This window comes from Methanosarcina sp. Kolksee (assembly GCF_000969945.1).
GTDB classification, from domain to species: Archaea; Halobacteriota; Methanosarcinia; order Methanosarcinales; family Methanosarcinaceae; genus Methanosarcina; species Methanosarcina vacuolata.
Genome location: NZ_CP009524.1, coordinates 1,614,800 through 1,730,142 on the forward strand (window position 1 = coordinate 1,614,800; position 115,343 = coordinate 1,730,142).

General features: G+C 40.2%; 88 protein-coding genes, 1 tRNA gene, 3 rRNA genes and 3 pseudogenes (2 of these 95 running past the window's edge). 36 read left to right on the plus strand and 59 right to left on the minus strand.

All coding sequences use genetic code 11. The features are described from left to right. Together MSKOL_RS06695 and MSKOL_RS06700 are read right to left on the minus strand one after the other, a co-directional pair. Positions 1-1,596, minus strand: the 5' portion of a protein-coding gene (locus MSKOL_RS06695) for a hydantoinase/oxoprolinase family protein (RefSeq protein WP_048119692.1). Its footprint begins 111 nt before the window's first position; the window shows 1,596 of its 1,707 coding nt (coding positions 1-1,596); it begins with the start codon at positions 1,594-1,596; the stop codon falls past the left edge of the window. A gap of 510 nt (positions 1,597-2,106) precedes the next feature. After that, positions 2,107-4,839 (minus strand): PAS domain S-box protein, encoded by a 2,733-nt coding sequence (locus MSKOL_RS06700; protein WP_231592508.1) that lies wholly within the window; start codon positions 4,837-4,839, stop codon positions 2,107-2,109. A gap of 468 nt (positions 4,840-5,307) precedes the next feature. On the opposite strand from MSKOL_RS06700, the gene MSKOL_RS20675 reads away from it, so the two are divergent. Continuing rightward, complete coding sequence (locus tag MSKOL_RS20675) at positions 5,308-5,484, plus strand: hypothetical protein (RefSeq protein ID WP_197078849.1); 177 nt, start codon at positions 5,308-5,310, stop codon at positions 5,482-5,484. A gap of 63 nt (positions 5,485-5,547) precedes the next feature. Here the strand turns inward: MSKOL_RS20675 and MSKOL_RS19195 are convergent, their stop codons facing one another. The 3 genes from MSKOL_RS19195 to MSKOL_RS06710 form a co-directional block, all read right to left on the minus strand. After that, on the minus strand, positions 5,548-5,721 hold the full coding sequence (locus tag MSKOL_RS19195; RefSeq protein ID WP_229393495.1) for a rubredoxin: 174 nt from the start codon (positions 5,719-5,721) through the stop codon (positions 5,548-5,550). Continuing rightward, positions 5,718-6,968: a Glu/Leu/Phe/Val dehydrogenase gene (locus tag MSKOL_RS06705; protein ID WP_231592510.1), complete on the minus strand. Its 1,251-nt coding sequence runs from the start codon at positions 6,966-6,968 to the stop codon at positions 5,718-5,720. Before MSKOL_RS06705 ends, MSKOL_RS19195 begins: the two co-directional genes overlap by 4 nt. A gap of 169 nt (positions 6,969-7,137) precedes the next feature. Continuing rightward, positions 7,138-8,388, minus strand: coding sequence for an NAD(P)/FAD-dependent oxidoreductase (locus tag MSKOL_RS06710; protein WP_048154599.1), 1,251 nt, complete (start codon positions 8,386-8,388; stop codon positions 7,138-7,140). Positions 8,389-8,874: 486 nt separating this feature from the next. On the opposite strand from MSKOL_RS06710, the gene MSKOL_RS06715 reads away from it, so the two are divergent. Beyond that, positions 8,875-9,456, plus strand: a complete 582-nt coding sequence (locus tag MSKOL_RS06715) for a hypothetical protein (RefSeq protein ID WP_048154603.1) — start codon at positions 8,875-8,877, stop codon at positions 9,454-9,456. Between the two features lie 14 nt (positions 9,457-9,470). On the opposite strand, the gene MSKOL_RS18700 is transcribed toward MSKOL_RS06715, so the two are convergent. The 3 genes from MSKOL_RS18700 to MSKOL_RS06735 all read right to left on the minus strand — a co-directional run bounded on the left by MSKOL_RS18700 (position 9,471) and on the right by MSKOL_RS06735 (position 13,391). Beyond that, positions 9,471-11,732 carry a HEAT repeat domain-containing protein gene (locus MSKOL_RS18700; RefSeq protein ID WP_052725371.1) on the minus strand — a complete coding sequence of 754 codons (2,262 nt, stop codon included), beginning with the start codon at positions 11,730-11,732 and terminating at the stop codon, positions 9,471-9,473. Between the two features lie 446 nt (positions 11,733-12,178). Continuing rightward, positions 12,179-12,385, minus strand: coding sequence for a hypothetical protein (locus MSKOL_RS20680; protein ID WP_048154609.1), 207 nt, complete (start codon positions 12,383-12,385; stop codon positions 12,179-12,181). A 376-nt stretch (positions 12,386-12,761) separates the two neighbouring features. After that, positions 12,762-13,391 (minus strand): CatA-like O-acetyltransferase, encoded by a 630-nt coding sequence (locus MSKOL_RS06735; RefSeq protein ID WP_048158206.1) that lies wholly within the window; start codon positions 13,389-13,391, stop codon positions 12,762-12,764. Between the two features lie 303 nt (positions 13,392-13,694). Between MSKOL_RS06735 and MSKOL_RS06740 the strand changes: the two genes are divergently transcribed. Further along, on the plus strand, positions 13,695-14,462 hold the full coding sequence (locus MSKOL_RS06740) for a hypothetical protein (RefSeq protein WP_231592514.1): 768 nt from the start codon (positions 13,695-13,697) through the stop codon (positions 14,460-14,462). A 441-nt stretch (positions 14,463-14,903) separates the two neighbouring features. On the opposite strand, the gene MSKOL_RS06745 is transcribed toward MSKOL_RS06740, so the two are convergent. Continuing rightward, on the minus strand, positions 14,904-16,073 hold the full coding sequence (locus tag MSKOL_RS06745; protein ID WP_052725627.1) for a DEAD/DEAH box helicase: 1,170 nt from the start codon (positions 16,071-16,073) through the stop codon (positions 14,904-14,906). Positions 16,074-16,485: 412 nt separating this feature from the next. Here MSKOL_RS06745 and MSKOL_RS06750 point away from each other — a divergent pair, with 412 nt between their 5' ends. The 3 genes from MSKOL_RS06750 (at position 16,486) to MSKOL_RS06760 (ending at position 19,030) form a co-directional block, all read left to right on the plus strand. After that, the gene (locus tag MSKOL_RS06750) at positions 16,486-17,001 is read left to right on the plus strand and encodes a VOC family protein (protein WP_231592516.1); all 516 of its coding nucleotides are present in this window, start codon (positions 16,486-16,488) and stop codon (positions 16,999-17,001) included. Positions 17,002-17,352: 351 nt separating this feature from the next. Further along, complete coding sequence (locus MSKOL_RS06755; RefSeq protein WP_048154617.1) at positions 17,353-18,153, plus strand: EFR1 family ferrodoxin; 801 nt, start codon at positions 17,353-17,355, stop codon at positions 18,151-18,153. Positions 18,154-18,304: 151 nt separating this feature from the next. After that, positions 18,305-19,030, plus strand: coding sequence for a TetR/AcrR family transcriptional regulator (locus tag MSKOL_RS06760; RefSeq protein ID WP_048154620.1), 726 nt, complete (start codon positions 18,305-18,307; stop codon positions 19,028-19,030). Positions 19,031-19,297: 267 nt separating this feature from the next. On the opposite strand, the gene MSKOL_RS06765 is transcribed toward MSKOL_RS06760, so the two are convergent. From MSKOL_RS06765 to MSKOL_RS20685, 5 genes and pseudogenes are all read right to left on the minus strand, one after another. Continuing rightward, positions 19,298-25,084, minus strand: a complete 5,787-nt coding sequence (locus MSKOL_RS06765; protein ID WP_048154623.1) for a tetratricopeptide repeat protein — start codon at positions 25,082-25,084, stop codon at positions 19,298-19,300. A gap of 379 nt (positions 25,085-25,463) precedes the next feature. After that, the gene (locus MSKOL_RS21320; protein WP_255351972.1) at positions 25,464-25,592 is read right to left on the minus strand and encodes a hypothetical protein; all 129 of its coding nucleotides are present in this window, start codon (positions 25,590-25,592) and stop codon (positions 25,464-25,466) included. A 211-nt stretch (positions 25,593-25,803) separates the two neighbouring features. Then, positions 25,804-26,334: an O-acetyl-ADP-ribose deacetylase gene (locus tag MSKOL_RS06770; protein WP_048154625.1), complete on the minus strand. Its 531-nt coding sequence runs from the start codon at positions 26,332-26,334 to the stop codon at positions 25,804-25,806. Between the two features lie 835 nt (positions 26,335-27,169). Next, positions 27,170-27,414 (minus strand): annotated as a pseudogene (locus tag MSKOL_RS19885) (DUF4277 domain-containing protein); the annotation flags it as partial. Positions 27,415-27,482: 68 nt separating this feature from the next. After that, positions 27,483-27,980 carry a hypothetical protein gene (locus MSKOL_RS20685; protein ID WP_052725372.1) on the minus strand — a complete coding sequence of 166 codons (498 nt, stop codon included), beginning with the start codon at positions 27,978-27,980 and terminating at the stop codon, positions 27,483-27,485. Positions 27,981-28,686: 706 nt separating this feature from the next. Between MSKOL_RS20685 and MSKOL_RS06785 the strand changes: the two genes are divergently transcribed. After that, on the plus strand, positions 28,687-29,373 hold the full coding sequence (locus MSKOL_RS06785) for a DUF169 domain-containing protein (protein ID WP_048154631.1): 687 nt from the start codon (positions 28,687-28,689) through the stop codon (positions 29,371-29,373). Between the two features lie 485 nt (positions 29,374-29,858). Next, on the plus strand, positions 29,859-30,251 hold the full coding sequence (locus MSKOL_RS06790; RefSeq protein ID WP_156150985.1) for a hypothetical protein: 393 nt from the start codon (positions 29,859-29,861) through the stop codon (positions 30,249-30,251). 343 nt (positions 30,252-30,594) lie between these two features. Here the strand turns inward: MSKOL_RS06790 and MSKOL_RS06795 are convergent, their stop codons facing one another. The 14 genes from MSKOL_RS06795 to cobD form a co-directional block, all read right to left on the minus strand. Further along, positions 30,595-31,221: a LysE family translocator gene (locus MSKOL_RS06795; protein ID WP_048154635.1), complete on the minus strand. Its 627-nt coding sequence runs from the start codon at positions 31,219-31,221 to the stop codon at positions 30,595-30,597. Positions 31,222-31,449: 228 nt separating this feature from the next. Continuing rightward, positions 31,450-32,202: an ABC transporter permease gene (locus tag MSKOL_RS06800; RefSeq protein ID WP_048154638.1), complete on the minus strand. Its 753-nt coding sequence runs from the start codon at positions 32,200-32,202 to the stop codon at positions 31,450-31,452. Continuing rightward, positions 32,199-32,999, minus strand: coding sequence for an ABC transporter ATP-binding protein (locus MSKOL_RS06805; RefSeq protein ID WP_048119726.1), 801 nt, complete (start codon positions 32,997-32,999; stop codon positions 32,199-32,201). Before MSKOL_RS06805 ends, MSKOL_RS06800 begins: the two co-directional genes overlap by 4 nt. Positions 33,000-33,209: 210 nt before the next feature. Continuing rightward, positions 33,210-33,947 carry a M48 family metallopeptidase gene (locus MSKOL_RS06810; RefSeq protein ID WP_048154641.1) on the minus strand — a complete coding sequence of 246 codons (738 nt, stop codon included), beginning with the start codon at positions 33,945-33,947 and terminating at the stop codon, positions 33,210-33,212. A gap of 672 nt (positions 33,948-34,619) precedes the next feature. Next, positions 34,620-34,709 (minus strand): DUF1622 domain-containing protein, encoded by a 90-nt coding sequence (locus tag MSKOL_RS21590; RefSeq protein ID WP_082091225.1) that lies wholly within the window; start codon positions 34,707-34,709, stop codon positions 34,620-34,622. Between the two features lie 216 nt (positions 34,710-34,925). After that, positions 34,926-39,929: a PKD domain-containing protein gene (locus MSKOL_RS06815; RefSeq protein ID WP_048154644.1), complete on the minus strand. Its 5,004-nt coding sequence runs from the start codon at positions 39,927-39,929 to the stop codon at positions 34,926-34,928. A 523-nt stretch (positions 39,930-40,452) separates the two neighbouring features. Beyond that, positions 40,453-40,827 carry a hypothetical protein gene (locus MSKOL_RS06820; protein ID WP_369799534.1) on the minus strand — a complete coding sequence of 125 codons (375 nt, stop codon included), beginning with the start codon at positions 40,825-40,827 and terminating at the stop codon, positions 40,453-40,455. A 178-nt stretch (positions 40,828-41,005) separates the two neighbouring features. Then, the gene (locus MSKOL_RS06825; RefSeq protein ID WP_048154647.1) at positions 41,006-41,968 is read right to left on the minus strand and encodes a SufD family Fe-S cluster assembly protein; all 963 of its coding nucleotides are present in this window, start codon (positions 41,966-41,968) and stop codon (positions 41,006-41,008) included. 3 nt (positions 41,969-41,971) lie between these two features. Continuing rightward, positions 41,972-42,712, minus strand: a complete 741-nt coding sequence (locus MSKOL_RS06830; RefSeq protein ID WP_229397068.1) for an ABC transporter ATP-binding protein — start codon at positions 42,710-42,712, stop codon at positions 41,972-41,974. Positions 42,713-42,725: 13 nt separating this feature from the next. Continuing rightward, positions 42,726-43,337: an NTP transferase domain-containing protein gene (locus MSKOL_RS06835; RefSeq protein WP_048154651.1), complete on the minus strand. Its 612-nt coding sequence runs from the start codon at positions 43,335-43,337 to the stop codon at positions 42,726-42,728. Further along, positions 43,322-44,164 carry an adenosylcobinamide-GDP ribazoletransferase gene (gene cobS, locus MSKOL_RS06840; RefSeq protein WP_048154654.1) on the minus strand — a complete coding sequence of 281 codons (843 nt, stop codon included), beginning with the start codon at positions 44,162-44,164 and terminating at the stop codon, positions 43,322-43,324. The genes MSKOL_RS06835 and cobS overlap by 16 nt, the downstream gene beginning before the upstream one ends. A gap of 34 nt (positions 44,165-44,198) precedes the next feature. Beyond that, on the minus strand, positions 44,199-44,741 hold the full coding sequence (gene cobZ, locus MSKOL_RS06845; protein WP_048154657.1) for an alpha-ribazole phosphatase CobZ: 543 nt from the start codon (positions 44,739-44,741) through the stop codon (positions 44,199-44,201). Positions 44,742-45,102: 361 nt separating this feature from the next. Then, entirely contained in the window at positions 45,103-46,089 is a 987-nt protein-coding gene (locus MSKOL_RS06850; protein ID WP_048154660.1) for a cobalamin biosynthesis protein, read from the minus strand. Further along, positions 46,086-47,576, minus strand: a complete 1,491-nt coding sequence (gene cobD, locus MSKOL_RS06855) for a threonine-phosphate decarboxylase CobD (protein ID WP_048154662.1) — start codon at positions 47,574-47,576, stop codon at positions 46,086-46,088. The genes MSKOL_RS06850 and cobD overlap by 4 nt, the downstream gene beginning before the upstream one ends. Before the next feature lie 352 nt (positions 47,577-47,928). On the opposite strand from cobD, the gene hisS reads away from it, so the two are divergent. The 3 genes from hisS (at position 47,929) to MSKOL_RS06865 (ending at position 51,527) form a co-directional block, all read left to right on the plus strand. Further along, positions 47,929-49,164, plus strand: a complete 1,236-nt coding sequence (hisS, locus tag MSKOL_RS06860) for a histidine--tRNA ligase (RefSeq protein ID WP_048119748.1) — start codon at positions 47,929-47,931, stop codon at positions 49,162-49,164. Positions 49,165-50,338: 1,174 nt separating this feature from the next. Next, positions 50,339-50,581, plus strand: coding sequence for a hypothetical protein (locus MSKOL_RS19895; protein ID WP_156150986.1), 243 nt, complete (start codon positions 50,339-50,341; stop codon positions 50,579-50,581). Positions 50,582-50,720: 139 nt separating this feature from the next. Beyond that, positions 50,721-51,527, plus strand: a complete 807-nt coding sequence (locus MSKOL_RS06865; RefSeq protein ID WP_048154666.1) for an HD domain-containing protein — start codon at positions 50,721-50,723, stop codon at positions 51,525-51,527. 150 nt (positions 51,528-51,677) lie between these two features. On the opposite strand, the gene MSKOL_RS06870 is transcribed toward MSKOL_RS06865, so the two are convergent. The 3 genes from MSKOL_RS06870 to MSKOL_RS06880 all read right to left on the minus strand — a co-directional run bounded on the left by MSKOL_RS06870 (position 51,678) and on the right by MSKOL_RS06880 (position 53,517). After that, the gene (locus MSKOL_RS06870; RefSeq protein WP_082091058.1) at positions 51,678-52,019 is read right to left on the minus strand and encodes a pentapeptide repeat-containing protein; all 342 of its coding nucleotides are present in this window, start codon (positions 52,017-52,019) and stop codon (positions 51,678-51,680) included. After that, positions 52,016-52,222 (minus strand): hypothetical protein, encoded by a 207-nt coding sequence (locus MSKOL_RS20995; protein WP_048154671.1) that lies wholly within the window; start codon positions 52,220-52,222, stop codon positions 52,016-52,018. Before MSKOL_RS20995 ends, MSKOL_RS06870 begins: the two co-directional genes overlap by 4 nt. Positions 52,223-52,767: 545 nt before the next feature. Continuing rightward, positions 52,768-53,517, minus strand: a complete 750-nt coding sequence (locus MSKOL_RS06880; RefSeq protein WP_048154674.1) for a Nif3-like dinuclear metal center hexameric protein — start codon at positions 53,515-53,517, stop codon at positions 52,768-52,770. A 556-nt stretch (positions 53,518-54,073) separates the two neighbouring features. Here MSKOL_RS06880 and MSKOL_RS06885 point away from each other — a divergent pair. After that, the gene (locus tag MSKOL_RS06885; protein WP_048154677.1) at positions 54,074-55,669 is read left to right on the plus strand and encodes a BatD family protein; all 1,596 of its coding nucleotides are present in this window, start codon (positions 54,074-54,076) and stop codon (positions 55,667-55,669) included. 487 nt (positions 55,670-56,156) lie between these two features. Here the strand turns inward: MSKOL_RS06885 and MSKOL_RS06890 are convergent, their stop codons facing one another. Further along, the gene (locus MSKOL_RS06890) at positions 56,157-57,401 is read right to left on the minus strand and encodes an IS110 family transposase (RefSeq protein WP_048154679.1); all 1,245 of its coding nucleotides are present in this window, start codon (positions 57,399-57,401) and stop codon (positions 56,157-56,159) included. A 414-nt stretch (positions 57,402-57,815) separates the two neighbouring features. Between MSKOL_RS06890 and MSKOL_RS06900 the strand changes: the two genes are divergently transcribed. Both MSKOL_RS06900 and engB read left to right on the plus strand, forming a co-directional pair. Continuing rightward, on the plus strand, positions 57,816-58,793 hold the full coding sequence (locus tag MSKOL_RS06900; protein WP_048154685.1) for a DHHA1 domain-containing protein: 978 nt from the start codon (positions 57,816-57,818) through the stop codon (positions 58,791-58,793). A gap of 226 nt (positions 58,794-59,019) precedes the next feature. After that, the gene (gene engB, locus MSKOL_RS06905; RefSeq protein WP_048154686.1) at positions 59,020-59,649 is read left to right on the plus strand and encodes a GTP-binding protein EngB; all 630 of its coding nucleotides are present in this window, start codon (positions 59,020-59,022) and stop codon (positions 59,647-59,649) included. Positions 59,650-60,152: 503 nt separating this feature from the next. Here engB and MSKOL_RS06910 read toward each other — a convergent pair. The 4 genes from MSKOL_RS06910 to glgP form a co-directional block, all read right to left on the minus strand. After that, on the minus strand, positions 60,153-60,419 hold the full coding sequence (locus MSKOL_RS06910) for a KEOPS complex subunit Pcc1 (RefSeq protein ID WP_231592518.1): 267 nt from the start codon (positions 60,417-60,419) through the stop codon (positions 60,153-60,155). Positions 60,420-60,440: 21 nt separating this feature from the next. Beyond that, positions 60,441-61,781 carry a DHH family phosphoesterase gene (locus tag MSKOL_RS06915; RefSeq protein ID WP_048154689.1) on the minus strand — a complete coding sequence of 447 codons (1,341 nt, stop codon included), beginning with the start codon at positions 61,779-61,781 and terminating at the stop codon, positions 60,441-60,443. A gap of 538 nt (positions 61,782-62,319) precedes the next feature. After that, positions 62,320-62,460: a hypothetical protein gene (locus MSKOL_RS19905; protein WP_156150987.1), complete on the minus strand. Its 141-nt coding sequence runs from the start codon at positions 62,458-62,460 to the stop codon at positions 62,320-62,322. A gap of 68 nt (positions 62,461-62,528) precedes the next feature. Continuing rightward, positions 62,529-64,205 carry an alpha-glucan family phosphorylase gene (glgP, locus tag MSKOL_RS06920; RefSeq protein ID WP_048154691.1) on the minus strand — a complete coding sequence of 559 codons (1,677 nt, stop codon included), beginning with the start codon at positions 64,203-64,205 and terminating at the stop codon, positions 62,529-62,531. A gap of 816 nt (positions 64,206-65,021) precedes the next feature. On the opposite strand from glgP, the gene mtaA reads away from it, so the two are divergent. Continuing rightward, positions 65,022-66,041 carry a methylcobamide:CoM methyltransferase MtaA gene (gene mtaA, locus MSKOL_RS06925; protein ID WP_048154692.1) on the plus strand — a complete coding sequence of 340 codons (1,020 nt, stop codon included), beginning with the start codon at positions 65,022-65,024 and terminating at the stop codon, positions 66,039-66,041. Between the two features lie 464 nt (positions 66,042-66,505). On the opposite strand, the gene mtaB is transcribed toward mtaA, so the two are convergent. Together mtaB and mtaC are read right to left on the minus strand one after the other, a co-directional pair. Continuing rightward, complete coding sequence (gene mtaB, locus MSKOL_RS06930; RefSeq protein ID WP_048154694.1) at positions 66,506-67,891, minus strand: methanol--corrinoid protein co-methyltransferase MtaB; 1,386 nt, start codon at positions 67,889-67,891, stop codon at positions 66,506-66,508. Positions 67,892-67,903: 12 nt separating this feature from the next. Further along, complete coding sequence (gene mtaC, locus MSKOL_RS06935) at positions 67,904-68,686, minus strand: methanol--corrinoid protein MtaC (protein ID WP_197078850.1); 783 nt, start codon at positions 68,684-68,686, stop codon at positions 67,904-67,906. Between the two features lie 1,237 nt (positions 68,687-69,923). Between mtaC and MSKOL_RS06940 the strand changes: the two genes are divergently transcribed. From MSKOL_RS06940 to MSKOL_RS06960, 5 genes are all read left to right on the plus strand, one after another. Then, positions 69,924-71,401 (plus strand): 16S ribosomal RNA (locus MSKOL_RS06940). A gap of 85 nt (positions 71,402-71,486) precedes the next feature. Next, positions 71,487-71,559, plus strand: a tRNA-Ala gene (locus MSKOL_RS06945). Positions 71,560-71,675: 116 nt separating this feature from the next. Continuing rightward, positions 71,676-74,583, plus strand: a 23S ribosomal RNA gene (locus MSKOL_RS06950). 71 nt (positions 74,584-74,654) lie between these two features. After that, positions 74,655-74,776, plus strand: a 5S ribosomal RNA gene (rrf, locus tag MSKOL_RS06955). Together the 16S, 23S and 5S rRNA genes with 1 tRNA gene alongside form the textbook arrangement of a ribosomal RNA operon. Before the next feature lie 340 nt (positions 74,777-75,116). Then, positions 75,117-77,660 carry a hypothetical protein gene (locus MSKOL_RS06960; RefSeq protein ID WP_156150989.1) on the plus strand — a complete coding sequence of 848 codons (2,544 nt, stop codon included), beginning with the start codon at positions 75,117-75,119 and terminating at the stop codon, positions 77,658-77,660. 77 nt (positions 77,661-77,737) lie between these two features. Here MSKOL_RS06960 and MSKOL_RS06965 read toward each other — a convergent pair whose 3' ends face one another. After that, on the minus strand, positions 77,738-78,340 hold the full coding sequence (locus tag MSKOL_RS06965) for an adenosylcobinamide amidohydrolase (RefSeq protein ID WP_048154701.1): 603 nt from the start codon (positions 78,338-78,340) through the stop codon (positions 77,738-77,740). A 119-nt stretch (positions 78,341-78,459) separates the two neighbouring features. Continuing rightward, positions 78,460-78,939 (minus strand): ATP-binding cassette domain-containing protein, encoded by a 480-nt coding sequence (locus MSKOL_RS06970; protein WP_048154702.1) that lies wholly within the window; start codon positions 78,937-78,939, stop codon positions 78,460-78,462. 911 nt (positions 78,940-79,850) lie between these two features. Here MSKOL_RS06970 and MSKOL_RS06975 point away from each other — a divergent pair. The 4 genes and pseudogenes from MSKOL_RS06975 (at position 79,851) to MSKOL_RS06990 (ending at position 83,769) form a co-directional block, all read left to right on the plus strand. Further along, on the plus strand, positions 79,851-80,642 hold the full coding sequence (locus MSKOL_RS06975) for a class I SAM-dependent methyltransferase (RefSeq protein WP_048154704.1): 792 nt from the start codon (positions 79,851-79,853) through the stop codon (positions 80,640-80,642). A 264-nt stretch (positions 80,643-80,906) separates the two neighbouring features. Continuing rightward, the gene (gene ilvE / locus MSKOL_RS06980; RefSeq protein ID WP_048119777.1) at positions 80,907-81,785 is read left to right on the plus strand and encodes a branched-chain-amino-acid transaminase; all 879 of its coding nucleotides are present in this window, start codon (positions 80,907-80,909) and stop codon (positions 81,783-81,785) included. 1,214 nt (positions 81,786-82,999) lie between these two features. After that, positions 83,000-83,302, plus strand: a pseudogene (locus MSKOL_RS06985) (IS1634 family transposase); the annotation flags it as partial. Positions 83,303-83,340: 38 nt separating this feature from the next. Further along, complete coding sequence (locus tag MSKOL_RS06990) at positions 83,341-83,769, plus strand: phosphate-starvation-inducible PsiE family protein (protein WP_231592520.1); 429 nt, start codon at positions 83,341-83,343, stop codon at positions 83,767-83,769. Between the two features lie 453 nt (positions 83,770-84,222). Here the strand turns inward: MSKOL_RS06990 and MSKOL_RS06995 are convergent, their stop codons facing one another. Then, positions 84,223-84,495, minus strand: coding sequence for a hypothetical protein (locus MSKOL_RS06995; protein WP_048119780.1), 273 nt, complete (start codon positions 84,493-84,495; stop codon positions 84,223-84,225). Positions 84,496-84,815: 320 nt separating this feature from the next. Between MSKOL_RS06995 and MSKOL_RS07000 the strand changes: the two genes are divergently transcribed. The 3 genes from MSKOL_RS07000 to MSKOL_RS07015 all read left to right on the plus strand — a co-directional run bounded on the left by MSKOL_RS07000 (position 84,816) and on the right by MSKOL_RS07015 (position 87,292). Further along, complete coding sequence (locus MSKOL_RS07000; RefSeq protein ID WP_048119783.1) at positions 84,816-84,998, plus strand: hypothetical protein; 183 nt, start codon at positions 84,816-84,818, stop codon at positions 84,996-84,998. 752 nt (positions 84,999-85,750) lie between these two features. After that, on the plus strand, positions 85,751-86,779 hold the full coding sequence (locus MSKOL_RS07010; RefSeq protein ID WP_052725373.1) for a pentapeptide repeat-containing protein: 1,029 nt from the start codon (positions 85,751-85,753) through the stop codon (positions 86,777-86,779). A gap of 117 nt (positions 86,780-86,896) precedes the next feature. Further along, entirely contained in the window at positions 86,897-87,292 is a 396-nt protein-coding gene (locus MSKOL_RS07015; protein WP_048119786.1) for a DUF3147 family protein, read from the plus strand. Positions 87,293-87,449: 157 nt separating this feature from the next. Here the strand turns inward: MSKOL_RS07015 and MSKOL_RS20690 are convergent, their stop codons facing one another. Beyond that, entirely contained in the window at positions 87,450-87,587 is a 138-nt protein-coding gene (locus MSKOL_RS20690; RefSeq protein ID WP_197078896.1) for a hypothetical protein, read from the minus strand. A 446-nt stretch (positions 87,588-88,033) separates the two neighbouring features. Between MSKOL_RS20690 and MSKOL_RS07025 the strand changes: the two genes are divergently transcribed. From MSKOL_RS07025 to MSKOL_RS19210, 3 genes and pseudogenes are all read left to right on the plus strand, one after another. Continuing rightward, complete coding sequence (locus MSKOL_RS07025) at positions 88,034-88,915, plus strand: DUF89 domain-containing protein (protein WP_048154710.1); 882 nt, start codon at positions 88,034-88,036, stop codon at positions 88,913-88,915. Between the two features lie 204 nt (positions 88,916-89,119). Then, positions 89,120-89,308: a CooT family nickel-binding protein gene (locus MSKOL_RS07030; RefSeq protein WP_048119793.1), complete on the plus strand. Its 189-nt coding sequence runs from the start codon at positions 89,120-89,122 to the stop codon at positions 89,306-89,308. A 280-nt stretch (positions 89,309-89,588) separates the two neighbouring features. After that, positions 89,589-89,775 (plus strand): annotated as a pseudogene (locus MSKOL_RS19210) (IS4 family transposase); the annotation flags it as partial. A 171-nt stretch (positions 89,776-89,946) separates the two neighbouring features. On the opposite strand, the gene MSKOL_RS07040 reads toward MSKOL_RS19210, so the two are convergent. Together MSKOL_RS07040 and MSKOL_RS07045 are read right to left on the minus strand one after the other, a co-directional pair. Then, on the minus strand, positions 89,947-91,608 hold the full coding sequence (locus MSKOL_RS07040; protein WP_048154716.1) for an IS1634 family transposase: 1,662 nt from the start codon (positions 91,606-91,608) through the stop codon (positions 89,947-89,949). Between the two features lie 519 nt (positions 91,609-92,127). Beyond that, a complete protein-coding gene (locus MSKOL_RS07045; protein WP_048154719.1) occupies positions 92,128-92,538 on the minus strand; it encodes a hypothetical protein in 411 nt (136 codons plus the stop codon). Positions 92,539-92,897: 359 nt separating this feature from the next. On the opposite strand from MSKOL_RS07045, the gene MSKOL_RS07050 reads away from it, so the two are divergent. Next, positions 92,898-93,173, plus strand: coding sequence for a hypothetical protein (locus tag MSKOL_RS07050; protein WP_048119798.1), 276 nt, complete (start codon positions 92,898-92,900; stop codon positions 93,171-93,173). Positions 93,174-93,543: 370 nt separating this feature from the next. On the opposite strand, the gene MSKOL_RS07055 is transcribed toward MSKOL_RS07050, so the two are convergent. Both MSKOL_RS07055 and MSKOL_RS07060 read right to left on the minus strand, forming a co-directional pair. Further along, a complete protein-coding gene (locus tag MSKOL_RS07055; protein ID WP_048154721.1) occupies positions 93,544-94,044 on the minus strand; it encodes a type 1 glutamine amidotransferase domain-containing protein in 501 nt (166 codons plus the stop codon). A gap of 379 nt (positions 94,045-94,423) precedes the next feature. Then, positions 94,424-95,608, minus strand: coding sequence for a PLP-dependent aspartate aminotransferase family protein (locus MSKOL_RS07060; RefSeq protein WP_048154722.1), 1,185 nt, complete (start codon positions 95,606-95,608; stop codon positions 94,424-94,426). 270 nt (positions 95,609-95,878) lie between these two features. Between MSKOL_RS07060 and pncB the strand changes: the two genes are divergently transcribed. Further along, a complete protein-coding gene (gene pncB, locus MSKOL_RS07065; protein WP_048154725.1) occupies positions 95,879-97,084 on the plus strand; it encodes a nicotinate phosphoribosyltransferase in 1,206 nt (401 codons plus the stop codon). Positions 97,085-97,313: 229 nt separating this feature from the next. Here pncB and MSKOL_RS07070 read toward each other — a convergent pair whose 3' ends face one another. Beyond that, complete coding sequence (locus MSKOL_RS07070) at positions 97,314-98,669, minus strand: TolB family protein (protein ID WP_048154727.1); 1,356 nt, start codon at positions 98,667-98,669, stop codon at positions 97,314-97,316. 326 nt (positions 98,670-98,995) lie between these two features. Beyond that, the gene (locus tag MSKOL_RS07075; protein ID WP_048119809.1) at positions 98,996-99,745 is read right to left on the minus strand and encodes a carbonic anhydrase; all 750 of its coding nucleotides are present in this window, start codon (positions 99,743-99,745) and stop codon (positions 98,996-98,998) included. A 217-nt stretch (positions 99,746-99,962) separates the two neighbouring features. Here MSKOL_RS07075 and MSKOL_RS07080 point away from each other — a divergent pair, with 217 nt between their 5' ends. Further along, a complete protein-coding gene (locus MSKOL_RS07080) occupies positions 99,963-100,661 on the plus strand; it encodes a hypothetical protein (protein ID WP_048154732.1) in 699 nt (232 codons plus the stop codon). Positions 100,662-100,749: 88 nt separating this feature from the next. Here the strand turns inward: MSKOL_RS07080 and MSKOL_RS07085 are convergent, their stop codons facing one another. The 6 genes from MSKOL_RS07085 to nifS all read right to left on the minus strand — a co-directional run bounded on the left by MSKOL_RS07085 (position 100,750) and on the right by nifS (position 107,809). After that, a complete protein-coding gene (locus tag MSKOL_RS07085; protein WP_048154734.1) occupies positions 100,750-102,309 on the minus strand; it encodes a homoserine O-acetyltransferase in 1,560 nt (519 codons plus the stop codon). Positions 102,310-102,311: 2 nt separating this feature from the next. Beyond that, the gene (locus MSKOL_RS07090) at positions 102,312-103,670 is read right to left on the minus strand and encodes an O-acetylhomoserine aminocarboxypropyltransferase/cysteine synthase family protein (RefSeq protein WP_231592522.1); all 1,359 of its coding nucleotides are present in this window, start codon (positions 103,668-103,670) and stop codon (positions 102,312-102,314) included. Between the two features lie 471 nt (positions 103,671-104,141). Next, the gene (gene nadA / locus MSKOL_RS07095; RefSeq protein WP_048154737.1) at positions 104,142-105,056 is read right to left on the minus strand and encodes a quinolinate synthase NadA; all 915 of its coding nucleotides are present in this window, start codon (positions 105,054-105,056) and stop codon (positions 104,142-104,144) included. 242 nt (positions 105,057-105,298) lie between these two features. Then, positions 105,299-106,030, minus strand: coding sequence for a HesA/MoeB/ThiF family protein (locus MSKOL_RS07100; RefSeq protein ID WP_048119818.1), 732 nt, complete (start codon positions 106,028-106,030; stop codon positions 105,299-105,301). Between the two features lie 59 nt (positions 106,031-106,089). Further along, a complete protein-coding gene (nifU, locus tag MSKOL_RS07105) occupies positions 106,090-106,479 on the minus strand; it encodes a Fe-S cluster assembly scaffold protein NifU (protein WP_048119820.1) in 390 nt (129 codons plus the stop codon). Positions 106,480-106,594: 115 nt separating this feature from the next. After that, the gene (gene nifS / locus MSKOL_RS07110; RefSeq protein WP_048119822.1) at positions 106,595-107,809 is read right to left on the minus strand and encodes a cysteine desulfurase NifS; all 1,215 of its coding nucleotides are present in this window, start codon (positions 107,807-107,809) and stop codon (positions 106,595-106,597) included. A gap of 235 nt (positions 107,810-108,044) precedes the next feature. Here nifS and MSKOL_RS07115 point away from each other — a divergent pair, with 235 nt between their 5' ends. The 3 genes from MSKOL_RS07115 to cysE all read left to right on the plus strand — a co-directional run bounded on the left by MSKOL_RS07115 (position 108,045) and on the right by cysE (position 110,812). Then, positions 108,045-108,434 carry a transcriptional regulator gene (locus MSKOL_RS07115; protein WP_231592524.1) on the plus strand — a complete coding sequence of 130 codons (390 nt, stop codon included), beginning with the start codon at positions 108,045-108,047 and terminating at the stop codon, positions 108,432-108,434. 407 nt (positions 108,435-108,841) lie between these two features. Continuing rightward, the gene (gene cysK / locus MSKOL_RS07120) at positions 108,842-109,768 is read left to right on the plus strand and encodes a cysteine synthase A (protein ID WP_048119826.1); all 927 of its coding nucleotides are present in this window, start codon (positions 108,842-108,844) and stop codon (positions 109,766-109,768) included. Between the two features lie 99 nt (positions 109,769-109,867). Continuing rightward, positions 109,868-110,812, plus strand: a complete 945-nt coding sequence (cysE, locus tag MSKOL_RS07125; RefSeq protein WP_048154740.1) for a serine O-acetyltransferase — start codon at positions 109,868-109,870, stop codon at positions 110,810-110,812. Positions 110,813-111,017: 205 nt separating this feature from the next. Here the strand turns inward: cysE and thiE are convergent, their stop codons facing one another. The 5 genes from thiE to larE form a co-directional block, all read right to left on the minus strand. Beyond that, positions 111,018-111,689: a thiamine phosphate synthase gene (thiE, locus tag MSKOL_RS07130; RefSeq protein ID WP_048154744.1), complete on the minus strand. Its 672-nt coding sequence runs from the start codon at positions 111,687-111,689 to the stop codon at positions 111,018-111,020. A 218-nt stretch (positions 111,690-111,907) separates the two neighbouring features. Continuing rightward, positions 111,908-112,693, minus strand: a complete 786-nt coding sequence (thiM, locus tag MSKOL_RS07135; protein WP_048154747.1) for a hydroxyethylthiazole kinase — start codon at positions 112,691-112,693, stop codon at positions 111,908-111,910. 104 nt (positions 112,694-112,797) lie between these two features. After that, entirely contained in the window at positions 112,798-113,736 is a 939-nt protein-coding gene (gene fdhD, locus MSKOL_RS07140; protein ID WP_048154750.1) for a formate dehydrogenase accessory sulfurtransferase FdhD, read from the minus strand. A gap of 13 nt (positions 113,737-113,749) precedes the next feature. Beyond that, complete coding sequence (locus MSKOL_RS07145) at positions 113,750-114,931, minus strand: aminotransferase class V-fold PLP-dependent enzyme (protein ID WP_048154753.1); 1,182 nt, start codon at positions 114,929-114,931, stop codon at positions 113,750-113,752. After that, on the minus strand, positions 114,928-115,343 hold the 3' portion of the coding sequence (larE, locus tag MSKOL_RS07150) for an ATP-dependent sacrificial sulfur transferase LarE (protein ID WP_231592526.1). Its footprint extends 409 nt past the window's final position; 416 of the gene's 825 nt are visible here — the last part of the coding sequence; its start codon lies off the right edge, out of view; the stop codon is at positions 114,928-114,930. The genes MSKOL_RS07145 and larE overlap by 4 nt, the downstream gene beginning before the upstream one ends.

Below are 115,343 nucleotides of genomic sequence, written 5' to 3' on the forward strand. Positions count from 1 at the left end.
AACGATCTCAGCTTCATTGGCATACTCGGAAATTCCGAAATCTTTCGCACGTTCCCTCAAGAGATCTGCTGCAAGGGTTTCAGCTTCGTCGAGGCTGATTTTATTCAAGTTCTTGAACTTTGTTGTGTTTAGACTGACAATCTCCCCTTCCTCGGCAACAGAGTACACTTTCTGTTCAGTATCAATGTGCAGGTTCAGAGTAAGCGTGGGCCTTGCAACGGCTGCTCCAATAGCATTTCCCACCTCGGCATGTGCGGGAATAACAGGGTTTGCATTAAGTTTTTTTGCAATCTCTGCAATAAGCCCTTTTGCACCCCCTCCGATTCCAACCACGTTTTCAGGCCTTGTATTTTTCTCCTGCAGTACCTCCCATACTCTGTAAGCAGGCTCCTGTTCCCATTCAAAAAACATCTCATTGACCGCGTCAGCAATCATCTGTGAAACTCTGTCCACAATCAGGGATGCAGTTTCAGTTTCGGATTTTCCAAGTTCAGAAGCTGTGACTTTAATCGCTTCACTTGCACGTTCGGGATTTCCTACTTCAATAAGCCCGAGGAACTTCAGGGCATCCGTGGGGGTAGTTTCTTTTCCTCCCATGCAGTAAGCTGGGCCTGCCCTATCAGGGCCGATTGTTATCTGTTTTGTGCCTGGGTCCAGGTCCTTAACCCTTACAACACTGTCTCCTCCTATAGCTATCGAGCGGACCGCAAAAGCCCGGACATGTGTAAGGAAACCTCCGAGTTTTACGCCTTTAGAAGCCAGAAGGGGCTTGCCTGAAAGAATTAATGCAAGGTCTGTGGTAGTCCCTCCTATATCCACTACCACTGAGGTCTCTCCTTCAGAGGTAAGGGCAAGAGCTCCAATTGTGCTGGCAGCAGGGCCCGAAAATATAGTTTCCACAGGAAATTCTATTGATTTCTCAACCGGAAGAGTTCCCCCATCGGCTTTCAGGATATACACAGGAGCCCGGATATTTCTCTCCTCAAGGGCTTTATTGATTTTGTCAACAAACTCCTGATAGCGTTCCCTGGTGGCAGAGGCAAGCATGGCAGTTGCTATCCGTCTTGGAAAATTCAGTTTTCCAGAAACCTTATGCCCGAGTTCCAGTTTGCAGCCAGGATATGCCTCCCTGAAAATCTCCTCTACCCTGAGTTCGTGAGAAGGGTTCCTCTGCCCAAACTTACTTATTATGGCTGCTCTCGAAAATCCGGATTTTTGGATCAAACCCACAGTTTTCCTGATCTCGGCCTCATCGAGGGGATCAATTTCCCTTCCCCTGTAATCCATAGCCCCTTTTAGATAAAAACTGTCAGGAAAAGTATAACTTGCCGGGTTAACCCCGGGTCCTGGGATTAATACCAGGGCTACACGGTCAGTTTTGCCTTCGGCAATGAGATTTGTTATCACGGTTGTACTGAACACTACTCTTTCCAGCTGCTCAGGAGGAATATCTTTGCTGACAGCATCAAGGGCCTCAAGCAGGGAATTTAACAGATTTCCGTGTTCAGTGGAAACCTTGGCAGTACTATACACTTCTCCATTCTGGATAAGCACTGCATCCGTGGTAGTGCCTCCGACATCAATTCCTATTAGCATTCACAATTCGCCTATCCTCGCTGTATATATTTTTTAATTCTTTTATCCTTATGTCATATAAAATATAAGTTATATCAATTTCAAAACATAAGGTGCCAGAAACATCAAACTTCAAATAATATCAAGTTCCAGATGAGTTCTCAGTAGAAGCTTATATTATCTGGTTCAACTCACATAGCGCTGTTTCTGAGAGTGTTTTTGATCAAACTTTTTTTGAAAACGTTTGGTGTTGTCTGGTAACTCAAATATTCCAGTTTCTGAGAGAGTTTTTGATCAAACATTTTTTGAAAACGTTTGATTCACAGGAATACTATTTCTAAGCTTATATGACAAAAACATTCTGAATTGAAAAAAGAATTGTAATCCACAAAAAAGTTTGCTTCTGAATAAGTGAAAAGAAAAAACCTGTAAGAAAGCCCGATTAATAAGAGTGAAAACAATGAATCTCAGTTTTAACAGTAAAATTGATAGAATTGTAAGACGCGGGGAAGTAGTTCTATTTTTTGAAGCTCATCTTTTATCTTCAAACCTGATAGTGTATTTTGTTTTATTCCCTTTCTCAAGCTCGATTGTTCCGTTAATCTGTTCAACGAGAGCATTTACAAGTTGTAAGCCCAGGGTTTTCGAATTTTTGAAATCCACTTCTTCTGGAAAACGGGCCCCATTGTCCGAGTAGACAAGAGTAAAACCGGAAGGCAATTCTGGGAATTTCTTTTCGGTTGCTTCGCCTGTTTTTTCACATTCAACTTCATTTCGGGAGAGGGAAATCCTGATTTTTCCTTCCATACCTTTTGGAAACGCGTACTTAAGGGAGTTAGAGAAAAGTTCATTAATTATAATTCCCAGTGGAATTGCAGTATCAACTCCAAGAAGTGTACTGTCCACCTCAAGGACAAGCTTGATCTCCTCATTTCCAACTCTGTAAGAGTGCAGAATTTCCGCAGTCAATTTCTTTAGATATGCTGCAAAATCAACGCTTGCCGCATCCTTTGACTTATAAAGTTCTTCATGAATAATGGACATCGAAACTACGCGTTTTTCGCTTTCCCTGAAAGCTTCAATAACCTTTTTGTCTTTGAACTTGTCAGCCTGAAGGCTAAGCAGAGAGGAGACTATCTGAAGATTATTCTTGATCCGGTGGTGAATCTCTCTCATTCCAATTTTTTCGGCTTTCTTAAGGGTTTCCTCAGCGATTTTCCTTGGGGTAATGTCATAGGCATACCCCTGAATAAATGCAGTTTCTCCTGAAGTGCTGCATACGTTATGAATTAACTCATGGACCCACCTTATGCTTCCATCCTTTCTCCTGAGTCTGTAGTCGTACTCCATAATGGAATTAGGGGAGGGTGAGAGGGCCGGGGAATAAATCAGTTTACTCTGAATCATATATAACAATGGTCTGTCTTCCGGGACAATAAGGTTAAAGAACTTTATTCTACCAGAAATAAATTCTTCTTCGGTATATCCAGTTATTTCATCAAGGGCTCCCTCAAGCAAGAGGAGGTCAAAATTCCTGTTAAGTTTAAACGAAATTCCTTTGAAATTCTGTAAAAATGACCTGTATAACTCTTCGCTTTCCCTCAATTTTATGGAAGATTGTTTAATTGCGGTAACGTCTACCATTACCCCGAGAGCCCTGCATATGCAGTCTTCCTCATCTCTCAGGCATACTCCTTTATTTTTTACGCAAAAATAGCCTCCATCCTTTCGCTTTAATCTGAATTCCTCATTGAATTTATCTCCTGTATTCCAGCAGTTTTTCAATGACTGTTGCACATTTTCATAATCTTCTGGATGAATGTGTTCAATCCAATCGTAAAAATCAAGATTCTCAATTTCTTTACTGCTGTAACCCGTGAGCTCAGTGACTGCTCCTGCCCACTCAACCCTACCGTTTTTCAGATCAATATCATATATCATCTGCCCTGTTTGTTCCGCAATAAGGCGGTATCTCTCCTCACTTTTTTGCAATTTCTCTTCTGTTTTTTTACGTCCTGTAATATCAAGCATTACTCCTAGAAGCCCTTCTATATTCCCACAAAAACTTTTGTACGCGACCTTATTGAAAATGAAGTCTCTTTTGATCCCGTCAGAGCACAGTACTTTAGTCTCGTAAACCTGGCTTCTTCCTTTCTGGAATAGCTGCCTGTCCATACTGGTGTAAAATTCACTAAGCTCTGAGGGAATTGCTTCGGAAAGCTCATCCATAGTATGACCGGTTACTTTTTCTTTTGAACTTCCGAGGATCATCCTTGCAAAGAGCTCGTTGCAGCCCTGATAATAGCCTTTTCGGTCCTTATAATATACAGGAGTTGGAATTGTATCCAGTAGAGTTTCCAGAAAATACACCTTTTCTCGGAGTGTGTCTTCCACTTTATTTCTTTGAATTGTAAATGAAAGGATTATTGCAACAGCATTCAGGAAACGAGTATCTTCCTCGGTAAATTTTTCCTTTCTCGTGCTGTGAGCTGTCAGCATTCCATAAGGCTTTTCAATACTTCCTAGCAGCAAACTTATTCCACTAATTATACTCAGGGATTCCTCAAGGCCCATTGCTCTGAAGGAATTCTTCTTATCAAGTTTTTCTAACAGGATAGGGCAATCTGAAAGTACAGTGTAGCCAGCTCTTGAAGCTAAATCTTTTTTAATGATCCTGCCTGTGTTTTCTGGCTTCCAGCCGGTCCCGGTTTCAAATATAAAATTTCCATCAGGCAGGAGTTTTAAGACGCAGCAGTACTCTATGCCAAGAGTTGCTGCAACAAGAGGCAAGGCTTGATCAAGCAGAGACTGAAAATCCGGGACTTTGAGAGAGATACCGGAAATTTGGGAAAGCACTTCATGCTCTCTTTTTCTTAAGAGTAGTTTCTCTTCGGTCTGTTTGAAGGAAGTGATTTCAAATGCAGACATAATTACACTTTTGCAGGCAAGTAAAGGAGTAAAAACGATTGAATAAGTTTTCTCGCCTGCTTTCAGTTCAGTTTGTTCGAATATATTTCTGACTGCTACTCGCCGAGCAGTCTTCAGGATTTCAGCAGGCGCTTTTTCTCCAACCTGGCTTTTAAGAGCTTCAAGTAAGGATTCTCCTGCTTTATTTGCGTAAAGAACTGTTCCTTCTGACCCTATTCGCAGGACAGGGCCAGGGCTATTTAATAAAAATTCGGCCATCCAGTTTTCTTCGTTTTCCGCACCCTTAATGTCGTTGCGATTTATGTTAGGGCCACCGTATCCAGATTCTCTGCTCATTCCTTCGTAAACTTCCTGTTAACTATACAGAATATGTATGCCAGAGTTCAAGCTTCAGGTATATTTTGTAAGCATCATCCTGGGATTATCATTAAATTTTCTAACATATTAATATTCTGATAATGTGCACTAAATTTATTATATGTGCTAAATAAAATGTATCAGATCCAGACAATTAACAATAGATATTTATAAAAAATATGATATTTACAAACCTGCAAGTACCAGGAAGGTCCATGGTAATGTCCAATAGATTTTTTGTTTTCTGAAAACATTAAAAAAATGTTCAGATATACGTGTTCTGACAACGTTTTTGGACTAATACTTGAATGAATTCTGGAGAGAAAATTTGGAGAAAACTTCAGGTTAAAACTTTGGATTTAAAATATTTTGAAAGAATATTTGAATAATATAAAATCCAGTAACTAAATCTAGACTAAAGCTTAAACTTATAAGGGAGGTATTTCTATGGAGGATCTCAATCTACTGAAAAGAAAACTTGACGATATGAATGTATATGATCTTTTTGAATATGTAAAGGAGAATTACCCTGAAAATGAGGAGCTCTGGATCGGGTCTAAAAAAATAATCATCAGAAAAATTCTTAACTTTGAAAGAAACAGGATGAACGAAGAGGATTTCTAATATGCATCTGTAGGATTTCTAACATGCATCTGTTTATGCACTGTTCTTTTTGAAGGTCTTAAGTTAAATTTTTTTGAACTTTTCTTTGGGGGCTCCGCATCTCGGGCATGTCCATGATTTTGGGAGACTTTGAAAAGACGTATCCGGAACTATGGATTGTGAGGAATCACCACGATCAGGGTTGTAAAGGTATCCGCAATTGCCGCATCTGTACATTTGAGTCATCCCTGTTTTCATATCCAGCCCCGGAGCTGCATGGCTTCAACCACTCTGCCGACAGCAAGAGTATATGCAGCCTGTCGCATCTCGACATTGTTTTTTGAGGCAAAATCATATACCGAACAATATGCTTCTTTCATCTTCCTCTCCAGACGATTCCGAACTTCCTCTTCTTCCCATTGCGTACTTGACTGGTTCTGTACCATCTCAAAGTATGAGACAATAACTCCGCCCCCGTTGCAGAGGATATCTGGGATGATATGAATTCCTTTTGAATTGAGGATTGCTTCTCCTTCGAATGTAGTTGGACCGTTAGCCATCTCGGCAAGAATCCTGGCTTTAATGTTTCCCGCGTTCTCTTCAGTGATTATGTTTTCAAGAGAAGCCGGGATCAGGATTTCAACATCCAGTTCCAGCAACTCTTTATTAGTTAGGTTCTCTGCTCCCGGATAGTTCAGCACCGAACCAGTTGAGTGCTTATGGCCTGAAACGTCTTCGGGGTCAAGTCCATAGGGTGAGAAGATTGCGCCTTTGCTGTCGCTTACAGCCACAACCTTGCAGCCGTATAGTTTCTTTGCAAGATAAGCGGCATGATATCCTACGTTTCCAAAGCCATGAACTGCAACTCTTGAATCTTTCAGGTTTATTCCAAGTCTTTCTGCTGCTTCCCTTATAGTGTATAAACCGCCTCTTGCAGTGGCATCATACCTGCCTGCCGAGCCTCCAAGGCTTGTCGGCTTGCCTGTAATGGAGCCAAATACATTTCTGCCTGCGAGTTTCGAGTATTCGTCCATCATCCAGGCCATAACCTGTGGATTTGTATAAACGTCAGGGGCAGGGATATCCCTGTCCGGGCCTATTATCTGGTAAATACCACGGATGTAAGCCCTGCTCAGGCGCTCGATTTCCCTATGTGAAAGTTCTTTTGGGTTGCAAATAACCCCACCTTTCGCTCCTCCGAGGGGCAGCTTATGAAGGGCACATTTCCAGGTCATGAGGGCCGCAAGGGCTCTCGTTGTTTCCATAGTACCGTCGGGATGAAAACGAACACCTCCTTTCGTGGGGCCCAAAGCTTCGTTGTACTGAACCCGAAAGCCTTTAAAAACCTTAATAGAACCATCATCCATGTGGACAGGGAGGGAAACATAGAGTTCTCTCATAGGCACTTCCAGGAACACTTCCATATCAGGCGTGAGTTTAAGGCCTGCAGCACAGGTGCACAGGTGCTGCTTAACGTCTTCAAGGAGCTTGGAGTGAGAACTCAAAGTTATCCCCCCTTTAAAATAATGGGCTCCCGAAAGTTAAATACCTGCTGGAAATTGGCCCTCTGAACACCGTGCTCATTAAAAAGTAGCATGGGCCTCAAACCCGTTCTATCCTTTCAACTGAAGCAGTAAAAATAAAAAAGCCTCAATTTTAAGAGGCTGCGAGATATCAAAAGAGTGTCTTTATGAATGTTCCAAAAGCTTTCATAAGTCTGAAGGAATTTCCTGAAAGCATGAGCTTCCTTATAAGGATAGAAGGATTGTCCATGTCTCCGTATTCGGTAATTGTGTCGAGAATAGAAGGGGTGTTTAGCGAACCTATAAGTTCATTGAACTGCCTGTCTTCCAGCTTTCCGATGTAGTCATGAATTTTCATGCCTATTTCAAGCTCTCTTCCAAGACCCTTCCGCCAGAGCTGGTCGTATTCGGAAAGCCGCTTTGCCGAGGTATCTCCTTCAAGGGCAGCCTGTGCAGCAACCTTTCCAGCGATCTTTGCCGCAAAGGCTCCTGTGTAAATACCACCTCCAGAGGTCGGTTTTGTCTGCCCTGCCGCATCGCCGACCAGCAGAATCCCATCCGCTACTGTTTTTTCCGGAGGGCCTATGGGGATTCCCCCTACTACAAAATCAAGCATGCCTCCTGAGTATCTTGCTTTTACATGAGGGTTGAAGTGCAGGAATTTCTCAAGATAAGAAAGAGGAGAACAGTCTTTCTGACCACTTTTCCAGGTAAGTCCGGGTTCAAGAGCGAGCGCAATTCTTGAAATTTTTTCATTAACGGGTACAGTCCAGGCAAAAAAGCCGGGAGCAGAAGAGCCAGGAAAAAGTTCAACAAAGTCGCTGTCATCCGAGGCATAAGGAGCTTCGATCTGGATACCCGGAAGTACGCGGGCAGGTTTTTCCATCCCTGCATAGCTGGCTATCCGGCTTTTTACGCCGTCAGCTCCTATCACGACGGATGCAAATACTGTTTCAGGTTTGCCGTTTTTCAGTACCCTGAGTTTTACCTGAGAATCTTGCTGTTCCCCCGTCTCGTTTTCCGGGTTCGGTTTTTCGAGTCCCACAGCCCTTGTCCTGAGAGATAGTTCAACACCTTCTTCCACAGCCCTTACTGCAAGGGCGCGGTCAAAGTTTTTCCGTGAGACCACATACGCTTTGGTCTGCTTTCCATCGATTGGCAGGCACTGCCCATCCGGAGCATATACGAAGGCTCCACGCACGGAATTGAAGACAAACTCGTCCGAAGGCTTGAGCTCGCACTCTGCAACCGCTCTGGTACTCAAAAGTCCGGTACAGCTTACAGGAGACCCTATGAAAGCATGCTCTTCAATCATGAGGACCTTTGCCCCATTCAGGGCTGCATAGCGAGCTGCAGTAGATCCCACAGGCCCGGCTCCAACCACAACGACATCATATTTCATACTGTGTTAACCTCGAGAATAAGCCCTTACAGTAGCAGGGAGCTGAATATACTCATAATTCATAACTACATTAAAATTATAATAGTTTTATATAAATTGTATAATTTTGAATACCGCGACGCTGAATACAGTGATACTGAATATAGTGATACTGAATACAGTGATACTGAATACAGTGATACTGAATACAGTGATACTGAATACAGTGATACTGAATACAATGACATTATTCTATATATGTGAGCTCTATATTATGAGGACGATTTATTATCTAATAGTGCATCGATTATTAATTAATTCCTGATAAAAATTTGAATTCTATGGAGAAAACAGAAGCCTAAAACCCATTTCTACATTGTAATATATATGCTTCTGTCAAATTAAGGATATAATATTGATCTCGTCAAGCTGTCTCAAAACTACATTTGATTCTACAAATAGGTAATGTGCTATAATAACTGGCGATGAAAAAGCAATCATCCAGTAATGCTTTATGCTTCGGCATGCCTCTGGAAGCCGCAGGCACCAGTTTTCAGTTTCTCTGGCGAAAATTATCTGTTTGAAGGGTTCACGTTTGATGGGCTGGCTGATAAGCAGAATGTGCTTCATGGGAAAGGTTACCATAATCTATTTGGAGGAAACAGGGCTTCAAAAGTCAGAATCCGGAACGTGAAAATTCAAAATTCAAATGGTGATGCCGGACTTACAATTAAAGGAAATACCATAACAAACGGTGGGCAGATGCCTGTAATTGCAAACAAAGAAACTGCTGATAGACTTTCAGCCGTTGCTGGAATATGCCTGGATGGGTGGACAGTGGTAGACATTCGGGGAAATGTTCTGGATGGTAACTGTAAAGGTATCCGAATAGGGACTTACATAACTACTTCTGCAAGGTCTGGGTATGTTGTGCGTCTTACAGGCAATGAAATAAAGAATACTATGGCTCCTTTCAACAGGGATGCGTATGCAGGAGATGCAATCGTTGTTACTGTACCTTGTAAGTTCAATGTTATAAGTGAAGGAAACACGTTCAGAGGAAACTTAAAAGACGTTTTTGGAATTTGATAATAAATAGATTTTCAATGAGCTATTGAAATCCCTGAGATTACAAAACCAATTAAGGAAATAACTGCTGAGTATCTTTGTAATAACGTATCTAATTTTGATTGTTTTAGCTCATCCAATCTCCGAGAATATTCCTCATATATCTCATTATTGTCTTTGGAAAGCTCATGTATTAAAATTTTTATTTCATCCAAGTGGCCTAGAATATTATTGTTAAAACCATTTATCTTCTCAATCTGGATGGAATCTAATTTTTGGATAGAGAACGTATTTAGGCCCTCTATCTTACTTAGTTTTTCCAGTTCCTTTTTCATGGTCTTGAGATCAGATATAACATCAGCCGAGTTCAGTTTGATTTTGGAAATATCAAAGCTTATGCAATTCAACTTATCTTTAACGCAAATAATTTCATAGAAGATGTGATCAAATTTTTGAAGTTTTTGATCCAATTCTTGCTCCGAGATTACTTTCATCGTGGGAATTTGCCCAATTACAAAAAGCAAGGCATCATATTGTTTCACCAGATTTCTTTCGTGTATCATTGCCTCAATCTTGTTTAGAAGATATCTATTTTCAGGAAGGTCTGCTACTTTCATTTTTAATAAATAAGCAATATCCTCTACTTTTTGTGTCATTTCTTCCTGATTACCTATTTCCCATTTTTGGACTTCCTTACAGACAGCACGTGCAGTTTCTTCTACTTCGGTTCCTATCGATTCCTTGTAAGTAACTCTTGCTTTTTCCTGAATCTCTTCAATAAGCTCTTTTAGATTTCTATCTAAAATGGGTAGTCCTTTTCTCAGAACTGCTGTCGCAATCGGTGCTTTTTCGTTAGTACATTTCATTATTTCTGCTGCGTGATCACAGTACTTTCTGTAGAAATTAAGCTCATCTTTCTTTACTGCTAAATCCATATTTTCAAGATGTTGGACTTCTTTTAATGCTTCTGCGAGGTTTTGAACAGCTTCAAAAAGCAGTTCTTTGCTCTCTGAGCCTTGAATTGCAGATTTAGCTTCTTCCAGATATTTGTTCAATTCTTCTTTAGCTTCCTGTTTTTTAAAAATTATTGAATGGAATGAGCGATAAAAAGGAAGACAAAATTGAGCTGGATTATTTTTACATCCTTCCTTTGCTGCAATTTTGAAAAATTCTATTGCCTTTTCTAATTCTTTTTTGTAATCTTCATCTGTTTCTGCTTGGGAAGCCATAAATATTAAAGCTCTACCAAGAGAATTATTAGAGAAAGTTCTCACAAAACTGTCTTCATCATTAGTCAGTCTATGTAAATCATTCCATGCCTGTTGTTTATCTGGCACATAAGAAAAAGCAGAACCAAGAGCAGAGGCAGCCTCAGACCTCATATCACTATTTTCATCATTAGTCAGTCTAAGTAAATCATTCCATGCCTGTTGTTTATCTGGCACATAAGAAAAAGCAGAACCAAGAGCAGAGGCAGCCTCAGACATCACAAAACTGTCTTCATTATTAGTCAGTCTAAGTAAATCATTCCATGCCTGTTGTTTATCTGGTACATAAGAAAAAGCAGAACCAAGAGCAGAGGCAGCCCTATATCTCACAGAACTGTCTTCATCATTAGTCAGTCTATGTAAATCATTCCATGCCTGTTGTTTATCTGGTACATAAGAAAAAGCAGAACCAAGAGCAGAGGCAGCCTCAGACATCACAAAACTGTCTTCATCATTAGTCAGTCTATGTAAATCATTCCATGCCTGTTGTTTATCTGGTACATAAGAAAAAGCAGAACCAAGAGCAGAGGCAGCCCTATATCTCACAGAACTGTCTTCATCATTAGTCAGTCTATGTAAATCATTCCATGCCTGTTGTTTATCTGGCACATAAGAAAAAGCAGAACCAAGAGCAGAGGCAGCCTCAGACCTCACAGACCTGTCTTCATCATTAGTCAGTCTATGTAAATCGTTCCATGCCTGTTGTTTATCTGGCACTTGAGGAAACGCAGAGCCAAGAACAGAACCAGCCGCCCACCTCACAGACCTGTCTTTATCATTAGTCAGTCTATGTAAATCATTCCATGCCTGTTGTTTATCTGGCACTTGAGAAAACACAGAACCAATAGCATAGCCAGCCCTATATCTCACAGAACTGTCTTCATCATTAGTCAGTCTATGTAAATCGTTCCATGCCTGTTGTTTATCTGATATTAATGAGAATAAATTCTTCAATTCCACTAACGCATGTCTACGCTCTTTTGGATCCTTGCTTAGACATTGATTGTGAATTTTCTCTTGGTCGACCAACTGCCAAACACCAGAAATATAATAAAAGGTAATGGTTAAAAATTTTCCTTTTTGGTTTTAGAGAATAAAGAATACAGATAATTTTGTGAACATTTATCAACGTCAGCCAGTTCATTTTCGAAAAATTTATATTCAGCTGGTATTTATATATCCTGGTGTAATAGTGAGACCAGCGGAATATGTTTAAAATATCTGCTATTAAATTGCTTTATTTTGCAAACAAAAGCATAATATGGCTTTTTGAAACCCTATTGCAAAACACCTTCCAGCAAAATAAGAATTGAAACAATAAAAAACGAAGGAGGAAAATATATAAAAAGAGATGAAGATGACTGGGATAAGGAACTTAAGCCAGACATGAAACACTATCGAGGCTGGCATTTGATATTTCTGGTCGTTCTTATGCTTGTCAACGTATATATAGAAATTAAATGGCTTTTCTTTAGCTAAAAATTGAAAAACAGCTTCCAACAGAGTTTTTCGGTAATCTCAGGAAAAAGTTTCATGTTCAATTTACTGTTTTCCTGTATTAGGCTCTGGATATGAACAGCCTGTTTCTGTGTAACTTCATTAAGCTGGCCTATCTGCTTGTTCTTTGTAAACATTTGCTTATAAAGTGCCTGGTTTTTTGACCTGAGACCAGAGCCTCCCATTTATTTCCCCTTTCCAGAACATGGCTGTTAAGAGTAAACGGTTTATCAGCCTGCGTGTTCTGCTTATTTAATGTAAAGTACCTTTAGAAAATCCTAATTTCTTCCAGTCAATTAAGAAATATTGAGAATCTTTTGCCTTACGTCATAGGAATCAATTATTTCAATTTCATACTCAGTTTTAACAAAATCCAGTTTTTCGTTTTTGCTTGCTAATGTTCTTGAATATGTGTGTATTCAAGAACTTTTAAAGCTTTCAGGAGTGAAATTCAAAAAGTTCCATATGCACAGCTTTATACTATAAAACCGACGTATTCTGAAGACATAACTTTAAAAAAAATAGAAATTGGTGAACTATTGATCCCAATCATGCTATTATTTACACTTCATCCAGGTATCTCTGCAGCTTATCCGCAAGTTTGCCAATATGAATACCATCAACAAATGCGTGATGAACTTGGACTGCAAATGGCATCATAAATTTGCCTTCTCTTTCCTGATATTTTCCCCAATCAAATATGGGTTGCGCTTTTTCTCTGTTTCCAAAATCCGTGTGCGAAATATGCGTAAACGTTATCCACGGCAAGGCTGAGAATTGATATACATCGTTTTCTACAGGTCCTGTAAAACTTTCTTTTTGATTTTCTGCCGTTACGGTTGCCAATTGCACAAACTCCTCAATCGTATCCTGCATGGGAACATTTACTACCTTAAATAATTCTGTTTCTTTATCCAGATATGTAAATGAGGTATCAATGGACTCATATAACACAACTTCACCGTCAAGAAAACGATACCGAAACTCTTCTATTTTATTTGCGCATTTCGTAACGGCAAATATAAACGCCATCGTAAATGACCAGTTATTTTCTTTAACGCGCTTTTTAAAGTTCGTCACATCAAGTTCAAAACTCACACAATATTGAGGCTGTACCGCATTCCTGTAGATTTGACAATAATCTTTTCTTTTCCATGTTTCGAAATCTATTGTTTGGTATCTGTTTCCCATATTTACGCCTTTGTTCAATCAACGTTCAATACAATCTACATTACGATATATTTCCTTTTATCAAAAATTTTTATATATTACAATTACATTTTTTTATTATGTGTGCAGAGTTCGGGCAAACTGGAAGATAAGACTGAACTCCTCATGCCCAAAGGGCATGGTTCTTTGCTTTAATGATTTACAAAGTTTAGGTCGCCTTGCCTAAGAATTAAGAAATCTGCCAGGTACAATATAGGCCTTGTTAAATACATGAGAAGGTGAATCTTTTCATTTTCTCACTTTTCAGTTAAGGATGATGAAACAGTGAAAAAGATAATCACTTATTTTTTAATACTCTTATTGATAGTATTAAGTGGACTATACGTTGTAGAGATGAATCTAAGAGACTGGAGGGCTGACGAGTTAAGGCCACATTACGAATATACGGTTAAAATAAGTGGTCTTTCAGGAACTGAAGTATTGGGAACAACGAAAATTTTAGTTCCAATTCCTGCAACAAAAGAAGGAGTTTTTGCAATCACACCTTCTCAGGAAGAACCGTCTTTTTTCAAAAGTCTCCTACAAGAGCATGTTTTCCACACGCCAGAGAAGTACATAAGAGGAATATATTTTGAAAATACTACTGAGTCACTCGACAATAAATCACTCAAAGGAAACTGGACGACTTCTATTGTAAGTACCAAACACGGTCCAATGCTAGAGTTTAGGACAAATGAATCTGTTCTTGCAGATATTTCCTTTTCAAAGATTGTAGTACTGGAACAGATGAACAATGAAAACCCTATCAATGAAAGCAGTCCTATTTTATATCCGATTGCAAGTGAAGTATCATTAGTAGGAGAAGATTATCAACACTTTCGATTAATGTCCCGAGTAATCACATATGAAACTTATATTGAAATGAGTGATAATATCAACAGTAAGGACATGAAATTTGATATTAGACTTGAAGTCTATCCAGATGTTACTGGACGCGATGGAGATAAAGGCACTTATAAAAATAAATTGGATGCGGTTGTTGCCGAATCTGGCGAATTAAAAAAGAATGCTACAATTGAAACATATTTCTAACTTATTTTTATTCAATGGATTTGGAGAGATAGGTTTCTATATCCTTATCCGGGGTCAGACTTCCCGGTGTGGATAATGATTTCATTTTTATCTACTGTACGCAGGCGGGTTCAAGCGGAGCGCGGCGCGTGGAAAGAAAGAATGTGAGCTGCAATTTACGGTCATTCAGGAATAATAACAACTAATTAACCAGTACTTATGACATGTTCAGGTTGGGGTGGCCGCACGCAATTTGATTTTAGCATAAATCTCCCACCCCGCAGTCAACGACCTCTGCCCATTGGTCCGAAGGCATCGGAAGGGTGCATTTTGACATCGTAGTGGCACGAACTGGCCGTCGTTCTTATTCTCGTGCCTGGGTTTTACAGGAGCAGTCCATTGCTCCTGCCGATGCCAATCGATCAATGGTTAGTTATAATGCAATGCACAGACGAACGGTGTCTAACAGTTTTTGTGCCTGGGTTTATGACCTTTTCTGGAGGGGTTGTTCATCCTATTTACCGGCTTTTGCAACCTTATTTCCGGTCTTTCAATTACAATCTTCTTCAGAGCAGGTAGTGCCTGTTCCTTAATATCCACATCATTGTCTTTCAGCACACTCATGAAATTAGCATGGTCATTTTTGGAAAGGATATTTATCGCTTTTCCTTCTGCTCCTGCTCGTGCAGTTCTTCCAATCCTGTGAATATACTGTTTACTCTCCCTGGGAATATCATAATTGTAAACATGGGAAACACCCCGTATATCAAGCCCTCTTCCGGCTACATCTGTGCATACAAGGACACATATGTTCCCGGAATGGAATTTTTCCATTATGCGAGTTCGTTCGTTCTGTGTCAAACCGCCATGAATTGCTACGGCATTGATACTTGATTTTCTCAGGTTTTTTGCGACTTTTTCAGTGTTTCTTTTTGTGTTGCAGAAAACCATCCCGAGGTTTGACTTCTCATTTTGCAGAAGGTACACGAGCAGAGATAATTTCATGTCATCTTGTACTTTATAAACGACCTGATTCAATTTTTGCGGGTCGATATAAGACTCTACTGAAACTCGAACCGGGTTTTCCATGTACTTGCGGGAAAGCCGGACAATATCTTTTGTAATGGTCGCAGAGAACAAAAGGGTCTGCCTATTTTGAGGACATTCCTTGATAATTTTTTCTACATCCACTTTGAATCCCATATCAAACATATGGTCTGCCTCATCAAGGACAAGGGTTTTCATATTATTGAGTTTGATGGTATTTCTGCTGATATGATCGAGTAGCCTACCGGGTGTTCCCACAACAACCTCGGCATTCTTTAATTCTTTAATTTGTGGATTGATCCCTACACCGCCATAGATAGATGCGATATTTAACGGGTCGTATTTTGAGAATTTCCTGAAAGAATTTGCCACCTGCTCCGCCAGTTCTCTTGTAGGGGTCAGGATCAAAGCCTGAATTCCTTTTCCTTTTTCGGAATTTTGTAATATGCCGGAAGCAAATGCGAGTGTTTTTCCGGAACCTGTTGCGGCTCCGGCTATAACATCTTCCCCAGCAAGTATTAGGGGAATTGATTTTTCCTGTACTGCTGTAGGGCTTTCAAAGCCATGTTCATCTATTGATTTCAAAACAGCGTTATTGAGACCTAGTTTTTTAAAATTATTCATAGTTAGACTTTCCGTGATTTTTCTGAAAAAGCTACTTAATTGCTTTTTCATATTCGTATATTTAAGACATATTAAAAACAATTAAGAGCTATAAGCACAACTTTAGAAAAGTTAAGATTAATTTACTGCTTAAAAGTTAGTAATCGCTTATAACGGTGAACTCTCCCTTTATACTTTTGCCTATTTTGATGATGTGATTACCCAGCATTCATTGTTCTTCCAAAGGTTCCTTTTGTAATAGTGTGCCGCTTCATGCAAGAGCCGTTTCCGGTTTGTTTGCGCGCCACCACATCCAATATACCGCATAACACTGCAAGGCTCACTCATCTATCATTAGATAATGAGCTGATCCCAAAACCCAAAAACTACTTTTTTGAATCTTGTTCTGAAAGGAACAATCGAACTACTGATTAGGAAAATAGTTTTGGGTACCTCCCAATATGGGAGTAAAAATGGCTTTTGGGATAGAATCGTTGATAAAAAATTACCAAATTCAACATTAATAAATAATGATAAACAGTATTCATATGGTGATAATATGAAAGTTAAATACGCTACCATCATAGTTGAGGATATGGATGAGTCAATTAAATTTTACACAGAAGTTATGGGACTTGAAATAGATAGCCAACACAATCCCCAACCTGGAGCAACAATCACATTATTGAAAGGGGAAGGGGATGCTATGATAGAGCTCATAAAAAATACAGAGAATGAAACTGGCCTGTTTTCGGTGGGAATGGATGTTGAAGACATAAACACCACAGTGAAAGAACTCAAATCTAAAGGTGCCAGAATCACCATGGAACCCATACCAATAACAGTTGGAACCCTTGCCTTCTTAGAAGACCCAAATGGAGTCAAAATAGCGCTAATTCAACACCACTAATCTTTTTTCAATTCATTGCGGTTCTTATTTGCTTCCTGGATAAACCGAGAGTATCACCTATAAGCTTTGCATCTTCTTCTGGAGTCCAGCCTGCAGCCTGTTTGCAGGAACTTTCCTGCGCACTCAAGAAATCAGACTCTAAGCTGGAGGGCAAGCAGAAAAAAAGAAAACCTCTCAACGAGCCTTAATTTCTTATTCATCCCATAAAAAGTTTTATTCTTCGTCAGGCATCTGATATTTCCCCTTGGAAATATTTTTAAACTAACTAACAGTTATTTACTAACCAATAGTTATTTAATCACCAATAGTAATAATATAACTTAGAGTTACTTAACTACTGGAGGAAATGAAATGGAAATTGGATCAGCGAAATTAGTTTATTTCTCACCTACCGGAACAACAAAAGCGGTTGTCCAGGGCATTGCTCATGGTATTAATCCAGGCACAGTGGAATTAATTGATATTACCAGACCGGATGCAAGAAAACAACCACTACTGGCCTCGGAAAATGAATTGCTTGTAGTTGGAGTTCCAGTCTATATGGGGAGAGTGCCGGCATTATTAAATGAATGGCTGAATACAATTCAGGCTCATAATACACCGACGGTTTGTGTTGTAGTTTATGGCAATCGAGCATATGATGATGCATTACTCGAACTAAAAAATATTGTAATGAAATGTGGGTGTATTCCAATTGCCTGTGCAGCATATCTCGGGGAACACTCATTCTCAAATTCCGAGACACCAATAGCACAGGGACGTCCTGATAAAGATGATTTACATCATGCAGAGGTATTCGGACAGAAAATACGTGAAAAACTGCAATCAGTTTCATCAATTTCTCAGGTTTCTGATGTGAATGTGCCTGGCAATTATCCTTATGGAGGAGTTACAAAATTATGGATTGTTGATTTTATCGCGGTCAGTGACGAGTGTTCACAGTGCGGAATCTGTGCAGAGGTATGTCCTGTTGGTGCTGTTGATGCAGAAAATTCCCGTTTGATTGATATAGAAAAATGCATTACCTGCTGTGCGTGTATCAAAAGCTGCCCGCAAAATGCCAGATCAATGAAACCTGGGCTTGTGAAAGATGCATCAGTGCGCCTCCATACACTCTATAGCCAGCGAAAGGAGCCTGAATGTTTTATCTAATGAACATATCCCAATTGGTAGAAGCACAAAACTAGAATAATTACATTTATTCCTTAAATCATATAATTAAATCATATGATGAACAGTTATAATATATATAAATCTATATATATATATAAATCTATAAATTTGGATCAGGTGGAGTGGAACTATGGGAATCGCCGATAGAAGGCAACGAGAAAAGGAACAGCGAAAAACAGAGATTATCGATGCAGCCGAGCGTCTCTTTTTTTCTCGAAGTTATGAAGATGTTTCTATGGAAGACATCGCCCGCGAGGTTGAACTGAATAAGGCTACTATTTATCTATATTTTAAAAATAAGGAGACACTTTTCGCAACCATTGTACTCTGTGGTATCCAGCTCCTTAAAGAAAAATACACGGAATGCATGGAAAAACAGGTGCCGGGCATTGTCAAGGTAGCCCTGATGGGCCAGGCCTATTACCAATATTCACAGGAATACCCCGATTACCTTCGAATGATCCATTTTTACGGTTCTGAGCGTTTTTCCAAAGAGAACCCGTGTACCGCAGAGATTGGAAAGGGATACGGTACCTGCCGTCTGATCCTTCGGGATGCGATCCAGGAGGGTATCGATGACGGTACAATCCGGGCCGATCTCGATCCATTCCTGACCTCGATGTACCTTATGATCTCTTTCATGGGTATCCTGTCAATGGAAAATAAATGGAAACTGGTGATCGAGGCAGAGGGTTTCAGCTATGAGCAGTTTGCCAGTGAGTTTTTCCGGTTTATCGCTCCTGCCATCTCTTCCGGTGAAAAATCTCACAAAACGGATGTCAAAGATTTCGCATCATTTGGATTCTTTTTAACCGAGCCTGTGGCACCTGAAAAGAAAAAGAGAAATGAATCTTAAATCCTGGATTCGGCAGGTCGACATTTCATTTTTGGTAATTTTTGTTGATGGCGATTTTAAAATGAGGAACCCTTATTGTGTGCAGTTGTGGTTTACATATGATCCAAACATAATCTCTCATACTAAACTTTGAAAAATGATTCAGTGTTTATATGTGTTGTGGGAGTTTAGCCACACGTTAACCGGTTTTAAATCTAATGTGTATTATAAGAAAAAGAAGTAGGTAAAAGCCCTCTTCTACCTTTTCCAGAACCTCTCCCAAAAACCTTAGTAGAGATCTTCACCGGAATCCTCTTTGTTTTCAATGCATTTTAAGGCTTCAATTTTCCTTTTCGCATCTGCCATTTCGGGATAGAGACGAAGGATTTCACTGAAGGTGTTTATGGCTTCGGTATACCTTCCCAGTTTTCCAAGGATAACTCCCCTGTAATTCATAGCCTGCACATCGTGAGGTTTTATCCTGAGCAGCCTGTCAAAGGTTCTAAGGGCATCTTCGTACTCTTCCATTTTTGCAAGAGAAATCCCTAGATATTTCAGGGACTGCTCGTGCCAGGGATTAATGGCAAGAGCTTCACCAAAGGCCCGGCAGGCAGTTTCATACAGTTTCTGTTTGAAACAGACGACTCCTACACTATAAATTACCTTAATATTTTCAGGGTCTTTTTCCAGAGCAAGGTCAAAGGCTTTCAGGGCTTCTCTGTACATTTCAAGCTTACAGAAAGCGATTCCTTTGTAGTTCAGGACGTCGATATTTTCAGGGGAAATGTCAAGGATGCGGTCAAAATATCCAATTGATTCCTGGGGCCGGTTAAGCTTGATAAGAGTTGTGGCTGCGTTATACAGAGCTTCTTCATTCTTCGGATTGAAAAGAGCGGCTTTTTCAAAGGCTTTCAGGGCTGCTTCCGGACTTTCGAGTTCCATCAGGCAGAGCCCGAGGTAGTTCAGGCTTTCAGGGTCTTCGGGCGAGGATTCCAGCAGAATTCCAAAGGCTTCGGAGGCAGCTTCGTACTCACCCAGGTTGAAAAGTACAAGCCCGCTATAATAGAGTGCTTCCCTATGCGCCGGGTCATGCTGCAGAATTATGTCAAAAGCTTCAAGGGCTTTTTCATACTCCTGAAGCTCCATTCTAGCAATTCCGAGCCTGTAACAGGCTTCAACAGAGTCCGGGAAATCAGGGGCAGACAGGAGCACCTTTTCGAGGTCCTGAGCTGCTTCCTCAAAGTGCTGTAGTTTGAAACTGGCCACTGATCGGCTGTAAAGAGCATTTACGTTGTCAGGTTTCAGGGTTAGAGCAGAACTGAAAGCCTGATCCGCTTCCTCATACATATTCAATCTTAGAAGGGAAAGCCCAAGCTGCTCCCAGGCAGCTTCCAGGGTTGGATCGATTTCCACGGCTTTTTCAAAAGCTTCAACGGCTTGTCCATCCTGATCAAGCCCCCTTAGAGCAAGCCCTGCTACATACCAGAGGTCGGCAGCATCAGGTTTTACCTCGAGGATTTTTTCAAAAATGTCAAGAGCAGCTTCATAGTCTCCCAGTTTGATCTGTGAGAGCCCCATTTTCGTCCAGGCATCTTCGGTTTCAGTGTCATTTAGTTTATCTTCTAATCTGAATTTCTCATTTAACCCGGGGCTTTCGGTCTGATTTTCTCTCTGAGTTTCATCCAGACTTAATTCGTCAATTTCTTCAGGAATTTCCGTCTGATCTTCCAGAATTGCCTGTTCGAAGGACTCCAGGGCTTCAGCATAGTACTCATGAGAAAATAGAATGAGCCCTCTTCTGTACCAGGCTTTTTCAAAGCCAGGATAAAAGGATAAAAGTTCTGAAAATATCTCAAGGGCTTCCTCAGGCCTGCCGAGCTCCTGAAACACAACTCCCTTGCCGTAAAGGGCTTCTTTTGAAGCCGATTCGCCTGCTGTAAGTTTTCTAAGCGGCAGGAGGGCTTCTTCATACCTTCCAAGCTCTATAAGGGAGAAGGCAAACTTTTCAAGGAGTTCGTCAAAAGCCTCTGTGTTCTCAAAAGCCGGGAATTCTCCTGCGTTTTCCTCTCCTGCGCTTTCCTCATAGTTTTCTTCTTCAAACTCTCCAGTGCCTTTAGTATTAAAGTTCTCAGTTACAAGTTCGAGAAGAGCATAAACTGTAGAAACCACTTCTTCTGTTTTTCCAAGTTCAAAAAGGGCCAGGGCTTTTCTGTACAGAATTTCGAGATCCTGTGCCCCGGAATTAAGGATAGCATTAAAGACTTCCACGGCTTTTTCATATTCTCTGTTTTCGAAGTAGGCGATTCCTGCGTAATAAGAAATTTCGGGTTGCTGGCAGCCGAGGGCAAGAGCGTTTTCAAAGGAGCTGACAGCTTCTTCAAAGTTTCCCAGCCTGAAAAAGGCAATACCCCTGTAGTAATGCAGATCTTCTTTTTTCTGGCAATATTCCAGCGCTGTCTTAAACGCTTCAACGGCCTCCGGATATTCTTCAAGCTCGAAGTGAGTATAGGCTTTTTGCTCAAGGGCATAAGTACAGTCAGGCTTCAATTTAAGGACAGAGTCAAACATAGTCGAAGCCCTCTTTACTTCTCCAAGGGCTTTTAAAGCAACTCCTTTTCTGAAAAGGACAGTTTTTCGCTCTGGATTAATCTCCAGAACCTGATCAAAGAGTCCAATGGCTTCTTCATAAAACCCCTGCTTGAAGCAGGCCGTGCTCAGGTGTGCAAGAGCTTCAGTATTGAATGGATTTCTTTTGAAGACTTCCCTGAAACCTGAAGCCGATTCTTCATATCTCCCCGACCGCAGTAAAGCGAGGCTTCTCATGTAAAGGGTCTCAAGGTTTTCAGGATCTATTTTCAGGGAGGCTTCAAAAACCCTCACAGCTTCCTCAAAGTCTCCAAGCTCGAAACAGGAAAGCCCCAACTGGTAACAGGTATCCTGATAAGCAGGGTCAAGCTCAAGGACTTTTTCAAAGTCTTTTGCCGCTTCCTCATGCTGCTTCAGTTTTGAATGGGATATTCCTTTCAAATACCAGGCCTCTACAAACAGGGGGTTATTTTTGGTAAGCCTTGAAAAAACCTCAAGCGCTTTTTCGTAAGCTTCCAGCTTGATAAGCACAAGCCCTTTCCAGTAGAACGAAGAGTACTTTTCTTTATAATTATTTTGTTTAGAGTTATTTTGTTCAGAGTTATTTCGTTCAGATGAGTTTTTTTCAGGGCAGTATACAAAAGAGCCTTTATCTGAGCCCTCACTTATTTCTTCAAATAGAGAAAGGGCTTTAGCGTACTCCCCGGATTCGAAACTGGCTAATCCTAACTCAAACTTTACTTCTTTGTTGCCAGGGTCAAGTTCCAGTATTCTGGAAAGGGTTTTAACTCCGGATTCGTACTTCCTTAACTGCAGGAAACAAATAGCTTTTTTATGGAGTGCGGAAAGGTTCTCCGGATTTCTTTCAAGTACAGCTTCAAGAGCCCCCAGGGCAGCTTTGTATTGTTCGGTTTCAAACAGACAGAGAGCTCTATACTCAAGGGCTTCTTTCATTTCAGGATTAAGGCGAATTGCAGACTCAAAGGCACATGCTGCTTCCTCTAACATGTTTATCCTATACAGGCTAAGGCCTCTGTAGTACCAGAGAATATCAGAATCCGGCTTTTCTTCGAGAGCGCTCTCAAAGGTTTCCAGGGCAGGGATGTACCTTTCAAGCTGCATTTGCGCAAGTCCTTTGTAAGTGCGTGCGTTCTCATAATCCGGATTCTTGTCTTTGTAATCCGGATTCTTGTCTTTGTAATCCGGATTCTTGTCTTTGTAATCCGGATTCTTGTCTTTGTAATCAGGACTCTTTATCTCGTCACATGCCGGTTTATCTATATCATTACTATCGAGATTTTTTAGCTCCTCATAATCAGAGTTATCTATCTCTTTATAACTTAGATTTTTTACAATTACTTCATCAAAAGCTCTTATAGCCTCTTCAAAGCGTTCAAGTTTTAGCAGGGCAATTCCTTTTCTATACCAGGCTTCCCTTGAGTCCGGATTTTCACTAAGCATCTGATCAAAAGCCTGAAGCGCAGTCTCATAATTTCCGATTTCCATTGCAAATTTTCCTTTCCTACACTGGATTTCCGGGTCTTTGGGATCTTTAGCAGCGAGTTTTTCAAAGGTTTCCAGGGCTTCTTCCTGCTTTCCGAGCTCCGCCTGGGCAGTCGCAAGGCTGTATAAAAGTTCGGGATAATCGGGATTAAGGGACAGGATTTTTTCAAAGCATTCCAGAGCAGTTTCTGTTTTTCCGAGTTTTAGCAGGGCTGTTCCCCTATTGTAAATTGAATCCAGGTCTTCAGGACTTGTTTTAAGAACTTCGGCAAATGCTTCGCTAGCTTTTTCATATTCATCGGCAGCCAGCAAAATCAGTCCTCTATTTCTCCAGGCATCTTCAAAATCAGGCCTGAGACTCACGGATTTTTCAAAAGCTTCAAGAGCTTCTTCTGTTCTTCCAAGCTTTCCGAGCACTATTCCTTTATTATTCCAGCCTTTCTCAAGATACGGGTTTAACCGCAGACCCTCTTCAAAGGCTTGAAGGGCTTCTTCATAGCGGTCCATGGAATAAAGAGCAAAACCTTTATTCATCCAGCATGCGTCGTTATCGGGTTTGAGTTCCGCAACTTTCTCAAGAGCTTTCAGGGCAGGCTCGAATTTTCCGTTGTCAAGGAGAATTAATCCTTGCTGCAGCCAGAGCCCATAGTTTTCGGGTTCTTTTTCAAGGCTCTGTGCAAGAGAGTCAAGAGCCTCTTCGATACGGCCTAACTTGATCAGCATAGTACCCCTGAGCTTTTGGGCCTTAATAAATTCTTGATTTTGTTTAAGCATGGAATCGAAGGCTTTGAGAGCTTCTTCATACTTTCCTTCTCTGGCGAGCAAACGTCCCTGCTGGTACAGGGCATCACCATATGCAGGGTCCAGTTCGGCAGTTCTGGAAAAAGATTTTGCAGCCTCTCCAAAGCGCTGCAGTTTCACGAGAGCAAGAGCCCTGTTGTACCAGATTTCTTTAGTTTCCGGATAAATTTCAAGCACAGAGTCAAAGGCCTCAAGGGCTTCTTCATAGACCTCAAGCTTCATTAGAGCAAGGCATTTGTAATTCCAGGCTTCGAAATAAGTAGGGTCCAGCCTGATGGCTTCTTCAAAAGCTTTTATGGCATCATTGAGCCTTAGCAGCTGGATAAGAGCAATACCTTTCTTGAGCCAGATTTCTTTATTTCCCGGGTTTATTTTTAAAATTTTCGAAAAAGTTTTCTCGGCATCCTCATAGCTGGAAAGTTCGTTTAAAAGTATGCCCTTCTGATAGAGGGCCGTCTCGCTGACAGGAAATTTCCTTAAAAATGAGTCAACACATTCCAGAGCTTCTTTGTTCTTCCCCAGCTTTATCAACGAAAAATATTTTTGTTTCCAGGAATCTTTATGCCTGGGGTTTTCTCGAATTAGGGAATCAAAGCATTCCAGCGCTTTTTCGTACTTCTCAAGCTGTGCAAGAACCAGGCCTTTTGAGTAGCAAGCGTCTGCGTTTTTTGGGTTGATCTTAAGTGCGTGCTCAAAGCACTCCAGAGCTTCTTCGTAGTTTCCGGCTTTTCCAGTTACGGTGCCCTGGGCATACCAGGCGCTTTTGCATTCCGGCTCAAGCTCAAGTGCTTTCTCAAAACAAAGAATCGAAGCCTCATTTTTTTCCATTTCGGCAAACGCCAGTCCTTTATGGTACCAGATTTTTGGATTTTCAGGATTTATTTCAAGTGCGTTGTCATAGGTTTCGAGAGCTGCTTCAAACTTTCCAAGGGTGGCCAGTGCGATTCCTTTTTTGTATCGGGCATCGAAATTTTCAGGCTCGAAGTGCAGTACCTGGTCAAAGGAGTCGAGGGCTTCTTCTGGTTTTTTGATTTTCAGTAGTGCGAGTCCTCTGTTAAATAGAGCTCCTGTGTGACCTGGATCTTTGTCTACAATCTTGTTGAAAACATTAATCGATTTTTCGTATTTTTTCTGTTTAATCAGGCCAAGTCCTCTTTGAAAAGCTTCATCGTGATTGATAACCAACTCCTCCGATCCTTTTTTCTAATTCTGTCCCTACACTTCCTACTTTTATTCATGCACTCTTCGAATTCTGTTCCTGCACTTTTCTGATTATGTTCCTGGAAGCTCAAATATCTGAAACTTGAATACTAGTCTTTTTTATCAGACCTTTATAATATTTTGCTCTGTTTTCTCCGACTTATCAGTTTTTGCGAGCTTTTGCCTCTCACTTGCCAATTTAAAATCTTTTTCAAAATGTTAACGATTTACCAGCGTTAACCGTTAAATTTAGGAGAAGCGAATGGTCAATCCCCGCAACTTTTGTTGTGGGATACAGCCTTCATCTGTACCAACTTTTGCGATCTTACAAGCTATTTGTTCTTACACGTTCTGTACTCACTTGTCAAGTTTTGTCTTGGAAGCTGCAAATGCTACAAGAGCCGCTTGTAGCGTCGGTTGAAATTCCATAGATGCCTGCGACTGAAGCCGCGGGAGCTGTCACCACTACATCCAGCCCGAAGTCTGTTGTCATTAAATTTTTGTTTAGAATTTAATTTCCTAACATTGTATATAAACGATCCTCAATAATTGAGCGTGGGAGACTAATTTTCAGCCTATTTTTTAAGTGTCTTTTTAAAGATATCCTTCTGATTTTGCAGGCAACCGTATTATAAATATACTGTTAATAAACATACTTATAATATCTAAAATAATACCTAAAGTTAATTTGCCTAAAATTTAAATTAAACTTCAAAGACTCCTGAAAATGCTTCCTGAAGATTTCTGCATGTTTCTTTATTGAAACAAACAAGAAAAACCTTTTCAGGCAATCCATTTCCCTGAAGGAATTTAGCTATTTCGGAAACTGCAATTCCTGCAGCTCTCTCTGAAGGAAAGTTATACGCTCCTGTACTTATAGCTGGAAAGGCAATGGTTTTTATAGTATACTCTCTTGCAAGTTCAAGGCTTTTTCTGTAGCAGGAAGCCAGCAAGCTATCCTCTCCTTTCTGTCCCCCCTGCCATACCGGCCCGACAGTGTGTATTATCCATTTTGCAGGCAGAAAATATCCCTTTGTAATTTTTGCTTCTCCTGTAGCACAACCTTTTAATCCCTTACATTCTTCCAGCAGTCCTGGCCCTGCAGCTCTATGGATAGCGCCATCGACTCCTCCACCCCCAAGAAGAGTTGAATTTGCGGCATTTACGACTGCATCTACTTCCAGTTTTACGATATCTCCCTGAATTACTGTTATCCTGTCTGAAATGCGTACCATAATCTGCCCTTCTGCTTCTGTTTATATATTGTCCGATATTTTCCTCTAGCGTCAAGTCAATCATCAAGGATTCAATGGGTCTGAATTATTGCAATTGATTTTATAGGCTATTTGTCATTCCATATGGATAAGCTGATTTTCAATTCGAAACCGCATTGGTTTTTATGAAGACATTACGAGAATATCCACAAAAAACAACGAAGAGCCATTTTATAAAACATTTTGCGGTTGACCAGACACTGGATTATTTGTATTGTCTACAGCTTTCTGTTTCAACTATCTTTGGGCAATTTCTGGCTTTACTTTGAGAGCATCGTAAAAGTCAAGAACTACCAAATTTATATTATTAAGTCATACAATTTATTTCTTTTTTCTGTCACAAATCAAATATTTAGGCTCTTCGCTATTCCGTATGAATAAGATGCTTTTCAACTCAAGACCGCATTGGTTTTTATGAAGACATTACGAAGATATCCACAAAAAACAACGAGGATCCATAATAACAGGCTGTCTCAAAACTCGAATCATTTCTACAATTGGGTGATTTATATTATTGACTTTAAATGTAAGTCGGAAATTATTCTGGAATTCAGGTACATACTTGCTTTAAAATCTAATTTTTTAACCTTTTTGTAGAATCAAATGTTATTTTGAGACCGCCTGCTATAGAAATAGTCCTGAAATAAATAGTCCTGAAATAAATAGTCCTGAAATAAATAGTCCTGAAATAAATAGTCCTGAAATAAATAGTCCTGAAATAAATAGTCCTGAAATAAATAGTCCTGAAATAAATAGTCCTGAAATAAATAGTCCTGAAATAAATAGTCCTGAAATAAATAGTCCTTAAATAATCAGGAAAAAGGTACAGACGTTGCCCTATTAAACCAGGGTCATTGAGTACCATGGCAGGGATGCAGATGAAGTGAGGAACCTTGTGATCTCGTTCTTCACGAAGTTTTTCATCGATCAATTTGTCAACTTCGAGCTCCTGGAAAACTCCGGCAATGAGACCAGGGTGACCTCAAAAGCTTGTACGTTTTATTGAGGATTCACTCTTCTACTGTTGTTTTTATCTGCCATGGAAGGTCAAGAAAACAGATATGAAAATTAATTGTATTGACTTATATGTTTACCTGCCGAATCTAGGTTCAAGTATTCAAACCTGCTTTATAGCCTCTTGGGAAGCAGTCACTATAACCTCTTTCATAGCCTCTGGCATAATCGCTTTTCCTGGCTTCTTTCTTTATAAATGCACTGTAGGGCTTCCTGCTGTCGGCTTTACCTTCTCTAAATCCGTCTTTATAGCCGTCTCTGCAGCCTTCTTTGTAGCCTCTATCATATTCTTTTTGATTTCCACCTGCCGATCCAGCTCTCAGGCCTGCTTTATAGCCTTTTGGGAAGCAGTCGCTATAACCTCTTTCGTAACCTTTATCATAGTCGCTTTTCCTGGCTTCTTTCTTTATAAATGCACTGTAGGGCCTCTTGCTATCGGTTTTGCCTTCTTTAAAACCGTCTTTATAGCCGTCTCTGCAGCCGTCTTTGTAGCCTCTGTTATATTCTTGCTGGTTTGCGCTTACCGCCGCAACTGTCACTGATACTATAAAACAGACTACCAGCAAAATAGCCACTGTCTTTTTTATACCCATTTATTCACTCCTCAAATCTGTTTCAACTTTACCAATTGCCAACAAAGTCAATAGGACTTCAACAAAGTCAATAGGACTATTACGCACTTGAGGAACAAAATCAATTACAGCAAAGACTGCGAATTAAAGTTATGTTTTAGGTAGTTGACTGTCTGATGCTGTTGGTTCTTCAGTCAGTTGCATAAGTCCTAGTCAATTTCAAACATATGCAACATAACAGTCATTATTCATAGAATATAATATTAATAGAAATATAAATAAGAAATAAATATAAATCATCGCATCGAAAGAACAAGGTTGTACATAGGCACAAAAACTTAACTTTAAACAGTATGTCCGAATCACCGCTTATGATTTCCGGCAATGTCTCGAATTTGCTGTAAATTTGAAATCAAATTTTTGTGTAGATGATGGTAACCTTCTGATATGGAGTTTTCTACAATATAACTTTTTTGAGATTGTAATTCTACAGAAAAAGAACATGACACTTTTTGAATAACATGCACAACCAATGAAAGTGCTTGCAGATGGCAGTATTTTCATGCTAAGAAGGAGGTTTGAAACAGGCTTTTCAGGAGCACAGAGTGTATGTTCTGACGGCGTTTTGCAGGTTCATAACTGAAAAATTAAGAAACTTAAAATAAATTACGGTTCTAAGGTTATAAAAACTTTAAAATTAAAGTTAAAAATATGGATGTGTTAAAATATGGATGTTAAAGAAGTAAATCGCCATGGACAGGAACTGATCAAACATCTGAAAATCAGAACGTCTCCTGTAGCAGTAAAGCTGATTTCGAAAGGGTCAGAAATCCCGGAAAGTATCAAGAAAGCAGAAGAGTGTATGACTCACTGCCAATTTGTGGATAAAGTTAGAAGAACCCGAGAAGAGTTCTACACTTTAAATGAAAACCAAATGTGTAAAGTTGGAGCTGGTGCAATGGGACTTGGCTCAGTTCCTGAAGATCTGGTCACTGGGGAGCTTTATTACAAAGAATTCGAGCTATTCAGCACACTGGGGGCCTCAAGACGTACTATTGATATGATCCCAATCCTTCCGCCTAATTCAACAGAAGCTATTCTGTATTCTCCCCTGGAAGAGACCTCATTTATTCCGGATGTCATTATGGTTGTCGGTAATCCTAAACAGATGATGTTACTTACACAGGCAGCAATGTACGGAATAGGGGGAAGGCTTGAAACGAGCTTTTCAGGAGCACAGAGTGTATGTTCTGACGGTGTTGTGCAGGTTTATAAAGAAGGAACAGTAGGCGTTACACTTGGTTGCACTGGAAGCAGGGCTTACGCCACGCTTACAGATGATGAAATGATTATGGGAATCCCTATTGAGCTTCTTGATGATGTGGTTTCGGGCCTCAAGCAAGTATGCCCTTAACTGAAACCTGATCTGAAATTACCAGTTTTACTGGTAGTCCTGGTCATGCATGTAGTGTTTTTAATACAGCAGATGTATCCTCTTCAAATTGTATGGGTAAAGGCGGCGGACCGTATAATGAAGACTATATTGTTAATATTGCCGAGGGTGGTATATGTAAACCCCAGTACCTGTTTAATAGCGGGGGGTGGTATAACTTATCAGTAAAGGTTGTTGAGTCTTATAAAGTGTATTGAGACTAAAATTCAGGTTTGAGACTAAAATTCAGGTTTTGAGACTAAAATTCAGGTTTGAGACTAAAATTCAGGTCACATTCTCACAGTAAATTCACAAATCGTCTACTGACTAATTATCTTCAAGTTTTAGGGGTTATGAATGAGTATATATCCCAGACCGCCACATGTTCAAATTTATTTATATTTATTTACATTTATTCAAACCGTTTCTATAATTATATAATCAATGTTGTCTATTCATACGACCTGATGAAACGAACAACAAATTTCTTTATATTAGTATTATTGGTTTTGACGTTATGTACTGCTACTGCAGGCGCTTCAGCTAATGCTGCTTGTAATGTAAAAATTGTCAAGTTCACAGTAAACAATCCAACTGGAATAGCACCAGCTAAAGTAGGGTTTACAACTTATACGTCAGGCACTGTTAAAAGTGTTCAATACCAGGTATTGGATAAAAATGGAAAAGTAGTTGCATCCTGCAGATCTTACTGTACACACTGCACGGTAAAGCATATCTGCAATTGTTCACTTATTATAAAAAAGCCTGGTACCTATGACGCAAAAGTAACTGTATATGGTGCTGGAAATTGTCACGTACAGCAGATTAAAAAGTCAGCCATTAAAATAAAAGCTGCATGAAAATAACTGTAAAGCAATAAAGGTAAAGTAATAAAGGTAAATTAATAAAAGGGATAACTCCCTTTTTACTTTTTATTTTAACACTGGCAGATCTGCCCTCTTGCATACTTTTGTTTCCAGTAGCAAGAACAGGTTTAATGCCTTTCTTACTCTAACTTCTCCTGCCTAATTTTCGGTGTTTTCAGTCTTTTCTATTCTTCCCTTCCCCGGCAGCCTCTTTAGTTTGTCTTTCTTTCACTTTCTTTCTCTTCAATCCCTTTTATAACACGGTCCGTTCTTCTTGTTTTACTTTTTCGTATCCCGTTTTTAATGTCACATTCTTTTCCGTCTGTGAACAGAACAATCATATAATATTTAGTGAGCTCAAACCCATTTTAATAAAAGTCAATCCGAAGATAATCTGTGCAATCCCCAGAGCACGGATAATAGAAAAGTAGTGTTTACTGTTTATAAAGGACTTTGACTTTTCTACAATTAATGTGATGGCTACCTTTGACCCGACAAGAAAGATATAAAACCCTAATATAAACAGAATCGTGGCTGAAACCTGAGTGTTCAGGCTCTTATAAATTATCGGCCCACCTATGGAAAACCAGAAGACATATGGATGTGGGTTTCCAAAATTCACAATAACTCCTTTTTTAAGGGCATCCTCTTTTTCTACATTTAATTCAAAGCTGTCTTTTTTGATTTTCAGTAATTCGATTCCTGAATATATTAGATATGAAGCCCCAAAAAACGCAATGATTCCGATAATAAAATCATAACTTTTCAGATGCGACAGCACATACAATACGGATAAAACGATTGGCAGGTCCGTAATCAGAGGCGACACTGCAACCTTTATTCCTTCCCACTTGCCATACTGTAGAGTTTCAGAAATGGTTACAGCAAGCAGTGGGCCTGGAGATGTTCCTGCAGCAAGGCCGAGAAATGACCCCAGGGCTAAAAATTCAATAAGATCTAGCACCTTTATGCCTCATTTTTTAATATGTCAATCCAGGGAACCTGCCTTAAATCTTGAGTAACCGTGAATTCCTAACTCAGTTAGTCAGATTCCTGATTTAAAGCTATAATAATTTTAAAGTATATAATAGTACAACACTGATGTAGAATAACCATCAGCGACCTATATAATACCTCAATTAATATTGAACTTTGAACCTTGAATTTGTAGATTTTTAAAAAAAGGAGGCATTTATGCCTCTATTTTTGAAAACAAGAATGCTCCAACCATGCAGACAAGAACCGAGAGCAAACCTATTACTGCCAGGTCATTATAGATTCCAAACACGTTCATTCCGGCAATTGCTCCTCTTAAGCCATCTACCCCATAGGTAAGGGGATCGATCCTACTTATAAAATAGATCGACGGCGGCAGGTTTTCTAGGGGAAAAAGGGCGCCGGATAGGAAGAAGATAGGCATGATCAGGAAGTTCATAATCAGCTGGAAACCCTGCATATCTTTCATCTTTGAGGCTATGGCAAGGCCCAGGCCTGTAAAGAAGATAGCTATTAGGGACATGAAGACCAGCCCGACGGCAAGGTTTGCAAGGCCTGGAATTCTGAACCCGAGTAGATAGGTCAGGCTCAACACGATTAGACCCTGGATCATGGCTATAGTTGCGCCTCCAAGAGTTTTTCCGATCATAATTTCTGTCCTTGAGATAGGAGCTACCATAGTCTCTTTCAGAAAGCCGAATTGCCTGTCCCAGATAACCTCAAGCCCCGAAAATACAGCAGTGAACAGGATGGACATTGAGACGATTCCTGGTGCAAGAAAATCCAGGTAGTTTGCCCCTCCGCTTGCTCTCGTATACATCGGGCCGAACCCGAATCCAAATGTTATCAGAAAGAGCAGAGGCTGCCCGAGAGAACCAAGCAACCTCGCTTTTGAGCGCCAGTAGTGTTTTAGCTGCCTGAGCCAGAGGATATAGATTACCTCGATCAATGCCTGACCCTCCTTCTCATACCCCTTATAGCCCGTACTCTGTGTCCAGATTCGTTATCGTCCCTGATATCCCGGCCTGTTAATTTCAGAAAAGCCTCTTCTAAGGAGTCGGTTTCCGTCTGTTTCTTTATTTCTTCAACAGTGCCGGACTCTATAATTTTTCCGTGGTCAATGATTGCAATCTGGTCTGCAATTGCTTCGGCTTCTTCCATGTAATGCGTGGTCAGAAAAATTGTCATTCCTTTTTCTTTGTTCAGGCTCTTGATATGGCTCCAGATAGAATTTCGGGTCTGGGGATCAAGGCCTACTGTAGGCTCGTCAAGGAAAAGGATTTTCGGGTAGTGGACAAGCGCCCGCGCAATCTCAAGCCTGCGCTTCATGCCGCCGGAATAGCTTTTAACATAGTCTTCCCGCCTGTTCCAGAGCCCGACAATTTCCAGGGCTTTTTGGATTCTTTCATCTCTTTCCTTTTTAGGTACCTTATAGATGACTGCATGGTAAACAATATTCTCGTAAGCAGTCAGTTCTTCATCAAGGCTGGAGTCCTGAAAGACTATTCCGAAAGATGCACGGGCGTTATCCTGCTCTTTAAGCGCATTGAAACCGTTAATGCTTATTTTTCCTGATGTGGGCTTCAAAACAGTTGTGAGCATTTTGATAGTTGTGGACTTGCCTGCCCCGTTTGGGCCAAGAAAAGCAAAGATCGAGCCGGTTTCAACGTTGAAACTGATATCTTTTACAGCTGTAAAATCATCAAATTTCTTCGTGAGTGACTGAACTGAGAGTATATTTTGCATGGGTGAACCTGAAATGTTTTTTTAAATAAGGAAAGGCTAATAATAGAATTTCTTCTGTAATATTTCTTCTGTTAAATTTCTTCTGTTAAATTTCTTCTGTTAAATTCCTTTTGTTGAATTCCTTCTGTTAAATTCCTTCTGTTGAATTCCTTCTGTTTTCTTTATGGATAAAATGATTTTCAATTAAGGTTAGTGTTAGTTTTACTGGCTTCAAAGAACATATTTCCAGCCGTCTTTTTTCAGGCTATTTCTGTGTTTTTCATAATCAGGCATGAGTTCTCGAACAAATTTCCAGAACCGTGCCGAATGATTTTTCTCTTTTACGTGGCAGAGTTCGTGCACTACTACATACTCAAGCTGCTTCGGTGGTGCCATTATAAGCTGGAAATTTATCCTCAATACATTCTCTGCAGAACAACTTCCCCAGCGCTTTTTCTGGTACTTTACCTTAAATATTGGAGTATCTACCCCGAGCTTTTTCGAATAAATCTTCAGAAGCTTCTCAACTTCCTCTTCGGCACGTTTGCTATAAAAATTCCAGACGGCTTCTTTCACCAGAAAAGGAAGCTGATCTTCAGAAGTATTCTCGGAAATCTCAATCTTAAGTTCGGAATCCTGGAAAAAAGCCAGAGGTTTTTTAATGTTATTCATGGATGTGATTCTCAGAGGACATTCTCTGCCCAGATAAAGATAAACTTCCCCGTCGCAATACTGCTTTTTTTGATCAGGCAGTCTGTTTTCCTCGAACCATTCAAGCTTTTTAAATATCCACCAGGCTTTTCTTTCAACCATTCCTTGAATAGTGTCTGCACTCAGACCCTGAGGTGCCCGAAACTCGACTTTCATGTCCGGGCGGACTAAAATAGCCGCACTCTTTCGCTTTTTACTGTATACGATCTCATAATTTATAGTCCTGCCACATACATTGATTCTATTGTTTTTTCTCATTCCGGTTTCCTCAGAATAAAAAGAATTTTCAATTCAATTGTTCTTTTACTGGTATCCTCTTCAAATTCAATGGAGTTTTTCAACTCGAAAAATGTGCAACAATTTTACCATACAGTTATAAAGTTGAATCCATCGCTTGAGGTTGTTTTTTGAACTTATATATATTCTTAAATATTCAGCAAATACATGAAATTTACTTTTACCCATGAAATTCAGAAAATAATTAAAATCACTTCATTGGTCATCGGTTAAGGAATTTTCTTGCCAAAAAACTATCGATTTTGCATTAGAAACCGGCTTTAAATTTTCGCCTCTTCGTATAAAATAGATACCCTGTTCCAGCCCACGACTATTAAACTATTTAACAAATATTGTGGAAATGGATGTAGTTTTCACAATCCCTTACTTAACCGAAGAAGCATGAAAATCACTTCAATTCCAACTCTTAAAGCCTGAAGAGCACTTCTGATCTTTCCTGATTTCAATCTACAGGTCAGGCTCTTTTTGCATTTCGTTATATCTTCTATAATGCCCTGGAAATGAGTAACTTCTCCTTCCTCATTGCGCTGGATAAATGTTTTCTAGTCAATCCAGCGGACGTCAGCAGTCTGAGTAAGAATCCTGTACTGGCGGTTGAATTCCTGTCCTTCTTCTTCTCAATTTTCCTCAAGTTCAAGTTCCACAAGGAGCAAGTCCTCGGGATGGATTGATTACGGTTTCAAGAACATCGGCTGCAATGAAAAACTCAAGTCCGAAGGCAATTCTTTTTGTAAGCTCTTTTTTATTCGAAGAGTTTCATGTGTGTTTTGTGAGAAAGCAACAAAACACACTTTTGTTTGACTCCACCTAATCCACAAAAATTTGATAAATGAATCCTTATTAATTTAAACTGGATGTCATTATATCTCCTTATCTATAATTATCCTCTTGAAGCTGGTATAGATGGGTTTCTACAAAGCCATTTTTTGAGTAAGATTTTTACTTACTAACTATGATATATCTGGATCTGGTTTCAGTACTGCTGCTTTCGGAGTTATCTACGGTTAAGCTAACAGTATATCCTCCTGTTTTGTTGTATGTGTGTACAGGATTCTTTTCTGTTGAAGTATTTCCATCTCCAAACGCCCATTTCCATGAAGCTGGTGATCCAGTGCTGTTGTCAGTAAAACTGACATTAAACGGTACAGGTCCTGAAGTTGGCGATGCAGAAAAAGCAGCGACAAGAGAGTTTGAAACTGCAATATATCCGGTTTTTACCAATGTATTATCGCCGTTTGCATTACTCGCTGTCAATGTAACAGAATATAGTCCTGATTTATTGTATGTGTGCACAGGATTCTTTTCTGTAGAATTGTTCCCATCTCCAAAAACCCATTTCCATGATGTTGGCGATCCAGTGCTCTGGTCAGTAAAACTAACCTTAAAAGGCACTTTTCCTGAAGCAGGGGACGCAGAAAAATTAGCAACAGGAGCAGTTAAAACACCTGAAACAGCAATATAGTCGGTTTTTGTCAGGGCACTGCTGCCATTTGCATTAACTGCTGTCAATTTAACAGGGTATAGCCCTGATTTATTATATGTATGTACAGGATTCTTTTCTGTTGAATTGTCCCCGTCTCCGAAAACCCATTTCCATTTAGTTGGTGATCCTGTGCTCTGATCAGTAAAACCAACAGTAAGTGGAGCTTTTCCTGAAATCGGAGATGCAGAGAAGCTGGCAACAGGAGGAGCTAAAATGCTTGATACAACAACATGGCTGGATTTTGTCAAGGCATTACTGCCATTTGCATTACTTGCTGTTAATGTAACAGTATATCGTCCTGATTTACTATACGTGTGTACCGGATTTTTCATTTCTGAAGTGTTTCCATCTCCAAACGCCCATCTCCATGCAGTTGGTGACCCGGTGCTCTGGTCGGTAAATATAACCTTAAGAGGCATACTTCCTGAAGCAGGAGATACAAAATAACCGGCAACAGGAGGAGCTAAAACGTTTGAGACATAAATATAGCTGGATTTTGTCAAAGTATTACTGCCGTTCGCGTTACTTGCTGTCAATGTAACTGCATATCTACCGGACTTAGTGTATGTGTGTACCGGATTTTTCTCTTTTGAAGTGTTCTTATCCCCAAAATTCCATGTCCATGCAGTTGGTGACCCTTTACTCTGGTCAGTAAAACTAACAGTAAGAGGCATACTTCCTACAGTTGGAGTTGCCGAAAAAGCTGAGACAGGAACAATATATCCTGGACTCGATACCACACTACCGTTCACAGAAACTACATTTATATATTTTGATTTTTGCAACTTATTACTGCCTTCCTCATTAGTCGTTGTTAAATCAACGGTATAATTTCCGGATTTATTGTATGTGTGTACCGGATTTCTTTCTGTTGAATTACTTCCATCTCCAAAATTCCATTTCCATGAGGCTGGTGACCCTGTGCTCTGGTCAGTAAAACTAACAGTAAGATGTGTTTTTCCTGAAACAGGGGAGGCAGAAAATTTGGAAACAGGAGTGTTGTTTAAAACGTTTGAGACGACAGCAATATAACCTGTTTTTGTCAGAGCATTATTGCCGTTTGCATTACTCACTGTCAATTTAACAGAGTATAGCCCTGCCTCATTGTATGTGTGTACCGGGTTCTTTTCTGTTGAATTACCTCCATCTCCAAAAGTCCATTTCCACGAGGCTGGCGACCCGGTGCTCTGGTCAGTAAAACTAACCGTAAAAGGCACTTTTCCTGAAGTAGGGGATGCAGAGAATTTGGAAACAGGAATATTTAAAGTGCTTGAGACAGCAATATAGCCGGTTTTTGTCAGGGCATTACTGCCTTTTTCATTACTTGCTGTTAATGTTACAGAATAAAGTCCTGATTTGTTGAATATGTGCACAGGATTCTTTTCTGTTGAAGTATTCCCGTCTCCGAAAACCCATTTCCATTTAGTTGGCGACCCTGTACCCTTACCAGAAAAATCAACCGCCAGAGGTGCTTTTCCTGAAATAAGGGACGCAGAGAAACTGATAACAGGCGGATTAAAAATGTTTGAAACAACAATATAGTCAGTTTTTGTTAATGTATTACTGCCATATGCATTATTTACTGCTAATGTAACAGAATACAATCCTGCTTTGCTGTATGTATGTGTAGGGTTCTTTCCGGTTGAGTACGTGCCGTCTCCAAAAGTCCATTTCCATGATGTTGGCGACCCTTTACTCTGGTCAGTAAAACTAACAGTAAGAGGTGATTTCCCTGAGGCTGAAGATGCAGAGAAAGCAGCAATAGGGGTTTCATACCCGTTTGAAACAGTTATATAGCTGGATTTTGTTACTGCAGTCTTGGTTCCCGTTTCGTTCAATGTCAGTGTAACAGAATATTTTCCTGATTTTTTATATACATGCACAGGGTTCTTTTCCGTTGAATAAGTTTTATCTCCAAAAGTCCAGTTCCATGAGGCTGGCGATCCGGTGCTCTGGTCAGTAAAACTAACTCTAAGTGGCGTTCTGCCTGAAGTTGGGGACGCAGAAAATCCTGGATGTGCTAAAACAGTTACTGTGGCAGATTTCGAATCAGTACCGTTTTTATTGTTTACTTTAAACGTTACATTGTAATTCCCTGCTCTGGAATAAGTGTGTACTGGATTCTTCTGTGTCGAAGTGGATTTGTCTCCAAAATCCCAGTTCCACCCATCCGCATTCTTCGAGAAATCCGTAAACTGGACTGAAAGAGGAGCGTAACCGAATGTGAAATTGCTGCTAAAGTTTGCAACAGGATAAACTGGTTGTGCTGGAAGAGGACTAATAAATTGACCGAAAGCAATAGGCCTGAAGCCTGTGTTTACTGTGGCTGTAACCTTATCTGTAGCAGTGTCAATTACAGAGGCAGTGTTTCCGAGATGATCGCTATCGCCGGAGTTCGCTACATATACCTTTGTTCCGTCCGGAGTGGCTGCAATTCCGTAAGGGCTTTTTTTGACTTTTACAGTTGCTATAACAGTTTTTGTTGCGGTGTTAATTACCGATACATTGTTGCTGCCTTCATTTGCCACATACACCTTTTTTCCATCAGGAGTTACTGCAACTCCCATAGGCCATTGTCCCACAGGCACTGTGGCTGTAACAGTGTTTGAACTTAGTTCAATTATAGAAATAGTATTGCTTTCACAATTCATCACATATAGTTCTGTTCCCGCCTGGTTAATTGTAACTCCACAAGGGCCAGATCCAACTTTCACAGTCGCTATAACAGTGTTTGTGCTGGTATCAATTACAGAAACAGTGTTGCTGTAACGGTTCGTTACGTATACTTTTTTTCCATCCGGTGTGATTGCAACTCCTAAAGGATTAACTCCTACAGGCACGGTGGCTGTAACAGTGTTTGTAGATGTATCAATTACAGAGACAGCTTTTATGTCACGGTCTGCCACATATAGTTTTTTTCCGTCCGGGGTGACTGCAATTCCACAGGGACTATATTTATAGCCTACATCCACGATAGCTGTAACCTTGTTTGTTGCTGTATCAATTACAGAAACCGTACCCCTTTCGCCGTATTTGGTATTTGTTACATATACTTTTGTTCCATCCGGGCTAACTGCAGCTCCAAAAGGCTCGGTCCCTACAGACACCGTGGCTGTAAGGGTGTTGTTTCCTGTGTTAATCACAGAAACAGTGTTGCTGTCAAGATTTGTAATGAATGCATATGAAGGTGCAGGAGAACCTTTTGGTACAACATTTACTGTCGCAAGCTTTGAATCTGTACCTTTTGAATTGCTTACAGTCAGTCTAACAGTATAGATTCCTGTTGCAGAATATGTATGTGTGGGGTTCTGCTTTGTCGAACCAGACCCGTCTCCAAAGTCCCAGGCCCATTTAGTTGCATTTATTGAGAGATCTGTAAACTGCACGGGTACAGAAAGGAAAACATAATCTGATGTGATATTGCTGCTGAAGTTTGCTAAAGGATAAACTGGTTGTAATGGAATAGAACCTATAAACTGGCCTGAAGCGTAAGGGCTTTTTCCTGCAAGCATCGTGGCTGTAACAGCGTTGGTTGCTGTGTCAATCACAGAGACAGTGTTATAAAAGTTAATTGCTACATAGATTTTCTTTCCATCCGGAGTGACTGCAATTCCCTTAGGATCGGGGCCTACGGGTATCGTGGCTGTAATTTTGTTTGTTGCCGTGTCAATTACAGAAACAGTGCTGAAATATTCAGCGTTATTAGTCACATACACCTTTTTTCCATCTGGAGTAACTGCAACTCCAAAGGGAGTTCCTTCTGCCTTCATCGTGTTTGTAACGCTGTTTGTTGCCGTGTCAATTATGGAGATGCTCCCGCCATCAGAGTTCACCACGTACACCCTGTTTCCGTCTGGTGTGACCGCAATTTCTTTGGGACCTCTTCCTACAGATACCGTGGTTATAACAGCTTTTGTGGCAGTATCAATTATAGAGACAGTATTGTCCCCATAATTTGTTACATATATCTTTTTTCCATCAGGACTTACCGCTACTCCCTCAGGATACTTTCCCGTATTCACTGTACTTACAACAGTATTTGCGGTGGTATCAATCACATAAACATTGTTGCTGTAACGGTTTGTTACATATACGTTTTTTCCGTTAGGGCTGACTGCAACTCCCTGGGGAGAATTTCCTACACGCACTGCGGCTATAACATTATTTGTTGCAGTGTCGATTATAGATACATCATTGCTAAGAGCATTTCCGACGTAAACCTTTGTCCCATTTGGATTAATTGCAACTCCCAGAGGGTTGGACCCTACAGGTATTGTAGCTGTAACTTTATTTGTGGCTGTGTCAATTACAGAGACACTGTTACTCTGTGCATTTGTAATGTATGCGAATTGTGAGGCACCCGCGATGCTCACTAACATTAAAAAAGCAAGTACCGTTATTCCCAAAACTTTGGTTAAGGTCTGCCTCCTAAACATTCTATTAAAATTCTTTCCTTTCATTTTAGACCGCCAGTATATAGATCATTTTGAATTTATTGAGGTTTTAAATTATATTGAAACTTAACCGACTTTATGGAAGGATAGTATAGCAATTCACTGAATCCGGAGTTTTTGGGTTAAGTTGATTATTGCAACTAAGTGCAACTATACAGATGACAAGATAAAGAAGACTTTATAGAATTATATGGAATACTTGTAAATTAAAAGATAATAAGTTTTCTTTTATTAACTGATGGGATTGGTAAAAACTAAATTCATTCATTACTGTTTATATTTGAATTTTTATACTACTTTGAGTTTTTATATGCTCTGAAAATTTAAAAAACAGGGATCTTAAAAATTAGAATTCATTATTGGAATAAAAAACTATAGGATCTGAAAAAATTTCTATTAATAAACAAATTTTTCTATTTATAAATAAAATTTTCTATTCATAAACAAAAATGAACTTAGTAAAATTTAATATAAAATTAGTGACGAATAGAAGGTTTTATTACAAAAATTTAAAAAACAGATAAAGCAATTAATCCCCTTCCGTGCCTGAGTTTTCTCCTACAGAAAGCATAAGCTCTCCGTAGAGCAGTTTTTCCAGGGTTTCGGCTACGTACTTCCTTTGCTGGTATTTCTGGATATCCTCATGCATCCTGAGGTCAGAGTCTACCTGGACTCGCACGAGAGCAAAATGAAAGGCTTTTTCATTCTTTATCGGTGCGGTATAGAAAGCTTCCAGCATGTAAGGGAGTTTGAGGGGATCTTCTATAACTTCACTTAAAAGCAGCATCTCTTCAGGAATATCCTGGTAATGCGAAGATATATCTTTTTTTCCGGTAATAAGTTGCAGGTTTTTTTCTGAATATTTTTTCTCAAAGATAATAATTTCACCAATTATACTTCCCACCTCTTACTCAAACTAAATTTAGGGACCCTTTTATCAATTTCCGGGATTTACTTTCTATATTTTTTAACTCTGTACGCCTTTTAATTTTCTACATTTTTTAACTCTGTACATCTTTTAGCTTTCTACATTTCCTTACTGACACACTTAATTGATGCCCTGTAAAAGGGAATAAGAGGCTTCAAGCCAGCATTCCCTTTACGATAGTGTCAATAGCATCGTCTTCTTCGAGGCCGCGGGCCATAAGAGTTTCGACTTCTTTTTTGTCCACACACCCGATTGCTGCTTCGTGAGTTACCTTGGCCAGAGGATTATCAACGCGTATAATCGGGACAGCTTCGGCTTTTGCATTGCCCTGAAGAACCTCCAAACAGTCCACATGTCCTCTGGACCTTGGTGCATGACCTTCAGTAATTCCCTTAAACTCCGACTCCGCATCTTCTGTAATGGCCAGTCGGCTTTTGATCACACTTCTGGCGTTTTCCCCATTAAGGGATACTTTTTCCATGATCCTGATTTTGTCGTCCTTTTTTCCGTAGACCTTGGTAACCATTTCACAGATAGAATCTTTTTCGGCATCCACGTCATAGTCGAATTCGAGAACTCCTACTCTTCCCGAGATCAGGGAGAAATTATTGAAATAACTGCCGCCTTCCTCTACCTTTACATGGGCCTTTGGAATTACCTGAGCTCCCCCATGTGGTCCGTGGAAGTGAGTTTCTGTGTACTTTAATGAAGCATTCTTCCCTATATGCATTTGAGCCTCCATTCTATGAATAATCTTTACAGCATTAGGGAATGTACAGTGAGCGATGAGTTCAACAGCCGAGTCTTCTTCGGCTACAAAATTCATATTTATTTCCTGGAGCCCATCTTCAGGAATAAGCCCGAAGCAAAGGTGGATAGGAAATGGAATTTTGTACCCTTTCTTAATAGTCAGTTTAACGTCCACTCCATGTTCGGTCTCCTGGGGTTCGAGCACAATTCCTTCTATCCCATTCGCATTAAGAACCTTATTTCCGCTTATCACAAGGCTTGCAAGCTCATGGTTATGCAGGGCTTCAGCATCTCCACCGGATGCCGAATAGGCTGCGTCCATATCTTTGATTTCGCTGGAAAGCGTATTAAGAGTTATCTGAGTCATTTTTCAGGCCGCCTTTGGTGGGGATACCCTGCTGTCACATGGTATACACCTGTTTTTGAAAAATTCACTGATTTCCAGGGGGTCTCCGCTCCTGAGGATAACCCCTTCGCACATCAGGGATGCTTTATCGGAAGCGGCTGCAATTTCCTTCCTGTGTGTGATTACAAGTACCGAGGAACCGTTTTCTTTGAAAGTTTGGATCAGGTTTACGATTTCCTTTAAGGAAACAACATCAATTCCGGAGTCAGGCTCGTCGAGAATAGCAAGCTTCGGTTTCATTGTAATTATGGACGCAAGTTCTATGCGTTTTCTTTCACCTCCACTGAGCGCCTCTCCAACTTCCCTATCCAGGTATTTTTCAGGTTTAAGGTCAACCTTCCTCAGGGCCTCTTTCAGCTCTTCTTCAGTAGCGCCTCCATTGCCTTTTGCCCCGATTGCCAGATAATCCCTTACTTTCAGCCCTTCAAAGCGGGCAGGTTCCTGCCAGGCAAGGGTAATGCCTTTTTTTGCACGTTCGGTTATTGAAAGTTTTGAAATATCTTCCCCATTAAAGATGAGGCTGCCTTCCTCATGTTCATAACCCTGGAGTCCCATCAGGGTATAGGCAAGGGTACTTTTTCCTGCACCATTTGCGCCGATAATGCTGTGAATTTCCCGGTCGCCTACCTCAAGATTGACCCCTCGCAGGATTTTCTTTCCATCACGGCTTAGCACCAGGTTTTTTACAGATAGAATCTCTGACACCTCTATAAGTTTTTTATTCTTGGCCCTGCAGCAGATCCTTGCAGTGCTGCAAATCCTTAACGGTATTTACGTTTATTGCTAGTTTGGGATTATCAAGTATCAGATTAAAGTCTTCCTGTTCGTTTCGGATTTGAGAACTGTCCAGAATATTAATTCCGGAAGGTACTATCAGCTTCCCATCCTTGTTAAAGACCGTATCCGGCCTGATTCCGGCTCCTTTGCAGACATTTATAGGAACATATACCGAGAGCGCTGGCTTTCCTTCTTCCCTATATTTCTTGATTACGGAATCGATAAGTTCAGGGTTTATCAGGGGAAGGTCCGACATAATAATCATTACAGGCCCCACCGTTTCTGCGGTTTCTACCGCGTGGACCATATCCCCTACATAGTTTCCGCCAAAAGTCCTGATTACGCGAACTTCTCCTTTGTAGCGTTCCTGGATCATAATTTCTGTCCTTGGGGTAACAGGGGAGACCGCTACAAAAACCCTGTCTATATTCTCTGAGGCCCTCAGGGTATCTATCACATAGGCTATAAGTGGTTTTCCAAGCAATTCAACACAAGGCTTTTCTCCCATTCCAAGCCTCTGTCCGAACCCCCCTGCCATTACAATAGCGTCCATTTTAAACCTCCCATGTATCCATTCAATGAAAAATTCAGGAGAACTGCGATAATAATGAGTGCAGTTACCCGACCAATTTCGTTAGCAGTGCCAATTCCATCACCGTTTAATCCCCCAAAATGGGCATAGCTTCGGTTAAGAATCACCAGAGCCGAGATACAGGCTCCCAGATAAGGCAACAGCCCTATCCATCCAAAAGGCAGAAAGCAAACTATAGCTCCGAATATGAATCCAATCAGAAAATTCTTTCTGGTCGCTCCGCTTATAGTCATGGCTCCCAGGCCAGGGTAAGCCTGTTTTTCCTGCGGAGGTATGGGCTTTCCAAAGGCAGCAATAGTTAGCATGGACTGTTTTGCACTGACCTCTGCAATAAACATTGATGCAAGCATTAAAGCCGGAAGGTTAGCTCCAAAAACAACGGAACCTCCTTGCTGTATTGCCCTTATCGAACTGTACAGAGTAAGTAATACGAGAATGCAAAAGGATACTCCTCCTGTCCCGATGGTCGTGTCTTTCAGGGCCTTGATTTTCTTCTCATGTGACCCATGGGCCATAAAACCGTCCCCTATGTCCGTGACTCCATCGAGGTGATTAAAGCCTGTAATATAATATATGAATCCCATGATAAGGGCTGCAAGCACAGGCCCGGGAAATATTACCTGCCCTATGAATGCAACTGCACCTATGAGAAGCCCGAGTACGGCTCCCACAACGGGATAAAAGTAGATTTTCTTCATGAGTTCGTCGATTCCTTCCATGCTGATCCCTACAGGAATAGTGGACAGGAAACCAAACCCAGATTTAAAAGCAAGCAAATATGAATTCATCGCGCACCGCCTGTTTTTCAATCATTTCCTTATTTCAGTCCGTCCCTACAAATTCTGCCATACCTCTTGAATACATATTGGAAGACACGCCTCCTATAAGGCCCCCGATAACGTCATCCATAAAAGGCCCGAGCTTTGCAAGGATTCCAGGTTTCTGTTTGTCAAACCTGACAAACTCAAAAGCGCCCTTGGAACCGCTGATATAGGTTGCAATACTTGTGCCGAGCACTTCATCTGCAATTATAAAAGTAAGGTCTTTTTCATAAGAACTTTTGCTAAGGTTCGGAAGGGTTCCTGCCCTGCCTTCCCGCTCCAGCAAGACCCCGGAATAGATTAGAAGGCAGAGGTTTGGATCCGAAAGTGCGTACTTAAGTTCCCTCTTAAATAAAGCGTCGGCTTTCTCTCTGGTCTCAAGCCCTGGATGGGGAACGTACATTTCCAGAGCCGTATCAGCAAGGTCCTGAACACTGATGCCTTCTTCAGCAAGGACATCGAGGATGTTGACTGTAGCTTTTTCTTCTACTTTCTCAGGCTGCCCTTTTTTCAGGTCTTTTTCCTCAATATCGGATAACTTCATATGATCACTTCGGGGTTGTTAAAAAATGGTTTTATTAGCTTTTGAAAATCTTTAACGCTATTACACTGGCTTTTCTCATAACCCGTATTTCCATGAAGGATTCAGATTATCTCAGAAGCCGTCTTAAAATTCAAATAATTTATACAATTGGATAATAGGCAACGTTCCTTTTAAATTCATATTACACACTCAATGCATAAAATCAAACACAACAAACATCATGGTTTAAATTTTCGTTTTGGACATTAACAGTTTGACACTCCGTTTATCATTTAAATGCATAAGTCCTATCCCAATTATAGAACCAAATTTAATTTTAAGACACGCTCTCAGGAATCAGGTTCTGGCAGCGAAGGAAGGGTCACGGATACAGGTATATCCCTGCTAAATGAATTACTGCTGCACAGGCAACAAGCGAGAAGCCTGAAGCAATTGCTATTAATTGGGATACCCTTTTTATATCCTTTACTTCGGTCGGGGGATATAAGGCCCCAAGTATATAAGTATCGGGTTTTTCAAGTTTGACCCCGAGCGCTCCTGCAGTAGCTGCCATGGGATAACCGGAATTGGGGGACGGAGTTTTCATTCCGTCTTCAAAAGCACTCTTTATACTGTTAAAGGGAGAAAATTTTCCCTGTTTTTTCGGGAGCAGACTGGCTATAAAGGCTGCTGCAAGAATGAATATAACGGAGATGCGGGCAGGGATCCAGTTCAATACGTCATCGGATTTCGCTGAGAAGTACCCAAGTTCCATGTAGGGCTCGGTTTTATACCCAACCATTGAGTCCAGAGTACTTATGGCTTTAAATGCATATGCTGCAACAAGCCCGTATTTTCCGAAAAGGGTATAGTAAAAAATGGGGCTCAGGATGCCGTCAACATAGTTTTCGGATACGGATTCGATAACTGCGGAAGACATCTGGTTTCTGGTAAGTTTTGAAGTGTTCCGGCTTACATATATTGGGAGCAGTTCCCGGACTTTATCAAGCCTGTTTGCTTCGAGGTGCCCATAAATCTCCTTTGCAGGGCCGAGCAGGCAGTTAACAGCAAAGGTGGCTTTCAGGAAATATGCCTCTATAAGAAGGGAAAGCACCCTGGGAATTCCCGGAAGGGCTGCTATGTAAAGCACGGTGTAACCCAGCAAGGCTGCAGAAAATACACAGCAGAGAGCCATTGCAACTCCGTAGGCTTTCCTGTGAGTCTGAGGAGCCGCATTTATAAAAAAATTGATTAGTTTTCCTATCCACACAACAGGGTGTACGGCAGCAGGCGGCTCCCCGAAAAATATGTCTATGGCGGCTGCAAGCAAAAGTACTAGGGCAAGATGCCCGCTGTCTGGTACAATCATAGGATAGGCTCCATCACTTTCTTCCAGGCAACTTTCACGAGTTCGTCAGTATCTCCTTCCTGCATAAGACAGTCAAGGATTTTCTGCGCAGTTTCCGTCTTGTGAACCAGATGACAGTCAACACAGCTCCAGACTTTTCCGCCTCTTGAGCTCTGGATCCATTTTCCTCCTGTGCGCTCGTCTTCACAGGGATAGAACGGACAGAAGCAGAAGGTACAGTTCTGGCCTTCAAAGTGGCAGGGATAGTATTCGCAGGTTTTCCTGCCTCCAATGCCTTCTTCAGAAGCCTTTTCGATCACATTCTGCAGTTCTTGTTTTGCCTGTTCTCTACCCCACTCGGTAATTATATCCCCGATTGCAGCAATTATCCTGTCGTTTTCTTCGAAAGTCCGGACTGCAAGCCTTATGTAATCTTTTCCAAGGCCGTGGAGGGAAGAACAGTCCCTTATGAGGACTCCACGAGCTGCCAGACGTGCAGTTAATTCCGTTGAATCAAGCATGAATTTACTGATATCAACCAGGATAAAGTTTACATTCACCTCTCCGGCTTTAAAACCCCTTATCCTATCGAGTTTCGCCTTAAAAACCTCTCCTTCTTCCCTGATCATATCCCTCGCTTTTTTCAGGTACGGGTTTTCAATCCCGCCTTCAATATTAAGAAGAGAAGTCGCTACAGCGTCTGCCAGGGTTCCAAGGTTCCAGGAAAGTCTGGCAGTATCCAGAATTTCAGCTACCTCAGGGGAAGCTATTCCGAAGCCCATCCGGATTCCCGGGATTGCAAAGTCCTTTGTAAGGGAACGCATGACAAAAACGTAATTGTTGTTTACTGCAAGATCTGCAACACTCTGTGAAGGATCTGAAAGCTCAATAAAAGCTTCGTCCACGAAAAGAAGTGTTTTGTGCTGTGTACAACGTTCCGCAAGAGCTTTGATTTCTTCTCGAGTACGGAGTTTCCCAGTAGGGTTATTGGGGTTACAGATGAACAGGATTTTTGCTTTTTCCAGAAGCTCGTCAGGAAGTTTTTCGACTTCGTCCTGGCTTGGGTACTGCAGTTCTGCTCCCATAATCCGGCACTGCATTTCGTATTCTCCGAAAGTGGGCCAGGGTAGAAGGACAGTATCTCCTTTTTCAACCACGCATTCCACTACAAGCCTTATAATTTCCGTTGAACCGTTACCCGGAATAATATTCTTTGGGCTTACGCCATGCCCTACGAACTTTGCAGCAGCTTCTCGAAACTCAGGATACCTGTTGTCAGGATATTCGGTAAGTTTCTTAAAACCAGCATTAAGAATCTCATCAAAGTTCAATCCGCTTTCCGGATGCTCAAAAGGGTTTCCCAGAGGATTAAAGTTTGCACTGAAGTCAAGAATTTCACTTTCAGGAATCCCGTAAGTTTCAGATGTTTCCTGAACTAACCCTCCATGCCTGCAGGGCTTCAGGTCCAGTAGATGTTTCCTTAAAGGTACACTTCTTTGCTCGGACACGGTAATCGCAAATATTTAGTGTGAATCATGTATATTAATCTGCTTATTATATTATTCAACGTAAACTTGCCTTTATTTGCTTTACAATTGTTTGATTGCGAAAACTTCTGCTTCTGGAATCCATTCTACTTTATTTTACAGAACAAATATATTATTTCTGTATTTAAGCTGTCGTTTTTTGGCGGCTTCAGATAGGTATCGAAAAAGTAAAATAGCTTGCTTTTAACTAGTACAGTCCAGAAACGCTAAAAAGCTCCAAATTATATCTTAAAGTAAAAACCCTAAATGAAGCAAAACTCTAAATTAAGCTTTAAAGTAATTGTTTTAATTTGATTATCAGGTGCATTTAAAAATGACAGTTAATAGACCAAGAGGGACCCGGGACTTTTTACCTGCCGATACTGCCCGGAGAAGATACGTGGAAAGTGTTATGCGAGACGTTGCCCGCAAATGGGGCTACAGTGAAATCATTACGCCCACGTTTGAACATCTTGATCTTTTCACCCTGAAGTCAGGAGAAGGGATCATAGGGGAGCTCTACAACTTTACGGACAAAGGCGGCAGGGAAATGACCCTCAGGCCTGAGCTTACTGCTCCTGTCATGCGTATGTATATAAATGAACTTCAGCCTTTTCCGAAGCCTTTAAAATTATTTTACTTTGAAAACTGTTTCCGCTATGAGCGCCCCCAGAAAGGCCGTTTCAGGGAATTCTGGCAGTTCGGGGTTGAACTTATAGGAAGCGGAAAACCCGATTCCGATGCCGAGGTTATTGCCCTTGCCGATGCCATGTTAAAATCCGCCGGAGTGAAGGGCGACATGAAGCTCGGAAACCTTGCGGTCATACGTACGCTCTTGAGTGGGCTTGAACCGGAAATTGTGAGCAAGGTTATGCGGCTTGTGGATAAAAAAGAGTATGCCGGCCTTGAAGCACTGCTTGAAGAAATAGGAGCCGAAGAACAGCTCAAGTCCGACCTTTTCCACCTGATAAAACTGGAAGGCAAGCATATACTCCCTGAAGTAATAAAAATAGTTGGAAATATCCCTGAACTTGTAAGCTTTGAAAAGACCCTCAAGCTTCTCGACGCATACGGAGTCGATTACTCCCTTGACTTCGGGATTGCACGCGGGCTTGATTACTATACAGGCATGGTTTTTGAGGTCTATGCCGAGGGCCTCGGTGCCCAGAAACAGGTCTGCGGTGGAGGTTCTTACCAGCTTATCCAGCTTTTCGGAGGCGGAGACGTGCCTTCAACCGGCTTCGGGATAGGTTTTGATAGGATTATGGAAATCTGCCCTCTTACCCCGCCTGCTCCTAAAACCCTTATGCTGGTCTCAAAACCTGATCTTCATCTAAAAGCGATAAGTTTTGCAAATGAACTAAGGAAGTACGTGCCGGTCCATGTAGACCTCATGCAGCGTAATTTCAAAGCCCAACTTTCTTATGCAAATACCATCAACGCTGATTACGTGGTTATAGTTGGTGAAAAAGAATTAGAAGCAGGAAAGCTTACGCTGAGAGATATGGTTTCAGGAGAACAGGAACTTCTGACGCTTGATGAGATTATTGAGAAAGTTTCACCTAGCTAAAGTTGAAAGATTTTTTCTTTCATTCTTTTTACTCTCATTAAATTGTTGGAGAGCCTATTTAGGTTCAGGCAGCAGTACGCAATTTTGTTTACTTGTATATTGGACCTTATTCCTCTTTTTGGTTACATTTTCCTATATTACCAATATCGATTTTCAGAGAGTTCAGGTGTACAGGGAAGTGTGCAGGATTAGATTCTGACTTATAGCTGCAAGTATGGTCTTACGAAAACTTTCTCTTACAAGACCCAGGCAGAATTTGCAAAAGTACTCTGTGTAAAATTACTCTGTGTAAAATTACTCTGTGTAAAAGTACTCTGGCTTTCAGTTGCAAATTCAGCATAATTTCTGTGGCAGGCGTGGTTCGCATCTGAGGATTACCCATAAGAGGCGCACTGACCAAAATTAGCATACTTATTTGTTTCAATCACTGATTTTCATAAAGTTGACTAAAATGTTAATTGTTAGATACTTTGGTAATACAGATTATATAGGTGTTTAAAAATTATAATGTTTGGAATTCAATCAGAGGTGGCTCAACGATTGGAATCCAGAGACCAAAAGCTCAAACAGTAACTTACAAAGCAACCCACTTTCCGTATATACACACAAAAACGCAATCAACTTTCCCAATAAGGCAGTAAAGTAAAATTTGCCTGTCTTTAAAGTAAATATTTTAGACAATTCGGCAAATTAATTCTACATTTGTGTTCAAATGCGGAAAGTGGGTAACAAGGTCTAGGAAATTAATTTGGGCTGATCTCACAACTCTTAAAAATTAAAGTTGCGCTGGCGCACCGCGCAGCAAGCTAGAGAGGTATTCGACTGAAATAAATCATATCTGAAAAACGAGAATCCATATTTGGAAAGAATGTGTTTATTCTATCGGGATCGCAAAGAGTTATGAATACCCTGACCTCCGCAGGCTGTCTCACAACCGTAGTTAGCGATAAAATTCCTCCTTTTTTGTTTTAAGGCTTTAAAAGCCTTATTTTTTTTACAAATTTCTGCCCTGAATTTGAATTGTCGGATAGCTTCCTTTTGGTCCTCATTCATATAATTCAACAGGATATGAGAGCTTTGATACTTTGGGATATTTTCTAGTATATCGATCTCAAATATGCACATAATACAAAAATAGATACAGTCTATGACGCAAATATTATTTTCAAGTCACATGGAATTTTGTAACACGGAAAACGCAGCCTGTCGCATAGTGATTCTATCTGGATATTACAACCACGGAAAACACGGAAAGCACGGAAGAAACACGCCTTTACTACTGATTTCCGTGTCTTCCGTGCTTTCAGTGGTTTTCAAAAAATTCATTTCTGACATACTTTGGAATCGATGCACTGGTGTACGACCTTTTCTTAATGGGACAGAAGATTATTGGCTCTTCGCCATTTCCTATAGATAAGATTATTTTCAATTCAATAACGCATTGGTTTTTATGAGGACATTATGAGGATATCCACATAAAACGAAGAAGAGCCTAAATCTCAAAGCCTCCGTAGATATACGAAAATGTTATACATTAAAACTACTATTGAAAAAGCATGCAGAAGGAAGACCTGGACTTTTTCAAAAAATGGTTTCTGGATTATGTAGACCAATTTTCCTCTCCTGAGGTCTTTATCCAGGAAAACGTTAAGCTAAAAATCGAACATACGGCAAGAGTCTGTGAAAATATCCTTTTACTTGCCAAAGCGGAAAATGTGGAAGAAAAAGACTACAGGCTCGCTGAAGCAATAGCTTTATTTCATGACCTGGGCCGCTTTGAACAGTTTACTAAATACAGGACGTTCAAAGACTCAGAATCTGAAGATCATGCCCTGCTTGGCGTAAAAATTCTGGAAAATACCGGGATTCTTTCCATTCTATCTCCGAAAGAGAAAGATATAATTCTGAAAGCTGTGGAATATCATAATCGCATGGAAATTCCCGAATGCACAGAAACTACAACAGAATTCCTTTTTTATTTGAAATTGATCCGGGATGCCGATAAACTGGATATTCTGAAGCTTGTGAGTGAAGATTGTGAAAAAGAAGAAGAGCTCAGGAATCCAGTTCTCGAATTCAATATTCCCGATACGCCCGGATGTTCGGAAAACATAGTTGAGGATATCCTGAATAACAGGATGTCAAAGCTTGCAGATGCAAAAAACCGGAATGATATTAAACTTCTCCGCCTTAGCTGGATTTTTGACATTAGTTTTCCTGCAGCTTTTTCTCTTCTCAGAGAACGCGGTTATCTTGAGATAATTCTGTACTCAATGCCAGAAACTGAAGAAATGCAAATGGTACGCGAACATATTGAGAGCTATTTGAACGCAGTTGAAACCAGAGCAGAAATAAAGCTGTGAAAACGGATGTTAGCTAAGCCAATAAGCCTTAAAGAGCATAGATCAGGATAAAACTGAAACGTTAGTGAAGTGTAGATAAACTGAAGCAAAAGAGATAAGAAAACAATCTGTAAAAATTTTAAACTTGGGCTGTTAGAAAAGAGAAATCCACTACGAATTCATTCCATGCAAATTCATTCCATGCAAATTCATTCCATGCAAATTCATTCCATGCAAATTCATTCCATGCAAATTCATTCCATGCAAATTCATTCCATGCAAATTCATTCCATGCAAATTCATTCCATGCAAATTCATTCCATGCAAATTCATTCCATGCAAATTCATTCCATGCAAATTCATTCCATGCAAATTCATTCCATGCAAATTCATTCCATGCAAATTCATTCCATACAAATTCATTCCATGCAAATTCATTCCATACAAATTCATTCCATACAAATTCATTCCATACAAATTCATTCCATACAAATTCATTCCATGTAAATTCATTCCATGTATCTTCTACGATTTTCATTGCCCAGACTTCGCCGGTAATCCGAACGAATCTGACTTCTTGACTGTTCTACAAGCATTGATTCCAGAGAATCTTCTTTAAGTTCTTCCCCTATATTTTTATCTTTTTCCTTTGTTTCCGGTCTGTCTTGATCCTTTTTTCCTATATCCGGTCTACTTTGTTCCTTTTCCTCTGTCATATTAAAATTACTCCTACGTTTAACTGAGTTAAGGAATGATTCAAGTATCATATCAAAGTATTGTTGTCAAGAATCATTATTGAGATAATGAAATTATGTACAGATCAATTCCTGAACTGCAAATTTGAAGTTATATTTTTATCATTCCTAAAACATATTTTGTTGTAATCGACATTTTCACGTAAACTTATTTTCAATTATTTTAACAGGATCTTTTTAGTTAGAATATTATTTTAATTTAATATATTATTTAGGACTTACGAACTTGAGGAACAAAATCAATTACAGCAAAGACTGTGGATTAAAGTCACGTTTTAGACAGTTAATAGTCTGATGCTGTTGATTTTTCAGTTCTACTGCGTAAGTCCTACTATTTTTATCAAGATTTAATTATTATTAAGATTTAATTATTATTAAGACTTCATTTTTATTAAGATTTAATTATTATTTAACTTTTATTTTTATTAAGATTTTATTTTAGTTACCGTCTTATTTTAGTTTGAATTTTTCAGGATATTCCTCTGGGCCAGAATCCGGAAAGATGTTCAGGATTTATCAATTGCCTTGAGTCCGGATGGCTGTTCGATAAATTCCACCTCAAGACCGGAAATTTCACGCAGTCTGGAGCATAAAGCCTCCATGCCCGGATTTTCCGTGGCATAGTGAGTAGCGTCAATAAGGCAGAGATCCTCATACTCGCGGAGAATATTATGCTTAAGTTCGGAAGATATGAAGGCATCAACTCTATTTGCCCTTGCAATTTCAAGGAACTCAGTCGCAAAGCCACTGCCACCGACGACCATTACCCGACTTATCCCCTCTTTTTCTCCTGCATATATGACAGGAGTTTGCAGGGTCTCCGATACATTGGACGCCAGTTCAGCCGAAGCACAGGTTTCTATCTCTCCTATTCTGCCGACTTCCACATTTTTGAGATTCTTTAACCCGAGCCTTGCAGCAAGCACGTCATTAATGCCTCCTTCGGCTCTATCATAATTCGTATGCATGCTGTAAAGGGAAATCCCGTTATCGAGGGCAAGCCTGAGAGATTCAGCCAGGGATTTTGAGATTTTGTTAATCGGATGGAAGATAAGGGTATGGTGGGTAATTAGAAGATTTGCTCTCATTTCTGCAGCTTTCTCAAGCGTATAAGAACTGGCATCGAGGGCAACTGCAATTTTTTCTATGTTATTTTCCAGGTTGAGAATTAGCCCGATCCTGCCTTCGTCAAAGTCTTCAGCAAGTTCAGGTGGCGCGATTTCTTCGAGAATTTCTACAACTTTCATAAGTTCCATGAAAAAGACCTCTGATGTCCGGAAGGGACGAATACTTATTTATTAAATTTAGAAACTTCCAAGATTTCCTTTCCTGATTCTGTTAAATATACACGACCTTATAAAGAAAACGACTCTATATAAGAAGTTTATTCAAAATTGAAACAGTACAAAAAATTAAAATATCTTATGTTAAGATAACTTATAGAGTTTAGACAAATTTCTGATTAAAACGACCTTAATACTACCATATAGATCTAACCAATTTAGACAATAAATTACAAATTTTAAATGATCCTGGATTTTAATGAAGAAACCATGAAATTGGAGTTAATAAAGTAACATCGAGTTAGAAAATTGTAAATCATAGGGGAGTGCTGGGGCAAAATCAATGCATCGAATTGTAAAATACGGATGGTATCATATGAATGGTATCATTCGTGAATAAGAAGTTAGTAATTATATATAATTTAAAAAATACAAAAAAATGAAGAGCCGTAGCCATTACAGCAGCTCAAAATGCATGCTTCCAGTGCGAAAATCCAGTATAAAGAGATCAAATTCAAGGAAGGTAACTATGGCTAAGAAGCTTGCACTGATTGCATTACTTGCCGTTTTCTTCACTTCGGCTTTCTCAATAATCGCTCTTGCGGAAGAAGACATCGAGTGGGTAGAGAAAAAGGATGGAACACCACTGTACTGGGGGGATACAGTAACAGTTAACGGCTATGTTATAAAGGCAGAAGATTTTAACGATAACAAACAGGTGTTTGTTTCAATCTCGAAGGATGGGGAAAAACTGAAGACGTCTCCACTTTCCGCAGGCCTGGAAGTCGTATATGACGACAAGATAAAGGTTTATGCCCAGGAAGTGAACCCGAATTATGAGATTATCAAAAAGGATGGAAAGGAGTTCAAGACAGGAAACTGGAACCCTTATGCTAAACTGGATATCCTTATAAAAGGAGAGCCAGAATTTGACATAGACGTTGAAACAAAAAAGGACACATATGATTCGAAATCTACCGGAGACGGTGCAATTGATGTCTCGATAGAAATTAAAAACGATGGAGACGCAAAAGCTAAAAATGCCGTTCTAACTATCGACACAGCCGGGATGGAAGTCCTTAAAGGAAAAAAGAAATACACACTTGGAGAGGTTCTTAAAGAGGAAACTCTTGAACCTGTGAATATTACATTGAAAGCTCCCAAGCCGTGGGAAGACACTGATCTTAATATAAGTGCAAAAATTACATGTGAGGATGTAAGGAACAAGAAGTACGAAGACATAGGCTTCAAAGTCATAAAAATAGAAAAAAAATGGGGCCTTGTTATTTCAAAGTTTATTACAAGAGATAATCACATGGGAAAGCCTATATACGTCTCGGTCAATGTCCGGAACGTAGGGCTTTGCGACATAGATGACATCGTACTTACTGATTCGATAGCTTCCGAAACGCACCTTAAGAAAGATGCGGTGCTCGAGAAGACCCTTTCTCTTAAATCCGGGGAATTAGCTGAAAAAGTTTTTGAATACACTCTAATTCCTGAAAAACCGGGAGAATTCACCTTCCCAAAAACAACGGCTAACTTTACCCTGCCTAATGGGCAGAATGGGGACGCGGGTTCCAATAACTCGGAAAAGGTAAAAATTTATGGGCCTGAAATCTCAGTTACAAAAACCATAAACAAACAGCAACTGAATTCCGGAGATGAACTGACCGTAACGATCACTGTAAAAAATACAGGAAACATTGATTCAAGTGTGACAGTAACCGACACCGTGCCTCCTGAAGCTAAACTAATAAGCGGGGAAACCAGTTTCAAGCAGATTCTCGGAAGCAGCGGCGGTTCAAAAACAGTAACCTATATCCTTCAAATGCATAAAGAAGGAGAAATCCATCTGCCTGCATGTAAGGCAAGTTTCCTCGACCTTGATGAATATTCAGGAGAGGTCGTTTCGGATACTCCTGTTGTTTATGTAGGAGTGCCGATTTCTCTTGAAGGAAGCAGCAAGCAGCCTGAGGGAAAAACTGACTCCAATCAGGAAAAAAATAAATCATCGGGTCTGGCACAAAATGAAGATCCTGAAGATACTTCCGGATTCGGCCCTGTCCTTGCTATAGCAGGACTTCTCGCAGTTACATTCATCCTGGGAAGAAGACGTACCTGAAAAAACTTAAATTGAGAGTTTCGAACGCTCTGGACTTTCCAGGGCATTCATTTCTTGCATTTAATAGAATCTACTGAGAAAAAAGCCTCATCCCATTACGATTCACTGTTTTCATTACTTATTACAATTTTCATTACTTTTCACTTTTTCATAACCATTTATACCACTTATGAATTATTTTATCTTGCTATTTTTACTGGTCTTCAAAAGTAATAGGTTGATAAGAGCTCTTTTTACCTTGAAACTCATTTGAATAAAAATAAAAATTGAACGACTCTGGTCCAAAATCTAGTGATTTTTGTATTTTTCGATTGAAATCATGAACTTGCAGGAAGAATTCGTTCTTCAATCAAACTCAATATTTGATATCGAAAGACTTCCATCGAGAGGACGTATTTAATGGATTATAACCAATTATAAAATCTAGTGATTTTCAATTTCACGTTTATCACTGGATTTTGCATGAAAGTACATGAGGACATCTTCCTCAAGTACTCTCTTCTTCCTTTTTTTCCATAATCGCGATTATCCCACTAATAATTTTTATGCGTTCATCAACCGAAAAGATTTCAGTCTCAACAATTTTCCTCTTATGAACTTCTCCTTTTTGATACCCTGTTTCATCTTGATACATCTCATCGTTTGTGATAAGGTGCCAAATTATCGTAACTATTTTTCTTGCCAACGCAATAATTGCCTTAGCATACCCAATAGACTTCATTTTCCGGTTAAAAAACTCTTTTAATCTGCTATTTTTCTTTCTTGCTGCTGCCTGAGCTATCTGTGTTAGAATCCACCTTGCTACTTTCGACCCTCTCTTTGTGATTCTCCCTTTGTAGTATTTATCAGCAGATTGATACACATTTGGAACTATTCCAAGCCATGAAGCAAGTTTATCTCCTGAAGGAAAATCTCTTAAATTTCCAATTTCAGAAATTAGAGTTGCTGCACCTATTTCTCCAATACCTGGAATTGACATCAAAATATCCATTTCACGCTTATGCTTTCCATAAGAATAAATGAAGATTTCTTTTTCCAAAACTTCTATTTCATCGTCAAGGTGCTTTATTAATTTAAGACATATTTGAAGCCTTATTGCTGCACTTTGAGATATTTCTCTATCCAGAGTCTCTCTTATCTGAGAACTTTTTTTACGAACGTTTGGAGAAAGGCTTTCTATAATTTGGTCAACAGTTTTACCTGAAGAGATTCCTGATAGAATTGCTACGCCATTTTTACCAAAAATATCTGCCAGTACATCATGTAAATTAAACATTTCAGATGTAAGAATAGCATGAGCTTCATTTTTTATATCTGTTCTTTTTCTAACAAGTGCTAAACGAAGTCGAATGTATGAACGAAATTCCCTCTGATCTTTTGGGAAAACTCTTGATGGCTGAATCATATTATTAAGTGCAAGTTGTGCAATAACTTCTGAGTCAATTTTATCTGTTTTTTTGTGTGTAAATGCCTTCATATCTCGAGCATTTCCAATTATAACAGGTAGATGCTTTATCAATGAATCATGAATAGGTACCCAAAAGTCACTGGTTGATTCGCATGCAACAACATCACATTCTTCTGATACAACCCAATTTTTAAGAGCTAAAATTCCTTCATCATTCCTATCAAAACGTTGTTGCTGTTTTTCACCCGACTTACTAAGAATAGTAGCAATTAAAAAACGTTTATGGATATCTAAACCACAAGATTTGTTTACAATTCCAATCAACTTAAATCACCCCATTTTTTGGGCAGTGGAATTGCCTAAAAGGCAATTTTGCATCCGTGATCAAAGTCACATTTAAGCCTTCGATGACAATTCACTGATTAGTTTTGGAAAGGTTTTTAAAACCAAATCTAGTACAACCTTCCTGCCCAAGGTAATGATGAAATCAATAGTCAAAAAAGGTAAGGTAAAGGTACTTTCATTTCTTTGTGCCTGTTATTCGAAGAATTTCATGTTTGTTTTGGTACTGAGTCAATTGAACAAAAGAAAAAATAAATATCTTTATTAATTTCCAAAATAAAAAAAAGCATGTGAAGCAAAAAAAGAATTGAAAGTGAGAAAAACTCAACACTGCTGTTAGAAGAGGTATCGATATTAGAAAAAATAAATATTTTTTCGAGAAAAAGGAAGCAAAACATGAAAGAACTCGAGAACCGGATCAAAGCGAAAACTCTAGTCCTTACTCACGGAGATTCGGATGGGATATGCTCAGGTGCGATTGCAAAAACCGCTTATCCGGATGCGTATGTATATTTTACAAACCCGGCCAACCTTCTTGAAAAATTAAGGCTTATACAAGATGTGAAAACCCTTATTATTTGCGATATTGCAATCGATGAAAGGAACTGTTCTGAACTTCACACAGCACTCCGAGAATTTGCGGAGACGTCCGACCTTTACTATATTGACCACCATCCTCTCCCTAAAAGCTGTGAAAAAGAGAGCTGGTTCTACCATGATATCGAAGCCTGTTCCTCAGAGTTGACCTACAGGGTCTTTGAGGACCGCCTGGACAGGGATATGCGGAGGGTAGCAATCTACGGAGCGATTGGGGATTTCTGCGACAACACTCCATGTTTAAAGAACTGGGTCAAAGATTGGGATAAAAGGAATCTTTATTTCCAGGCTGGAACCCTGACCCAGGCCATCCTATATAAAGGAAGGGATTACGAATTCAAGAGAAAACTTCTTGAGCCCCTCTCAAAGGACATAATCCCTTCAAATATTCCAGAACTGCTTAAGCTTGCCAGAGAAGCAGCAATTAACGAGGAGAAATTAAGGCTTTTTGTTAAATATAATGTGGAAGTCCTGAGAAACAGCGCGTATATTGTAAATACAAATAACTCCATTTCAAAGGCAGCGATATACGCAGCCTCTTACGGCAGGCGGGAAGTCGGGATTGCAGCCGAATACCGTGAAAGAAAGGTAGCTTATGACCTTAGTATCCGATCCAGGGGAGAGGTAGACGTAAACAATATTCTCCGTTCAGTCGCACCAAGATTCGGAGGAAGCGGCGGTGGACATCCACTTGCGGCAGGCGCTCAAATTCCCGAAGATTCCCTTAACGCATTCCTCAGGGCTTTTGATAAGGAACTAGGGGAAGCACATAGGTAAAGAATCGGAACATGGATAAAAACCGGAACATGGATAAAAACCGGTCATCGGTTGACCAAAACAATTGATTCGCAATCGTCTAACCGGTTTATCACGCCGCGGCATGGGATTTTCGATCAACCCTATTTTGAAAAGGGTTGTGTCACAACCGTTGCGCCGGTTGATCACGCCGAGAACGACATTTTTGTTCAGGTCTTTTTTGAAAAAGGCTTGGAGGTAAAAAACAATGGAAACCAGTAAGACTGCAGCTGAAAGCGGAGTAAGCTTTGAGATAATCTTTGTAGGCCGTTCAAACGTGGGTAAATCCTCGTTGCTAAGGGAACTCTTCGGAGCGAAAGTAAGGGTTGGAAAACGCCCCGGGGTTACCTTACGCCCTGCACATGTCCATGTCTCGGACCTGCTTATCACGGATATGCCTGGCTTCGGCTTCATGAGTGGAGTAAAAGACCGAAAGCAAGACATCGTTAAAGACAAAACCGTGCACTATATCGAAGAAAATGCCGAAAGGATCAAGCTCGGAGTGCTTGTAATAGACAGCCCGTCTTTCCCGCAGATAGTAGACCGCTGGGACTCAAAGGACCAGATTCCGATAGACATTGAAATGTTTGATTTCCTCAGGGAAGTCGGGATTGACACCATTATTGCTGCAAACAAGATGGATAAGGTAAAAGAAAGCGATTATGATTCTCTTCTTGACGAGATTGCAATTCGACTCGGGCTTGAACCTCCCTGGCAGAACTGGAGGCATATAATAGCTCCTATCAGCGCCAAAAAAGGAGACCTGAAAGCTTTAAAAGGTCTGCTTCGGGAAAGGCTGCACGAAATGAAAAGGGATGACCTGTTCAAGTATGTTTGATTTGAAAAAACTCATTATTTTATCCCAAAATTATTTCGCTGTTTAAATTTCTCTGTTTAAATTTCTTTTATTACAGTTATATCTCGCGTATAAATGACTCACCATTTTAATTCAACTTCGAATTTGGTTCATTTTACGTGATTATTCTATAGTATCAAAATGGAATTGTAATTTAATCAAGTTTAATTTTTTGAGTCGCTTGCTGTTGTATCGTATATTAACTTCCAAATAGTTTTGAATCTGCGAAATCATTTCAGGATACAACAAATTGTGGGATTCAAGCCAAAATCATTGATTTTGTTGAGCATGTGCCCACAGCTGATTCAAGTAGTTTATTCAGTTGTTGCAAAAATCACCGTATTTTTGAGAAGGGGGTCGAAATGTGAGGTAAAAGAGAAAAAGGTGTGTAGAAAAGGAAAGAGAATAAAGGAAAGAGAATAAAGGAAAAGAAAGAAAAGGAAAGAAAAGAAAAGAAAAGAAAAGAAACAAAATTTGTAAGTAAATTAGCTTTCCTGGACTTTATCCCCTTTTTTCATAGTTTCTTCGATTCCTTCTCCAATTTTAACATTCATGAGAAAATCATCAACCGTTGCAAGAAGAGAGCCTATTTTTTCAGAGTGAAAATGGACAGCAACTTTATCATTACTGATTTCACTTTCCATGCTTCTAAGGTTATCCGGAGAAAGAGCTTGCAGAATTCTCGCAGCGGATTTTCTTGATTCAGGATCCGGAAATTCAATTGTACCTGTAATTTTCATAAGCACTCCCATCGCTTTTCCATCTTATTATCTTTATCTTTTTTGATTTTTTGCTACGGTCTTCTGGAGCTGGTCACCTATTATTCGGTCTGCAATGCTAAGGAACTCCTCTACACTTCCAAGAGGGATTGAAGCCCCGGAAGCTACACTGTGCCCGCCTCCTCTTCCACCAACTGCACCTGCAGCTTCTCTAAGGGCAAAAGCAAGGTCAAGGCCCTTTGAGACAAGTTCACGGGTTCCTCTTGCCGAGACTTTCAGGATTCCTTCGGATTCATTTATGCAAATAAAAGGAAGTTCGGGGTGAAGGTAACGGACGACCGTGCTTGCAAGGTTCCCGGTAGAAATGGCATCAGCAGTAACAACATACCAGAGATTCTCCCCTTTGCTAATTTTTTCTACGTTTTCTCTGGCGTTCAGTGTAAGTTTCTTCTTATGCTCTTTATTTAAAGAGATGGCTTCATTAATACTCTCCTGGTCTTTCAGGCAAAGAGAAATAGCCAGCCCGTAGATTTTCTGCTTTCCGCATGTGTCAAGGATGGAGATAAAATCGTAAACGTTTCTTACAAGCTCCCGATTCAGAAGCAAAACTTCTCCTATAACAGCCTCAATAGCTTCCGGGCTTGCCTGCCTGACAAGTTTCAGGGCGACAGCATTGGCAAGCCTTGAGATTTCCTCTTCAGACAGGTTTTCAATCTTTCCTGAAAGCCCGAGCTGGTTCAAAAATTCTGTAACTTTCTCAGGGTAACCGGTTATATCCAGAAAAGGTTCAGTACTGTATGCGAGCACGTCTACAAGGTCTCCATCTCCTACTTTGAGTCCCTTCCGAATAGAAACGACCCCTGCTTTTAAGGCTTCCTCCAGGATGAAGGCATTGGCCGTGTGAAAAAGTTGCTTATCTCCAATTGCACCTGCAAGGGCCAGCCCTGCAAGGTCAACGTTATCGGCTGCCAGTTCTCTGGCTACAAGATAGCAGGTGCCAGAAGCTGAGATATCAGTTGCTCCGTCGATTCCAACCAGATGGGCATTTACAACGGCTTTTGCTGGAGATTGCCCTACAGGCTGGTGGTGGTCAAGCACTATAACATCAGCTTCCACCTTCTCAATAAGTTCAGGTTGCCCGCTGCCCATATCGCAAAAAATGACAAGGTCATTCCTGGAGATGCTCTTGTTCACGTCTTCAATAACAGCTTCATCCAGCCTTCCAGCTATCGAAAGCTGGAAACAAATGCCTGCCCGCAGCAGAGCCTGTGCCATTATCCCGGCTGAGGTCAGCCCATCAGCATCATTATGTGAGACTACGCGCACAAATCTGTATTTCCGGATTTTTTCGGCTGCATTTTTTGCAAGATTTATCAGATTCTCAAGCTCGCTCAAAATCCATCACTCAAAAATTCAGTAATAAAGTCAAATGATTATTAGAAAATTAATTAAGATATGTTACTAGTTCATAAAGGATACCAGTCTATACAGGCTTGATAGTATAAAACTTTGTACATTCAATAACTGAAGAGTTTTCGGACAACATATCCAAATTTTAGTTAAATTTGTGCATAATCTTTGTTTTCAGAGTTCTTTGTAAGGACATAGGTTCGTTTTGAAAAAATTGCACACTACTGTAAAACTTGTAGAAACCAGAGAGCCAATTTGGCTCTTCGCTGTTTCTAGTGAGTAACTTACACCTATCTCTTAAATGCCATCTCTTAAATGCTAAAGTAACATATATAAAATTTAGAAACATTTACGGTTGGAAATCACATTCCAGCTTGATGTTTCTCTTTTTGACCTATTACTTTGTAACTGTATGATTATTTTCAACCCCCCACAAAACAACGAAGAGCCAATTTTGCGCTGAAATTTTTTCGATAGATAACCATCAGTTACTTTTACGACTCTATCATTTTCTTTCATCAATTTACTGTCTTTCATCAAGGATCACTACTGCATCAGTACCGGCCAAAAAATCGGCGATTTCTATCCAGAAATCTACATCGAAGCAGACATTATTCAGATTGAATGCCGTTCCTGGATCTCCTATAAATGCAGCGTTGATCAATATTACAGTATTATTATTAGTCAGTTTAAGTTTCTTCTGAATTGAGCCCAGTTATCTTTTTAATATTTTTAAAGATAAGCTTCTGTGACATAATACCTCATCATCCTATGACTGTTAAAATAAGATGCTATCATACCTATTGAATTATTGATTAGCTTGAACCATTCGTCTTGTTGTTCGTAGTACATAGGGACGACGATGTAGTAGAGTTTGTAATAGAGATCTTTGAGCTCAGCAAGTCTTGTTTCTTCTATAGAAATTTTTTCATCTGGTTTGGGCCCAATAGACCAACCTGTTACATCTTCAATCCATCCCTCAATCCACCAGCCATCAAGCACGCTAAGATTCACTACTCCGTTATGGGCAGCTTTCATGCCACTTGTACCTGATGCTTCGTAGGGACAGTTAGGAGTATTAAGCCAGACATCAACTCCAGAAACCATTTTTGCAGCAAGATCCATATTGTAATTTTCCAGAAATGCAATTTTTATTTCGTCACGAAGTGTTTTCATCACTTTATAAATATCCCTTATAATTTGTTTTCCGGCTTCATCATTAGGATGAGCTTTACCTGCAAAAATAAGCTGAATTTTGCCTCTTTTATTTATATTCCTGAGCATCTCAAGATCAGAAAGAATTAAAGTTGGACGCTTATATGATGTCATACGCCGTGAAAAGCCTATTGTAAGAGTATCATAATCCATACCTATACCTGTTTTTTTGTTCACCTCGTCGATCAGATTTCTTTTTGCATTCCAATGTGCTTCCCAGAGTTCAGTGTCTGGAATTTCTCCGACTCTTATCAGAAGTTCGGGTTCATTCTCCCAATCCGGAAGATAGCGATCATAAAGCTTCCTGAAATAAGGGGAAGTCCATGTATAGGAATGAACACCATTTGTAATGGCATGAATTTTGTAGCCAGGGTAAAGTGCACTTGAGATCTGGCTGTGTCTTTTTGTAACGCCATTGATATAGTTCGACAAGTTCATAGCAAAAATGCTTGTATCAAAGTAGTTTTGCCCTCCATACTTGCGAAGAATCTCAACATCGTTTTTATCCTGGATTAGATCTCCTACAAGCCCATAATTAAATTTATCATGCCCTGCTTCCACTGGAGTATGGGTAGTAAAGATACAAAGTTCCTTTACTTTAGTCGGGTCTAAGCTGTTTTGCTTCAAAAGTTCTAGAGCAAGTAAGCTTGAATGCCCTTCATTCATATGGTACTTTCTGACTTTGAACCCAAGAGCATTAAGCATTCGTACTCCCCCGATTCCGAGTACTATCTCCTGCTTGAGTCTATAGCGTTGATCGCCTCCATATAGAAAATCCGTAATCTTGCGGTCTTCCGATTCATTTCCTTCAACATTTGTATCTAGAAAAATTATCGGCACGCAGCCTTCTATATGGCTCTTGTAAGTATAAGTCCAGGCTCTGAGTTTAACGTCTCTATTCTGAATTTTTACTTTTACCTCTTCTTCGCAAAGAGTCATAAAACGCGAAGGATCCCACTCATCAGCATGTTCTGTTTGATTTCCTTCAGGATCAAGAATCTGTCTAAAATAGCCTTTATTGCTTACCAGTGTTACTGCTACCAGTGGGATATTCAGATCCGCGGCTGAGCGGATAACATCACCTGCAAGACCCCCTAATCCCCCTGCATAGGTCGAAATTTCACTACGAAGACCTATCTCCATTGAAAAATAAGCAATATTTTGTCTCTCCAGTACTCCGTGAAGATTCTCCATATCATCAAGTCCTTTATTTTTTTTTAAATTATAACTTGTTTTTTATATTAAAAATCATCACATTTTAAAACATTAAATATACATTTTTGAAAATAAACACAATTTTCTTTGAATAATGTCAACAAATAAATGAAAACGCTTTTAACACTTAACAATATATCAAAATTTTTGTAAAATTTGTTTTATATTATTTAAACATAACTATTAAGCCTATCATCAAAGTTAATTGATATCGATTTTGATGAAAACAAAGAGTTTAATAACTGACTGGTAGACAACGAAAAAGTGCAATCAATTGCCAATAATCAATGAAAATTCATTTAAAAAAATCTGTAAGTTGAATTTTAATGGCGATGGCTAACGATCTTGTTTTATCCGGATTTCTATATTTGTAACTAAATATTGTAACTATATATTGTAACTAAATATTGTAACTAAATATGAAACAAATCCAACTTTCAAATAATATTTGATAAGCAAAATTATTTCATAACCAAACACGTTTTTCCTACGGATAGTGGGACAAAAACCTGCGGACTTCTTCTCTCAGGAGAAAAGAATGAAACAGGAAGAGGCAATCCGGGAAACCGGCTCAGATCATACCAGCTAATCTGGGAATCAGCTAATCTGGGCATGGGGATTTAAGTTTCCGAAGGTGATTACTTGCCTTTGACGGAAACTCTAAGAATTTTGATATGCCTCAAAGGGTTAGATGACTATAAGTTATATCTGAAAGATCAGTAGCATACGAGAATGTCGTAGAAAATTCAAAAGATTAAAAGCTTACAAATTGAAACTTAACATGGGGAGATAATTATGAGTGAGATGACACTTAAGGAGAGACTTTTAAACGCGCTTGAAGGAAAAGAAGTTGACAAAGTACCGGTCTGTTCTGTAACCCAGACAGGAATCGTTGAATTAATGGATGAAGTTGGGGCTCCCTGGCCGGAGGCTCATTCTGATCCTGAAAAAATGGCGAAGCTTGCGATTGCAAACTATGAATTAAGCGGGCTTGAAGCTGTAAGAGTTCCATATTGCCTGACTGTGCTTGCCGAAGCTATGGGCTGTGAGGTTAATATGGGAACCAAAAACAGGCAGCCTTCAGTTACGGCACATCCTTATACCAAAGACCTTGAAGGCATGGAAATGCCTGAGAACCTGCTTGATATGGGAAGAATCAGGGCTGTACTTGATTCAATCAAACTTATAAGGGAAAAAGTAGGGCCAGATGTACCTATTATAGGAGGAATGGAAGGACCTATTACTCTTGCTTCCGATCTGGCGAGTGTAAAGTCCTTTATGAAATGGTCTATTAAAAAGCCTGATCTGTTACATCAGGTACTGGATTTCGCAACTGATGCCACAATAGCGTATGCAAATTCAATGGTTGTTGCAGGAGCAGACATCATCTCCGTCGCCGATCCTGTAGCATCTCCTGACCTGCTGAGTCCAGAATCTTTTAAAAATGATCTCCAGTCAAGGTTGCAGAAGTTTTCCTCAAACGTAAATTCTGTTACGGTACTGCATATATGTGGAAGTGTGTCCCCTATCCTTAACTATATGGCAGATTGCGGTTTCGAAGGTTTGAGCGTTGAAGAAAAAGTTGGCAGTATTAAGAAGGCTAAGGAAGTGCTTGGGGATAGAGCAAGGCTCGTAGGAAATATCTCAAGTCCTTTTGTTCTGCTTCCTGGTCCTGTCGATAAGATAAAAGAAGAATCGAAAAAAGCGATTTCCGAAGGTGTAGATGTACTGGCGCCTGGCTGCGGAATTGCACCTATGACTCCGCTTTCCCACATTAAAGCGATGGTCGAGGCAAGAGACGAATACTACGCTTGAATACTCACAGAAAAACGAATTTAACTAATTTTTCTATTATTTTTTTACGAATTTTTCACTAATTTTTATTAACATTTTTTATTGTCATTTTCAATTTTTTAATATGTTATATGTGCTGCTCGTATCCCATCCAGGGAGGACGGGATCTCGTTCACTTCTTTCTCTCAAGCAGTCTTTTTCTTGATTATATATTCTTATTGTAATTGTTTTGACCGGTTTTTTCGTGTCCTTCATAATTGTAGATCTTGAGTAAATTAAGTGTTAATTTGTACAATCACAACTATATAGTGTTCACTCAACTGTTGCTGCTTAACAGAAAAACCTTCAGTGCTAAATGAGTCGGCCAGTACTAAATATTTCTATATAAATATATCAGGAAACCAAAAAACTACACTCTAAATTTATCAAGAAAACCAGAAAACTACACTCGGGATTTTAAAAAAGGAAAAAGGAGAATTGCCTTATTAGAGGTCGTAGTTCTCCGGCTTGAATACTTTGACTTCCTGTTTATACTTTGTAAGGCAGTCACTCATGAACTTTTCTTTGTCGTCGGTAAGGGCCTCGAAAGCGGCCTTTGCGTCTGCAAGGGCTTTAGCTTCGAATCTGGAGAGCTCGAGTTTACCCCTTGCTCCTTCTTCGACAATATTAATGCATTCGATAGCGGCGTTCTTGGCACGGAGGTAAATATCATTTCCGTCTTTTGCAATTGCCTGTCCTACTCTGTAGGCGTTCGGGTATGCGAGTACATAGCCCTGTGCGTCTCTGTATATATCCGAAGCTACGAACATGTCCCTGAGTATTTTTTCATTACCTGAATCAAGAGCAACATTCATTAGGGCACAGTCATAAGCTAAGGTTTCTCCCCAACACTGAACTGTGGTACCGCCGAATTCGCCGTGATACTCAACAGATTCATTGGACCAGAGGTCGCAGCACTGCATGACAATGTTACCCATCAGGTCGGAGTGAGCACAGGTTGAAGTCTTACCTTCCTGAGCTATCGGGACACCTGCAATGGCTTTTACAATGGTATTCTCGTAACCACAGTCCTTTCCAGGGCCGACTGCGCCGGCTTCATAAGCAACGAGAGATCTTGCGGCAGAAATAGTCCTTGCAATGATTGCAAGTGTGTGGGCGAGGTTCTTGTCCAGCAGCCCGCCTGCAATGAACATCGCAGTGTTTGCCTGGGCACAGTCTGTGTCACCTGATGCTATTACATTATTCTTTTTTGCAACTGATGCAATGTCTTGCCAGATCATTTCCATATCTATGCTGCCGAGAACACCTATGCCGTAAAGTACTCCGGCCATGTCGTTCCTGAGGATTGCATAGTCAAATACTTCTTTTCCACCCATTGACTCTACTGCAAGCATATCAGCACCGTTCTGGGCACACTGTTCGAATGCCTCCATAAAGACGCTGTACTTGTCTCCTCTGAGAGCGAGGAAGTCTCTGGTCTCGCGGATGTCACCAATGGTGTGGCGGAGTGCGCACTTTATGCCGTATTCATCATGGTAATCTTCCATGATAGTTTTCTGGGCGTGTGCAACGGCTGCTCCCCAATCAGGGTGATTGGACATCTGCTGAACATGTTCGGTTTCAAGCACGACAGCTGGAGCTCCGATTTGAACCATCCTTGCCATAATGTCGGTAGTGATCCTTTCGTATTCCTTTATGAGCTTTTCTTTGGATGCTCCTGCTTCAGGTCTTGGGGCATAGTTTACTTCGGGAGTTGTGTAACCGGCACCGATTTCAAGTCCCAGCCCTGTTTTAACTGGCGTGACAGCTTTTCCGAAAACCATGTCATCTGCGCTTGCATAAGCCATTTTAGTACATCTTGTTACTGCCATTACTCCATCTCCTCAGTGTCTATGGAATTTCTCCCTCAGTTTCACAATGTTGTCTCCATTTGCCTTGATGAAATCGGCTATTTTCGCGGCATCGGCTGCTTCCTCACCGTACACGCCAAGCTCATACTCTGACACGAAGTCCTGGTTGACAGCACCACCGCCGCATGCGAATGGAATCCTGTAGCCTTTCTCCAGAAGTTTGTCATTAACTTCCTTGAATGCATACATAGTCGTTGTCATGAGGGCTGTACCTGTAAGCATGAGGGGCTTTTCTTTCTCCACGGCAGCTATTACTTCGTCCACAGGGACATCTCTTCCAAGATCCACTACATCATAGCCGGCTGCTCTCAGTAGTGCGGCCACAATGTTCTTTCCGATATCGTGCACGTCACCTTCTGCAACGTGACAAACGATTTTTCCTTTGGTTTCAGGTGATTTTCCTGCTTTCTGCTTAACGTATTCGATACCTTCCAACATGGCATCAGCAGACATCATGACGTTTGGCAGGAAAATAACTCCCTCATCATAAAGCCTAGAGACTACTCCCATTCCAACCATCAATGCGTCATTAATAAGGGAGATCGGGTCTTTTCCGGAACTGATAGCCTTTTCCAACCCCTCAACAACATCATCCTCTTCGCCTTCAAAGATGGCCTTTGCAATCGGATAAATCATTGAATCCTTTGGGTAAAGTTCTTCTGCAGCCTCTTCTGGTGTCATTTCCTTTTCCATTTTTACGTTGTAACGAACCAGAATGCCACTGGGATCTATATCTATCAAATGTCTAACCTCCATTTTGGCATTTGAGGAGCAAATAATCCCTGAGTATTTACAGGGGTAAAAATCGGGTTAAAAACCAAACTTCTCCTGAGATTGATCTTGATCTTATATCTTGATCTTATTTTGGTATTTAACATTCTCCTTTTTTTCACAGATACAACTACGCGAGATCCAAACAGGTATAAAATCCCAAATTCTTCCCAATTTCTTAAAGGGACTCCTAACTCCTCTTAATTTAATTGGAATCCTATATATATAAAACTCACTGAGCAAGTTTAAGGTTCTAATACTGAACTTCAGGCTGTAATTTTCTTTATTGAGGGGCCTTGTTACTCTTAATGTCCAGTTTTTATGAATTTTCTTTTAAATCAGATATAGTTTGAAAATCTGTACAATTGTTAATACTAAAAGAGTTTTTATAACAGTATGTGGCTCTTAATTTTTTGGCAGGTTAAGTTAATTTTCAGAAAATAATTTGTAATGAAAAGCAGTCAATAACTTTCAAAATAAAATCCTGCACTTTAATAATAACTATATTTTATCTTATCTTTTCTTTCTTAACTTAATCTCTTTTGGAAAAAATATATCTTTCAGCCTTTAGTTTAGTTTGTCTGAAAGCATTTTCTCGAAAGATATATATATCAGTAATGCATTTAGAGGATCCCTGATCTAAGAAGGTCAGTAATCCTTAAATCTATAGATTTTTGCAAAAATCATTTTTTGCGGAAAAATCTATGGTCAAAAATTATTCAAACAAAACCTTTATATAGGAAAAATTCCTTCTATATATCCCTCACAAAAGGCAAAATTGTGAGCATTCGACTCTCTTACTATAATGTAAGGTTATAATGGCAGTATCTCTATAGATTCAAGCAAATTTTTCATTTTGCTACGGATCTCAGAGTAAAAAATTGCCTGAGAGTAAAGCTTTATATACAAGAAATGTCTTGTATACATCCCTCACACAAGCGATTGTGTCGAGGTGAATAACACAAAGCTTTATATACAAGAAATACCTTGTATATGACCCTGCGCAAACTGATTGCGTAGATACAAATCACAAATCTCTTTCATCTTTTAATGGAGTCAGGAGTTGTTTCCTGACTGACGAGGATTTTGTCGGTTCGGTTAATTCTGGGCGGTGAGAGTTTTCATAACATATCATCGCGAAACTGAAATAACTGAATTGATAGTTGTTAGTGCAAGTTTCTGCGACCAAGACCTTTATTTTGAAGTGTGCGATACATTAACAATTCTGGTTGATCCTGCCAGAGGTTACTGCTATCGGTGTTCGCCTAAGCCATGCGAGTCATATGTTCTTCGTGAACATGGCGTACTGCTCAGTAACACGTGGATAACCTGCCCTTGGGTCCGGCATAACCCCGGGAAACTGGGGATAATTCCGGATAACGCACATATGCTGGAATGCTTTATGCGTAAAATGGATTCGTCTGCCCAAGGATGGGTCTGCGGCCTATCAGGTAGTAGTGGGTGTAATGTACCTACTAGCCTACAACGGGTACGGGTTGTGAGAGCAAGAGCCCGGAGATGGATTCTGAGACATGAATCCAGGCCCTACGGGGCGCAGCAGGCGCGAAAACTTTACAATGCGGGAAACCGTGATAAGGGGACACCGAGTGCTAGCATCATATGCTGGCTGTCCAGGTGTGTAAAATACACCTGTTAGCAAGGGCCGGGCAAGACCGGTGCCAGCCGCCGCGGTAACACCGGCGGCCCGAGTGGTGATCGTGATTATTGGGTCTAAAGGGTCCGTAGCCGGTTTGGTCAGTCCTCCGGGAAATCTGACAGCTCAACTGTTAGGCTTTCGGGGGATACTGCCAGACTTGGAACCGGGAGAGGTAAGAGGTACTACAGGGGTAGGAGTGAAATCTTGTAATCCCTGTGGGACCACCTGTGGCGAAGGCGTCTTACCAGAACGGGTTCGACGGTGAGGGACGAAAGCTGGGGGCACGAACCGGATTAGATACCCGGGTAGTCCCAGCCGTAAACGATGCTCGCTAGGTGTCAGGCATGGCGCGACCGTGTCTGGTGCCGCAGGGAAGCCGTGAAGCGAGCCACCTGGGAAGTACGGCCGCAAGGCTGAAACTTAAAGGAATTGGCGGGGGAGCACAACAACGGGTGGAGCCTGCGGTTTAATTGGACTCAACGCCGGACAACTCACCGGGGACGACAGCAATATGTAGGCCAGGCTGAAGACCTTGCCTGAATCGCTGAGAGGAGGTGCATGGCCGTCGCCAGTTCGTACTGTGAAGCATCCTGTTAAGTCAGGCAACGAGCGAGACCCGTGCCCACTGTTACCAGCATGTCCTCCGGGATGATGGGTACTCTGTGGGGACCGCCGGTGTTAAATCGGAGGAAGGTGCGGGCTACGGTAGGTCAGTATGCCCCGAATTTCCCGGGCTACACGCGGGCTACAATGAATGGGACAATGGGCCCCTCCCCTGAAAAGGGCTGGTAATCTCACAAACCCATCCTTAGTTCGGATCGAGGGCTGTAACTCGCCCTCGTGAAGCTGGAATCCGTAGTAATCGCGTTTCAATATAGCGCGGTGAATACGTCCCTGCTCCTTGCACACACCGCCCGTCAAACCACCCGAGTGAGGTATGGGTGAGGGCACGAACTCTGTGTCGTGTTCGAACCTGTGCTTTGCAAGGGGGGTTAAGTCGTAACAAGGTAGCCGTAGGGGAATCTGCGGCTGGATCACCTCCTAAGCAAAAAAACCCACTGCCCAGATGCCGATAAACCGAACAAAATCCTCACCCCTGAGATCCGCTGTGGATCTCTAGTCTCTCTAGGGCTTGTAGATCAGATGGAAGATCGCTGCCTTTGCAAGGCAGAGGCCCTGGGTTCGAATCCCAGCAAGTCCATTTTTGTGCACCCGGAAAGTAAATTTTCGGGGAAGGACGGATTGCCTGCGTTGACACGCAGGTACATGAAGTCATGTATAGGTGCTGTATACTGGACGCTTTCTGGACCTGGTTAGGATACACAGGAATTATGCTATCAGGTGGATGGCTCGGCTCAAGAGCTGATGAAGGACGTGCCAAGCTGCGATAAGCCCGGGGTAGGTGCAAGGAGCCAATGAACCCGGGATTTCCGAATGGGACCTCTCCATAGTGATCAGTAATGATCGGGAACGCTCCGAATTGAAACATCTTAGTAGGAGCAGGAAAAGAAATCAACCGAGATACCGTGAGTAACGGCGAGTGAAAACGGCACAGTTCAAACCGAATCCCTTCACAGGGAAATGTGGTGTTGTAGGGCTGTTCAAACGTCCGGCGGCTAAACAGAACTTGCCTGAAACGGCAGACCGTAGAGTGTGACAGTCACGTATGTGTAAACCAAAAGACCGGAACATGTCCCTGAGTACCGTGCGTTGGATATCGTGCGGGAATCTGGGGGGCACCAACCTCCAAAACTAAATACTACTTGAGACCGATAGCGAAATAGTAGGGTGACCGAACGCTGAAAAGTACCCCGAGAAGGGAGGTGCAAAGTGCCTGAAACCTGATAGTGATAGAACGATACGGCATGAAAGGAACTCTGATATGAAGGAAACATTCGCGAGAATGTTGTACGAATATCACTGCCAGTGTCGTATCTTACGTTTTGAAGAACGGGCCAGGGAGTTTATCTCAGTGGCAATGGCTAACCTTATATTTGGGCAGCCGAAGCGAAAGCAACATGTGCGCAGCCCTTCGGGCGAGGCACGACGTATACAAGTGCGTGGAGTCACTGGGGTAAGACCCGAAGCCGGGTGATCTAGGCGTGGGCAGGTTGAAGCGTGGCGAAAGCTACGTGGAGGACCGCAAGCGGTATTGATCTGCAAATCATTCGTGTGACCTGCGTCTCGTAGTGAAATGCTAATCTAACCCGGCATCCGCTGGTTCCTTCCAAAACATGTCGCAGCATGACCTGACTGGAGATCGTCGGTGGAGTAGAGCACTGATTAGCGGTTCCGGGGGGGAAACCCCTCGCCCGCCTGTCAAACTCCAAACCCACCGTCATTGTAGAAAGTCGGAGTCCGGACTGCTGGGGTAAGCTTGTAGTCCGTAAGGGAGACAACCCAGCCCGTGGTTAAGGTCCCCAAGTGTCGACTAAGTGTTAATACTAAAGGGCGTCCCAAGCCCAAGACAGCTGGAAGGTTAGCTTAGAAGCAGCTACCCTTCAAAGAGTGCGTAACAGCTCACCAGTCGAGGTTTGGGGCCCCGAAAATTGACGGGGCTCAAGTCGACCACCGATACCACGGAGTACCGCAAGGTAATCTCGTAGGAAGGCGTTGCGTTCGGGCTGAAGCAGGGTTGTAAAGTCCTGTGGACCGTTCGCAAACGAAAATCCTGGTAATAGTAGCAGCAAAGCAGGGTGAGAATCCCTGCCGCCGAAGGGGCCAGGTTTCCTCGGCAATGATCGTCAGCCGAGGGTTAGTCGGTCCTAAGACGTACCGTAATTCGAGTACGCCGAAAGGGAAACAGGTTAATATTCCTGTACCATTTAGCAATCCGTCTGACGTCTCAGGGCAGGCCGAGCGGCGTCGTCGCGCCGTCTAAGCAGCGAACCCCGTGGAGAGCCGTAATGGCGAGAAGCGGGCGAATCTGTAATGGCTAAAGTCGGCTGCACCCAGGGACCCGTGAAAAGGCCGCTAAATGTCCGTACCAAGATCTGACACTGGTGCCCCTAGCTGAAAAGGCTAAGGCGTGTCGGAGTACTTCAGTTAAGGGAATTCGGCAAATTAGCTCCGTAACTTCGGGATAAGGAGTGCCTGCTGTGAAGACAGCAGGTCGCAGTGACCAGGGGGCTCTAACTGTCTAATACCAACATAGGAGATTGCAAACCCGTAAGGGCTAGTACAATCTCTGAATCCTGCTCAGTGCAGGTACCTGAAACCCCGTTTCAACGGGAAGAAGGGCCTGTAAACAGCGGGGGTAACTATGACCCTCTTAAGGTAGCGTAGTACCTTGTCGCTTAATTGGCGACTTGCATGAATGGATCAATGAGAGCCCTACTGTCCCTAACTGGAATCCGGTGAAGCTTACATTCTAGTGCACAGTCTAGAGACCTCTAGGGGGAAGTGAAGACCCCGTGGAGCTTTACTGCAGCCTGTCGTTGGGTTGTGGTTCTGGATGTACAGTGTAGGTAGGAGGCATCGAAGCGGGTGCGCCAGCATCCGTGGAGCCGCAATTGGGACACTACCCTTCTGGGACTACGACCCTAACTCTGCGAAGAGGACCCCGATAGGTGGGCAGTTTGCCTGGGGCGGGACGCCCTTGAAAAGATATCAAGGGCGCGCAATGGTTGACTCAAGTGGGTCGGAAACTCACTGAAGAGTGCAAGAGCATAAGTCAGCCTGACGTTATTCAGCATAGCAGTGGATGACGAGACGAAAGTCGGCTCTAGCGAACTTTTGAGCCTCCTTGGTGGGGGCCAAAAATGACAGAAAAGTTACCCCGGGGATAATTGAGTCGTTGCCGGCAAGAGTACATATCGACCCGGCAGCTTGCTACCTCGATGTCGGTTCTTTCCATCCTGGCCGTGCAGCAGCGGCCAAGGGTGAGGTTGTTCGCCTATTAAAGGAGATCGTGAGCTGGGTTTAGACCGTCGTGAGACAGGTCGGTTACTATCTACTAGAGGTGTTCGAGGTCTGCGGGTAAGCTGCTTTTAGTACGAGAGGAACCAAGCAGCGGCGCCACTGGTGTACCGTTTGTCTGACAAGGCATCGCCGGGCAGCTACGCGCTTCGGAATAAGAGCTGAATGCATCTAAGCTCGAAATCTAACCTAAAAAGAGACCTCATTAAGGATTCCGGTAAAAGACCGGTTTGATAGAAACGGGATGTAAGCACCAAGGCAACGAGGTGTTCAGTCCGCGTTAACTAACCATCCGTTCCTTTCCTAATCCGGTCCAGGCGAAATTCAGTATGCAGCACTATACATGACTTCATTTCACAATCCCACTTATAGGTTGAGTCTGGCGGCCATAGCGGCAGTGTAACTCCTGTACCCATCCCGAACACAGTAGATAAGCCTGCCCGCGTTCCTTACTGTACTGAAGTGTGCGAGCCTTCGGGAACTCTGGATCGCTGCCATACTCACCTTATAATACTTTACTTTTCATGATCTGTTTTTAAAATTAGTTTTTAATATGTCATTTTAGTATTGTTTTTTTACTTTCAGTTTTCTGCACCTTTCTTTATATGTTAATTCTACGATATTTTTATCCTTTTGTTCTTATGCATGCTTGTTTTTCATAGTTAACTTCATTTTTTGGAAAGTTCTCATAGCCTCTCAGTCTAAGAAAGAAGTATTAATTAACAACTTTTTCAATTTGAAAACTTATTATTTTATTTAATATAGTATAAGTACAATGAACTATATTTTAACTAACTACTGTAAATTCTACAATCTGTTTATGTTTTCTCGGTGGTTATATTGAAGTGTTCAAGGTACTTTACATTCGTAAGTTTACTTCTTTTAATTCCCAGTCCAGTATATTCAATGGGTATTGCTGAAGACTCTGTTACTACCATCTCATCCGATCTTCAGGAACCTTACTCAATATCAGGAAATCTCCTTTCCGGTATTCAAAGTGAAATTATGAATCTCTCTAATACATACATCGTAATCCAAGGTAATGGTATAAAAGGACTTGGAAAAAGTGATGAGTATGGAAATTATAAGTTTGGGAACATAAGCTCTGACATTTGGCTAGAACATGGTAGTTATTCTTTAACTGCTTTTAAGTATGTTTCTTCTGAAGGAAAGTATTTGTTTGGAACAGCAAATATATCCCTTAATAAAAATCAACAAGTACCTAATGTTGATATTACATTAGATTGGGCAAGTGAAGATGAAGAAAAGATAATTGAAAGTTTCTTTCCTTTGCTTAGATATTCTCTGTCAGGAAGCGTTTTTTCTAATGTTCAGAATCAAATTGTAAATGTTTCTAATACACAAATAGTAATCCAGAGAAATGCTATAAGGGGACATACAAAGAGTGATATCTTTGGAAATTATTATTACGGGGAGTTATATAATCCAGACGAATTATATGAGGGTTCTGACTTAAGATATGGAAATTATTCCATAACTGCTTTTAAGTATATCCCTTCTGAGGAAAAATTCTTGTTTGGTACAACGAATGTGACCTTTAATTATAATGAAAAGGAATCGGATGTTAATATTTCTCTAGACTGGGCAAGTAAAGATGAGGAAAGAATAATTGAAAGTTTCTTTTATTTGTATGAATATTCAATTTCAGGAAAACTTTTTTCTGATTTTCAAAATGAATCTGTTAACGTCTCTAATGCAAATATTGCAGTCCCGAAAAATAACGGCTGTGCGGTTAGAAAATCGGATGACTATGGAAACTATAAGCTCGATGAGTACTCTATTGCTGATTGGTTAGAATGTGGTGACTATTCTTTAACTGCTTTTAAATATATTTCTTCTGAGGGAAAGTACTTGTTTGGAACGAAAAGTGTATCCCTTCACAATAATGAAGAAGTATCTGATGTTAATATCACATTAGACTGGGCAAGTGAAGATGAAGAAAAAATAATTGAAAATTTTCTTTTAAATCTTATATATTCTTTCTCGGGAAGCATTTCTTCTAATATTCAAAGTGGAACCCTGGATGTTTCCAATGCAAATATCATAATCCAAGCCAATGGTACGTTAAAAGGACTTACAAAAGGTGATATCTTTGGAAATTATAATTATGGTGATTTAGATTATGGATTAAATTACGGGGACTATTCTCTAATTGCCTTTAAGTATGTTCCTTCTGAGGGAAAGTATTTGTTTGGAACAACAAACGTATCTTTAAAAAATGTTCAAAACTTATCTAATGTTAACATCACATTAGACTGGGCAAGTGAAGATGAAGAAAATCTCATTAAAGATTTTCTTCTAAATTATGAATTCCGCTATCTGTATGGAAACATTTCTTCTAATATTCAAAATGAAACTATAAATTTCTCTAATACATGTATTGTAGCCAAAAAAAATGACAGTCTAAAATTCGGAAAATATAATGAGTACGGGAATTTTGGAAAATGTAATGAGTACGGGAATTATAGGTTTGATGATGACAATTGGTTAGAGCACGGAAATTATTCTCTAACTGCTTTTAAGTATGTTCCTTTTGAGGAAAAGTTCCTTTATGGAACAACAAACGTCTCTCTTGAGAGGGATATAAGTACATATAACGCTAACATCTCACTAGACTGGGCAAGTGAAGATGAAGAAACGATAATTGAGAGTTTCTTTCCTTTACTTAGATATTCACTGTCAGGAAGCGTTTTTTCTAACATACAGGATAAAAACATAGACATTTCTAACACGAACATTATAATTGAAGAAAGCTATATTCGAGGGTTTGGAAGCACTGATGAGTGTGGAAATTATAATTGTAGTGATTTATATGATTTTTATATGCTAAATTACGGAAATTGTTCTGTAACTGCCTTTAAGTATATCTCTTCTGAAGGAAAGTTCCTTTACGGGACAACAAATGTATTTCTTAATAAGAATCAATATTTATCTAATGTAAACATTGCATTACATTGGGCAAGTGAAGACGAAGAAAAGATAATTGAAGATTTTCTCCCTCGGCTTAAATATTCGATTTCAGGAAAAATTCGTATAAATTCAGATGAGAACGAGAACATTGGTAATAAAAAGAGAACCAGTTCCAGTTCTGGCTCGTTACTCTTAAAGTATAATAATTCACTTGCGAATATAACATCCAATAATTCTTCTAACTCAATCTCTGAAGCCGGAGATATATATGATGAAGAAAATCTCTCTATGTCAGAAAAGAATAAGACTACAGCAAAAGGAGAAACTCAAAACAAAACAGCAGTTACGGATAGCATGGATAAAGCTAAAGCTATGCCAGAACTTGCCTCAATAAACTTGATTTTCACTCTGTTTTTGGTGTTCTGTCTTTTCAAGCGAGAGCTGACAAAGTAAGATAGTTTGTCTATGTAAGATAGTTTGCCTATCTTACATCTTCTCGGTTTATGGTCAACAAAAACATTTTTTATTTTTTATTCTCCCCGTAGCTCAAGCCCTACTTTTACTCCTTTTATAACGGCTTCAGTAATCTTTTTTCCCAAATCCGTGCTTGAACCTGCGTAAGGAATTTCCTGTCTTTCCTCATTTTCCAGGCCAGGTTTTGAGGTAATTTCATAAGCAACAATCACTGCATCCGTATTGGTACCCAGGAAAGTGTAGCCTTTCTCAAGCAAAGCAAGCCCTTTTGCTTCTGTGGCTGTGATTATCGCTCCGAGAAGAGCTGTCTCGGATAGCCTTACTTTTGAGATCAGAATTATATTTATGGTTCCTACTTTTGCCCTGAATTCTGAGCCGTTGCTCACGCCAGCAGTTATGAAAGCAGTCAGATAGTCATTTTCTATTACCTGAAGGTACTCCATTTTTACAGCTGTAAGAAGTCCGAAGTAAGCCCCTTCAAAACTCAATTTCAGGGCTTCTTCTTTTACGAATTCTCTTGGGTCTGGTGGATTAAAGGTTCTTGGAACCTGTTTGTTGAAAAGATACTTTACCCGTGCACGGCCACCGTTTAAGCCCGTGCTCACGGCTTCGAAATCTCCTTTGATTATAAGGTTGCTGTCCTTCAGATAGTATTCCATACACATGAGCTCCGTTTTTTGTTATAGAAGTATTATATAAGTATAATAGTTGGTCGAACTTATGAGATAATGCTTTCAAAATGAGGATAGTAGTTTAGGGAGCAATCAAAACCGATCAGTTAAATTCCCATGCAGAAATTCTCAAACTTTTCATGGCCGAGTAATTCTTCGGATTTTCCTTCGAAAACGATCCTTCCATTCATAAACATGTACGCATTATCGCTTATCTCCAGTGCTTTTTTGACATTCTGTTCAACTATAAGCACCGTAAGTCCGAACGTTTCTTTTAGCTCCAGAATTTTCTGAAATGTATCGTTTGCAAATCTCGGTGAAAGCATGGCTGTAGGTTCATCGAGTATGAGAAGTTCTGCCTTCTTTATAAGGGCTGAAGCTATTGCAAGAAACTGTCTTTCACCGCCGTTCAATGTACCTCCTTTCTGTTTTAGCTTCGTTGTAAGTTCAGGAAATACTTCAAGGGCTAAATCCAGCTGATCCCTGTATTCTCCATTTTCAAGAATATAATCAGCGATTTTAAGGTTTTCCTCAACTGTTAAATTAGTAAAGATATTCTCTATCTGTGGAAGGTAAGCTATACCCATTTCTGTCTTTTAGCTTTTCTCATAGACGCGGCTGTTGGTGTTTAAAAATTCCAGGATTTAAGTCACTTAGAATATGTTCTCTGATCAATTATTCGAAAGTTTAAGCCTTGTAAGCTCCGGAATTTCTCCCTTCAATTAATAAGGGTGGGTTCAGGCAGTAGAACAATGTGTTTCAGGTCTGACTCAGGAAAAAGTAGCAGAGATTAAAATAAGTGTTTTAAAAGGCTTTATTAAATTGAAAAAGAAGTCTCGAAGCGATGGTGTTTTGCTCTAAACGGCTCTTGATACGTTCTTTTTTGATACGTTCTTTCTCCCCTCCTCAACATAATAAACTATTTAACACTGTGTATATATATAACTAATAATGGATCACAGGTATTACTCATACTGGTTAGCTCTTATTATTCTTTCTGGAATATTTTATGTTATTTTTGGAACATTCTATACTGTTTTCGGTTTTAGTGGATTTCTAATCATTGCAGGTGTCTTTTTTGTTATAAGTGTTCTGTATGGTCTATGGTATTCTATTTCTCATAAATCTCACAGTTGAATAAAACGTTTAATTGTGAGTAAATGTTCAATATTTTTGAAAAATTTTAGTATTGTGAAAAAATAATAGAAGTATTTTTGGATATGTAACAAAAATTAGTTTTCTGCTTATTACTAATCGTAATTATGCATTTATATATAGTAAGTAAAGCAAAACTAAGATCTAAGTTTACACTTTAGATGATTAATGGCTTATATTACCGTTTTTTAGTTCAAACGTATAAGTCCTAATGTATAAAGTCCTAGCCCTAATATACAAGTCCTGTAAGTTTTCACATGAACTTTCTAACGTTTAACACAAAACCTCCTGATCTAATGAAGCCAGAACTGTTAAATATCTAGAGAAAATACAAATAGTTTTTATGTATTCCTGGGATCCAAAACTTTACTCTTCGAATTCCTCAGCTCAGAAAAACTGGGGTTTTGAACTTCTTGCAAAGCTGAATTTGAAAGGAAATGAAAGGTTTCTGGATGTTGGCTGCGGGGATGGAAAACTTAGTGCTGATGTAGCAAAAAGCTTACCTGAAGGCTCTGTTCTAGGAATCGATATTTCTGAAGAGATGATTACTTTTGCCAGGAATCATTATCCTCAAGAGAAGTTTCCAAACCTTGCTTTTATGCAAGCAAATGCAAGTGAACTTACTTTTGATTCTGAGTTTGATATTGTTTTCTCCAATGCTGTTCTTCACTGGATCACGGCTCCTGAAGCTGCTCTGAAGGGTTTTTGGAAAAGCCTCAAACCCGGCGGAGTATTTCTGGCCCAGCTTGGAGGGAGAGGAAACGCTGCAGAAATCCTCAAAATTCTTGACTATATGCTTGAAAACGAAAAATGGAGTTCTTATTTCAGGGATTTTGTATTTCCATACGGTTTTTACGGACCTGAAGAATACGGTAAATGGCTCAAAGAAGCAGGTTTTTCAATTAGGCGTTTGGAATTGATCTCAAAAGATATGGCTCTTCAAGGAGAAAGTGCACTTTTTGCCTGGATTGCTTCAACCTGGCACCCCTATATACAGCAGGTACCTCAAGAATTGAAAGAGGATTTTATAAGTGAACTTGTAACTCTTTTTGTAAAGAGTTATCCGCCTGATAGCAAAGGATACGTCCATGTCCAGATGAAAAGGCTGGAAATTAAGGCTTATCTTGAGAAGTGAGGCTTATCTTGAGAAGTGAGGCTTATCTTGAGAAGTGAGACTTATCTTGAGAAATGAGGCTTATCTTGAGAAATGAGGCTTATCTTGAGAAATGAGGCTTATCTTGAGAAATGAGGCTTATCTTGAGAAATGAGGCTTATCAGGAGAAATGAGGCTTATCTTGAGAAATGAGGCTTATCAGGAGAAATAAATTTGTAAGACAAAAGAGTATAAAAATATATTAAGTTCAGATTTGATTAAAGCTTCAAACATGGTGGTTTATACATGAGCGAATTACTGATTTATATTAATGGAGACTGTGTCCCCAGGTCCGAAGCCAGGGTTTCGGTCTATGACCACGGTTTTCTCTATGGCGACGGAGTGTTTGAAAGTATAAAGGCGTATAACGGACGTGTCTTTAAGTTAAAGGAACATGTTGACAGGCTTTATGACTCAGCAAAGGCAATTGCAATGGATATTTATCTTACAAAGGATGAGATGACTGAGGTAATTCTTGAAACCCTGAGGAAAAACAACCTCAAAGATGCTTATGTCCGTCTTGTAGTCTCAAGGGGAATTGGAGACCTTGGGCTTGACCCTCGCAAGTGTGAAAAACCAAATATAATTGTCATAGCTCAGGGCTGGGGAGCTATGTATGGCAACCGCTACGAAGCAGGAATTATAGGAGTTAGCGTCTGTGTCCGGCGAAATGCACCTGACGTTCTATCCCCGAATATCAAATCTCTGAACTACTTGAACAACATACTGGCAAAGATTGAAGCCAATGAAAAAGGAGGAGACGAAGCCATTTTCCTGGACCAGAATGGCTTTGTGTGCGAAGGTTCGGCAGACAACATCTTTGTTGTCAAGAATGGTAAGGTCTATACTCCTCTGACAATCAGTAATCTAAAAGGAATAACCAGAGCTACAGTCATTGAAGTTCTTGACCAGATGGGATACGAAACTATCGAAGCAAACCTGGGCTTATTTGACCTTTACACGGCAGATGAAATATTTGTCACCGGCACCCTGGCTGAAATGGCTCCGCTTATCAAGGTAGATGGAAGACTGATTGGAGATGGAAAGCCAGGTCCGATTGCCAAAAAGCTGGCCAGAGGTCTCAAAGAAGTAACTGCAAACAGTGGGACTCCGATCTACTCTTAAAAGCTTAAAATAGAAGATGAAAGCGGATCTTTGTTTCGTATTCCATCTTTTGTTTTATTTCTAAATTTTTTTTGTTTATAAACACTTCATCTCGATAATTTTGACTCCTGTGTAGAATAAAGGCTCTTCACTATCCCGTATGGATAAGATGATTTTCAACTCAAGACTGCATTGGTTTTTATGAGAATATTATGAGGATATCCACACATAACAACAAGGGACATAAATTTAACTTGCCTTTCAAAGGTGTGTGATTTTACGGTATCTAGAGACTTTGTTTGTGTATGCCTAATAAAAGAATATTCCTTCCGATAACGATTTTGTTAGGATGAAAGGTATTTCTTTAACAAAATTTTTGAAAGATTTTAGTTTTCGTACCTGTAGCTTTATTTTTTCTAGAATAACAAATGATCAAATACATATTTTGCATGGCCACAAAAAAATCCGTATTCAAAATATCGTATACGAGTGGCCTTCTAAACAAATTAATGTATTGGTCAGTTGTGGGTTTTTTACATTGTTGCGTTGTAACTTTAATTGTGAACTAAAATTAGGTTCTACGTTTATATACATTTTGCGAATAAAAACGAAATGAATATATTTTTTAAAGTGAATTTACTAGTTAGGATCAACAATTCAAGCGAAAATGAGAAGTCGCTTGATGCTGATTTTAAGGAAAATTTTTGGCAAAAACGCATTTCTTTGAAAGTAAAGTTTAAATGTATTATATTTAGGTCATAACTTATTACAATTATATTTAGGTCATAACTTATTACAATTTCACAAAATAGAAGGTCAAACTAAACACTCTAACCAATACACACCGGCACTATAGTAGATATCTTAAAGTTAACAAATAAGACTAAATGGAAATAGTATTTCATTGTACAACAAATCGTACAACAAATAATAACTGTATAAAAATCAAAATATAAATTTATTACAACGGGAGCGCAGAGGGTCACGAATACCCCATTCTTTAGATTGGGGATGAAGTGAACCCTCGCCTCTTCGTATTTCTCTTTGAATATCTAAACCATAGCTTCCTTTTATAGATACATCAAATCTGATAGGAAACCGAGGGTCAAAATTTCAATCACTTATGTTAAGGAAACCTTGTTAAAGGATACTTAATCATCTGTCTCCAAGTAACCGGGCGGGCGGCCCGAAGCATACCCCATCCTTTAGGGTGGGGTGGCCGCCCGCAATTTGATTTGAAAAAACCTCAAAGAATTGAAACTTTATCAATGGTAATGGTTTTAACTCTGATGGTTTACTCGATGGTGGAATGGAAGCTAAGAAAAAGGCTAAAAGAAACAGGGGAAACAATACCTAATCAGGTTAAAAAGCAAACTCAAAAGCCCACTTTGAAGTGGGCTTTTGTGCTGATGAGGAAAATTACAGAAGTAAAAGTGGAAGTTGATTCAAGGGTGATAACCAAAATTGTCAACATGGATGAAGTTAAGGGCAAGATAATAAGGTTGATGGGGAAATATTGTGAAAAATACTACTTTTGAGTGGAGATCTGCGGAAAGACGGATAGAGGGGGGTAAAAATGAACATCCATTATAAAATATTTATGATAAACCAGAAAAAAATATTTAAAATTACAATTGATTTAGTCACTATTATCATCCTTTATATACTGCTACTGGCGCTACTTGTGGGAGTAATAAATCTCCTCCTGAATGTCAAATCAATTCTAATCGGGACTCTTGGAGGCGGTTTAGATCAGATAGTATCTGGTGTCCTCACAATTTTTATTCTCATTGATCTTTTCAAGACTTTTGCTGATTTTCGCGAACATGAAGAAATCAGAATTACATATGTAACCGATGCTACGATTTTAATAGTCATGCGTGAAATCGCAGCAGGGGTATATGGCCAAAGATTTGATTATCAATTTATTTTAGGCCTATCTACATTGTTGTTAATACTAGGGATAATAAAAGCGCTAGCTGTCAAATATCCATCCAAACAATAATTTATTCACTATCATTTATAGTAGTAAATAATGTATAGGCTCTGTAAAAATTTTATTACTTATTTGATTTTTAATAATTTCTATCATAAAGAGAACAATGGCGCAAAAATACCCAGTTGCTTGCAGCGATATTCACTACCGCAACTTTATTTTCATTAAAAATTATTAAATTCTGTACATTGGTCATCGGTTAAGGAATTTTCTTGCCTGAAAGCTATCGATTTTGCATTAGAAGCCGGCTTTATATTTTGGCCTATTTAAGTGAAATCGATACCCTGTTCCAGCTCATAAATTATAAAATATTTGACAAACGTTGTGGAAAATTGACGCGATTTGTCATGATTCCTCCCTTAACTGACGACGCATGAAATACTGTACAACTTAAGTAACCAAATTTGATGGAAAAAATTATGAAAAATATTATTTTAGAGGAGAGATCTCTAGAAAGTCGGATCAACTGTACTCCATCTTTTTAGGGATATGCTCCACACAGATTTCCTTGATCATTGTCACTTTCATTGTATTTGTTTCTTTATCAGGTTCACCAGTAACTTCAACGAATTTACGGCAGAAAAACTCAAGGTAATAGTCTAGTTCCCATGGACCTCTATCCCCATAATTCAGTAGAAATTCCCTGTCCCAGGTCTGAAGATAATAATCTGGACCTTCACCTTTGCTTCCAATCCGTCCATATTTTACATAAACGAGTCCTTCAAAAATTTCCACACAGTGTTCCCCCTTTTGATATACAATTCCAACTTAAAAAACAAATTATTTCAAAAGGTAATATTACCATATTATAACAATTGCTTTTCAGTATAATAAGGATGCGAGTATTACCACATGACACTTTTTAAGAGACTTTTTATTATTTTCTGGTTTTTTGAATGATGGCTGTCAACTGTCAGCAGAATCACTATCAAATTTTGATGGTCCCAGAATATATTAAAAAGTCTCTTTTTTTCCTTCTGTTTGGATTATTTATAGTTTCATTGCAATATATAAATTACGAAATTTGTCTTTATCTTTAATAGGAGGGATATTAAATGATACATTTATGGGAGTATGATTCTCGCAGGATTGATGGTTTTAACACGCCACAACAAATGAGCGAACTTGAAAGAATCGGAAATGAAGGCTGGGAACTGGTTTTGATCAAGGATGATATTGATGAAGAAGGAAGGGTAACTGCTATTTTCAAACGGGCAAAGCTCGAGACGATATCTTAATAACTTTATTTTTTATTACTTTTTGTGCAACCCACATTGAATTAAGCATTTTGTCCTTTTTTTAAAAACTAAATCCTGAAGAGCAGAAAATACTTTCATGGTGCATGATAATGCTTATTTTAGTTCAAAGCCGATAATTGTATATGTAGGACTTACGCGGTTGAAATGAAAAATCGATAGCATTAAACCTCCAAATGTCTAATAAATAACCAAGCACAACTCCGAATGTGCTTGATTTTATACCTCAAGTGCGTAAGTCCTAGTCTTTTCTCAGTAGAGATTGCAGTCTTTGAGAAATTTGGATGTATTTTTTGTTAATTCAAGGTTTGAAATATTTTTCCTTTTCTCGCATTTTTAGTTCCCTTTGTTTCTTCAAGAGTTCTTTTAACGTTGGTGGAAATGGGCACATATTCGCAAGTTTTTTGTTATCCATAATATATAAAGGCTTTTTTTCTATTTTTACTCTTGTGTTAGAGCTGCTGATTTTCTTTGATAGTCTTCTTTCCTTCTGAGTGAGGGCAATGTACCTCATATTCTGCAAAATATAGATGCCATAAATTACTGAAAAAAATACCACACTGAAAGAACCGTGCAGGATAGCAACGTCATAGGATAAAACGTAGCTGTCATTCTTGCAGTTCTTATAGACCCATATTATAAATAGACACAGTTTTTTAAACTAAATCCTGAAGAGCAGAAGATATTTTCATGGCATAGTAATGCTTATTTTAGTTCAAAGCCGATAATTGTATATGGATATTCCAGAGCGAAAAGACCTTCGAGGAGCTAACCTTCAAGGAGCTGACCTTATAGAGGCTAACCTTCAAGGAGCTAACCTTGAAGGGGCTAATCTTCAAGAGGCTAACCTTCGAGGAGCTAACCTTCAAGAAGCTAACCTTCGAGGAGCTGATCTTTTTTACGCTGATCTTACAGAGGCTAACCTCGAAGGGGCTAACCTTCAAGAGGCTAACATTGAAAAGGCTACCCTTCAATTGGCTAACCTTCATCTGGCTAACTTTAAAGAGGCAAACCTTCAAGGAGCTAACCTTCAAGGGGCTGATTTTTATGGAGCTAACCTTGAAGGGGCTAATCTTCAGGGAGCTAACCTTTATGGAGCTGATCTTCAAGAGGCTAAACTTGAAGGGGCTAACCTTGAGGGAGCTAAACTTGGAGGAGTTAAACTTGAAAGGGCTTACCTTATAGAGGCTAACCTCGAAGGGGCTAACCTTGAAGGGGCTAAACTTGGAGGAGCTAAACTTGAAAAGGCTAAACTTGAAAGGGCCTACCTTATGGAGGCTAACCTTGAAGGGGCTAATCTTGAAGGAGCTAAACTTAGAGGAGCTAAACTTGAAAGGGCTTACCTTGTAGAGGCTAACCTTGAAGGGGCTTACCTTATAGAGGCTAACCTTGAAGGGGCTAATCTTCAAGGGACTAACCTTACATGGGCTTACCTTATAGGGGCTAACTTTAAAGAGGCTAAACTTGGAGGAGCTAACCTTGAAGGGGCTCACCTTAAAGAGGCTAACCTTGAAAGGGCTGACCTTAAAGGAGCTTCCCTTGAAAGAGCTAACCTTAAAATGGCTAAACTTGAAGGGGCTAACCTTCAAGGAGCTAACCTTAAGATGGCTAATTTTGAAAGGGCTGACCTTAAAGGAGCTCAGCATTTATCACTTGACCAGCTTTCAAAAGTGAAAACACTTTATGATACAAAATTAGACGAAGAGTTCCACATACCATTAAAAAAGAAGTATCCTGCCCTTTTTGAAAAACCTGATGAATAACCGGATGATTGATGAAATAGAAAAGAAGTCAAACTTGAACTTATTCCCTAAATGAGCAGAGTTAAAGTTAAAATAGTTAGTAGTCTTTTTAGAAAAGTTGCAATAAGGAGGTATATTATGAAATTAGATTTCAAAGACCTTGCTCTCAGGTTCGTCTTCGGGGGAACTGCTGTTGCTGCCTGTTATATCATGCTGCAGATAATCCCTTCAAAATCTTTTGCTGGAGTTTTTGCAGCTTTTCCAGCTGTTATGGTAGCGGCCGTGATAATGGCAGGACATTTCGGAAGTTCTGAGCAAGCTTCTGACATTGCCCTTGGAGCTAGCGCAGGGATGATAGGCTGCACTATATGCGTGCTCACTGCTGCCTTCTGCATGGAGCACCTTAACAGTTGGAGCCTTTCAATTATCATTGCTCTGCTGGTTTGGTTTTTCAGCTCATATTTATCGACCAGGCTGATCCAGGGTTTCCTGGGAAAAATGAAGGAAAAAAGACAGCAAAAAATACGCTATTGAACTTTAAGATTCCAGAAAAGCCCTGAACAAAGAAATTCTTCCGGGCTCATCTTTACCATCCTTTTGCGGACTTTCCTTAACTTTCCCGGGATTTGTACTACTTCAAAATATTTTGGAATCTTCACTCCTGTTTTTGTTATTTTATTTACCGGACTTATTATTTTAATTTCATTGGTTCTCCACAGCATGTTACATTGCCGGTACAGCATGCATCGGTAGAGCAGGATACATCCCCGCACTCTTTTACTACCTGAAGTTCAAAACCACATGCTTCGCAACGAAGGACCTGACCCATTTTCAAATCTCCACAGTTCATTTTCGTGTCACCTCAATAGTCTTAATATGGAAAGTATGTAATTTAGGTTCAAACTGCTTTTGAAACAATGATTCTGAAAATTAGTCTATAAAATAGCTCCGAGCTCTCTGAAAAGCAGCAGCCTTGAAAGCAGGAACAATAGATAGCCCAGGTAGGAAAATCCGCTCAGACCCCTACAATATCATAAAAATGAGAAAGAACATCCTTAATATATTTTCTCTTCAGTCATTTTTCTAGATTTTTCTAGATTTTTCTAGATTTTTCTAGATTTTTCTAGATTTTTCTAGATTTTTCTATGCTTCAGTTTCAGTTACATTTTTAAATATCTACTCTATCAGATGAATAAATTCTTATCATATTTGCCGCAAATATCTATAGCAATCTGGCAAAACCTATTTTCGAATCAAAAAACAGGAAATGTTTCTATGAAGATGAACCCACGCTGTACCTATTGCCTGCTTTCAAGAGTACATTTTCAGTCTAAACTTTCTACGGATGATGAAGACCTCATAAGCAAGACCATCAAGGAATGCCTTGAAGTTGTGACCAAAAACTACAGTCCCGATGTGGTATCTGCTTCCGTAGCCACCAAAGTTCACAGAAAATGCTACGAGGTTCTGGGAGACAATGACCCTTATTCGGTAACAAAGAAACTTATCGACCAGGCTGCGCTGAAAGTCCTGCCTGTAGCAAAAGAAAAGATTTACGAAAATTCTCCAGAAAACGGGGAACTTTTCAGGCGAGCAGTGCTGGCATCCGTGGTTGCGAATTACTTTGATTTCGGAATTATGGGTTTTGATGCCAGTGAAGACAAATTTGAGGCTGCTTTTCGGAAATACTTCGAGCACGGGCTTGATGTGGATGACACTCCCAAAATGCTCGGGCTCATGCAGGACGTTGTTTACATTGCCGACAATTGCGGAGAAATTCTCTTTGATACGCTTGTTTTTGAGATCATCAAGAAACTCGGTGGAAAGATCACACTCGTAGTCCGGGGTGGACCCATTCTAACTGACGTGACTTTAGAAGAGATCAAAGAGTTCGAAATTGATAATAAAGTCGATAGAGTCCTGACAACCGGTTCAAATGCCGTAGGTGTCCTGATTGAGGAAGCTCCACCCGAACTTCTTCAGGCAATGAAAGATGCGACTCTTATTATCAGCAAGGGCATGGCCAATTACGAAACTTTATCCGAGCACAATTTTGGGCCAATTGCGTACATGCTTCTTACTAAATGTGAGTGTGTTGCCGAAGACCTGGGACTTGAAAAGGACTTATCCATTGCAAAACTGATGAACTATCCCTGAGTTTTCCTCTGAGAAGTTTTCGGAAACTTCTTATCTATCAGGCTCACTAATAGCTATAGCTATGGATGGCCTAAAAACAATTTAATGCATGCAGTAGCGCATGTAGTAAAGTGCTAATACCACGGCATAGAATATATTATTATACTGAATTTATACAAACAAAATTGAAAAATATAAAATGAAATTATAAGGAGAAAGAAAAAAATGTGTGAACTTAATGTGTTCTTGCTTCGTGGAGATGAGCGTGAGAGAATTATGGATTCCGTAGCAAGGATCTTTGTTGAAGGCAACTCAATCCAGCTTACTGGAATTTTAGGAGATCAAATGACTGTTGAAGGCTCAATTAGAGAAGTTAACTTCTCACGAGGAGAAGCCCTTATCCTTGCAAATTAAACTTTTTATTTTTCGTTTTACCTCTTTTTTAGATCTGACGTTTTTTTCCCTTTATTATCTCCTTATTCCCCTGTTTATCTCCTTTTTCCTATCTGTATTCTACATTTCAACCCCCTTTTAATTTTTCCACCGAATTTGTGTCAATGCCGGTTTACTTTTCCCGATTTTGGCCCGAACTTGTTGAGTTTCTTCATCAGTGTGTTATTCACGGCATAGAGGAGTTTGCAAAAGATCCTGGAAGAAAACTTAGTAAAAAACTCGAAAACTTCCAGGATGTTCTAAAATGGCTAGATATACGCAGTTACGTTGGAGTGCAATATTTGCAGAGAATGCATCAGATTTATTGACAGTAATTCTGCATATATGTGGAATTCAAAGAATTGTTGAAACGATAATGAGTGTATGAAAGTCAAGCATTAGATCCGCATGTAAACAGGGAAAGATTTAGAGATGAATGGTTTGAATAAAAAATGAAAGAACAGGGTTCAAAAAGAATAACAGGAGACGGAAATGAATTTTTACCGATGACCAATGAATAAGGTTTAAACTTTGCTTTCAAAGATGAGTGATTTTACGTTATCCTGCGGCTTTATCTGTGTATGCCTAACAAAAGAATAATCCTACCAACAACGATTCCATTACGATGGCAGATATTTCTCCATATTCAGAAAAGAAAATAACGATGCTTGTTTAGTGTCCATTTCTTCCACAATAATTTTGCTTTTTTTGGATTCTTTTTCCTGAACTACTGCAATCTTAATTTCAGACAGTTTTTCAATCAGTTGTTTCATAGAAAACCCATATCTCTTTGCTTCCCAGGCCAAATATCTGTAGAAAAGCAGGCCAATCATAGCCAAAAATACATGAACCCTTATATTTTCATCCTTGTGGTGATAAACTGGTCCTACAGGGACAAGTAAATGGTCGTTCAACAGCTTAAAATCGTCTTCAACAAGGTTTTTACTGTTATATGTTTTCACTATCTTTTTAGTATGCCACTCCTGCTTATCCGTAAACAGAATATTCTTACCAAACGTTTTTTCACACCTTTTTTCGTTTTCCTCATCAACCCAGAACTTCAACTGAGGTTTTTTCCTACCTTCAGGAGCTTCAATTATTTCGTATTTAATGACAGTCCTGAATTTTTTCAGAATAATATCTGAAACTTCATTTTCTACACTGCTTCTGTTTCTCTCTTTTCCTTTACTGCTTTCTAATCTTCTCTGCAGGTCTTGGAGTTGATCAATTATTTTTGATTTGTTTGTTTCATAAGTGCTTTTTTGAAGTTTGTAAGTCCCTTCATTATAGGTAATTACGGTTATGAATTCTGTTCCGTAGAACTGATGTTTTGTCCGGCACCCAAAAATCTCGTTACCTTTTGTATTCTTATACAGGTATTCATACCTTGAAAGTGGAACATCAAGGAGTTCCTCAGCCTGATTTGCTTTTGCGGCTCCTACAAAACTCATTTTTGAGATTACCTTTTCAATGTTATCCTTAGAGTTGTTACCTTTATCGAAAACAAGAACAAGATCTTCAGAACAGATATTTAATTCAGTCAGTCGATTTATGATTTTGTCTACAATGCCCGAAAATTCTTCCGAATCAGGAACATTTCCAGGATAAGTTTCGTGAATAAAGGGTATATTGTTTTCATTTACAGCCAGTGATACACAAATTTGATTTTTGTCTTTACGATGCTTTTTGTTATATCCTTTATGAAGCAGTTCACTTTTTTCGTCATAATTGGTTGCATGGGTAAACCAGTTTGATTCATCAACAAACATTATTGATGGAGTTAACCCCTTCTCAACAAGAATCCGACAAAGGTCGTCTTCAATCTTTTTCATCGTATCTGAATCAATGTAACTCATTTGGTTCAGGAAATTCTGGCAATTTAGTTTGTGAGGAAACTTCCACATGAAAGATATTGGGGATTTTTTGAACCAGTCTTCGATCCCGTTTTCACTTAAAATGCTGTGACTTTTCCCAATTATATCGAGTAAAAGGTATTCTCCAACACTCAATCCATCTATTAATTTTTTGTCAGTATGCTTGTTTACTATGTCAATGAATCCAAGTTCTTCATTTACATGAAGGAGTGCGGCAAGCTTGCCGTACTCAAAAGACTTAAGTTTATCATAAGGCATCGATTCACATTGTTTTTTCATTTCAAGTATTTTTTCTGCACTACCCAGATAAATCTGAAAAACAGTCTTTACCTTTCCGTTAACCCTGGCAGCTTCTACAATGTACCAGTAAGGTTTGCCTTTGATAAGTTTCTTTCTCAAAAATACCATACTCTTTAATTAGGATCAACCTTTATATATACTTTCCCAAGTAAATCATTATCAATAGACTTTTTAAAGTGAATTTAGTAGTTAGGATCAACAAATCAAAGAGAAATGAAAAGGCATTTGATAGTGGTTTTGAGGAGAAATCCAGGCAAAAATCGCACTTCTTTGAAAGTAAAGTTTGAATGAATGAGTAAACGGAAAGATACAATTCGAAATAATAAAAAGAGGTTTTGGAGAAAACGATATCGAGAAAAACAGTGAAATTTATCAGACATCTGCAGAAAGTGTATTGTACCTGAATTTCAGAGAAAATACCTATTAGAGTTTAAAGTTAATTATACCTAATATCAATTGTAGAAATAGTTTGAGTTTTGAAACAGTCTACCAAAACCAATTTTATTCCGAAATTGAAAAGAAATTCAGAACACTCTTTACGATAAGAGACTCGATTGGTTATTTATAACATAGAATTGAGAAAAGTAATTTTAGTTTTGGGATAAGCTCAAAGATAAGTATGTCAGTTTATTTTTTGCCTTTTTCATTCCATTCCATTAAAGCTTTTTCAATAGATATCAAAGTAAACATAGTAGTATTGAATATCTCATCTGGGTGTTGAGGCATCCATCTGATTTCATCAAGAACATCTTTTGGGAGCCTAACAATATCATTCATTTCTTCTCCTATCTTCATGAAATATTCAGTATATTGTGAACCGTACCTACTGTTTGCACTCGCAGTGATAGAAATATATTGAGTAAATGACCCGTCATTCATTATATCTCTCGAATATCTGTACTGAATTTCTTCAATACAATCCGAATAATCATTATGCAGTCTTCTGACTGTCTCTGGAATTGATTCACCGTCTTTTTGCAAAGCTTTCAGGTCTGAAAATACACTTTTTGAGAGTCGAATAGTTTTGTACTGTTTCACGCTACTACATATGTAGTTAAAGTATATAAATAAATTACATTGGTCATCGGCTAATGAATTTTCTTGCCAGAAAGTATCGATTTTGCATTAGAAACCAGCTTTCAATTTTGGTCTGTTTACATGAAATCGACACTCTTTTCCAGCCCATAACTTAATAAAATATTTAGCAAGAATTGTGGAAATGGACGCAGTTTGTCACGATTTCTTACTTAACAGAAATAAACAGTAATAAGATAATAAAATGTGCAGTAATAAGATAATAAAATATGTAGTAATAAGATACTAAAATATGCAGTAATAAGATAATAAAATGTGCAGTAATAAGATAATAAAATGTGCAGTTTTATGGTTGATAATTTATGGTTGATAATAACCCTGATAGTCCACACAATAATCCCGAAAAAAGAAAAAATCCTTTTAAGAAAATGTTAGATAACATGAAAAATCTTATAAAAAAAGATGATGAAGATAATAAGCCGTCTTCTTTTGAAGCATCTAAAACCGAAAAAAGTAAAGGCTCAAATACTCCGAAACTTGAAGCATCTGAAACAAAAAAAGATAAGAGGTCAACGCGTGAAAGAAAAGCTAATAGTAAGGAGCAGAAGCTTCCAAAGAAGTTTAAAAAAGGTTGGTAATAGACACTATAAACCTGATTGAATATGAAACCGTAATTTGTAGAAATAGTTTGATAATTGTGATCAAAGGCAGTGTGCCGTTTATTCTGTAAAATCACAAATCTCAAGAAGTTGCCGGGTCGAAAAGTCTATATCAGAAGATCAATTTTTTCTATTGTACGCAAAAAATTGACTTCAAATTTACAGCAAATTAGAGACACTGACTCAAATTTTCATTCATTACGAAAAACATCTACTGATTAGTGACAATTAGTAACGGGTCTGAAGAAGCAGAAATTCGTGAAGGAAAAACTAAAACAGAGCTAAAAAAGCTACAGATAAAAGAAATAAATGATTAAAGGAGAAGCAAGAAACAAAAACTGTTTCCTGTTTACTTCAGTAGCTTAATCATTTCTCTTCCAAAAGCATGAAGATCATCAGGGCTTCTTGAGGATACAAAATTCCCGTCAATTACAACTTCTTTATCTTCATAAAGTGCGCCTGCGGCTATGATATCATCTCTTATCCCTGGCCAGCAGGTTGCTTTCCTGCCTTTTATGACGCCTGCAGAGACGAGAACCTGTGGGCCATGGCAAATTGCAGCAACCGGCTTGTTTTCTTTGAAAAAGTGTCTTGTAATCTCAAGTGCATTCTCGTCAAGCCTCATTTTTTCGGGGCCTTTTCCTCCGGATATTACAAGAACACCATAATCTGCAGGGTTTATGTCTTTAAAAGCAATGTCTACATTGACCTCATACCCATGCTTTCCTTTTATTGGTTTCTTCTTCATTGAAGCTACATGTGTTGTAATCCTCTCTTCTTTCAAGCGGTGGTAAGGGTAGAAAAGTTCAAGATCTTCAAAACCATCGGCTCCGAATATGAGTGCCTTCATGTGAAACTCCCCCTGGGTTTTAGTTTTACGGCTTTAGCCTTGCTTTTAAATTTTCCAGGCTTAATTTTCCAGGCTTAATTTTCCAGACTTAATTTTCCAGACTTAATTTTCCAGACTTAATTTTCCAGACCTCATTTTCCGGATTTAACTTTTCAGACATTTCAAAATTGATTTTACGGGTACAATTTTGAGTACCTAATTTCACAAATTTGAGTACCTAATTTCACAAATAATACTTCATTCACAAATGAATGATTATTTCTAAAGCACATATACCTTGTCTGATTTCGAAAATAAAATAGGTAACAACGGTTAGGTCATGAAATAAGTAACAGCAGCTTGGCCATTGAACAGGTAACAGCATTCATGCCTGAAAGGCTTAAATTGCTTCAAGGGCCTGTTTGAGGTCTTCAATTATGTCTTCGTAATCTTCAATCCCTACCGAGAGCCTGACAAGCCCGTCAGTTATGCCCACACTCTTTCTTACTTCATGAGGGACACATGCATGAGTCATAGATGCAGGGTGCTGGATAAGAGTATCCGTAGCTCCGAGGCTCACAGCAAGAGAACAGAGCTTTACATTGTCCATGAGCTTCCTCCCGGCTTCAATTCCGCCTTTTACCTCAAAAGAGAGCATCCCGCTGAATCCGCTCATTTGCTTGCGTGCAAGTTCATGCTGAGGATGACCTGGAAGCCCTGGATACCTGACCCACTCTACCTCAGGTCGTGATTCAAGAAATTCCGCAACCTTCATTGCGTTTTCAGCGTGCCTTTCCATCCTGATATGCAGGGTTTTAAGTCCTCTTATGCAGAGCCAGGCTTCATGCGGCCCCATAATGCCTCCTGTATACCCAACAACCTCAGACATTCTATTAATAAAATCCTTATTTCCTGCAACGATTCCGCCAAGCAAATCTGCATGACCGCCTATATATTTTGTACAGCTACTCATAGAAAGGTCTGCACCAAGCTCAAGAGGCCTCTGGAAATAAGGTGTTGCAAAAGTGTTGTCCACAACGCAGAGGGCCCCGTTTTCCCTGGCTATCCTGGCTATTTCAGGAATATCGCATACAGTAAGCGTAGGATTTGCAGGACTCTCAAGAAAGACCATTTTTGTCTCGGGCTTAAAGGCTCTCCTTACATTTTCGGTTTTAGAGGTATCGATGAAACTGACCTCTATTCCAAGTCCTGGCAAAACCTGAGAAAAGAGGCTGTATGTGCATCCGTATACTACATCCGTTGAAATAAGGTGGTCTCCTTGCTTCAGGGCAGTTAACGCAATTGCGGTGATCGCTGCCATTCCCGAGGCAAAGGTCTGCCCTGCTTCCCCACCTTCAAGCGCAGCAAATTTTTCAGCGAGAACAGCATGTGTGGGAGTGTTTGGAGGAATTCTGGCATATACGTATCCTGATTCCTTTCCTGCAAACCTTGCTGCTCCCTGCCTGGCATTCTCAAAAATGAAAGTCGAAGTCTGGAATATCGGAGTTGTATGCGCCCCAAAAACTGGATCCGGCTTTTCTGCGGCATGTACACATTTTGTTGCAAACTTCACTTCTCTTTCCATCTCCCCAAATCCCTATCAAAATTAGTCTCCGGAATATGTATTGCTTTTCCGGTAATTATTTGTTTGGCGTGAAGCCCAAAAAAGCCTTCTCTCAAAAAATCTTCTCTATTTTCTGAAAGCTAATAAAGAAAACCTTACTTTGTTTTCAGGAGTTATACATGTGTGTCAGAAATTTTAAAAATAAAACTGCTATATATCTGGAGCAAAAGGTGTGATTAAATAAACAATATTTGCTTTAGAAGCATTTAAAACGCTACAGGAAGACCTTCTGTGATACAATCCATACTTGATAACGACCTTTATAAATTCACCATGCAACTTGCCGTGCTTGAACTTTTTCCTAAAGCTGATGCTGAATACCGGTTTACCAACCGGGGTTCTCAGCGCTTTACTACGGAGTTTGTAGAAGAACTGGAAAGGACTATACGCGAAGAGATCTCGAAATTAGCACTAACAGAAGAAGAATACAACTGGCTTTCAGAGAACTGCCCTTACCTGAAACCTATGTACCTTGAATATCTTAAGAATTTCCGCTTCAAGCCAGATGAGGTAAAAGTCTGCCTTACCGAAGAAAAAGATCTGGACATACGGATAAAAGGGCCCTGGCACAGCACGATTCTCTGGGAAATTGTCCTTATGGCTACGGTTTCGGAACTCTACTTCACAACCATTGAAAAAGAGTGGAATGGAGAATCCCAGAAAGGCTGTACTTCCGAATCCGTACTGGCTGCCTATGAAAATAAGATTCTTGAGATGGGAAAAGCCCTTGAGGAAAACAACTGCCTTTTTTCGGAGTTTGGAACCCGCAGGCGAAGAAGTTCCGAACTCCACGACCATGTAATGAAAGCCCTGGCCGGGATAAAAACCCTGACAGGAACAAGCAATGTGTATTTTGCAAAAAAATACGGCATGAAACCGATCGGGACAGTCGGGCACGAATGGATTATGGGTACCTCGGCACTTGTGGGGTTAAGGTATGCAAACCGTTTTGCTTTTGAAAACTGGATAGATGTTTATAATGGAGACCTGGGAATTGCCCTTACGGACACTTTCGGCTCAAAAGCCTTTTTCAAGGATATGGACCTGAGGTTATCAAAAATTTACGACGGGTTCAGGCACGACAGCGGAGACCCTTACGACTTTGTGGATGCTGTGATAGAGCACTATCGGAAAATGGGTATAGATCCCATGAAAAAATTACTCGTTTTCAGTGATGCCCTCAACGCAGATACTGCAATCCAGCTCAAAAAATACTGCGAAGGAAAAATCAACTGCAGTTTCGGCATAGGCACAAGCCTTACCAATAACTCCGATTTCTTCCGAGAAAGCCCTCCTCTTAATATGGTCATAAAGCTGCACAGCATTGACGGTATTCCTGTTGTAAAACTGAGCGACTCTCCGGAAAAGGAAACCGGAGAAAGAGATGCTATAAGGGTTGCAAATTACATTTTTGGAAGAAAAGGGCTGGATGAATGATCTAAGCTGAATGAATGATCTAAGCTGAATGAATGATCTAAGCTGAATGAATGATTTAAGAGTCAAAGGCTAAAATCCCACGCTCTTTAAACGTGGGACACAGCCGTCAACTAGATTCGTTTTCGTTATCTGGGAATTTTTTTCTGCATTCATACCCATATTATTAATTTTCCTAATCTTACAGTGGAGAGGCTGAAGATGTAGATCCAGGATCTATAACTGCGGTATCTTAGCCACTAATTGTAGAATTATTTAAACCATTTCCTGATGTAGAGTCTAAAATGTTTAATGCAGGTTCAAGTTCTATAACAGCAATATCTGAGCCACTAATTGTAGAATTATTAAAACTGTTTTTGGACATAGAATCTGAAATGTTTATCATGGAATTATTAACTGTTACATAATTATTTATTACTGAGTTATCCATTGTTGTAGAATTACCTTCTGATGTAGAATTATCTTCTGATGTAGAATTATTTGTCATTGTAGAGTTATTTGTAGTCATAGAACTGTTATAACTATTCAGTAAAACAGAACTCGAACCATTTACTGTAGAGTTTTCCAAAGTATTCTGCATCTTATGCACCGTAAAAACTATTTTTGAGCCGTCAGGGCTCCATCTGGGGTTCGAGTCGATTACTCCGATATTGTCTGTAAGCCTTATCTTATAGCTTCCGTTGGTATCACGAAGCCAGATTTCAGGCTTTCCTCCTTCATCGGATATATATACTATTCTTTTTCCATCAGGACTGTAAGAGGGGTCCCATTCCCCGTATGAAGTATTGGTAAGCTGAGTCTGGTTTGTACCATGCCATTCTATTGTCCATAGGTCGGGTTCCTCTTTAGAATCATTAGCACTGTATATTATTTTTAGGCCAAGAGGGCACCAGTCTTTCCCCATTCCGACATTTTCTGAAGTACCGAGCCTGGTCTTATCGCTTCCATCCCGATTAACTATCCAGAGCTGGGACGGATTATCTCCTAACTTCTGGGTGTATACGATTTTTTTTCCGAGGCGGCACCATGCGCCCCAGCCTTCGGATTTGTCAGGGTCATCTGCAACAGGAGTTACGGTTTCATTTTTCAGGTTCACAAGGTAGAGGCCTGTTTGGGAACCATTTGATTTTGTTAAAATCAGTTCTGTTCCGTTGGGATTTATATCACTAAAGCAAGTAAGATTTCCCTCTCCAATGCCTGTTCGCTCTATTTCACTTCCGTTTGCTTTCATTTTATACGATTCCAAATTATCGGATCCGTCTCTGTGAACCGTATACAGGATATAATTTGCATCGACAGTCCATACCGGAAACAATTCTGATTCGGGGCTGTCAGTAAGAAAAGTAATATTTTCTACAGGGCTGTCAGCATAAGTTTCTTCTTCATAACCTTCGACTTCTCCGGTTGGGACATAAGTTAGGTTCGAATCTGAATAAAAATCGTTCTGTGAATCATTCTGGGCTATACTCCATCCAGATTCTTCCGTAAAATTACCATAGTCGGATATGGAACTCGGTTCTGCTACTGCAGGTAACGTAAGAAGTACGAATGTTAAGAATAAAGAAAAGTACCTGTATGCGATTCTCATAAATTATCACCGTTAACTCAAAAAAGTTAGTGTTATGAATATAAATAATTAATTACTAATTTATTGAAATATTCGTTTATTTGTATTTATTAATGCTAACTTATAAATTATAAATATATATTAAAAAAGAAGATATTTGGATAATTAGAAAATCAATTCTATTTTTACCGTATAGGGAAGAAATCTGAAAGCAAAATAGAAGTTTTACCTGGGGAAGATAAATATTAAAATCCCAGGCAGAACTTAAAATTAAATAAACTTTTTGATTTTAATCAATTGACTTATTTTTATTTAAATTAATTATTTACTGTGAAAGCCGTTCCTGGTTATGAGGCTTTATTGTATCCCTCAGCCAGATTGACATTTACATACACTACGGCTTCATTAGTATGTTTGTATGCATAATCATCAGTAATTTCCGGCAGCTTGTCCGCTTCGTCCTGCGAAGTAACAACTGTGCCTGCTGGAATATACCTTCCGTCAGGAACAGTTACACCAATTGCTGCTGCTGTAGGCTCAAGTACGCAGTTGTTTCCTATTTTTGACTTAAAAACGAAAGCCTGCATACCGATGAAAGTATCGTTGCCTACAGAAGCCGGGCCATGAACCTGAGATTGGTGGGCAAGTGAAACATTTTCTCCTATATAGACTGAGTATTTCTTACCATCAACCTCAACAAGGTTCTTTTCTACAGGCTCGCCTTCTTCATTGATTGTCTCAAGGCCATGAAGTACAACTCCATCCTGGACATTGCTTCCGTTTCCTACGAAAATCGGCATTCCTTCGTCACTTCGAATAGATGCCATTGGGGAAACCATAACACTGGCACCTATTTCCACGGCTCCGATGACTGAAGCCTGAGGATCAATACAGGCTGTGGGATCAATAACAGGTGATGTAGGTACAGAATTCCATGGTGTTACCGGATTTTCCCTGATATTAGAAAACCCGCTATCGGTTATTTCCTGTGTGACATTGCTCTCTGCTCCTTCACCTTCAGAGACACATCCGCTCCCTAAAAGGGCCAGTGAAAGAGATAGAATAAGTATTGTAAAGATCTGCTTGTTAAATCTCATATAGGTCCTCCATTGACAGGTAGGTAGATTATAAAATATATAGACATTTCTATTTTTATTTAAAAAAAGTTAGAAAAATAAAAATGGGAAAATTTTATTTTTAGAAAGGCTTCTGTAACCAGGTTTTATAATTAAAGATATTTTACTAAAAATTTTCTTCAACAGAAACCGAAATAAATTCAAAAAAGTCTTATATTTAAGAGATGTGGAATGTCTCATGGAGGCTGTGTTTCAAATTTCACTGGAATCTATAATGGCAGACCTGCCCGCCTTTACGGTAATTGCAGTCTGGAATTTGTTTGTGATCCTGTTTCTCTCAAAAAAGGTATATCAAACTTCTCTGAAAAAGGGAAGGTCGATTAACTCTTCAATGTATTTTTCAAGAAAAGTAATTCACTTCCTGGCTGGCGGACTGACAGCAATGCTGCTCCCCTTTGTCGCTCATGAGCCTATTTTACCGGCGGCTACTGCTTTTGGGCTTGCTCTTATAACCTACCTGCCACATAAACTCAACAGGAGAATGTACTGGTTCCAGGACCCCGAAAATCTCTATGATGTGGATTTTACTTTAAGCTGGGGATTAATAGTGTTTTTTACCTGGTACATTGACAGGAGCTTCTGGCTTGGAGTGGTTCCGGTACTTTTCATGGCATATGGAGACGGGATTACGGGCATAATAAGGAACCTCAAGTATAATAAAAGGACAAAAGCCTGGGAAGGCTCTGCGGGGATGCTAGTGCTTTGCATAATTATTGGCGCAAAAATGGGATTTGCAGGGATCTTTGCAGGAATAGTGTGCACACTTATAGAAAGAGTCGAGAATATAGATGATAATATCACAGTACCAGCAGCTGGCCTGTTTATCCTGCTCTCAGCTCACTACTATTTCCCCTCTCTTACAGCTCCCTTTTACTGATTTTCGCCCTTAATGAGAGCAAAATTCCTTTATGGTTCTGGATGAAGTAAAAGAAATTTCCAATCAAAAACTAAAAAAGCGCCCAAAATTAACCAAACCTTCCTATAAGCGCGCTTATGCTTTCACTCGTAACCATGCCTATAACTCTGTTTTCAGAATCGATCACAGGAAGCGCGGAAATTGAGTAATCTTCCATTATCGAGGATGCAGTCTCAATTTTATCGCCTGAGAATACGTATTTCACGTCGCGGGTAATTATTTCATCCAGTTCGGTGATTTTGCAGGCTACGGCTTTTGTAATGTCCCAGGAAGTGACTATACCTTCAAGCTTTCCGTCTTCGGATACTACAGGCAGATGGTTTACTTTTTTCTTTACCATAAGGGTTGAAGCGTTCTCTATTGTTTCGTTTCTGGAAACCGAATAGAAGTTCTGGTACATGATATCGCTTACAAGAACCTGTGAAAGAAAGCTCCTTATAATGTAATTGAGCTGTCCTTCTTCAAGCAAAAAGGCATCATGGCCGTACTGGGACCTGATTTCCTCGTATTTGGCATCAATCCCGTTTGCAGTAAGCGCAGATACGATTTCCTGAGATTGGTAAGGGGGATAGAGCCAGTCTGAAGTTATGGAAATCACAAGGTATTTTGCAGTAATCCCGGAAAGACCCTCGATAAGAGAGCCGTTCTTTGAAAGGTCAAAAAAATCCACGGCTTTTGTGATATAAAGATAGGAATTAGCATCAAAACGCTTCGTAAAGGTACTTCCCTGGTGATTCAGGTAGCTTTCGACCTGAAAATACGAAGAGCTATCAGGAAAGATTTCTGAAGATGTTTCTGAGACGGTTTTAGATGTGGTCAGACCTGTTTCAGTCTGCGGGTCTCTTCCGAACTTCTTTTGCATTGAAGCATCGCTTAAGTATGTGATATGGCCTATCATGCGGGCAAGTGACAGGCCCTGTGCGGGGATTTCCTTCCCATAGTAGTTTCCCTTATTCCATTTCGGGTCATCAGTTATTGCTTTTCTTCCAATTGCTCCAAATGCAATTTGCTGTGGGGTTGAAGATGCGGTTGTTGCGATTGCAATTGCTTTTTTAATCATTTCAGGATAACTAACCGTCCATTGAAGAACCTGCATTCCACCCATTGAGCCGCCTGCAACTGCAAAAAGCTGTTTTATTCCCAGGTACTCGACAAGCTTCTTCTGGGCATTTACCATATCCGCAATAGTAATTACAGGAAATGAAATACCATAGGGTTTTCCGGTTTCAGGGTTGATAGAAGAAGGACCTGTAGAACCTTTACAGCCTCCTATTATGTTTGAACAGACAATGCAGTATTTTTCCGTGTCAAAAGCCTTATTCGGGCCAATTACAATGTTCCACCAGCCTGGCTTTTTGTCGTCTGCGTGAAATCCGGCAGCATGGGCATCGCCTGTAAGGGCATGACAGACCAGGATAACGTTACTCTTATCCGTGTTCATCTTCCCATACATCTCATACTCTATCCTGACATGGGATAGAGTCTTTCCGCTTTCGAGCCTGAAAATTCCAGGAATTTCATAGTTCATTGAACGGACTATCCCAAGATTCTGGCCTTTTCTTCCCGAAAAAAGGTTTTTAAAGGAAGAACCCTGGGTTGAGATTTCCATACTCATACCTCGGAAAGTGCCTGCTCGATATCAGAAATCAGGTCCTTTGCATCTTCAATTCCTATAGACAGCCTGATAAAGTCCTCAGTTACTCCACAGTCTGCCTGCTCTTCCTTTGATAGCTGTTCATGGGTGGTTGAAGCCGGATGGATTACAAGGCTTTTTGCATCCCCGATATTTGCAAGGTGGGAAAAGATCTCAAGCCCTTCAATAAACTTTTTGCATTCCCTCTCTCCGCCTTTGATTCCGAATCCTATTAGTGCACCGTACCCTGATTTAAGATATTTCTTCGCAAGCTCATAGCTGCAGTGGGATTCAAGCCCAGGATACGAAACCCAGGAAACCTTTGGATGATTTTCCAGAAATCTTGCAATCTCCAGGGCGTTGTCACAGTGTTTTTTCATTCTAAGGGGGAGAGTTTCAAGTCCAAGTGTGAACAGGAAAGAGTTAAAAGGAGAAATGCACGCTCCGGTATCCCTTATAAACTGCACTCTGGCTTTTGCAATGAAAGCGGCCTTTCCAAAGGCTTCCTTATACTTTAAGCCGTGGTATCCGGGATCAGGCTCGCAGATTTCAGGGAACTTTTCAGGGTTCCAGTCAAAGTTTCCGGAGTCAACAATTACTCCTCCTATGGAAGTCCCGTGGCCGCCAATGAATTTGGTCGCCGAGTACACAACAATATCAACTCCATGTTCAATTGGCCTTAAGATCAGAGGAGAAACCGTATTATCCAAAACAAGGGGAATTCCTGCGGCATGAGCAATCTCTGCGAGTTTTTCTAAATCAGGAATGTTAAGCCCGGGGTTTCCTATCGATTCCACATAAAAGGCTTTTGTTTTTTCTGAGATTGCATTTTTGAATTCTTCAGGCTTATCCACGTCTACAAATTTTACAGTCCTTCCTAGCCTGGGGAAAGTATAATTAAAAAGCTCATAGGTCCCTCCGTAAAGCTTATCTCCTGAAACGATCTCGTCTCCCGGTTTTGTAAAAGTGAGAAGCGCAGTTGTGATTGCAGCCATTCCTGAGGCTACTGCAAGGGCACCTATGCCTCCTTCAAGAGCAGCGATTCTTTTTTCAAAGACATCGGTTGTGGGGTTCATAAGGCGGGTATAAATATTACCTTCTTTCCTGAGCCCGAAAAGATCGGCAGCTTCATCAGCGTCCTTAAATACATATGCTGCAGTCTGATAAATCGGAACTGACCTTGCTCCTGTAGCCGGATCAGGTTTTGCACCTGCATGCACAGCAAGGGTAGAAACTCCAAGGCTTTCAACCTTCTTTTTTTCCAGATTTGCTGTTGTCTGACTTTCCCGATTTTCCTTGCCTTCTTTTTCGTTCCGATTTCTGTTTTCATCCGTCATTCTATTTCATCTCCAGCCCAAATTTCTTTGCTACCCCGCCAGGCTATTTCTCAGCATCTTTTTAGTCGTCTTTATTCGACTTTAACCAACTTTATTAAACTTCTTTTTACCTTTTGGACAAATCAGGAGTGGGAATCGAACTCACATAATTCCGGGTTGCAGCCGGAAGCATCACCACTCTGCCATCCTGACGCTTATCTCTTTTTGTATGTATTCACAATCTTCTTACATTTGTTCACAATTGTGATGGTTTGTTCACAATCGTGAACCTACTATAAATAACTACCTATTAAGTAATAGATGTTAATACAGACAATTACTTATAATAATAAATTAAAGTATAAATAATTATTTGTAATAATAAAACATGTGGGAATTTGAAAGTCCCGGAAAATTTTTTGTTAAAAAATTTCCGTGAAAAGTTAAGGAAAAAAGTATGGAGCCCTTGATTTTTCCCTTGCCATTTAAATTTCAGGATCTGTTAATCTCAAGCATCCTGTCCAGGGTTCTTTTGGCTTTGACCCTTATATTTTCCGGGACATGGATTTCATATTCCATATTCTGCAAGCTGTTTAGAATAGCCTCAAGGGTTATTTTCTTCATATTGTAGCAAAAAGCCTTCTCTGAAGCGGGATAGAACTTCTTACCCGGGTATTTCCTTTTCAGGTTTCTAACAATTTCCCTTTCGGTTCCGATTATGAATTCCGTGGAACCTGAACTTTCAACTTCATTTACAATTCCTGATGTACTGAGAACCCGATCTGCAAATTTCAGGACTTCAGGCCTGCATTCTGGATGTGCAAGAAACTCAGCATCAGGATGAAGTTTTTTCAACTCTTCTAGATTTTCTTCACTGATATTGTCATGAACATGACAGAATCCTGGCCAGACATGTATCTTTTTATCAGTATGAAGGGATACGAAAGCTCCCAGGTTTTTGTCCGGAATAAATATAATCTCCCGTTCCTCAATTGAATTTACCACATTTATTGCATTTGCAGACGTACAGCATATATCGGATTCAGCTTTTACGGCTGCCGAACTGTTTACATAGCATACGACTGCAGCCTCGGGATGTTTTTCTTTTGCAGCCCTCAGAGACTCAGCAGTAACCATATCAGCCATAGGGCAACCTGCATCGGGTACGGGTAAGAGGACTGTCTTCTGAGGAGAAATTATTGCTGCAGATTCTGCCATAAAGTGAACGCCTGCAAAAACTATAACATCAGCTTTTGAACTAACTGCAGCTTTGCAAAGGGAAAGCGAATCCCCTATAAAGTCCGCAACTTCCTGAACTTCGCCGCGAGTGTAAAAGTGGGAAAGGATAACTGCATTCCTTTCGACTTTAAGTTTTTTTATCTCTTCTATAATTAACTCGTTTTCCATAACGATCTATTCCTTATATTGCAGGGAGTGTTCCTTAAACTCTAGGAGTAATTAATGCAAGGATAATGTAAAATTTAAGCACTGAATAAAGGGACAATGATGAATTTAAAAAGTTAATAAAGGATAAATGATGAATTAAGGAGTAAATGAAGAAGATAAATGATGAATTAAGGAGTAAATGAAGAAGATAAATGATGACTTAAGGAAGTGAAGAAAGATGAAAGATTAATTCAGGAATAATTTCATTTTCTTTTATTAACTCCACAGACCGGGCAATTTTCTGATTTATTAATCTTCAGTTCACTGAAAGAGCATGAAAGCCCGTCCCATAACAAAAGGCGATTTTCCAGCAGCTCTCCCTGCCCTGTCAGATACTTAATCGCTTCATTAGCCTGAATAGTTCCTATTACTCCCGGAGTAGTTCCAAGTACAGGAAATACTTCTTTTTTAAAGGAGGTTGGAAAGATACAGCAAAGGCATGGTGTCTTTCCCGGAATTACCGTTGTTGCCTGACCTCTGTAGCCTGAGACTGCTCCATGAACCAGGGGTATATTCCGTTCCACTGCAAGCCTGTTCAGCACATGCCTTGTATCAAAATTATCAAGAGCGTCTATTATAATATCACATGGAGGAACTATTGAGCCTGCATTCTCAGCCGTGATTTTTTCCTTGATAGTCTCGACTTTTATTTCCGGATTCAGGGAAAGGAGCTTTTCCTCTGCGGATGTGGTCTTTTCTCTTCCGACATCCTTTTCATGATGGAGAAATTGCCTGTTAAGGTTGCTGAGTTCTACCGAATCAAAGTCTGCAAGTATTATTTTTCCAACACCTGCAACTGCAAGGTAAGTGGAAACCGGAGATCCAAGCCCTCCTGCTCCGATAACAAACACTGTTGCTTTCCTTAACTTTTCCTGACCTTCTTCCCCAAAAAGCATTATCTGCCTGGTATATTTTTCTGCTGTATATTTCTCCATTTATGTGCTCCGGGATTTCAATGTACTATAGTTTCCAGGATCGGCCATAAGAGCCGGGATTATTCATCCCATGGCTCAAGCCCTTTTTTCTTTAGATAATCATTAATTGCCTCATGGATCGCTTCTTCTGCAAGCATTGAACAGTGCATTTTAATCGGAGGAAGGCCATCAAGGGCTTCTGCGACGGCTTTATTTGACAGTTTCCAGGCTTCTTCCAGGGTTTTTCCCTTAATCATTTCAGTTGCCATACTGCTCGATGCAATTGCAGCTCCGCACCCGAAGGTCTGGAATTTTACATCCGCAATCCGATCATTCTCGACCTTGAGGTAGATTTTCATTATGTCTCCACACTTCGCGTTTCCGACCTCTCCTACGCCGTCACTGTTCTCAATGCTTCCCATGTTTCTCGGGTTTGAAAAATGATCCATTACTTTAAGGCTGTAGTCCATGAGTTGTCCTCCAGTGTTACTTTTCAATTACAGGCTCTTAGTTTTCGGTTACTCTAAAATATTCAAAACTTTTAAAAACGACTTCAGTTTATTCAATATCGTAAACGGTTGCCCCTCAAATAGTCCTGTACTCTTTAGGGGTCAGAGGAGACATATTTCTCAGTTTCTGTACGATATCAGGCACAGCCTCAAGTACCCTGTCCACATCTTTTTCGGAATTCATCCTTCCGAGGCTAAGTCTGAGTGAACCGTGAACGATTTCATGCGGGACTCCGCAAGCTGTAAGCACGTGTGAAGGCTCAAGAGAAGAAGAATTACATGCGCTTCCGGTAGATGCGAAAATTCCTTTTGCGTTCAGTAGCAGCAGAAGCGATTCGCCCTCTATGTATTCAAATGTGACATTTACATTATTTGCAAGCCTCTGTGTAGGATGCCCATTGAGATGGGTTTTCGGGATTTTCAAAAGTCCTTTTATGAGGCGCTCTCTCAGCTCCAATAGAGTTTTATTGGATTCCTCAATTTCGGCTGTTGCAAGCTCTATAGCTTTTCCAAGCCCCACAATGGAAGGGACATTCTCGGTTCCGGCCCTGCGCTTTCTTTCTTGAGCCCCACCGTGCAGAAGGATATCTATTTTTGTCCCTTTTCGAATGTAAAGAGCTCCACAGCCCTTTGGGCCTTCAAACTTATGTCCTGAAAGTGAGAGAAGGTCGATATTCATTTTTTTAACATCGATAGGAACATGGCCTATTGCCTGCACAGCATCCGTATGGAAATAGATCCGGTTCTCTTTCGCAATTTTTCCGATTTCCTCTACAGGCTGGATTGTACCTATTTCGTTGTTTGCAAGCATTATGGAAATAAGGATAGTATCGTCTCGAATTGCCTTTTTCAACTCCTCCGGGGATACCATTCCATATTTGTCAACAGGCAAGTATGTTACCTCAAAGCCCTGTCCTTCTAGCCAGGCACAGGTATGCAGAACTGCGTGGTGTTCGATAGAAGAAGTGATTATGTGTTTTCCTTTATTCCGGTTTGCAAAGGCTATACCCTTAATTGCCCAGTTATCGGATTCCGTGCCTCCGGATGTGAAATATATCTCGTTTTCTTCGGCCCCGAGAGCATTGGCAACCTTTGTTCTTGCTTTGTCTATTGCATGTTTTGAGATTTTTCCGATCTCATAGATAGAAGAAGGGTTTCCAAAATTCTCGGTCAGGTAGGGAAGCATCTCTTCGACAACTTCTCTCCTTACAGGAGTTGTAGCAGAGTTGTCCATGTAAATGGTCTTGTTTTCAATGGTCACACTCACACCTTCACAATTGTGAATATCCATAGCATCAAGACTATTTAAGTTTTATCGTAGAATTCTGCGGGAAAACTTAGAGATATGCAGGAGAAAACCCCAATAATTTACATAGAGTTAGGAAAATTGTTAAAAATCAAGCAGGTTCCTCAAAATTTTTCTTTCTCCTGTTGCCCATGCGGTACTCATTACTATTTTTCTGAATGACCATAATTTATATGCATATACGATATATTCATTTTCAATTGTAAAATCTCAAAAAGTGATGATAACTGTGGAAACTCCATGTCAGAAAATTGTGTGGGATCTGGTTCCCGCAATAAGGGCCAGTCTTGCAATCGAACTTGTAAAAAAAGGACAGTCACAGGCAGCGTCTGCAAAGTTGCTGGGGATTGCCCCGTCGGCAGTTTCCCAGTACATTTCGGGAAAAAGAGGCTACAGGATTGAGTTCCAGGGCGAGACGAAAGAATTGATTGAAAAACTTGCGCAGGATTTGATCGATAACAACGTCTCTGACTTTGTAATAAGGGTTTGTGATATCTGTGTAAGTGCCAGAGGAATTGAAAATAAGTGCAGTAGTGGTTGCGGTTCGGAAAAACAAGCTGGTGATAATAAGGAAGATGAAGCGAAAAATCAAGAAAAAGCTGAAACATAAAACCGTCTTTTATCGAGTCTTCTACTGTTTTTCTATACCATATCGTAAGATCTTATTCAGTTTTCAAGCATGTTTTTTCAATAACGAAATTTCTCGAGATTCAATAACGAAATTTCTCGAGATTTAATAACGGAATTTCTCGATAACTATATTTAACATAAGGTTAATTCACAATTGTGAATTTCCTGCAAATTACCTGTATGTTGCAGCAGTACTTGTAGCTCAAAAATTCAGAGTTTCAGGTGGATTAAAGCGTAATTTGAGAAACTATGACGAGGTCTGAAAAAGGCTCGAGTGAAAAAAATTGCATGGCTGACAGCTTCTAACATAATAAACGAATTAAAACCCATACTGAATCTGAACGAAACAAGCACGCGGCAGACGCAGGTAAGGAGACAATAGATAATATGGGACGAATATATTCCGATATAACCTGGACAATTGGTAATACGCCTCTTGTCAGGTTAAACCGCATAACAGAAGGTTTGCATGCGGATGTGTTAGCTAAAGTCGAGTCCTTTAATCCTATGGGAAGTGTGAAGGACAGAATAGGGTTGTCAATGGTTGAAGAAGCCGAACTTGCAGGTAAAATCAAAAAGGGTACCACTATTGTTGAAGCAACCAGCGGCAATACCGGCATAGGACTTGCATGCGTCTGTGCTGCCCGTGGCTATAATCTCATACTGGTTATGCCTGAAACAATGACAGTAGAAAGAAGAAAACTGCTGACAGCCCTGGGAGCAGAGCTGGTTCTAACCCCCGGAATGGAAGGAATGAAAGGAGCAGTCAATAAAGCCGAGCAGATGGCTGCCGACGACCCTGAACTTTACTTTATAGCTCAGCAATTTCAGAACCCTGCAAACCCTGAAATCCACCAGCTGACAACAGCTCAGGAGATCTGGAGAGATACGGACGGCAAAGCAGATGCTATTGTAGCAGGCGTTGGAACAGGCGGAACTATCACAGGCATTGCCAGCATAATTAAAAAACGGAAATCTGCTTTTAAGGCAATTGCAGTCGAGCCTGCCGAATCTCCCGTGCTCAGCGGCGGAAGCCCTGGACCACATAAAATCCAGGGTATAGGTGCAGGTTTTGTTCCTGATGTACTTCAGCTTGACCTTGTTGATGAAGTAATCAAAGTAACCGGAGACAACGCCGCTGCAACATCCCGGCGCCTGGCAAAGGAAGAAGGCATCCTTGCAGGCATATCCTCAGGCGCTGCTACCTATGCTGCACTTCAGGTGGCAGCCAGGGAAGAAATGAGCGGGAAAACCATTATTGTAATTTTACCGGATACGGGAGAGCGTTATCTGAGCACCGACCTCTTTGACTGATTGTCAGCAACTTTTGACCAATTTATCAGCAACAGTTTGACTGATTCGTCTGATACTGGCTGACCGTTTGATTTGACAATTAATACCGGAAGATTTCGAATGGTAATCAGGGAAGATATCAGGACCGTTTTTAAAAAAGACCCCGCAGCAAGGTCTACACTTGAGGTAATCTGCTGCTATCCTGGCCTGCATGCTGTCTGGATACATCGGATATCTCATTTGCTCTGGGAGAGACATTTTTACTTTCTGGCCCGTCTGCTCTCTCACATTTCCAGGATGTTAACAGGTATTGAAATCCACCCAGGAGCAAAGCTTGGAAGGAGAGTTTTCATAGACCACGGGTCCGGAGTGGTGATCGGAGAAACTGCTGAGGTAGGCGATGACGTTTTGATATATATGGGAGTTGTATTAGGCGGGACAGCTCTGGAAAAGACAAAACGTCATCCTACTATTGAAAATGACGTGGTTATTGGTTCAGGAGCATCAGTACTTGGGCCAATCACTGTTGGAAAAGGTGCTAAAATTGGCTCCGGCTCAGTTGTGATCCGGGCAGTTCCACCAGGAGCTACTGCAGTTGGTGTCCCTGCGCGGATTACAGGGCCAGAAACATCCGTATATACAGGACCACTAGATCATAATAAGCTACCAGATCCAGCACTTCTAGTGATAAGCCAGATGCTTGACCGGTTGAGCAGGTTGGAAGAGCAATTTAAGGCGCATGAAGAGTTAGTTTCCGGACACGGGAAAACTCCACAAGGAACAGTACTTAAAGATGAGCAAATTTATTCCCTCCTAAAAGAAATAGTCGACCCTGAAGTAGGGATGGATATTGTCAAACTGGGCCTGGTAAAGGAAGTAATAATCGAAGGATCAAATGTAGATATAAACCTTGTATTGACAACAAGCGCCTGCCCTATGATTGAGTACCTCAAGGACCAGATCCGGCGAAAAGTCTTGAATGCTGGCGGGATAGAAAAGGTTAATGTCAATATTCTTGATGAACCCTGGAAAGGGGATCTATTCAAAAAACAGATAGTCTATTAAAATGCGTGTTTGGCATGAAAGTTCTTCCAAGTACTTTCATTTCTTTGTGCCTGTGATTAGAAGAATTTCATATGCGTTTGGCATGAAAGTTCTTCCAAGTACTTTCATTTCTTTGTGCCTGTGATTAGAAGAATTTCATATGCGTTTTTTAGAAAGCTTGACATGAGATAGAGATGAGTGGAGGATAAATCTTTCTCATTCCTTCTCATTCCTTCTCATGCTTTTTGATTCGCTGAATCATATCAATGAAGTACTTAGTTTCTCTTTTTACATCGTCACTGCACACAACTGCAGAAATTGCTACCAGGCTATCAGCTCCGTTCTGAATAACACTTTCGCAGTTTTCCTTGTTTATTCCGCCAATAGCAACTACAGGAAGCTTTATTGCATCTTTAACTTCTCGGATTTTAAGTGAACCTATTCCTTTCCCTGCATCTTTTTTTGTAGCAGTATCGAATATTGGGCCAAGGCCCACATAGTCAGTCCCTGATTTTTCCGCCAGGACTGCTTCCTCTCTGTCATTTACACTAAGGCCGATTATTTTATCCTCACCAAGGAGCTTTCTTGCCGTTTCAACAGGCATATCGTCCTGGCCAATATGGACTCCATCCGCATCAACGGCTAAAGCAACATCGATCCTGTCATTTACCAGAAATATTGCCCTGCCACTGCAGATTCTCTTAATTTCTGAAGCCTCTTCGACCATTTCTTTCGTACTTTTATCCTTTTCCCGGTACTGAACAATCCTGCAGCCTGACTCGACTGCGTCCTTGACATCGGATAAAGTCCCTTTTTTAGAAAGTCCGGAATCTGTCACAAGGTAGAAGTCGATTTCTTTCAAAAGGGAACTTTTCCAGCTGAAGTCTTTCTGGTTCATGATGATTAATCCATCCGATACGCACGTTTTTTAAAAACGTTCTTTATAATCTCATTTTTCTGAACTTATGGTTCTTTTTACTTAATTTACCTTTTTCTCTTTCAAACTCACGATTCTTCTCTTTCTCTTCCGAACTTACGATTCTTCTCTTTTTCTTCCGAACTTACGATTCTTCTCTTTCTCTTCCGAACTTACTGTTTTCCATTTTTCTTCCGAACTTACTGTTCTTCAAAATTCATCATACTTTTTACTTTCTCATCCGACAGGTTGAACACTTCATCATAGAGGTTAACCTTGAAACTTCCTGGCCCGTTTGATTTACTTGCTGCAAGTTCTCCTGCAACTCCAAAGTAACATAATGCTTCTCTGGACGCCTCGCAGTAATTCGGGTTAACTGCGGCAAACAAACCTATTACAGAGGCAGCCATGCATCCTGTTCCGACAATCGACCCCATGAGTTCATGCCCGTTCTTAACAACAAAAACTCTTTCTCCGTCACTTATAATATCTTCTTTTCCTGTCATCACGATAACGGAAGAGCTTAATTTTGCAAATTGCTTTGCAATTTTTACAGGGTCTGCATTAATTGATGTTGCCTCAACTCCTTTAGTCTCAGCGCTTTCGCCCGCCAGTTTTGCAATTTCCGAGTAATTGCCTTTTATAATATCGATACGGGCAGAACCAAGGATTTTAGCAGCCATTTCGTCTCTGAATTTCGTAGCTCCGACCCCGACGGCATCAAGCACAATAGGAATTTTCTTTTCGTTTGCAGCGGCAGCAGAGAGAAGCATGGAGTCGATTATTTCAGAGGTCAGGGTTCCGATGTTAAGCACAAGAGCCGATGAAATCCCTGTCATTTCAGCGCATTCTTCAGGGGCATGCGCCATTACAGGCAGCGCACCGAAAGCTCTTGTCATATTTGCGCAGTCGTAGATAGTTACCCAGTTCGTTATATGATGTATGAGTGGTTTTGTTTCTCTTATTGTTTTTAATGGTTTGTTCATAGAATTCCTCAAAAACGTTTTAAAAAGTGATTTATCTGCATACTGGCACTTGTGCCAGAGATTTATATCAAATTATCGTAACCGGAAATCATCTGCAATATAGGTTACTCATTTCTTACCCTTTCCACGCCTGTGTAAATATTCATTTTCTGGCTCCGGACAAAGCCGATAACAGTAAGGTCGGCTTTCTCTGCCATGCTTATGGCAAGCGTAGTGGTTGCACCTCTGGATGCGATAATAGGAATATTAGCCATAAGGCATTTTCTTACCATCTCAGAAGAAATCCTTCCTGAGCAGGTCACAATTGTCCTGGAGAAGTCCACACCATGTTTCAGTCCGTAACCTATTGCCCTGTCAAGGGCATTGTGCCTGCCGATATCTTCTATTATGCAAATCTTTCCTTCCGGCCCGAAGAGCCCTATAATATGTATGCCGCCTGTTCTGGTATGCAGATCTGATACCAGCGTTTCTTTCATTGTAGTTTTAATTGTTGAGACATTAGTGACCATATCCGACTGGATTTTCGGGAGCCTACCCGCGTCCAAATATGAAGTATCGCCTCCACATCCCGAAAGGACAGTTTTGCCTGAAAGCATGATTGAAAAAGGGTCTTTTGTCAGTACACTGGCACTGAGAGTGATGGGATCATCTGTTTTTTCTTTATTCTCTCTGTTTTTCTCTCTGTTTTTCTCTCTGTTTTTCTCTCTGTTTTTCTCTCTGTTTTTTTCTCTGTTTTCATCTCTGTTTTTTTCTCTGTTTTCATCTCTGTTTTTCTCCCTGTTTTCATCTCTGTTTTTCTCTCTGTTTCTTTCTCTATTTTCTTCTATGTGCAACGATTCTATATCCTCGAGTTTGCGAATAATTCTTTCTGTATATAATAGTCCTGTTACAAACTCTTCAAGCAATGTCGGGCTTACCATAGCGGTTAAAGCATGGCGGCCGTTGACAAAGACTGCAAGAGGCACTTCAATTACGACTTCGTGAGACGATGGGACCATTGATCCGGGATCATATTTTATACAGGAGACCATACTGTACATCATTATACCATACTCCTTACACGATACGTGCGATTTCTTCAATTGTTTCAAGAAGCAGGTCAACCTCCTCCTGAGTATTGTACATGTAAAAGCTTGCTCTCACAGTGCCGTTTTGGAGCCCCAGAGACTTCATTAACGGGATACAGCAGTGATCTCCCGAACGGACAAGAATTGCGGCTCTTTCGTCAAGCAAATAAGCTATTTCGTGGGGGTGAATTCTATCTATAGTAAAAGAGACAATCCCGATCCTGTTTTTCATATCCTGCGGCCCATATATAGTAATATTTTCAATATCGGGAAGCCCTTTGAGCAGGCGTTCAGTCAGTTCCTGTTCATGCCTGAAGATAGCATCCATCCCCAGGTTTTCAAGATATTTTACCGCCTGTCCAAGCCCTATTGCACCTGAGATGTTCGGGGTGCCTCCCTCAAATCGCTGATAACCGCCAGTCAGAGAATAAAACTCAGTAGTTACGTCCTCGACTGTGCCTCCACCAAGTATGAGAGGAGAAATAAGCGAGTCTCTCATCCACAGAACGCCAGTGCCCGTTGGCCCGAGCATCTTGTGGCCCGAAAAGCATAAAAAATCGCATCCAATACGCCGGGCATCTACAGGAAAATGAGGGACGGACTGTGCCCCATCAACCAGAAAATAGGCTCCCTGCGTTTTGCAGATGTCAGCAATCTCCCGGATAGGCTGTACGGTACCAAGTACGTTTGAGGCATGGCTAACTGCAACAAGTTTTGTATTAGCTGTAATCGCTTCTTCAAATTCCTCTATATCAAAAATCCCGGCTTCGTCTGGTCGGATAACAACCAGTTCAACGCCTTTCTGACGCAGTCGAAGCCAGGGGAGCAGGTTGGAGTGATGCTCTAAAATCGTTGTGACTATTCGGTCTCCTGACTGCCAGTCAAGGCCTGCTGCAACCATATTGATAGCCTCGGTTGTATTCTTGGTAAAGACTGTAGTGCCTTCTTTCCCACCAATGAAATTGCTGACCAGATCATGTGCGTCCTGATACTTTTGGGTTGCAACCCTTGTAAGCCTGTGCATTCCTCTTCCAACATTGGCGCGGTATTGCCGGTCATATTCGTTCATCGCAGCTATTACAGGCTCGGGAACAAGGCTCGTTGCCGCATTATCCATATAATGAAGGTATCTGGGGATTTGGAAGTCAGCTATGCAGTCTTTGAGCTTCATAACACTTCATCCATACTCCCGCTTCTGTATCCTTTAATATCGAGGGTAATGTACGAAAAGCCACAATCCCGCAATACCTCCAGTATTCGAGCTCGCATGTTTATTGCTTTTTCAAGCTCTTCAGGCACTAACTCGATTCTTGCAATCTTGCCATGAAGCCTTACCCGCAGATTTGAAAACCCCAGATCGTGCAGCGAATTTTCTGCGTTTTCTATAGTTTGCAGCTTTTCAACTGTGATTTCTTCCCCATATGGAATTCGTGACGCAAGGCATGAAGATGACGGTTTATTCCAGAAATCACAGTCACAGTCCTGAGCCAGTTGCCTTATCTGTTTCTTTTGAATCCCAAGCGAGAGAAAAGGATGCAGGATTCCTTCTTCATTGCTTGCCTGAAGTCCGGGGCGGTACTCAT

Bases quoted from the DNA above. Each gene is read 5' to 3' on its own strand.
- MSKOL_RS07115 (WP_231592524.1), top strand. From the start codon at position 108,045: ATGATAACTGTGGAAACTCCATGTCAGAAAATTGTGTGGGATCTGGTT.
- MSKOL_RS07030 (WP_048119793.1), top strand. From the start codon at position 89,120: ATGTGTGAACTTAATGTGTTCTTGCTTCGTGGAGATGAGCGTGAGAGA.
- MSKOL_RS07050 (WP_048119798.1), top strand. From the start codon at position 92,898: ATGGTTGATAATAACCCTGATAGTCCACACAATAATCCCGAAAAAAGA.
- MSKOL_RS06885 (WP_048154677.1), top strand. From the start codon at position 54,074: ATGGCTAAGAAGCTTGCACTGATTGCATTACTTGCCGTTTTCTTCACT.
- cobS (WP_048154654.1), bottom strand. From the start codon at position 44,164: ATGAATTCATATTTGCTTGCTTTTAAATCTGGGTTTGGTTTCCTGTCC.
- nifU (WP_048119820.1), bottom strand. From the start codon at position 106,479: ATGGACTACAGCCTTAAAGTAATGGATCATTTTTCAAACCCGAGAAAC.
- MSKOL_RS07075 (WP_048119809.1), bottom strand. From the start codon at position 99,745: ATGAGATTTAACAAGCAGATCTTTACAATACTTATTCTATCTCTTTCA.
- MSKOL_RS06770 (WP_048154625.1), bottom strand. From the start codon at position 26,334: ATGGTACGCATTTCAGACAGGATAACAGTAATTCAGGGAGATATCGTA.
- MSKOL_RS06805 (WP_048119726.1), bottom strand. From the start codon at position 32,999: ATGCAAAATATACTCTCAGTTCAGTCACTCACGAAGAAATTTGATGAT.
- MSKOL_RS20680 (WP_048154609.1), bottom strand. From the start codon at position 12,385: ATGGGAGGCTCTGGTCTCAGGTCAAAAAACCAGGCACTTTATAAGCAA.
- MSKOL_RS07010 (WP_052725373.1), top strand. From the start codon at position 85,751: ATGGATATTCCAGAGCGAAAAGACCTTCGAGGAGCTAACCTTCAAGGA.
- MSKOL_RS07055 (WP_048154721.1), bottom strand. From the start codon at position 94,044: ATGAAGGCACTCATATTCGGAGCCGATGGTTTTGAAGATCTTGAACTT.
- MSKOL_RS07070 (WP_048154727.1), bottom strand. From the start codon at position 98,669: ATGAGAATCGCATACAGGTACTTTTCTTTATTCTTAACATTCGTACTT.
- MSKOL_RS06900 (WP_048154685.1), top strand. From the start codon at position 57,816: ATGAAAGAACTCGAGAACCGGATCAAAGCGAAAACTCTAGTCCTTACT.
- MSKOL_RS06970 (WP_048154702.1), bottom strand. From the start codon at position 78,939: ATGGGTATAGCTTACCTTCCACAGATAGAGAATATCTTTACTAATTTA.
- MSKOL_RS06870 (WP_082091058.1), bottom strand. From the start codon at position 52,019: ATGAATTTACATGGAATGAATTTGTATGGAATGAATTTGTATGGAATG.
- MSKOL_RS06755 (WP_048154617.1), top strand. From the start codon at position 17,353: ATGGAAATTGGATCAGCGAAATTAGTTTATTTCTCACCTACCGGAACA.
- MSKOL_RS07000 (WP_048119783.1), top strand. From the start codon at position 84,816: ATGATACATTTATGGGAGTATGATTCTCGCAGGATTGATGGTTTTAAC.
- thiM (WP_048154747.1), bottom strand. From the start codon at position 112,693: ATGAACAAACCATTAAAAACAATAAGAGAAACAAAACCACTCATACAT.
- hisS (WP_048119748.1), top strand. From the start codon at position 47,929: ATGACAGTTAATAGACCAAGAGGGACCCGGGACTTTTTACCTGCCGAT.
- mtaA (WP_048154692.1), top strand. From the start codon at position 65,022: ATGAGTGAGATGACACTTAAGGAGAGACTTTTAAACGCGCTTGAAGGA.
- MSKOL_RS20690 (WP_197078896.1), bottom strand. From the start codon at position 87,587: ATGGGTCAGGTCCTTCGTTGCGAAGCATGTGGTTTTGAACTTCAGGTA.
- MSKOL_RS06815 (WP_048154644.1), bottom strand. From the start codon at position 39,929: ATGAAAGGAAAGAATTTTAATAGAATGTTTAGGAGGCAGACCTTAACC.
- MSKOL_RS07145 (WP_048154753.1), bottom strand. From the start codon at position 114,931: ATGAAGCTCAAAGACTGCATAGCTGACTTCCAAATCCCCAGATACCTT.
- MSKOL_RS07090 (WP_231592522.1), bottom strand. From the start codon at position 103,670: ATGACGGATGAAAACAGAAATCGGAACGAAAAAGAAGGCAAGGAAAAT.
- MSKOL_RS21320 (WP_255351972.1), bottom strand. From the start codon at position 25,592: ATGACAACAGACTTCGGGCTGGATGTAGTGGTGACAGCTCCCGCGGCT.
- MSKOL_RS07015 (WP_048119786.1), top strand. From the start codon at position 86,897: ATGAAATTAGATTTCAAAGACCTTGCTCTCAGGTTCGTCTTCGGGGGA.
- MSKOL_RS06965 (WP_048154701.1), bottom strand. From the start codon at position 78,340: ATGGAATACTATCTGAAGGACAGCAACCTTATAATCAAAGGAGATTTC.
- MSKOL_RS07060 (WP_048154722.1), bottom strand. From the start codon at position 95,608: ATGGAAAGAGAAGTGAAGTTTGCAACAAAATGTGTACATGCCGCAGAA.
- nadA (WP_048154737.1), bottom strand. From the start codon at position 105,056: ATGGAAAACGAGTTAATTATAGAAGAGATAAAAAAACTTAAAGTCGAA.
- mtaC (WP_197078850.1), bottom strand. From the start codon at position 68,686: ATGGAGGTTAGACATTTGATAGATATAGATCCCAGTGGCATTCTGGTT.
- cobZ (WP_048154657.1), bottom strand. From the start codon at position 44,741: ATGAAGTTATCCGATATTGAGGAAAAAGACCTGAAAAAAGGGCAGCCT.
- MSKOL_RS06835 (WP_048154651.1), bottom strand. From the start codon at position 43,337: ATGGACGCTATTGTAATGGCAGGGGGGTTCGGACAGAGGCTTGGAATG.
- MSKOL_RS06790 (WP_156150985.1), top strand. From the start codon at position 29,859: ATGAAACGAACAACAAATTTCTTTATATTAGTATTATTGGTTTTGACG.
- MSKOL_RS06910 (WP_231592518.1), bottom strand. From the start codon at position 60,419: ATGGGAGTGCTTATGAAAATTACAGGTACAATTGAATTTCCGGATCCT.
- mtaB (WP_048154694.1), bottom strand. From the start codon at position 67,891: ATGGCAGTAACAAGATGTACTAAAATGGCTTATGCAAGCGCAGATGAC.
- thiE (WP_048154744.1), bottom strand. From the start codon at position 111,689: ATGAACCAGAAAGACTTCAGCTGGAAAAGTTCCCTTTTGAAAGAAATC.
- MSKOL_RS07025 (WP_048154710.1), top strand. From the start codon at position 88,034: ATGAAGATGAACCCACGCTGTACCTATTGCCTGCTTTCAAGAGTACAT.
- MSKOL_RS07080 (WP_048154732.1), top strand. From the start codon at position 99,963: ATGGAGGCTGTGTTTCAAATTTCACTGGAATCTATAATGGCAGACCTG.
- MSKOL_RS06880 (WP_048154674.1), bottom strand. From the start codon at position 53,517: ATGGAACTTATGAAAGTTGTAGAAATTCTCGAAGAAATCGCGCCACCT.
- glgP (WP_048154691.1), bottom strand. From the start codon at position 64,205: ATGGAGAATCTTCACGGAGTACTGGAGAGACAAAATATTGCTTATTTT.
- MSKOL_RS20675 (WP_197078849.1), top strand. From the start codon at position 5,308: ATGGAGGATCTCAATCTACTGAAAAGAAAACTTGACGATATGAATGTA.
- engB (WP_048154686.1), top strand. From the start codon at position 59,020: ATGGAAACCAGTAAGACTGCAGCTGAAAGCGGAGTAAGCTTTGAGATA.
- MSKOL_RS07100 (WP_048119818.1), bottom strand. From the start codon at position 106,030: ATGGAGAAATATACAGCAGAAAAATATACCAGGCAGATAATGCTTTTT.
- MSKOL_RS06850 (WP_048154660.1), bottom strand. From the start codon at position 46,089: ATGATTGTACCAGACAGCGGGCATCTTGCCCTAGTACTTTTGCTTGCA.
- MSKOL_RS06975 (WP_048154704.1), top strand. From the start codon at position 79,851: ATGTATTCCTGGGATCCAAAACTTTACTCTTCGAATTCCTCAGCTCAG.
- MSKOL_RS06700 (WP_231592508.1), bottom strand. From the start codon at position 4,839: ATGAGCAGAGAATCTGGATACGGTGGCCCTAACATAAATCGCAACGAC.
- MSKOL_RS06865 (WP_048154666.1), top strand. From the start codon at position 50,721: ATGCAGAAGGAAGACCTGGACTTTTTCAAAAAATGGTTTCTGGATTAT.
- MSKOL_RS20685 (WP_052725372.1), bottom strand. From the start codon at position 27,980: ATGGGTATAAAAAAGACAGTGGCTATTTTGCTGGTAGTCTGTTTTATA.
- MSKOL_RS06825 (WP_048154647.1), bottom strand. From the start codon at position 41,968: ATGACTCAGATAACTCTTAATACGCTTTCCAGCGAAATCAAAGATATG.
- MSKOL_RS07040 (WP_048154716.1), bottom strand. From the start codon at position 91,608: ATGGTATTTTTGAGAAAGAAACTTATCAAAGGCAAACCTTACTGGTAC.
- MSKOL_RS06760 (WP_048154620.1), top strand. From the start codon at position 18,305: ATGGGAATCGCCGATAGAAGGCAACGAGAAAAGGAACAGCGAAAAACA.
- MSKOL_RS06710 (WP_048154599.1), bottom strand. From the start codon at position 8,388: ATGAAATATGATGTCGTTGTGGTTGGAGCCGGGCCTGTGGGATCTACT.
- MSKOL_RS06715 (WP_048154603.1), top strand. From the start codon at position 8,875: ATGCTTTATGCTTCGGCATGCCTCTGGAAGCCGCAGGCACCAGTTTTC.
- nifS (WP_048119822.1), bottom strand. From the start codon at position 107,809: ATGGATATTCACAATTGTGAAGGTGTGAGTGTGACCATTGAAAACAAG.
- ilvE (WP_048119777.1), top strand. From the start codon at position 80,907: ATGAGCGAATTACTGATTTATATTAATGGAGACTGTGTCCCCAGGTCC.
- cysK (WP_048119826.1), top strand. From the start codon at position 108,842: ATGGGACGAATATATTCCGATATAACCTGGACAATTGGTAATACGCCT.
- fdhD (WP_048154750.1), bottom strand. From the start codon at position 113,736: ATGATGTACAGTATGGTCTCCTGTATAAAATATGATCCCGGATCAATG.
- MSKOL_RS07085 (WP_048154734.1), bottom strand. From the start codon at position 102,309: ATGGAAATCTCAACCCAGGGTTCTTCCTTTAAAAACCTTTTTTCGGGA.
- MSKOL_RS06810 (WP_048154641.1), bottom strand. From the start codon at position 33,947: ATGAGAAAAAACAATAGAATCAATGTATGTGGCAGGACTATAAATTAT.
- MSKOL_RS06735 (WP_048158206.1), bottom strand. From the start codon at position 13,391: ATGGGAAACAGATACCAAACAATAGATTTCGAAACATGGAAAAGAAAA.
- MSKOL_RS06785 (WP_048154631.1), top strand. From the start codon at position 28,687: ATGGATGTTAAAGAAGTAAATCGCCATGGACAGGAACTGATCAAACAT.
- MSKOL_RS20995 (WP_048154671.1), bottom strand. From the start codon at position 52,222: ATGACAGAGGAAAAGGAACAAAGTAGACCGGATATAGGAAAAAAGGAT.
- MSKOL_RS06990 (WP_231592520.1), top strand. From the start codon at position 83,341: ATGAACATCCATTATAAAATATTTATGATAAACCAGAAAAAAATATTT.
- MSKOL_RS19195 (WP_229393495.1), bottom strand. From the start codon at position 5,721: ATGAAAACAGGGATGACTCAAATGTACAGATGCGGCAATTGCGGATAC.
- MSKOL_RS19895 (WP_156150986.1), top strand. From the start codon at position 50,339: ATGGAATTTTGTAACACGGAAAACGCAGCCTGTCGCATAGTGATTCTA.
- cysE (WP_048154740.1), top strand. From the start codon at position 109,868: ATGGTAATCAGGGAAGATATCAGGACCGTTTTTAAAAAAGACCCCGCA.